Genomic DNA, 115,343 nt, shown 5'->3' on the forward strand with positions numbered 1-115,343 from the left:
AGCAATGAAAATTGATGCAAACGTCATATACATCATACTTCCGTCCAGATTGAAAGAATATCCCAATGGTAAAATAAATGATACCACTCTGTTATTACAGCCAAATCTTTCCAGTTCTTCCACCAATTTCGGGAAAACCGCTTCTGAACTCGTCGTGGAGAAAGCAATCAGCAATGGTTCTTTTATTCTTTTTAACAATTCGAAAAGGCGGTTGCCTAAAATTAAATATCCTACCAGTAAAAGCACGAGCCAAAGAACGCCTAAAGCGAAGAAAAAATCTCTTAAATAAATGGCATAGACTTTAAAAATCTCAAAACCATTGGTAGCGACTACCGCAGCAATAGCGCCTAATACTCCAAGCGGTGCAAACCACATGATGTATCCTACCATTTTCAGGATTCCGTGTGCTATAATATCGAATAGTTTGATTACAGGCTGAGAATATTCTTCGCCTAAATTGGCAAGAGCAATTCCGAACATGATGGAAAATACCACGATCTGCAATACCTCATTGGTTGCAAACGCTTCAAAAATACTTTTAGGAATAATATGTTTTACAAAGTCTTCCATGGAAAATCCTTTGCTTGTTTTCAATAATTCTTCTGCGGAAGCTGCATCCTGAATCGGAAGCTTGGTAACGTGTCCCGGTTCAAGCCAATTTACCAGCATTAGTCCAATGAATAATGAAATTAATGACGCAGAAATAAACCACAACATGGCTTTCGTTCCTACTCTTCCGATCATTTTAATATCGCTCATTTTGGCAATTCCCACCACCAGAGTTGTGAAAACCAACGGAGCAATGATCATCTGAACAAGACGGATGAAAACTGTTCCCAGCAGTTTTATATTTTTAGAAAAAGATTCTGCACTTTCCGGAGCCTGTGTATGCACAACTCCGCCGATTCCCACACCAATAACCAGTGCGATAATAATTGCTATAAAAAGTTTATTCTGTCCTTTCATATATATGTTTCAAGATTCGCAAATATAATATTTTTACAATTGGCGGAAAGATTTCATTTTCCCCAGAGATAATATTATGTTAAATTAAACGTGATTTAAAATTAATTATCTGATTAATAAAATATTGTAGAAAAATTTACAAAAATTTATTTGAATTTTATCCTTTTGGTACAAATTTTATTATTACATTTACTTGTATTAACAACATAAAAAAATATACAACTATGAAAAAAACGATCGCAATGGCTGCATTAGCTATAGCTGTATCTTTCGGAGCTGTTTCTTGTAAAAAGAAAGTTTCTGATGCCGATCTTCAAACGCAGGCTACTACGGTAGTAACGGCAAATCCTAGTGCTTCTGTAGAAGTGAAGGACGGAGTTGCACACCTGAGCGGGACTTTCGAAACTCAGGAGGCAAAAGATGCAATGATTAAGCAACTGAAAGCCATTACCGGTGTTAAAGAAGTAATGGATATGGCGACTGTAGCTCCTGCTGCACCTGCTGTAGCTCCTGTGGAGACTAAAAGCGCGGTAGATCCGATGGTACAGCAAAAAGTACAGGATGCCGTAAAAGATATTCCGGGGGTAAAAGTTGAAGTAGTAAACGGAGAACTTACTCTTACAGGAAGCGTATCTTCTGCTGATGCAAGAAAAGTAAAAGAATCTGTTGATGCTTTGAAAGTGGGTAAAGTAAATTATAAGTATACTGTAAAATAATCCGGAGATGAGCACATTACAAGATAAATATTCAAGTGTAGTTTCTGCAGCTCAGTCTGCAGGGATTTCTAATCTTCAGGTTCAGGAACAGGACGGAATTCTTTACGTTTCAGGAAGTGCTTCCAACACAGCAGCGAAAGATGCGGTCTGGAATGCTTTAGGAGCAATTGATTCTACGTATTCTGCTTCAGACATCAATATTGATGTACAGGTTTCAGGCTTGGCAGCAGGTGCAGCTCTTACAGTTGCAACGGACGAATCTAATCTGAACATCAGACAGGAACCTTCCACGGATGCCGCAGTTGTAGGTAAAGCAGCAAAAGGTTCTTCTGTGACTTTGGTTGAGCAGACATCAGATGACTGGTGGAAAGTAAAAACTGAAGACGGACAGGAAGGTTATGCGTACTCAAGATATTTGAGAGCTTAATTTTAAAGATTTAACATTATTTAAAATAAGAACATCCCTTTTCGGGGATGTTTTTTTTTATTTTAGCGCGTTTAAAAACATTCAATGAAGAAAATCTTATGGTTGCTGTTCTTTTTGTTGAGCTTTCTTATGCTGAACGGACAAAAGTACGTCATTAAAGGAAAAATTACAGATTTTGGGCAAAGACCTGTGGAGAATGCAACCATTTATCTTTTAAAACAGAAAGACTCTTCATTAGTCGATTATACAGCTTCTAACAGGGAAGGTCTGTTTGCAATAAAAACCAAAGAACTTAATGAACCTACAATTCTACAGATTGATGCTGAAAAGTTAATTTCTTACTCCACAAAATTCGATACCATCGACAAATCTATTGATCTGGGAGACATCCAGTTGGATAAAAACCAGATTTCGGATATTGAAGAGGTAAAAATTACCGTTTCGCCGATTAAAATTAAAAAAGATACGGTTGAATACAACGCGAAAGCTATCAAAGTTCGTCCCGACAGTAATATTGAAGAACTACTCAAAAATATTAATGGCGTAGAGATCGACAACGATGGAAAAATTACCGTCAACGGAAAAGAAGCTGACCAGATCATGGTGAACGGAAAGCCTTTTTTCGATAAAGACGGAAAAATTGCGTTAAAAAATCTTCCCGCCGATATTATTAAAAACATTCAGATTACCACCACCAAAACCAAAGAAGAGGAACTTACGGGAAAAACGCCGAAATCACAGAACAAAACCATTAATTTCAATATTGATGAGAAGAAAAACAAAGGCTGGGTTTCGAGAATTTCTGCAGGTTACGGTTCGGATAAACGGTATGACGAAAAAGGGCTGATTAATTATTTCAAGGATAAAACCAAGATCAGTTTGCTGGGTTATACCAATAATATCAATTCACAGGGTGTTTCTATGGATGATGACAATGGTAAAAATTCAAAGCTGGGAATTCAGAAATCTTCGATGATCGGGGTGAATTACAGTGATAAACTGGGCAAGGAAGTCGAAATTGAGGAACTGGGAATCAAACGCAATACGACCAATCTTGAAACGGCATCAAAAGTTTCTAAAACCACTTTTCTTCCCGATTCCAACTTAAAAACAGACTCTGAAAACCGCGCAGAAAACGAAAGAGAGCAATACACGCTGAATTCTACTCTGAGAATAAAGCCGGACACAATCAGTACGATTTCTTTTTCGCCGTCGTTTTCTTTTACAAAATCAAATAATTTCAGAACGGGAAATTCAGCGACTTTTAAGAATGATGAACTTTTAAATAAAAGCCAGTCTTCTACCGTAACGGACTCTGAAAACAACAGTTTCTCGCCTAATCTTCATTACGCAAGAAAATTCAGAAAGAAAAACCGAAGCTTTTATGCCGATTTAATTACTTCGATTCAGCAGAATAAAAACAATAACCTCAGCAATTCCGGTACTTTATTTTTTGAAAACGGAGTGGAAAATGTTGCCAAAAGAGATGTAAGAAATCAGCTCAGTCAGAGTAAAAATCAGAATAACAATTATTCATTTAATGCAAAATATACGGAGCCTGTTTCGGACTCTGCAAGTGTGACGATCAGTATGGAGTATAATTCGAGAAATTCGATGAATGAAAGAATTGTTAATGATTTTGATGCCACAACAAAAAAATATACGGTGTATAATCTTGCTTTATCCAACAGCTCGGATGAAAAAAACAATCAGCTTTCGCCTGAAATCAGTTTTAATTTAGATAAAAAAATGCTGAAAATGTGGACTTCTTTAGGTTTAAATCTTACGGATCTGAACTATCATTCCACTTTCAACGGACAAAATTATGAGCTTCAGAGAAATTTTGCGCTTCCGAAATACAATTTCGGACTGATTTACAACTTCAGCCAGACTTCCAATGTAAGTATTACCAATGTATCCTATTTCACCCTCCCATCTTCCGCAAACCTGATTCCTTATGTAGATGAATCCAATCCTCTGGTAACGTATAAAGGAAATCCTGATTTGAAAAACTCATGGATGAATTCTACGAATGTTTATTTCAACAATTATAATATTCAGAAAAATTTAAACTATTATTTCAATTTCAGTTTTGTGTACAATAACAACAACACAACCAATTATTCATATTACGATGATTCCGGAAAGCAGTTTGTGACTTACGCGAACATCAGCGGAAATAAAAGCGTCTATTTCCTTGCAGGTCTAGGAAAAACGTATAAATGGAACGACCATAAACTGAATGTAAGACCAAGATCAGGATTTAGTTACAGTTTTAACAGAGGTTTTATTAACGGACAGCAATTCACAGGTAATTCTTACAATTTCAGTCCGGGAATCAATGTTACGTACGAAAAAAAGGATAAAATTACCATTAAACCATCTTACAGCATCAATTATAATTTTTCAGAATATAAAAATTACAGCATTGAAAGCATCAAAAATACGTCACAGAATTTCAGTCTGGAACTCACCAATTATTTCTTTCAGACTAATCTTGTTTTCGAAAATGATTTTGAATATAATACGAGTTCGAATATCGCACCGGGTTTCAAGAGGGATTTTTACTTTTTAAATTCTAGTGTAAGTTATACTTTTTTCAAAAAACAGCTTACTGCGCGTGTAAAAGTGTATGATGTTCTCAACCAAAACCAAAGTGTCACCAGAACAATTTCCGCTTCCGGCGTGGAAGACAGAGAAGATTTGATATTGAAAAGGTATGTGATGTTTTCTCTGGTGATGAAACTGAATAAATTTGGAGGGAAGAAGAAATAGTTTTATTTGAATTTCTTTTGTTAAAATCTTTGATTTTTTTAACTTATGTGATCTTTTTTCCATTTAAGTATTAAACTTAAAAAACCAAAGTAGTTAAATCTTTTGTGGTAAAAAGTTTAAAATAAAAGATCCATAAAATAATATTTAATTTAGATTCTTCCTTCGTCAGAATGACAACCTGTTGTTAAAACTTTGTGCTAAAAACCATTTTATGATTAAATTAGCTGCAAATTTTAAACAATGAAGATTCACTTTTCAATTTTGTTTGTTTTTCTGTTTGTTTTTGGAAATTCTCAGACTAAACAGCAACCCGATACTTTTGTAAAGGATAATTTTATTAAAAAAGAAATGTATATTCCGATGCGCGACGGAGTAAAACTGTTTACTTCGGTGTACATTCCAAAGGATATTTCCAACAAAAACAAATATCCGTTTCTGATGCAGAGAACCTGCTACAGCGTTGCTCCTTATGGTGAAAACGAGTACAGAACCAAACTGGGACCGAACCAATATCTGATGAAAGACAAATATATCTTTGTGTTTCAGGATGTTCGGGGAAGATACATGAGTGAAGGTACGTTCACCAATATGACGCCGCAGGTGGATCATAAAACGAAAAAAGACGTTGATGAAAGTACCGATACCTACGACACCATCGATTGGTTATTGAAAAACATCAAAGACAACAACGGAAAAGTAGGACAATACGGAACTTCTTATCCTGGATTTTATACTGCAGTAGGAATTCTGGCACAACATCCTGCTTTAGTGGCTTCTTCTCCACAGGCGCCGATTTCAGATTTCTGGAATGACGATTTTCTTCACAACGGAAGATTTATGATGGGCTATTTCAGAACCTTCCCTGTTTTCGGCGTTCAGAAAACGAAGCCTGAAAATAAAGCGTGGTATTCTGATTCTATGATTAAAGCGACTTCTGAAGACGGTCTGAAATTTTACAGAGACATGGGAACCTTAAAAGACGGTTATGAAAAGTACTACAAGGATAATTTCTTCATGACGGAAATAATGAACCACACGAATTATGATGAATTCTGGCAGAAAAGAAGTCTTCTGCCTCATCTGAAAAACGTAAATCATGCGGTAATGACTGTGGGAGGATGGTTTGATGCGGAAGATCTTTCTGGGCCTTTAAATATTTATAAAACCATTGAAAAAACAAGTCCGAAAGCGAAAAACACAATTGTAATGGGACCTTTCTCTCACGGAGCCTGGGCGTATGAACAGGGAAAACATTTCCACAACCAGATTTATTTCGGAGACAGTATTGCAACGTATTACCAGAAGAATGTGGAAACAAAATTCTTTAATCATTACCTGAAAGGAAATACAAAACAGGATGCAGGTTTACCGGAAGCATTAATGTACGACACCGGTGCAAAACAATGGAGAGAGTTTGCAACCTATCCGCCAAAAGAAGCGCAGAAAGTGAATTTCTATTTATCGAAAGGAACTTTGAAAAACACAGCAGGACAAGGTTCTTCAGAATATTACAGCGATCCTAATAATCCGGTTTTAAGCTCTGATAATTTAAGAGATTTCAACGGCTTCACCCCGAAAAATTATATGTCGGAAGACCAGAGATTTGCAGAAGGGAGACCTGATGTTTTAACGTTTACAACGGATGTTTTAACGGATGATATTACGTTTGCAGGAGAAATTTTGGCTAAATTAAACATTGCTTCCACTTCTACGGATGCAGATTTTGCGGTAAAATTAATTGATGTTTATCCTGACGATTTTAAACCTGCTGAGAAAAAAGACGGGGTGATTTATGGAAATTATCATCAGATGGTAAGAAGTGAAATTATGCCTGCAAGATTCAGAAATTCGAGAGAAAAAGCGGAAGCATTGGCTCCGAACCAGAAAACAGCAGTGAATTTCAGATTGCAGGATGTGGTGCATACTTTTAAAAAAGGACATAAAATCCAGATTCAGATTTCTTCGACGTGGTTCCCGCTTTTTGCGATCAACCCGCAGAAATTTATGGAAAACCCGAATTTTGCAACGAAGGAGGATTACACGAAAGCGTTTATCAAAGTTTTTGATGACAGTGCGATTGAAGTTGAGGTTTTAAAATAATTTAAAAGCTGTTCGGTTGGAACAGCTTTTTTTTATGTTTTTAGTTTCTCAAAGATTGTTAATTTTTTTCAGCTTAATTATCTTCTCAATCTGCGGGAGATAATTAACCACCCAATTTGTCATTTTGAAAGGATCTCAACGATACATTGAAAACTTTGTTTAGATGCTTTCAGCATGACAAACGTACTGTAAATCAACATTCAATTGTTCTGAAAGTTATTTTATTTTCTCGCGGATTTAGCAGATTGTGCAGATTTTTTTTAACTTAATCATCTGCTAAATTTGATTAATCTGCGGGAGATGATAATCATGCAACTTATCATCATAAAAAGATCTCAACGATACATTGAAAACTTTGTTTAGTTAATTTCAGCATGACAAATATACCTTAGATTAATGTAAATAAATCACTCTGCAATGGTACGGAACGTAAGATTCACTCGCGGTGTTTTTACTTTTGTGGTTGGAGGAAGCCGGTGCAGCCAATTGTCCTGCGTGGTTCCTTTCATCACCAACAGACTTCCGTTTTCCAGAAATATTTCGGCTTTATCTTTTGTTGTTTTATGTTTAAATAAGAACTTTCTTTCCGCTCCGAAAGTCAGGGAAGCAATGGCTCCGTGTTTTTTTAAATCTTTTTCGGCATCACTGTGATACGCCATTCCTTCGCTTCCGTCGTGGTATAAATTCAGAAGGCAGGAATTATAGGTTTCGCCAGTAATTTCTTCACATTTTTTCTTTAATTCCAATAATTCGGGCGTCCAGAATTTTGCATATTTCGTCCGTTTGGAATAGGTGTATTCAAATGGTTTTTCACCGAACCAGGCTACTTTTCTTTTGGTCAAAATTAATTTTCCGAAAATAACGGCTTCATCATTTTCCCACGGAATTTCATTAAACAGATAATCGAAATAAAAATCAGCTTTTTCTTTGGAGAACACTTTTCCGTAATAATGAACTGTTCCGTCTTTGGGAAGGATATTTAAAGGATAATCTGATACGCCTTCGAATAAACTCATCATAAAGTTTAATGTTTTGTGATTAATGTTTCAAGTTCTTTGTCATTCCGTAGGAATCTAAGCTAAGTATTTTTAAATTTTAACCTCTAATAAATGATCCCAGATTCACACAAAATGACAATATTTCGTTGATTTTTTTATTAAAATAAGTTTTAGGCTAAAGCCAATTTGGTCAATTGATTATTTTAAACGGGCTAAAGCCCGTTTCTATTGATGGAATAGTTTTATTTTTAAAATTTCAATCAAAATTATTAACTATTCGTAAAAAATTAGTGCAATTTGTGTTTGAAATCAAGAGTACATTTTTGAACTTTCCCAGCCGATAATTAGCTGTTTTCTCTCGCTTCCCCACATATAACCGCCGATTTTTCCGGTTGACTGAATTACTCTGTGACACGGAATTAAAAACGCAACAGGATTGCTGCCAATAGCGGTTCCGACAGCTCTTGAAGCATTTGGATTTCCAATTTTATCCGCCAGATTTCCATAGGTTGATAATTTCCCCATCGGAATGGTGAGAAGACTTTCCCAGACTTTTAACTGAAAATCTGTTCCTTTCAGATGGAGTTTTATGGTGTTCAGTTCCGACCAGTCTTTACTGAAAATAGATAGGGCGTTGTTCTGGAAATCATCTTTCTTTTCAAAAAAAGAAGCATTGGGAAATTTAGCCTGTAAATCTCCCAATGCTTTATGTTGATCGGTTTCAAAAGCCATATAGCAGATTCCTTTTTCTGTGGAAGCTGCAATTACTTTTCCAAAAGGACTTTCGGAAAAACTGTAATTGATGTTGAGGCTTTTTCCTCCGTTTTTATATTCTGCCGGAGACATTCCTTCGATTTTCACAAACAGATCGTGCAGTCTGCTTGTACTCGATAATCCTGTCTCGTAAGCCGTATCAAATAAACTCGCTTTTTCTTCTTTCAGCAAACTTTTGGCATGTTCAAGGCTGATGAACTGCAAAAATTTCTTCGGACTTGTTCCCGCCCAGTCAGAAAACATCTTCTGAAAATGAGCCGGGCTCAAATGAATTTTCTCCGCCACTTCATCCAGACTTGGCTGAAGCTTAAAATTGCTCCGGATATAGTCTATCGCTTTGGCAATTCTTTCGTAATCTATCTGATTCTGTGTAGACATAACATTGAATTTACCTCACAAATTTCCAAAGAATCTACGGCAGAAAAAATCCGTTTCCTGCGGAATTTAGTTGTTGTTATAGATATGATAGTAAGCAAGCATTTTGTAATATAACTTCGCCGCTAAGAATGCGCTTGGTTTTGCCATCGGAGAATCCATTAATTCTACAATATCAAAAGCGACAACGTTACATTTTTCGAATACTTTTCTTAATAATTCCAAAGTCGGATACCACTGTAAACCTCCCGGTTCCGGAGTTCCTGTTGACGGACAAAGCGATGGATCGAAAGCATCAAGATCAATCGTGATGTACACATTTCCTGAAACTTTTTCCAAAACGTCGTTTACCCAGTTTTCGTTGTTGGCAATTTCGTGAGCGAAAAATACTCTTCCTTCAGGTAAATACTCAACCTCTTCCACATCCATAGAACGGATTCCCACCTGTACCAGATTATGTTTCTGATTGGCTTCAAAAACCGCACAGGCGTGGTTGGAAGTAGAGCCGTGGAATTCCGGACGAAGATCTGTATGAGCGTCTAGCTGAAGAACAGTTAAATTCTCAAACTTCTCTCCTACCGCACGAATCGAACCGATAGAAACAGAGTGTTCTCCCCCGAAAAGGGTGAATAGTTTTCCGTCGTTATTCAAAAGCTCTTTTGTTTTCTGGTAAACGGCTTCTGTCATGGCTTCCGGTGAAGAGTTTTCAGAAACTTCTCCTGCTAAATATACTCCTTCCAGATACGGTTCTGTCTGGGTTTCGATGTCATACAGTTCCATGTTTTCGGAAGCATCAAGGAATAATTCAGGGCCTTTATCGGCTCCTTTTCCCCACGTTGACGTTCCGTCGTAAGGAACAGTAACCAACATTACTTTCGAGTTTTCTAACGATGCATTTTCCTCAGGAATTCCTGCGTATGTTTTCATGTTTTATGTAAAAATTAAATGATTTCGGCAAAGATACAAAGAAGTTTGGAGAAGTTGGCGGGTGATGAAAGGAACAACTTCATGAAGTAATCTGATAAATTTTAAAGTATGATAAATATAATTCGCAGATTATAATGTAGACACGAGTAATTCCCGAATATCCACTTTCAAAAACTTCGAGATTTCGTAAAGTGTTTCAACAGAAGGCTGAACTTCATTCGTACACCAGCGAGAAACTGTTGACTCGGTTTTTCCCAAATGACGGGCTAACTCTTTACTGGTTTTGTTTTTTTCAACCAGAACAGATTTTATTCTATTTAAGTTCACTTTCGACACGATGATAATTTATTGACTTCTCCTGCAAATATCGTTAAAATTTAAACACTTGAAAATCAATGTAAAAAAGCAATAAATTATATTTTTACGATAATTTATTTTTACTAAAATATAATTTATTATACTTTTGCAACAATAAACAACCATCATGAAGGAAGAAAAAAAATTTCAAAAATCAGGAATAAGACAATTAAAAGTGCATCAGAAGTACATTTTAAGACCGTATCATCGGTATGTCGTATTTCCTGAAATTCGACTTTGCGGAAAATGGCTTCAGGAAACGGGTTTCAATTGTGGACAATCTGTGCTTGTTTGCCACAAGAAAAATAAAATTATCATCACTCTGAATAAGAAAATGAATTCTGATCGGTAAAAAGGTTTAGCACGGCTTTGAGAAAGTAAGAATGATAAAAAAATTACAAAATTATCTTCCAAATTTTATGAAATAACAAATTCCAATTTACGGAAAACCGTAATTATTAACAGGTTAGTTTTTTTATATTTGATATCATAATTTGTATTGGCGTAATGTGTTTATACTTGAGTTTACCACATCCAAAATTCGCTAAAACAAAGACACAGAAAAAAATATGGAATTAAAAGAAATCCGTGAAATTGTTAAGGAAATCATTTTTGACATTGAGAAAAATAAACTCAATCTGACTTATAGAAATTATGAAACTTTTTTAGAAAGGATTGGAATGGGCAAAAAGCGGAATTTCAAAATTCTAACCAAATTTGACTATCAATTCAAAAAACAAAATATTACACTTTGGTGCAGAAAAGAAGAAGTCAAAAAAATATCTTGGTTTAAAAAGGGTGAAACGGTAACTTTTAGAATGGCGGAAATTTCAGGAGCAACAAGTACAATGGAGAAAAAAGAGAAAAGTGTAAAATATGATTTTGCAGGAAAAATAAACATTGCAGATGCCGAAAGTGGAATTGTTCCTTACGATCACCAAGAAAAAGCATTTTATAATCTGAATCAAAAAATAATTAAGACCAATAAAAATCCTTTTGCAGGTTTATTAGTTTTGCCAACCGGTGGCGGAAAAACGTTGACCACTGCACATTGGATTGCAAAAAATTATTTAGATAAAGGTAAAAAAGTGCTTTGGTTGGCTCACAGACATGAACTTTTGGAACAAGCAAAAAGTACATTTGCCGACAAATTGGCTTTTAACGATATTTTTGAGAACAAAACATCTTTCAATTATCGTATCATTTCAGGCATTCACGATAAACCTATAAACATTAGAACTTCGGATGATTTAATTATTTCGAGCAAAGACAGTCTGAATGCAGGCTTCAACCATTTATATAAAAATTGGATTAAAGGAAATACTGAAGAAATATTTTTGGTTATTGACGAAGCACATCATTCAACTGCAAAAACCTATAGAAAATTAATTCAAAATATTCAAGAAAGTGTTTCGCATTTTCAAATGCTTGGATTAACTGCAACTCCTTTCAGAACGTCGGAAAGCGAACAAGGTTTATTGAAAAAAGTTTTTCCAGACGACATCGTTTATAAAATAGATTTACGGACTTTAATTCGTTTAGGTATTTTATCGGAACCACATTTTGAAGAAGTTGCTACCGGACTTAATTTCATCAAAGATTTATCCGAAGAACAAATTGAACAACTGAATTATTTTGACATTGACAGTATCGGAACAGGTATTGCCAAAACAATTGCAGAAAATGACGAGAGAAATTTAACGATTGTCAACAAATATTTACTCAACAAAGAAAAGTACAAGCAGACCATTGTTTTTGCATTAAACGTAGATAACGCAATTGCTTTAAATGCATTATTCAAAGATGCAGGTGTGAAATCTGACTATGTAATTTCCACTGTAAAAGACCAAGCAACCGGCGTAATCATTTCGAGCAAAGACAACAAAAATAAAATAGCCAAATTTAGAAACGAAGAAATTCAAGTTTTAATCAACGTAAATATTTTGACTGAAGGAACTGACGTTCCTAACGTTCAATCTATATTTTTAGCAAGACCTACAATTTCGTCCATTTTGATGACACAAATGATTGGACGTGGTTTGCGTGGTTTGAAAGCTGGTGGAACAAAGGAAGCTTATATCGTAAGTTTCATAGACGATTGGCAAAACCGAGTTTCTTGGGTTAATCCTGAAAAATTATTTATTGAAGATAATATTGACTTCAAGGATGTTGACAGAGAAACAAAAAAACAAATTTTGCGATTGGTTGCTATTAATAAAGTTGAAGAATTTGCAATTTTAACCAACAAAATTATTGACCCAGAAAAACGTGAAGAACTCGAAAAACTAAACTTTATCGAGCGTTTTCCAATGGGAATTTATCAGTTTAGATTTTTAGAACAATACAATGACGAAGAACCGATAGAAAGAAATTGTGAGGTTTTGGTTTATGATAATATCTTACAATCGTACACGGATTTCATAAACGCTTTACCAAGTTTCTTCGAGCACAATAATTTAACTGAAAGAGATGTTTTGGACGAAGACGAATTGGAAGAATTTGCAGAACAAATTGAAGAAGAATTTTTCAACGGAACCTTAAAATATCCTGCTTATCATTTGCAGGACATCAAAGATATTTTGCAGTATTACACTATTCAAGACGAAGTTCCTGTTTTCATTGAACTCAAAGACAGAGAAAAATATGATATTGACAAAATTGCTTCGGAAATTATTGACAAAGACCTTGGTGAAAAATCGCAAACAGAACTTATCAACACAATTTGGGACAGCAACGAATTGGAATGGCAAACGTTTTTCAACTTCGACAAACGAGGATTTTTAAGAGAAATTAATTTAGCAAAATCGAGAATAAATCATCCTGACCTTTTTCAACGAAAAGGTATTAAACCTACCGAAGAAAAAGAATTGAGAAGTTACGAAAAACTGAAACTTCACGAATTGAGAGAGCAAGACCCGATTTATGAAAAATGGTTGCGTGACGAAGTTTTTAAGAAATTTACAGATAAAGACGGCTTTTATTTTAGCGCAGAAAGTGGTTACAAAAGCAAAAGCAAACTGGATTTTCAAGTTGACCATATCAAATCTATGCACAATGGTGGGCTGACAATTTTAGAAAATTTACAATTATTAACAAGAAGCGAAAACGCTAAAAAAGGAAATAAAGATTAAACCCAATCAATGAAACAAAAATTTCAGAACGGAGGAAATTCCCGGATTGAATCATTTGTTTCAGGAAGCTACAACCGGAGCATTTTCAGAATATTCGGAAATTGAACAGACGATTTCCCCGAAAGTGCTGGCTGAAATGGCAGACTGGATAGCTAGATTTAAAAAGTAATCGAAAAATATTTGCTTCAATTCTGAAACGTTTATTATTTTAGTAAAAAAATTCAGATATGCCTTTAAAAGCTGTGCTGTTCGATATGGATGGCGTGATTGTGGATACGGAACCTCTGCACAGAAAAGCCTATTTTAAAACTTTTAATGATCTTGGAATCGACGTTTCGGAAGAGTTATACGCTTCCTTTACAGGCGCTTCTACCAAAAGAGTCTGTGATACTTTAATTCAGGAATTTAATCTAAAACAGACGTACGAAGACATTGCAAAAACCAAAAGAGATTATTTTAAGGAATACTTTTATAATGATGAAGAATTTGATCTGATTTCAGGCGTAAGAGAACTGATACAGCATTATTACGACAACGGGATCAAATTGATTCTCGCTTCTTCCGCAACGATGGCAACCATCAATATGGTTTTTGAAAAATTTGAGCTTGAACAATATTTTGGAGGAAAGATAAGCGGAGCCGATCTGAAGGAATCCAAACCTCATCCTGAAGTTTTTCTTCTTGCCGCAGAAATGGCCAATGAACCTGTAGAAAACTGTATGGTAATTGAAGATTCCACGAACGGGATTTTAGCATCGCATCGGGCAAATATTTTCTGTGCCGCATACAGAAGTCCGCATTCTAAAAATCAGGATTATACCTTGGCAAATATTGTGGTTTCGGATTATGCGGAACTGGAACTGGATAAGATTTCAAAATATTTTTAAACAGAAAAAGCTCTCAGATATTGAGAGCTTTTGTTTATTATTAAACACCAATTGCACGAATAGTTTTCACAAATTTCACAATTATTACTTGTGTTTTTAGTGCAAAAATTTGTGTTGTCTGTGTTTAAATATTTATTTGTAACCCAAAAGTTTCAGCACGTCTTCCGGTTCCTGCTTCTCACGGAAAATTTCATACTGCAATTCACCGTTTTCGTCTTTCTGAATCAAAATATGTCTCGGCTGCGGCATTAAGCAGTGATGAACTCCGCCGTATCCTCCGATGGTTTCCTGATATGCTCCTGTGTGAAAAAATCCGATGTACAAAGGTTTCGTATCGCTGAAAACAGGCAGGTAAATCGCATTGGTATGCTGTTCAGAATTATAATAATCATCCGAATCACAAGTTAATCCACCCAAGAAAACTCTTTCATACGTATCTTCCCATCTGTTCAGCGGAAGCATGATAAAGTGTCTGGAAATTGCCCATGTATCGGGAAGCGTTGTCATGAAAGAAGAATCGATCATATTCCATTTTTCTCTGTCGTTCTGACGTTTCTGGGAAATGATTTTATAAATATTGGCTCCGCTTTCACCAACGGTAAAACTTCCGAATTCTGTATAAATATTCGGTTCTTCCACTCCTTCCTCTTCACAGAATTTTTTGATCTGAGAAACGATCTCTTCCACCATGTACTGATAATCGTAGTCGAACTGCAACGATGTTTTGATCGGGAAACCTCCTCCGATATTCAGAGAGTTGACTTCCGGAGCAATTTTCTTCAAACGTGCGTATACACGAAGACATTTATACAGTTCGTTCCAGTAATATGCCGTGTCTTTGATTCCGGTATTGATGAAGAAATGAAGCATTTTCAGTCTTGCATTCGGATGCTCGGCAATTTTCTGGCTGTAGTAAGGAATGATGTCTTTGTATCCGATTCCTAATCTTGAGGTATAAAACTCGAACTTCGGTTCTTCCTCAGAAGCAATTCTGATCCCGATATCGAAAGTGGTATCAATGCTTTCTGTAAGTTTATCCAGCTCACGGTAATTATCCAGAATCGGGGTAATATTTTCAAAACCGCTGTTAATCATCTCTGAAATTTTCGCCAGATAATCATCTGTTTTGAAACCGTTGCAGATTACTTCTATATCTTTCGTGACTTTTCCTTCTTTGTAAAGAGATTTTACGATATCCATGTCATAGGCTGAAGAAGTTTCTATGGAAATGTCGTTTCTTAAAGCCTCTTCCAATACAAATTTAAAATGACTGGATTTTGTACAATAGCAATATCTATAATTCTTTTTATAATCGGTTTTCTCAAAGGCTTCCCTGAACCAGCTTTTTGCCTTCTGGATATTTTGAGAAATTCTCGGCAGGTAGCTAATTTTTAGCGGAGTGCCAAATTTTTCAACAACATCCATTAAAGGAATGTCGTGAAACAACAAATTGTTCTCAGAAACATTGAATTCCTCGGTAGGGAAATACAACGTCTGATCAATAAGTTCCGAGTACTTTATTTTCATTTCTAAACAAGTGAATTAAGAATGCAAAATTGCTAAAAAAGTTTGGTTTTTTAGCGTTAAAATTATTATAAATTTTAATGGATTTTATTGAAGAAAATAAAGCTAAATTATCAATATGTAAACTTAAGAATATATTCCTGTCTTTTATTTTCAGAAATTCCCAAAGCCTCTTGAATATATCGATCCATAGAACCGTATTTGTTGTTAATTTCATTAAAAGCAGCATCCAGATAACCGGTTTCTATCCAGCTTAATTTCTCGAGAACTATAATGTCCATTTTCGGGTAGATAAAATGCAGGTTATCGGCTAAATGAAGTCTTTTATCGATTAATTTTTTTCTGTAATTATTGGATAAAAGATAATTGTTGTAAATGGTTTCTTTATCGAATTTTAAAATCGTAAGAATGAGAGCGGTTGTGATTCCGGTTCTGTCTTTCCCTGCGGTGCAGTGGTATAAAACCGGCTGATCTGATTCTAAAATTTCTGTGATAATTTTTCTTATGATTTCTGGGTTTTCTGTGACGTAATCTTTATAAAAGTCATGCATTCTTTTGTCTGCATCTGCACCGCTGACTTTTCCTTTTAAAACCAATTTCTTTGCCTGATCCAACTGATCGCCTTTATCTTCAAACGCTGAATAATTTTTGTAAACAATTCCTTCCGGAAGATGGTCGGGCTTTTTTGCAATTTCCTTTGAATTCCGAAGATCGATAATTTTTCTGATGCCTAAATTTTCAAGTTGTTTAAAAGAAGAATTTTTCAGTTTATATAAATTTCCGCTTCTGTATAGTTTTCCTTCTTTCAGTGTTCTTCCATCGATATTTTTTATACTTCCAACCGTTCTGAAATTGTTGACTTTTTTAATCTGAATATCTTTTCCAGCTTCTCTTTTTCCAAATTCGGGTGTGGAAAATTGCTGTGTCTTGCAGGAGAAAACACAGAGTAATGTGATGGTTAGTAATGATATTTTGATGAGGTTTTTCATTTTTATTTTCTCACATATTTCACGAATCTACACCGATGTTCGTGTTTGATTTTTTATGTTTTGGCTAAAGCCGGTTGATGTTTTTTAATTTTAAAAGCGGATAACTTTATTATTTTTTTATAAAATCAAGCTCGTGCAATTTGTGAAAACATTGTCAATTAAAAATGGACTAAAATCGTTCCTGTTGATCCGTTGTTCTACATATCTTACAATATAAAATTGTTTGTCCGTTTATCAACCTAAAGCTTCGACAGGCTCAGCTTGACATCGCTAAAAATCAAGCGTTTAGTATTAGAGGTGTCACACTGAGCTTGTCGAAGTGCCTGTTATAAATAATTGATTTTCATATCAGTGCATAGTAATAGGTTGTTTAACGGATATTCAAATATAAAATCAAATTTGTGCAATTTGTGAAAACATTCGTGCAATTAGTGTTTACACTACAAATAGTTTTTCCCAACAAAAATCAGCAAATCTCCTGTTTCATATTGAATAGAAACTTCATCTTCCACAGCAAAATTTCGTGTTCCGATTCTGGAAGTAATATCTAATTTTCCGTTTATCAAAGCCCAGTTTAATCCTTTGGTCGTAATATTTTCAACTGACGGAAACGGATACAAAGAAATCATTTTGTCTTTCACTCCTGTTACAGCAAATTCTTTCGGGATAAAATAATATTCTGAAACTTCATCATAGAATTTGATATCGAATTGATCTTTAAAACCAAAAGCCACGGTAAGATTTCCCAGAAAATGATCCTGCTCTCCCCCACTTCCACCGAAAACATCTACTTTTTTAAAATCTTTTTCTGCAATAATTTCCAAAGCTTTCTGAAAATCCGTTTTATCCTGATCGGGCGTATAAATGAATTTGTCTTCATATATATTTTCATCCGAGCCGGAATGCGAGTCGAAATCTCCGGAAATAAAATCCAGCTTATCTAAAGGAAAATCCAGGTTTTTTAGATAATGAAAAGCACCGTCTGTACAGGCAATGAGACTGTATTCTTCAATGTTGGGAAAAGATTTGGGAGGATCTCCGTTGATGAAAAGCAGTACTTTATCTTTCATTCGGGTTCCAGTATTCTTCCGGTTCGTTGTTGATTTTTGAAATGTATCTTGCCAAAACAAAAAGATAATCGGAAAGTCTGTTGAGATATTTAATGAGTTCCGGACGCACTTCTTCCGATTCGTTTAAGAATACCAAAGAACGTTCTGCTCTTCTGCAGATTGTACGTGCTGCATGTAAAAATGTTGCTGCTTTTCCGCCTCCGGGAAGGATAAAATACTGAAGCGGTTCGCATTTTTCGTCAAAAGCATCCATCCAGTTTTCAAGTTCTTCGATTTCGGCATCTGAAATGATTAAAGAAAGCCGCGATTTTCCGTTTGCCAACATGAGTTTATCCACCGGAGTTGCCGCTTCGGAACCTACGGTAAATAAATCGAACTGGATTTTTTTTAGCTGTCTTAACACTTCTTCATCTTCAATATGGCTTTTGGCGATTCCGATGAAGGAATTCAGCTCGTCTATATTTCCGTAACTGTCGACTCTCGCACTTGCTTTTGAAACTCTTGTTCCGCCGTACAAAGCGGTCTGACCTTTATCTCCTGTTTTTGTATAAATTTTCATAGGACTAAATTAGTTTTTTAAAATTAGGTTTACAAATTTTGAGTTTAAGGAACTTTACATTTGTGATTCCGGCTGCGACCTAACCCAGATTGCAGCATTTGTCTGAGCTCATTTATCTTTTCGGCGGCAGCTTCGCTGCCGCCGAAAAGATAAATAGCGAGTGCGGAAAGCTGGAAACAGCTTCTTAAAAATAAAGATCCTTCGACTGCTTCGCGCTCAGGATGACATCGCTAATACTAACTGTTCTAATAATCTAGTTTTTTTTGTTTTTTTTTAAAAAAGATTAGTAAAAAGCAAAAATAAGCAAAACGGTTAAAACCTTTGCTATACAAGGCTTTATAAAAAGAGTAGTCTTAGTTCGGAAGTCGGTGTCTGATAGGTTTGGGGCTTAAATTGACAAGGTTAGGTTACTAATTCGTTACCGATTGACAAAGGTAATGATATGGCTTAACTGATTATATTTCAGTCTTTTGCGCCCTTTTCTACATTCCCTTGTAACTCAATGTAATTTAATTTTAAACATTAAACATTTGAGTTATGGAGCAGACAAAAAAATCGACGTTCAAACTGCTTTTCTATTTGAAAAAGAACGAACTGAAAAAGAACGGTAATGCCCCGATTATGGCACGTATTACCATTGACGGAACCCCTAAGACTTTCGGAACAAAGTTAGAAATTGACCCCAATAATTGGGATTTGAAACACGGAAGAGTTCAGGGAAAAAGTGCGCAGGCACTAAGCATTAATAAAAAACTGGATAACATACGTGGGCGTATCGACAAGATTTATGAAGATATGCTGAAGCACGAGGGCTTTGCGACCGCCCAAAAAGTAAAGCTATCTTTTTTAGGTGTTGGTGTAATGGATGATGCAATACTTAAAGTCTTCAACGACCAAAATGAGGATTTTAAAAAACTGGTCGAAAAGGAAGAACGCTCACAAAGCACCTACAACAAGTATATCACAGTTTACAATCATCTTACCACGTTTATCAAAGAACGCTATCATCGTGATGATATGGCTTTCCGGGAATTGACTGCCGATTTTATCCGGGAGTTTGATTTTTACCTCCGGTACGATTTACAGTCTTCGCATAATACGGTTTGGGTGTACACGATGCCTTTATTAGCCGTTGTGGAACTGGCTATTAAAAAGGGCTTGATACGTGATAATCCGTTTCAGGATTATGAAATCAATATGGAAGAAACTGACCGGGGTTATATCCTTAAAGAAGATGTAGAAAAGCTGATGATGTGCGTACCACCGCACCCACGGTATGAACTGGTAAAAGACCTGTTTATTTTTAGTTGTTTTACCGGACTTGCTTATGCGGATATTAAAAAACTGACAAGGAACAATATTCAATCATTCTTTGACGGTCATCAATGGATTATCAGCAGGAGAAAGAAATCAGATATTGCTTCAAATGTTCGGTTAATGGAAATCCCTAAGCGTATCATTGAGAAGTATCAGGGTACGACAAGGAATGAATTTATCTTTCCGGTTCCGACTAATGCAACCTGCAATACGCACATAGGTAAACTGGTTGAAAAAGCAGAGATTATTACAGAACAAAAAGTAACCTTTCACACGGCAAGGCATACTTTCGGAACAATGTTTTTGACCGAGGGCGTACCGCTTGAAAGCCTTAGCAAAATGATGGGGCATAAAAACATTTCCACCACACAGATTTATGCTAAAATTACAAGCCAAAAAATCAGTAAGGATATGGATTTAGTTACCCCTAAATTCAAAGCAATGGAAGAAGCGTTTATGATGGCAATATAATCGGCTTTTATCTAATCACAATGAGCAGAACTTAACGGTTCTGCTTTTTTATGCCTATGCTTTTTGTGTAGGTAAAGCACATTTACTTTCCTCTATGCAATCCAACGCTGTAAAAGAGCTTATTACCTACTTCAGAAATAGAAAATTGAAAAACGAAACCTTTATCTAACGCTCCCTGCTATTCCATTTTTCAAATTTCTATTGCAGGCTATCATAGCCTGGTCATTAATGCCATAAAAATTTAGAACAGAAAATTTCCACAATCAACCGGTAAAAAGGCAGCTAAGTTATAGCGGGCAGCCACCGCACACACACACCAATAAAAAAAACGAATGAACGGTTTCCCCCTAAAGGAACCCCCATTAAATCATTTTTTTTCTTGGTCATCGCTGTTGCCCGCTTGGATTATCTGCTTTCTTTTTTCCGGTTTTTCTTTTGGAAAAATTTATGCGAAGCGGAGCAGAGCAAACCACAACGGGAAGCGGGAAACGAGAAAAGCGAGTGAGTAAATAACATTTTTTCAAACATCAAAATTTTAGCATTATGGCACACAACATCAATTTCAACGAGCAAACAGGACGTCATTCATTCTTCAGCGTTCAACAAAAAGCGTGGCACGGTTTGGGGCAAATCGTAGAGCAGTACCCAACAAGCGAGGAAGCAATAGTACACGCAGGTTTAGATTACGAGGTTATCAAATCCCCACTGTTTACACAGGGCAGAACAATGAACATAGGCGACAGCGGAGAACTAATTGAATCTAATGACATTTTAGTACCTAACAGTTTCGCAACACTCCGCACAGACACTAATAGACCGTTAGGCGTAGTAGGTAAAGACTACCATATCGTACAAAACCGTGAGGCGTTCAATTTCTTTGATGCTATTGTAGGCGGAGGCGATGGGATATTGTACGAAACCGCAGGAGCATTGGGCAACGGGGAACGCATTTTTATTACTGCCAAGCTGCCCGACTATATCCGAGTAGGCAAAGGCGACGATGTTACAGAAAAGTACATCTTCTTAACCACAAGCCACGACGGTAGCGGAAGTATTACCGCAGCATTTACCCCTATCCGTATCGTATGCCAAAACACCCTTAACGCATCATTGCGGAGTATGACCAATGTAGTGCGTATCAAACATACGTCAGGAGCAAAACAACGTATCGAGAACGCCCATAAGATTATGGGACTTGCCAATACTTTGAGCAACCAATTAGAGGGCATTTTTAACCAGTGGACAAAAGTACGAGTAACAGACCGTGAAGTAAGAAAGTTAATCCAGTTGGCACTATGCCCGAACAAAGAAACGCTTGACCTGCTGAAAAAAGGTGCGGAAGATGAGGTTTCCACCGTGTTCAGAAACACCGTAGATGATGCCTTTCAGTACGCTATGATAAGCGACACTCAACAAATGGAAACTACCAAAGGCACATTGTTCGGGGCTTATAATGCCGTTACAGGCTACTTTCAGAATGTACGCAATTATAGGGATAGCGAAGCCAAACTACAATCTATTGTAATGTGTGGTACAGCACAGCTAAAGACCCAAAAAGCCTTTGAACTGTGTACAGACTTTGCCTATTCAGGAGCAGAGATTTTAAACTTCAATTAATCATCTAAGGCGACTGCCTGCAAAGGTGGTCGCCTACTAAAAACAAAAGATATGAAAGCATTAGATAAAATGGATAGCCTCGATAAAGTGGGCTTATTATGCAAACTGTTTCCCGCAGAACTGGAGAACCTGCAAAACGCTATAAAAACGCAATGCGACTACTTTTTGCAAAATGAAACCGCCTTTCGTGAGGGTTGGTATCAAAAGGGATTTTTCACGGCTGAATTTTGGTACAGGCTTGTGCAGAATGCACAAAAAGGAACAGCCCAAAATGAACCTCTTTGGAAACGCCCGAACTGGTTTACAGACCATTTTTTTGACGGACACAATTCAATTTTCGCTATTCACTGCCTGATTGAATATACAGAGGATGCACAATGCAACCTTCAATTAAAACAGACGATACACCTGCTTTTCGGGACTGACAAATTTTTACAGATAACCTTAAACGATAAATAATTATGGCTAATTGGTGCAACAATACGGTTGTTTTTGAGGGAACATCCGAAGCAATCGAACAGATAACACAGCTATTCAAATCAATGGCTGAACAGGAACAGAAAGACGACTGCGGGCAATTACCCGATTTCGTACAGGACACTCACGGAGATTATTTCTACAATATCAGTCAGGACAATGAAAGTGCGGGCGTATTCCAGTATGAAACAAAATGGTCGCCAAATACGGAAGCCGTGAAGCAGATAGCCGAACATTTAAAAGTGGACTTTACACACGAGTATGAGGAATTAGGATGCTTAGTATATGGTCAGGCAATATTTGAAGACGGCATACTAACAAACACCTGCTTAGATAGTCAGGACTTTTGCAGCTATGATTTAGACGAGGACACAGACACGTACCATTTTGAGGGCAAGGAGTACGACAGCGAATGGGAAATACTCGACACCCTATTAGAACGTAAAATCGAAAATCAGTTAAACACCACTAAAATTTAGAACGATGAAACTATCAGATAAAGCGACAGCACATATTTTGGTTAAAGCCAATACTAACAGCGAATGGGATAATTGCGGGTTTGCAATTATCCACCTATCCGAAGAATGGAAAAAAGAACAGGAAAAACGGCTTGCACTGGTTAAGCCGTTAGAGGGCAATTCTTATTTCTGCTCAATGAACTACTATGATACGGCAGTAGATTTTTACAGTACAGGCGAAGACGATAACCCGAACATTGAAGAAATGCTAAACGGTAAGGAATGGGTATTCGTGGAGCTTGACGAGCAAGAGCAGGAAACGTTTACCGTTCCTGAAAACCGACTGGATTGTTTCAGGCTTGTATTGCGGGCAAACGGTACAGGCTACTATACAGCATACGGAAAGCATACGAGCGAAGAATTTTGGACGGAAGAGTTTTCATTAATCAAGTTAATTGCTTAATCAGAAAAATTCAGCACAATGAAAATCAGAGATAAAAACGGAAATTGGATTGAAGTTACTGACCTCAAAAAAGGTATTTGGCAAACTGGGTGGTACAAAGAATATCAGCATAACCCACCCGTTGAAAGCGATAAGGAAAGACAGGCATATTGGGCAGATATACACGAGAAATTATTAGCTTTAAAAGTAGGGTTAAATAACCCGAAAAATTAACAAACCGCCTGACCCGAAAAGTCGGGCGGCAAAAAGACAGATCCTTCCGATGGTCGGAACAGTCTTTTTGCATTGAATAGGTGTAACCCCTTTGTCAAAATGCAACCGCTCTGCACTTTCCCCATTTTACATTTTATCAAAATAGGTTACGATATTATTGTGTGGGATATTCAGTATCCCATTATTTGTTTTGTAATGACTTCTTTTCTTTCCACACAGCGACCAAAGAAAAGAAGCAAAAGAACGTCGCTTGGTTAATTTTGTCTTTTGTTTTTTTTGTAAGCTATCAAACAATTTCTAATTGATTAAATTTGAAATTTGTCAACAATTACAAATCGCTAAATCAAAGTAATGATAGAAACTGAAATTTCAATAACAGTAAACAGAAAGCCTGATATTAATTTAATAGAACAAAAAATTATCGAAAACAAATTTCAATTTCCAATTTACATACGAGAATATGAATTTAGTTATCAAATAAATTTCACGAGCGATTATGAAGAATGGGAATTGGATACAGCAATTCTCAATAGTTTCCCAGGATATGAATTTACTAAAAACCTTGAAAAAGGGCGAAAAGAAATAAGAATTCAAATAATGAGATACCAGTCTGAATTATCGACTGATGGTTGGGGAAGACAGATTGAAAATCCATTAAATGAAACGAAATATCTTGTAAAAACCTCAGCAAGCAAACCTGAAAAATTCAGCCCTAAAATCAAAGTTTTATTTGAAGACAAAGAGGAATATTACTTTATTAATATTGTGGATGGCATTAACAAAACCACCGATGAAAAAGGTTTTTTGTTGTTAGATGACTTCAAAACAAAAAATGAGGATGGCAATGCTGAAATTTTAAAAGATAAACTTTACAAATCTCCTCAAGAGGCTTTCCAATGGGGATTTTACAAAATATCTGATGTTGTAGAAAACGATTTTAACATATATCTTGAAAACAAAAAGAAAGAAATCAGAGAAATTCAAAAGCTACCTCGAAAAATCATCCGTGATTTTATAAATGCTTGTAATAGCTCCGATGAAAGTAATATTCTGAAACATCTTGACGAACAAATAATTTTTGAGAAACGTAAGAATTGGAAAACCATTTTTGAAGTCGAAGGAATTTCAAAATTCAAAGAATACCTTAGTTCTTCCGAACAAGAATTATGCGGCAAGGATTTTAAAATTAGGTCATCTTGGAATTTTAATTTGCCCAATGTCACTATTGGTGTAAAATATTTTCCTTCTTCAGTTGACAAAGGAAGTAAGTTCAATCTTAAATATGAACAAATGACAATTACATTAGATAATAATAAGATTGTCGGTATTATATATGAAATTTAATAAAATTTATCATTGAAATTCGGATACGAAAATGATTGCTAATAGTTACTTGGTCGCTACTTCAATGGCTTTTCTAAAATCATCTGCATCGCTGCCAATAAGCAGATAACCTGCAAAACCAATCTCTAAAATAGATTTTACTGTTTTTTCTGTATCAATATCGCTATGGGCAATCAGCTTAATGGTTGGATATTGCGTTCTTAATTTTTGAAGCTGCTCAAGCACATTCTTGTTGTAAAAATCAAGGTCTATAATACAAACTTTGGGAAGCTCTTTTAATGCTGATAATTGAGATAATCCGTCTTCAATGTTTTCCGAACGAAATAATACTTCAAGCCCTGAAGCAACGAGGTTATCACAGGTCAAATCCAAAATCGGACTGTTATCATTGATAAAGGCAAGAGTAATTCTTTGTTGTGCTGTACCAGTTTCCATATCATACCTTTTTTGTGTTGATGTAGCTCCGCACAAAAAAGAAGGCGCAGGCAAACTACACTTACCGACATTGAGGCACTGGTATACCCGACAACGAATAAGCGAGCGCCCACGCCTATGACGTGAGCGTTCCTACTTATCTGTCCCGTTGTCTTAAAAATTACCAGTTTTCAATGTGGGACTTAAAGCAAAAACACTTTAAGTATTTTCTATATTTTCGATAACAAAGATACTGAACTCTTTCCTTTTTGATAGCATATAATACAAAAAGGTTACGGTAAAACTGCTTTATGTGAAATATAATTCTGTTCCAGTATTGTCAGAATATCGCTTTCCTTGTAAATAATCTTACCGCCTATTTGTATATACGGCAGGATATTATCATCACGATATTGCTGTAAAGTCCGTTTGCTGATATGGAGCAACTTACACACATCTTCGCCCGAAAGGTATATTTCGCCGTTCATTACAGGGCGGTAGTTTTTCAATATGCTTTCGATACGGTTTCTTAGTTGCGTTATCATTTCCTGATGGACAATGATTTCTTCATTGTCATTCGTGAATAAATCCATTTTCGGTAGTATTGTACGGCTGTCCGGCTTCGAGCAAAGCCTGCACGTCCGAGCGTTTATAATAATTCTTACGGTTTAGTCGGGAATAGGGCAATAAGCCTTTGTCCTTGTAGGTCTGCAAAGTCCGTTTGGTTATGTTCATCATCAAACATACTTCTTGGTTATCGAGCCACTTCTCTTCTTTGAAAATAGGCGTGTATTTTCTCGTGGCATTTTCGGTCAGTTCCAAAAGTTCCCGTAGCCCATTATTCATTCCGTCCAATGCGGACTTTTGTATTGCGATAACTTCCATAATCTGCTCATTTTTTCTGTGGAAGTCGAATTTATAAAGGCTTGTAGTAGTGATAGGGAATGTTGCAGGGTTTGGCTTTGAGAGGTAGTGTTTGGCGGTTTACTTTTGCCATAAACAAAAAATCGGATAACCTTTTGGGTTATCCGATTTTACTACTATTTGGAAATACTTATTTAATTGTATGTCGCTTGGAATGTCCGTAATTTAGTTTTAAAGCCATTTTTCCAATTAGAATAATCTGTAACATCCTGGTCAATTTCTGTTTTAGTTGGTAATAGCGGAATTGTTGAAGTCCCTCCATCGTGTTCCGTCACGGAATATTTTCCGAATAAATTTAAAAGAAAGTCAACGTCTGTTTGCTCTGTGACGATATAGCTTGATAAATTACCCTTTTTTAAATGAATGTTTTTAGAAAACCGCTCGTAAGTTTTATTGGATAAAACTTCCTCAACAGAGCGTTCCAACAACATCCTAAATCTTTTTCTTGCAGAATCAAGTTTGGTTTCTCGTCCGTGTGCATCAGTTAATGCAAGAGCATCGTGCTCGGATAATATTCTTCGGATAGAATCAACTCTTTCTTGTACATTTTTAGCTAAATATGGAATTTCATCTGTAACAATACCACTTACCCCATTGTATTTGTCAATTCCTATTATCGCGCAATCCACTGACGTGATTGCTTTATGTGTATCTATAAGCAGGCGTAAAAATGATAAATCGTGAGTAAATACAACTATCTGTCGGTTTTGGGAAAGTTGAACAATTTTATCTGAAATTTTATCTCTATAATCCATATCTAATGACGTAACAGGGTCATCAAATATGATTGTGTTCAGACGATTTTCTATCGTGCATTCAGCTAAAAAATTAGACAAGGCAATAAGTTTTTGCTCACCTTCACTTAGAATTGAATTGATTGAATCATTGATACCGTTCAAACCGCATTTTTGAAATGTATTTCCTTGACTGGTTCTCGTTTTTGAAATCAAAACTTTACTTGCCAAATCACGATTAAAGAAATTAAGATGTGAAATAAACTCTTGGTGTTGCAAACTCACAGCTTGATTTTCCATTAACTCGCCAATTTTTCGTGAGATTGCAGTAGTCGTAAGTTGCGATTGACAATGACTTATCCAAGATTTGTATTTGTATTCATCGAAATATCGAAGAATTGTCGTCTTGTTGTTAAACAAAAATTCTTTAGCAGTTAGCTCACTAAGTTCAGCAACTAAAGCATTTCTATTTTGTACAAGTTGAGTGTTTTGTGCAATTTGAGAATCAATGTTCGGAATTATATTTGTTATCTCTGGGGTCAGAGATTGTAAATTGATGTTCAATTCACCACCATTTTGTAAAAATGAGATGATTGAATTTCTGAATGTGGAAACAGAATCAGAAAATTGAGTATAGTTCGTTCTGAAATCTGGTATAAACTGTTCTAATTCTGTCAGGTTTTCAATAGGCGGGATAACTAATGAATTGTATAAGTTATGTTTTTGTTGGATTGTAAGGTTAATTGCGTTTAATTGCGTTGAAACGTCATTCAAAACGAATTGATTGAATGTCGTCAATCTTTGTTGCGCTGCTTCATCAAGTTCCTGTTGGCACAACACGCATTTTTCCAATGAAATTAAAGAGGGAAAAGTTTGACCGTCTGACAGATTTGAACTATGAGCATAATTTTTTGCTGCTTCCCACAATGTTCGCCAAGGATTTGTACCAAACCCTTCCAACGAGTTTATATTTTGTAGTTCTGTAGTAGCAATTTGATACGCTTCGTTTACGCTTTCAAAAGTGGTTCTGTTTGCCCTTACTTCGTTTATTTTTTGTTCGTTGAATAACGATTCTATTTGTTGTAATTGTTGAATATAGTTACTGATTCGACCTTTTTGACTGTTTAAATTCGTAATATTTTGCTGGGGGTTTTGTGCTGTTATTAAGTTTGTAAGTTCTTGCTTTCTATCAATGTTTGTTTGAGTAAATTGGATATATGAATCAACGTTAGCTCGCTGTAAATTTTCTATCGTTCCATACCATTGTCCTGTGGAGGATTGAAGTAAATTTTGTGGCAACTCTGGTTTTTGTGTAATGTATGAGGCAACAGACAAACTAAATGCTTGCGAAATACTTCCAAAAGTTGAAACCAGCTTTTCTAAAACATCAATTCCAACAGGTTTATATTCTGTAGGATTTTCATTATTGATGTAAATATCTCCACAATCATTGTCAAAAAGAAAAATTGAATTAAGGATAGGGTTACTCGGACTATTTTCTGTCCAAGAAAAACTAATGTTTGAACCATTGTTTTCTACAACAAAATCAACTTGTTGTTGATTAGAGGATGGATTGAAAACATTCTTTTTTAGTGTAACGCTTGGATTTCGGCTCCAACAAAGCTTTCTCAAAATACGTGAGTAGCTTGATTTCCCCGAACCATTTCCGCCATAAACTACTGTCAAACCCGTATTGGAAAATTGTAAACCTCCTTGATTGTGTAAGGCACAAATATTAATCGGGTTGTTTAGGCTAATTAGTTTGGGATAACTTCCAATTGTCGCAGTTGTTGTTGGAATGTGAGTGCTGTCAAGCGGAATAGGGTTTAAAGCTATTGTATTGTCGCCGCATTCTTTTTTCACTAATTGAACAAGTTCATCAATATCGTTTTGTGTAAGTGTTGTTGATGTAACAAGTCTTCGTAAAGCATCTTGGACAAACGCTTGTCTGCCACCTTGTGACCAGTTTAAAATATCCTGATATATAGACATTATTTATATATTTAATTTATGTTGCGTCCCATATTACAGATAGTACATTTATTAACCTGCAAAAATAGTTAAATCACAAATTTAATTATGCTTTGTTATTGGGCTTGGCTGTTCATTTTTTACTTCCTCTTGTTGTTGTTTTTCCTTTTTCTCACGGGAATAAACCCAAAGCGACAATAACCCGAATATCATTAGTGCATAAGATATCCATTTACCAATCTTTTCAATCAATTTGATAAAAACCGAACTCTCATAAGATGAGAAACCCTCTGCTCCCATAGGGTTGCGTCTGTAAAACTTTCTCCGGTTAATCCAGTAACGAAGTCCCAAGCCTGCAACCAAAAATATTATTCCGCTAACCAATGATGCAACCATAACAAAAACACTTTATTTCTACTGTTTGAATTTACAAAAATATTTGTTTCAATCTGTAACGATGTGTATTAAATACGAAAACGGCTTACCTGTCAGATAAGCCGTTTTTTTTTATGAAATGACCTGTAATTTTTAATCACTACTATTAAACTGGAAAGTTATCTGTTTTTCATTTCCAAAACCATCCGAAATCCAAACATCAAAAGATTGTGATACGGTAGATGTTGAAGTGTAATACAACCGGAACTGCTCCGTTGGCAATTGATATAGGTCATTGGGCTGATACGGCGGTTCATTGTAGTATTGCAACGTTCCCTGCCCATCAAACTGGAAATAGCGAAGGAAATACTGCGTATTGCTGTAATTGCCTGTACGCTGTATGGTAATGCGTATTTCTACGGTCTGCCCGTTGGCAACATCTTTAGGCACTGGCATTACATTGACCTCAAAAGGAAAATTGTTCTGTATTTCGAGTTCATCATCTTTGTTGCAAGATACCAACGTAACCGAAGCTGTTAGGATTGTCAGGAATACATACAACGGCAGTAGCCCTGTTCTGAATTTATTGAATATTGCTATCATTGTTTTACGTTTTAAAAGTTAAACTTTAATCCCACACCTGCGGATGGACGGAACTGTTCCAGATCCGTCCCCCACAAAACTTTTGTACGCCCTTGTAGGACTAATACAAAACGGTCGGACAGGTAGGTTTCAAAAATGAGGCGACCGCCTGCTCCGTAGATAAAATTATCTTCGCTCAATATTTTCGCACCGTCGTACAGCATCGCTTCGCCCCGGTTGATGGCTTCGTAACCGACCACGCCCGTTACGGCGAAATTCAGCGTAATGTTCTTACGGGCATCTCCCAACAAAAAGAAGCTGTAACCGCCCTCTGTGGAATAGGTTTCCTGCGGTATGCGCAGGTCTTTGTAATCGTGGTACTGGTGGGTATATTCCAACGCCCAAAGCTGATAGTTACCATTCTTACCGTTTACCGTCATTGCTGCGCTGATGTAGTAATCATTGCCAATCTTATCATCGGACAATACACCTGCACTTATTTCCAATCCTTTCTGCTTCGGCAACATTCTTTGCGCCTGTGCAGCCGTGATGCCTATCAGGACAAACAGCACGGTATAGATATACTTTTTCATATTCTTGCTTTAAAGGGTTATTAAAATTTCAGGTGCATATCGTCAATCAAACGGGCTTTGATTAAATCGGAATTTTCGACGTGCAATGTTTGATGCCTGCCACCGTTTTTCTCGAAAATCTCAATCAGCAGTACCTTATCATCGGCAATGGTAAACTGGTCTAACAGGAACACATTTTGTTCGGTCGATTTTCCGGAAATACCGTCCAATGGCTTGTAAGTTCTCAAAGGAGTTAAAGGGCGTTCCTGGACTACGGTGCGTTTAGCTACCTTTTTATCCACTACTTTGAAATTGATGAAATCAATCTCGAAAGGAACATTGGCACGGTTTCTCAATTCAGTATGGAAATAGTATTTGCCGTTATGTATGTAAATCCCTTTTAGTATAAACTGAATGCCGAAACTCTTAGCACCGATATGCTTTACAATGCGTTTGTCTTTCTTGTAAATGGTTTCCAAAAGCAAGCCTGCCAGTGACGGCGAATTGTTGCCCAGTTCTTCAAAAAGCACATCGTTACCTTTGGCTTTATCCACCGCTTTTTGCATCGTGAGCAGGTCATAGCTCATTGCCTCCGGGTAGGAACTGTAATACACGTTGAAACTATAAAAACGTCCGTCATTCGTAATAACGGAAAAATTCGTTTCCGGCTCAAAGTCCCTTACAGATGCTTTTACACGCAACACGTTTTCCGCATCTTCGGCTTTCCCTGCAATAAGGTATTCGCTGCCCAAATCCACGTAACGAATGGCAGTCGGGAAAATCAGGTGCGAGGTTTTATCGTAGGTAACTTCCATACGGTACGGCTCTATCTTGCCCAATGCAAGTGGTGTTCTGATGCTGTCCTGTGCATTAGATTGTGCAGCAAAGCCGAGTATAAGGGCAATAGCCCAAAAGGTTTTTAAATGATTTTTCATTGTTTTATTTATTTGAGTTCAACATTATTTTTTAGATACAAGAAAGACCTGATAGCCTGCTTTGAGTGCAACCTTTGGCGTTCTTACTTTCTTAGCGAAATAGCCCGAAATACCTTGCACTGCACTTTTACTTAGGTCAGAAGTAATTTGCTGTCCAGGAGTAGAACTCATACTGAAGCTCGAACCTGTGGCATTGCCCATATTGGCTACAATGTCCGTAACCGCATTTCTTTCAGGCGAATACGGAACATATAAACCTTGCTGTCCGTCCAAATCATAAATAGTAATATCTACCGGGATGATATTGCCCTCCAGTTCTACCGAAGTAACTTTTAATTGTAACCTGCCATTCTGAAATTTGGCATTAGCCGTTACAATTGTTCCTTTGGGGATGGTACGTTGCGGGGTTTTGGCAGGCTCTAACAGGCGTAAACGCACACCCGTTTCGCCAACTACCGTTTGGGCTTCGTGTACACAGGCTTTGATACTGTTTTTAGGCTGTACCGCCTGTTCAATTGAACCTGCGGTATAAAACCCACGGTTTTTTGTTTGGCTCCAATCGGCTGCAAAGGCACTGTCCGACGGTTCACGGTACAAGGCTGATACAATGTTCTTTCTTGTTGGTGTGAACGATACAAATTGCTCTTTTTGGTTAGCACCCGCTCCAGTAGTTGCATCATTGGCAGGAGCAGCGTTTCCGGTATTGGAATTTTGCGGAAGATACTTTGCAGCCATTTCATAGGATTTCTCCATTAGTTTGAGTTGGTCGTCAACCGTGGCCACAGGTGGCACATCTTTTTCCGACAACTTTGCTTTAAGTTCGTCCACTTGCTTACGCAGTTCCATTGTTTCAGAATTGTTGTCCTGATAGAATGAACCCAGTGTGCTTTGCATATTGCGGTAGCTGTTCAATGCAGGATTGCTGTTTCGTCCCGAATTTCTGCCACCACCGCCAAAGCCGTCGCTTTCCTCATCTTCAGGAAGCTGTTCATTGGTCGGCACGTCCTTGTCTTCTGTATTCCAGTAGTCGGAAAGTGTTGTAAGTGCATTGCGTTTTTCCTGCTCCTTGCGTTCGAGCATTTCCTGCTCATACGCCTTACTTTTATCATCGGGCATTCCTGCCCCGGTAGCCTGCGGCACGGCATCGTTCAGTCCGATATTTTCAACTGCCTTTTTATCTTTCGACGGTTTGAATATGAGGTACATACAGCCGAGAAATACCACGCCCATCAAAAGGAATATGAGTGGCTTTTTGAGCTTTTCCTTATTACCCTTTTTATTATCGGGCAGATTTGATGCTGCGTTATGGTCTTCTCCCTCAACGAGAAAGCTGACCCTTTTTTCATTTTCTTTCATAAATCTGATTTTTTAAAATTGTTGATACACTATCCTGCAACCTTGCAGGATTTTTACTTTTAAGGACAGGGTTTTCGATATGCTCTATGACCATACCGTTACCGGACTTTGAGGTATCGTACATCACTTTGCCAATGACCGCTACGGTAAGCAGCAGATAACCCACAAAGAAGTACAGCGTATATTTATGCTGTTTGAGCAAGGGCAACGCCCGCCAACGGTCGTCCAACTTGTCAAAGTACCTGTCCATATTTGCTCTTAATTTTTTCATAGCCTTACTATTTCTGTGTTATAGCTTGAAACGCTTAGGACTTTTACCCGCCTGTTGCTTCGGTGCATCGTTGACCAGTGCGACCGCTTCCGTTAATTTGGGTGCGGACATTACGGACAGGTTTGCCAGTTCCGATTTTTTGAGCAGTTGCCCAAAGCCGTCTTTCTTGGCTACTTCCATACGGCTCAATGAGAATTTGCCATTCAGGTACTTTACCCACATACTGCATTCTACACGCGGCTTGTCATCGCCCGACCATTGCAGGTAGCCTGTCAACAGTAAGTCCTGCTTAGGCAAACTGTCTGTACCTTTTTGGCAGCTTTCAAGGTATTCGCTGATGCTGTCTTTCAGCTTTCCGGCATACACCCCCTGCGTATGGAAATACCCGTTATATCCTTTGTCGGTAAGGATTTTTGCGAACGTGCTTAAATCTGATAATGCTTCCATAAGATTGTTTTTTTAGCGTTCGATAACCTCTATATCCTTATTTTCCACGACTGCAAATTTTTCAATATTGAAGCCCTGCGGATTATTGTCGGAGCGAACGGAGTTGACGAGATAGCAGGTAGTAATCAGGTTTCGCCTGGTTACGTTGCTTGACCGGATAATAAACTGCTTGGCATAGGTGCGAACTGCATACGGGTAGGTGTCGAAGTTGCACACGACACTATCCACCTCAATGCGTTGCTGCACGTTACCCGAAATGATACGGCTGTAATAGCCCTTTTCCGATAAGTCTTTATAATAGTCGAAAGCACTTTTGTCGGCAAGGTTAAACGCCCTGTTCATATTGCTTTCAATAGCATTCTTATCAGGTGCAAGCGTAAAAAAAAGCTCGTGAAAACGTCTGACGTGTTCCCTTGCTTCTACGGGACGGTTAATACTCGCATCCTGCGACAAGGCAAGCATCAGGGATTTGCCATTATCCAGTACATAGATTTTTTGGCGTTGTTCTTCTGCAAAGCGGTAGGAACGCCATACGGCGTATCCTACCACGCTGATGCAGAGAACCGCAAACACAATGGCATATAGTCTTATCTGCCTAAAGCTGTTTTCGATATTTCTTAGCGTTTTAAATTCCATTTTTTAGAATGTTAATGTTTATTTATTCATCAGTTTACCACCGATGTTTCCAACTGTTGAACCTGCGCCTGCTCCGGCGATGTTTCCGGCTTTCATTGCTGTGGAGTTTACATTGCGGGTAAAGTTTCCTGCGCCTCCGGCTTGGATTACCCAACCTGTTACTGTCGGGATAGTGAAGTACCCGATGATGCCGATTATCATAAAAATGATGTACACGGTATTGCTCGTATCAGGTATATAGGTGGGGTCGGCAAGCATTGCAATATCCCTTTCCAAAATGAGGGATTGTATTCTTGCCAACATTGAGCTGAACAAATCCGAAACGGGAAGCCACAGGTAAACGCTGACGTACCTCGTGAGCCATTGCGTGAGCGTGGACTGAAAGCCATCCCATACGGAAATAGCAAAGGCTATTGGTCCGAGTATGGAGAGGACTATCAGGAAAAACGTTCGTATGGTATCAATGACCAAAGCTGCCGCCTGAAAGAGTATTTCCAGTAGATTGCGAAACCAGTCCTTTATGGCTTTCTCTATCTTGTAGGCTTGCCTGTCCATATACATACCTGCCATTGTTCCAATGTCGGAGGGCGACCATCCCAGTTCGTCCAGTTTTTTATCAAACTCTTCGTCTGATACCATATAGGCGGTTTCGGGGTTCCTTACCATCGCCTCGTATTCCAACTGGTCTTTCTGCTGTTGCAGCTTGTTAAGGTCAAGTACCTGGTCTTCGAGTATTTGGTGGGTTCCAGTTACGACCGGGCTAAGTACAGCATTAATGGTTCCCAATACGATGGTCGGGAAGAACATAATACAAAGCCCTAAAGCGAACGGGCGGAGTAAAGGGAACATATCAATAGGTTCGGCACGGCTTAAAGCCTGCCAAACCTTTAATGCCACATAGAACAATGCTCCCAATCCCGCCAAACCCTTAGCGACTGCCGCCATATCGCCTGCAAGCGGCATCATATCATCATAAAGCGACCGCAGGAGTTCGTGAAGATTATCCCATTCCATTTTTACCAGTATTTTTGGTTAGCAGTTCCGTAGAGTTCAAGCACTCTTTGGGCATCGTTTTTCTTTTTCGCTCTTAGGTAGCTTACAGAAATGTTTTTGTTGGTGTAGTAGCGTACAAGGCTGTGGTAATCCTTTACTTCTTTGTACACACGGTCAATCACATCCATACGCTCTTTGTCATTGAGCGAAAGGCTTGAAGAGGTTATGATCTGCTTCAGTTCTTTCAGCAGTTCGGTACTTTCATTGAGTAGTGCGGAATAACCATTACCAATGGCGACCAATTCCTGTGGTGTGAAATTTGGGTCGTTCATCATCTTTCCGAAATTCTGAACGTACATTTCGGAAACATCGCCTACCAACAATACCGTTTGCTGCACCTTACGGGCATCTTTCACCAAGTTGTTGATAGCTTTTAGCTTATCGTAATACTCCTTGCCCTGCTCATACACTTTCTTCACTTCGTTAAAGTTTTTAACCACGTTGCTCACTGTGGAAGAAGTCTGTATGATTTCATTCGCAGAGTTGATAATGCCCGAAGCCAAATTAGCGGGGTCGGTTACAACCCATTGGGCTTTTGCTGACGGTGCTACGGCGAGCATCAGTGCCGTACACACCAGATACAATACTTTTTTCATTGTTTCTGAATTTTTAAATTGTTAATGACTATTGATTTGAATTGTCCCGCCTTTGCATTGCGATATGCTTAATGGCGAGTTCCACATTGCCGTCCAGTTCGGAAGCAAGCTGCATTACTTCCATTTTTTCGGTTTCTTCTGTCGTGTAGGCGAGGTATTCCTCCAAACTAACTTCGGTGGCATAGACTGCCGAGTGCGTACCACCTAAGCCAATCCAAACCTCTTTGTAAAGTCGGCTTGCATCGTTGTTCATATTGATGGAAAGTACCTGCCCTTTCTCTTTGTCTGTAAGCCCCAACATCGCCTGTATGTCATCAAACTTGTTCATATACTTGCGTTGGTCAAGCAGGATTTTGCAGTCGGAGTTGTTGATGATACTTTCCTTGACAATGGGCGACTGGATAATATCATCGACCTCTTGCGTTACGACAATCGCTTCTCCGAAAAATTTGCGGACGGTCTTAAACAAATACTTGATGTATTCCGCCATTCCCTCTTTGGCAATCGCTTTCCAAGCCTCCTCAATTAAGATGAGCTTGCGAATACCTTTCAATCGGCGCATCTTGTTGATGAACACCTCCATAATGATGATGGTCACAATGGGAAAGAGGATTTTGTGGTCTTTAATCGCATCAATTTCAAACACGATAAAGCGTTTGGAAAGCAGGTCTAACTGCTTGTTGGAGTTCAGCAGGTAATCATATTCGCCGCCCTTGTAATAGGGTTCGAGTACGTTCAGGAAATTGGCAATGTCAAAGTCCTTTTCCCTGACCTGCTTTTCTTCCAGTACCTTGCGGTAGTCGCCTTTTACATACTCATAGAAACCGTTAAATGACGGGTACACATCTTCCGTCTTGATACGCTCGATATAACCGCTTACCGCATTGGAAAGGGCAACTTCTTCAGAACGGGTTGGCGGCTCATCATCACGTTTCCATAAGGTCAGTATCAAAGTCTTGATACTTTCCCTTTTCTCAATGTCGAACACGCCATCATCGGTATAGAAAGGGTTAAAGGCAATCGGGTTATCTTCGGTATAAGTGAAGTAAACACCGTCTTCGCCTTTGGTCTTTCCTTTGATGAGTTCGCATAAGCCCTGATAAGAGTTACCCGTATCTACGAGCAGTACGTGTGCGCCCTGCTCGAAATACTGCCGTACCATATGGTTTGTGAAGAACGATTTACCCGAACCCGATGGACCAAGTATGAACTTGTTTCGGTTCGTGATGATGCCCCGCTTCATAGGCAGGTCGGAAATATCCAAATGGATAGGTTTTCCTGTAAGCCTGTCAGCCATCTTGATACCGAACGGCGAGGGTGAATTGTGGTAGTTGGTTTCTTCCGTGAAGAAGCACAGCGCAGGCTCAATGAACGTGTAAAAACTTTCTTCACTCGGAAAGTCGCCCCCATTGCCCGGCATACCAGCCCAATACAAGGTAGCCACGTCCGTTGTGTTGTGGCGTGGCTTACACTCCATCAGTGCCAATGCACTACCGCAATCATTCTTTAACTGTTTCAGTTCCGCAGGGTCTTCCGACCACGCCATAATATTGAAGTGCGCACGGATGGAAGACAGACCGAAGCTGTGGGCTTCGTTCAGGTACTTTTCTATCCACTCTTTGTTGATTTGGTTGGCACGGCTGTACCTTGCCAGTGAGTGCATATTCCGTGCGGACTTCTCAAACTTTTGCAGGTTGTCTTCGCTGTTGTCGATAAACAAATACTGATTGTAGATGTGGTTGCAGCTAAGTAACAATCCCACAGGTGCGGCGAATGACAGACGGCAGTCGCTCCGGTCGGTAGATAGTTTTTCAAAACGGGTATCTGCCGATACCGTTCCGGGCAGGTCGTCCGTATCTGAAAGGGTATGCAGGCTTAACCTTTTGTTGCCTATGCGTACCTCTTCGGTTCCGAGTGCGATATCCTGCATTGATGTTCCTGTTCCCCTCGATAACGTGAGGTACTGTTCCAGTAATCCCTGTGTATCTTCTGTGCCGATGATTTCATCTTCGGTCAGACGTTTTAGGGTTACGAAACCACTATCGTTCACGATACGCTCAAACTGGGCGACCGCTTCCATAAAGCGGTGTATCGTTTCCTTGTTTCTGATTTCCTTTGGTATTAGTGTGCCTTTGCAAAGCGAACTGAAGTTGCTTTGCATCCGCATTCTTTCCTTAGTGGTCTTTGTTAAGAACAGGTAACAATAATGGTTGAGGAACGGTCGCTCGTTGAAATGACGTTGATAGGATTTTGCCAAAAAACTTTGGTTGTCTTCTGTCAAATCGGGTGCATAGCTTTCTTTGATGTACCAATCCTGTTTGTGAATGACCGTAAAATCAGGCAAGGTTTTGATAGCCTTGTGCCAGGCGGAGTGAATGGCTTCGTATTCCGCAGAAGCTACCGTGAACAGTTCCGGCAAACGCACTTCAAAGCAGGCGGTAATGTCCGCATCTTTGGATAAGATGCAGTTGTTCTCTACTGCCAACAAAGGAAATTTATTTTCCAGTGTGGTGGTCTTTGCTACATTTCTCATACGGCATTCTGTTTAGGTGTGAATTTTAAATAGCGGTGTACAGGCTTGCGGCAGATGATGTAGCGGGGATGCCTTTTATTGGCTGCAATTTTCATCAGCCCGTGTTCGCCGTACTTTCTGTTCAGCGAAAAGGTCTGCCATATAATGAGCGAAGCACCGCCTGCTCCGAGGAACAGGCAGATGTAAGAGTTTACGCCTGCCATATACAGTATCATCACGAGGATAAGCGTACCGAGCAGCCCACCTGCGAAAATGAACAGGTATTGTGCTTTCAGCCCTTTAAATTCCACCGTCCTGCCAATGCCTTTGTTGATATTGTAATTCATAAGGCAAAGGATTAAAGGAAGAATGAACGCAGGATAGTAGCGGCAACAATCAAGAAGATACACGCACCAAACCACGAAGCTGCGGTCTTACTTGTGTCAGGGTCGCCGGAACTGAATTTATTGTACACCTTAACGCCACCGATTAGCCCAACGACCGCACCGATAGCGTAGATTAATTGGGTTGCGGGGTCGAAATAAGAAGTTACCATTTGGGTAGCCTCGTTGATACCGGCCGAGCCGTTTCCCTGTGCGAACGCACCAATTCCTGACAGCATAGCCACGGCTGCCAGCAAAACTTTTTTTCTCTGTTTTTCCATAATTGAAACACATTAATTTGTTACTGTTATCCCGCACTTTGCAGGCTTTCGGGACAAAGGTGTTATGGAAAGTGAGGCGGTCTAACAAAGTGGCAGTCAGAGGAAGTGTTTGGCTGTGAGTGGCTTTGTAATAAGCATTTGGACATAAAAAAACGCCAAACTTTTTACGGTCTGACGTTCGGTTATCGGTGCGCCGATTTACATTTTTCTACCTCTTAATTTATTTTTCTTCGGTTCGGCTGACTGTTGTTTTTCGGTAGCTTTTTGCAGGTTCTTTTCTTCTTTCAGGTTGCTTTTTATCAATCCAACAAGAAAGGTTTTTTCCCACGGTATTTGCTTCGCTTCAAACTGTAATTTCAAGCCCTGCTTGTCCAATCCGTGTGTCAGTTCAAACCCGTAATGCCTGTTCCATCCAATCCTGTCAAGCAGTCTTTCAGAGGGAAACTGCACAGCAATTAAATCTTGGGGAAGTTCTTTGATAGTTCGGTAATCCGGTTCCTGAAATTCGTGTGTCTTAGGATTGTAGGGAATGGTATAAGTTCTTTTATCTTCATCATAGTAGTTTGATATATCCGAGAACACAATACCTTTTGAAAGGAAATCATCTTTGGGTCGCAGCATATCCATGCGAATATCCACATAGAATGTATGCCCTGCAATAGCTATCGTTGGCAGCATTCCTTTATTAACACGCAAATCGTAGGCTTCTTGTTCAACAATATTATTTGTCGGCTTTACATCTGCCTTTTTCTGCTGAATATCCACTACCCAGTCAATGTAGCCTTTTGCATCATCTATGTTGTGCGGTATGGACTTTCTGCCCCCTGACAGCTTGCTATCATCCAGTCCAATAATAAACCCGTGATTAGGGAACTCATCTGAACGGTAAACAATGATGAGATTATTAATGTCTTTGCCAACAACATTGTTCTTGTGGCTTGCTATGGTATGTCCTTTATATTCCTCGAATATATAATCGGGGTCATCTTTCTTAATCATATCTATACTGTTTTTATCAGGCTGCTACGTCTTTAAAAGACAAAGGGGAGCAGTCTTTTCAGACAAACTCCCCAATGTCAAAATTCCCCAAATCATTTTTCCGCAAAGTGGAAGAATTGTCGTCCGTTTCAGTGGAGAGTGTGCTATCCAAAAGCTCGGCAATTTTTCGGGAAGCACCCTCAATGGAATTTTCCAGTAGGCTGAATAATTCGGTTCCCTGTAATTTCTGAACTATGGCTACCGCTGTTTCCTTTTGAGCCTGTTCCAAATTTTCTTTTTGGAGCAATGCCCCTACGGAGCTTAGTTCGTCGTAGGTAACCCCTTGGGCAAAACCGTTATCGCCACCGGATATTCCGTACCTGTTCCATTCTTCTTCCTCTTCTTCCAAATCAGGCATATTGCTGAAAACTTCGTCCAGTTCTTCCTGCGGAATTTGAATGCTGACGTTTTCGTTTTCGTCGTATTCAATGTCTAAATTATCAGGGTTTATCTCCGGTGCCGTTATTTGGCTTTCATTGGCAGTGTTTGGCAGGGAAAGGCTTCTTACTGGCTTGGGCTGCCCCATAATATCGGGCAGGTTCGGGTTAACTTTTTCCTGTGCGGGCTTTTGCTCCGACCTTTTATGAATGACAATCTTATCCTGCAAAAGCAGTACAATGACTATCAGCAGGCAAATCACAATTATTATTTCCATAATCAGGTACTTTAAAAAATGGGTTTAAACTTTTCGTTGAAATCATCGGTAATGGCTTTTTCAAACATTTCAAAATGATGTTCCAATATGTTATCGAGATAGGCGTACAGGGGTATGGCATCTTTCCCGATTACCTGTACAATACGGGATAGCCGTTCGTGGTATTCCTGCCGGATATAAATGCTTTTATCGCCCCGCTTTGTCATCGAATGGGTTTTCAAAAAGTGTTCGCCGTAGCTTCCGTCAAGGATTTTTTTGGTGCGGTTCCTTTCCCGTTGTGCGGGTTTGCTTTGTGATAATTCTTCCTGCTGCACCTCGTCTTTTACCGCTTCCTTTACCTGCTCTTCGGCAGGTTCAGGCGGTAACTGCAAACCATCCTTTTTTACACCGTCCACCATCAGGTTCATCATCATTTCCTCGTTAATGTCCGGCGTGACTTTTTTCTTATTGTCTTTTTCCATAGCACTACAATTGAATGATGTTTAAAAATTCGCTGATGAACAGGTCTAACTGGCAGGCTTTCATCAAACGCTCATCGGGAGGCATTACCGTAGAACGGAAAACCGTTTTGCTGTCCGCTTCGCTTTCCTTGCGAAAACGGGTGCTGTTCTTAATTTGGCTTTGCATCAGGCTTAACCCCAGTTGTTCAATAAGCTGATTGTACACCTCATATAAGGGTGTGCTTTCCCTGCCATCCACCTGGTTCCAAAACAGGTTAATGCTTTGTATGGAAGTTTCGCCCTTTTTCATAATCACGTCCTGTAAAAGCTGCGTGAAGATGAGCGTACTTTCCATTACCACACGGTCTGCCGTGATGGGCGTAAATATGTGGTGCATTCCCGCCAATGCTTTCAGTATGCCGGGCGTGTTCACGGTTCCGGGCAGGTCGAAGAACAGCACATCAGGCGGAACGGGAGAAGTGTTTACAAATTCGTGAGCCGCATCGAGTACGCTATCTGCTTTGTGCTGCATAATGGGATAGGCTTTTTTGTTGATGGTGGTAAACTGCTTATACGCCAGTTTTTTCAAAGCCTCATTTTCCATTACCATTGCCAAATCACGGGCTTTCATTTTCATTAAACTATGCTGCGGAAAATCCGCATCAAATACGGCTACGTTGTAGCCTAACCGATAGTGCATTGTACTTGCCACAAGCGTGGTAAATGTGCTTTTGCCAACACCGCCTTTTTGTGAAGAAAAAGCGACAAACAGAGGTTTCTTTTTTGTGTCCATATTTTTAAAATTTAAAGTTTTCAAATTCCCATTTTCAGGCTTGTGGGCGTTCCGGCAAGCCGTTCTGATTTCCTGCTTTCTTTCAGGATAGTTATCAGGGTTGCCTGCGGGAATTGCTGATTGCCTGCTTTCCTGCCGTACAGCAGCAATGCTTTCATTCAGGCATCTTATCAGGCGGGATTGCGTTCTTGCATTCGTTCCGTCCGTCAATCCATTCGTCAGGCAGACGGGATATACTGATAGCAGACTGTAACGCTTTCCATCATTCCTGCGTTCTTGCATTCCTGCATTCCTGCATTCCTGCAATCTTGCAGGCAGGATAACCTGCCGTCTTGAATGTGTGCCGTCTGCTCGTCCTGAAGCACGGGCTGTCTGCCTGCCTGCCAACATTCAGGGCAAAGAACTCATCAAATTCATTCGGTTGTATAGCGGTGGCAGTGTTTGGCGTTCAGAGGCAGCATTTGGCACTGTGCCACAGTGCAACGCTATCATAAACAGGGCTTTACTTTGTATTGTGATTTTTATTAACGGATTTATGCAAAAGTCTTTTGACAAATCGAGGGGTAACACGGGCGGCATCGAGCCGTTTTTCCCTGTTACATTCAATCCGTCCCGCAGGGCGGATTTTTGTGTTCACCAGAACACGGCAAGTTGTGTTTTGAGCATCTCGGAATGATTTCCGATGCTCAAAACAACTTGCCCTTTGCAGGGGGCAGAAAACACCTTCCGAAGTCAGGGTTTTGTATGGATTTTAAAATGGATTAGTGATGAACGATAACAACAAAAAGCAATTGAAAAAGACCGGACGCCGCCCCAAAGAAGACCCGGCGACCATCCGCTATACGATTTCCTTTAACGAGCAGGAACACGCCCGTTTTCTTGCCCTGTTTGATAAATCAGGTATGCAGGTAAAGGCGCACTTTATAACGTCTTGCATCTTTGACAAGACCATAAAGACCATTCAGATTGACAAGGGAACGGTTGATTTTTATATGCGGCTGACCTCTTTTCACAGCCAGTTCCGTTCCATAGGTGTGAACTATAACCAAATTGTAAAGCTGCTGTACAAGAATTTTTCCGAGAAAAAAGCCGCGGCATTCTTGTATAAACTGGAGAAACAGACGGCTGAAATGGCAATGCTGTGTCAGAAAATCATTCAGCTTACCGAAAAATTTGAAGCCAAATACCTGAAAAAATAACGGTAGAAATGATAGCAAAAATTGGAAGAAGCGCAAATATATACGGGGCATTGGCGTACAATCAGCTTAAAGTAGAGAATGAAAACGGGCAGATTTTGTTTGCCAATAAGATGATTGAAACGGCAAGCGGTCATTATTCCGTGGCACAATTAGCCCAATCTTTTGCGCCTTACCTGATAGCCAACCGAAATACCGAGAAACATACGCTGCATATTTCGCTCAATCCCGACCCGAATGATAAGGTAAGTGATGACAAGTTTAGGGAAATGGCAGAACAGTATATGCGGGAAATGGGCTACGGCGAACAGCCTTTTGTGGTGTTCAAACATACCGATATTGACCGCAGCCATATACACATTGTATCGGTTTGCGTGGACGAGCAGGGCAAAAAGATTTCGGATAAATTCGAGAAAATGCGGTCTATGAATGTATGCCGTGAATTGGAAAGACAACACGGGTTGATACCCGCAACGGATAAGGAGCGCAACCAAACGGATAAGATTTTCCGTCCGATAGGTTATCGGGCTGGCGATGTAAAAAGCCAAATTGCTTCCGTCGTTCGCCACTTGCCGAACTATTACCAATACCAAACTTTAGGCGAATACAATGCTTTGCTTTCCCTGTTCAATATTACCACCGAAAAGGTAGAGGGCGAATTGCAGGGAAAAATGCAGCAAGGCTTATTGTATATTCCGCTAAATGAAAAAGGCGAAAGAGCCGGGCATCCGTTCAAGGCTTCGCTGTTCGGAAAAAGCGCAGGGCTTCCGGCTTTGGAATTGCATTTTGCGAAATGCAAAACGGCTTTGAAAGACAGCCCAACCAAACAGACCCTAAAATCTGCCGTTACTATTGCCCTGAAAACCACGAGCGCTGAACAGGCTTTTAAGAAGCAATTAGCGGAACAGGGCATTAACGTTGTGGTTCGTAGAAATGACACAGGGCGTATTTACGGAATAACTTTTATTGACCACAATTCTAAAACGGTTTGGAATGGTTCAAGATTGGAAAAAGAACTTTCTGCCAATACCTTTAATGATTATTGGAACAATAACATCAAACCAGATATTAAAGAACCTGCCGTTTTAGAACCCAAACTGTCCACATCAAATGATGCGGATCTTCCTGCGGAAGAACCACACCATTTGTTTGACTTCTTAGCTATTGACAAACACGAAGACGGCTTGATTGAAGCATTGGGCGGCTTACTGTCCGAAACCCAGGGCGACGATTACGAAGAACAGGACTTTGCCAATAAGATGAAGAAGAAACGCAAACGTCAAAGAGGGCAGAAATAATATTTAGCCAAATACTGCCACACAACGCCACAGACTGCCACATTCTTATAGCCACTCCATAGAGCCTTTAAATTCACGCCCGAACATTAAACTTAAAATAATGCAGGGAGAAGACGATTTAAGAGGACTTGCCAAGATAATGGCTTTTATGCGGGCTGTCAGTATTCTTTTGGTGCTGATGCACCTTTATTGGTTCTGCTACGGTTTCTTTTTAGAACGTGGTTGGACGTTGGAAGTAATCAACAAGATATTAGTCAATTTCGACCGGACGGCGGGTTTGTTTTCACATACCCTTTACACCAAAGCATTCGCTTTGGTTTTACTGGCTTTAAGTTGCTTAGGAACAAAGGGCGTAAAAAATGAGAAAATAACCTGGTCTAAAATTTACGTGGCGTTGGGCGTTGGCTTTGTGCTGTTCTTTCTAAACACACCGTTGCTAAAGTTATTTCCGGCAACAGGCACATTCCTATATATCCTTACTATCTCATTAGGCTATATCGCTTTGCTGATGGCAGGTGTATGGATGAGCCGCTTGCTCCGCACTAATCTGATGGACGATGTTTTCAATAACGAGAACGAGAGCTTTCAACAGGAAACCAAGCTGATGGAAAACGAGTATTCCGTCAACCTGCCCACCAAATTTTACTACAAAGGCAAATGGAACAACGGTTGGATAAACATTGTAAATCCTTTCAGGGCATCAATCGTGTTGGGTACTCCGGGTTCAGGTAAATCTTATGCAATCGTAAATAACTACATCAAGCAGCAGATAGAGAAAGGCTTTAGTATGTACATTTACGATTTCAAGTTTGATGACCTTTCAACCATTGCCTACAATCATCTACTGAAGCACAGGGACAAGTACAAAGTTCAGCCGAAATTTTACGTGATAAATTTCGACGACCCACGCAAGAGCCACCGTTGCAATCCACTCAATCCCGATTTTATGACGGACATTTCTGATGCCTACGAAGCGGCTTACACCATAATGCTGAACCTCAACAGGTCGTGGATACAGAAGCAAGGGGATTTTTTCGTGGAAAGCCCAATCATTCTTTTAGCTGCCATTATTTGGTATCTGAAAATCTACGAAGATGGTAAGTATTGTACGTTCCCACACGCCATTGAATTACTGAACAAAAAGTATTCGGACGTATTCACGATTTTAACCTCGTACCCTGATTTGGAAAATTATTTATCGCCCTTTATGGATGCTTGGCAAGGTGGAGCGCAAGACCAATTACAGGGACAGATTGCATCGGCAAAAATTCCTTTGTCAAGAATGATTAGTCCACAGTTATATTGGGTAATGACTGGCGATGATTTTTCATTGGACATCAACAATCCTAAAGAACCAAAAATTTTGTGCGTGGGTAATAATCCCGACCGTCAAAATATCTACTCCGCAGCTTTGGGCTTGTACAATTCAAGGATTGTAAAGCTGATTAATAAAAAGGGACAGCTTAAAAGTTCCGTTATCATAGATGAGTTGCCTACGATTTATTTCAGGGGGCTGGATAATCTTATAGCAACGGCGAGAAGTAATAAGGTGGCGGTATGCCTAGGATTTCAGGATTTTTCGCAATTAACAAGGGATTACGGCGACAAAGAGAGTAAGGTAATACAAAATACAGTCGGTAATATATTCAGTGGTCAAGTGGTTGGCGAAACAGCAAAGAGCCTATCGGAACGCTTCGGTAAGGTATTGCAGAAACGCCAAAGTATGACGATTAACCGCAATGATAAATCAACTTCTATTTCCACACAGTTAGACAGCCTTATTCCAGCTTCCAAAATTTCAACGCTTACACAGGGTATGTTCGTGGGTTCTGTATCGGATAACTTTGATGAACGTATCGAGCAAAAGATATTTCACGCCGAAATTGTGGTGGATAATGAAAAGGTAGCAGCAGAAAGCAAAGCCTATCAGCAAATACCGCAAATCTTATCTTTTGTGAATGAGCAGAGCGAGGATAAGATGAAGCAGGAAATTGAAAGTAATTATAAACAAATAAAAGCAGACATCCTGAATATTGTTTCAAGTGAAATGGAGCGCATCAAGAATGACCCGAACTTACAGCATTTGGTACAGAAAGAATGATTATACTAAATATTTTTGTGATGTCTCTGTTAATATATTGTTAGAAGAATTGAAAGAAACGGCACCATTACATCAACATATAAAATACCAAATTTTAATACTTATATTTTAGCATTTGCTTAAATAAGAAAATTAGCTATATTTGCATTATGGATAATACTTCTTGCATAAGACAACAGGCTGACATTAAACAAATCAATCGCTGTAAAGAACGAGTTTCAGAACTCCACGGCTCGTTTGACTATTTGTCGAACGGACTTGAGTTGACGGGAAACAATGTAAGACTGAAAATTCTGTTTCTTCTTTTTGAAGAAAAACGACTTTGTGTTTGTGATTTAAGCGATATTCTTGGTATGACAATTTCAGCAATTTCTCAGCACTTGAGAAAACTCAAAGACCGAAAGCTTATTGAAACCGAAAGAGAAGCGCAAACCATTTTTTACTCGTTGACGAAAGAGTATGAAAAAATGTTGGAACCATTTTTTAAAATACTTGACGACAACAAAATTTTAGAAACAATATGAAAACGGACAACAAACTAATCGGGACTGGACTTTTGACAGCAATTGTAGCTTCATTGTGTTGCATTACACCTATTTTAGCTCTCATAGCAGGGACGAGCGGACTTGCTTCAAACTTTTCCTGGCTCGAACCTTTCCGACCATATTTTATCGGTTTAACAATTTTAGTAATTGGTTTTGCTTGGTATCAAAAGTTGAAACCGCAAAAGAAAATTGACTGTAAATGTGAAACAACTGAAAAAATAAATTTTATGCAAACAAAATCATTTTTAGGAATTATTACCCTTGTGGTGGCTTTACTTTTATCATTTCCAATTTACGCTCACATCTTTTTTCCAAAGCCCGAAAACAAAACAATTATTACCCAAAGTTCCAAAATTCAGAAAGTTGAGTTTACAATTAAAGGAATGACTTGTTCAGGTTGTGAACATCATATTAAAACAGAGGTTAGCAAACTAAAAGGAATTATCGAAGTTGTCGTTTCCTATGAGAAAGGCAACGCTATTGTCAAGTTTGATAATAAGCAAACCCGTATTGCTGAAATCGAAAAAGCTATCAATTCGACAGGTTATAAATCACTAGAAAGTAAAGTTATATCATAATGGAAATTAAATTACAATCAATAATAACTTGCCCAAAATGTGGGCACAAAAAAGAGGAAACAATGCCAGTTGATGCTTGTCAGTATTTTTATGAATGTGAAAATTGCAAAACAAGGTTAAAACCACTACAAGGCGACTGCTGTGTGTATTGTAGCTATGCCAGTGTTCCTTGTCCACCAATACAACAGGATAAAAAATGTTGCTAAATAGAACGCATTTTATAGAAATCACATAAAAAATCGGTAGGTTTTACTAATTATTTGTAAACACTTATAAAAATAACTTATGCTATCAACAGAAAAAACATTATCAGAGGTAATTGAAATATTAAGACTAAGAGGTTATACCGAAGATTTTAACCTATTGGAAGAAAATATCTCATACAAAATAGGAGGCGAAAAGGTCAATTTAAGTGACATAGTTATTGATAAAATTTATCGTTTTACAGGACTGAATGACTTGGAAGATGAAGCTATCTTGTATGCGATGAGAAACCAAAAAGACGGAGCAAAAGGGATTTTCGTAAATGGCTATGGCACGTACTCCGACAGTGTATCGAACAGCATCATAGAGCAAATAGCAGTTAACGAAGATGACAAGGATGATTGGACAATAGAAATTTGAATTAGAATGACTGAATTAGAAAATGTTTTACAACAAAGAAATATAAAACCTACCGCAATGCGCTTGTTGGTGGCAGAAAAATTGATGCAGCAACAATACGCCATCAGTCATAAAGAATTGGCAGAACAGTTCGAAAATGCAGATAATGTCACTTTGTTTAGAACTTTAAAAACATTTTTAGAGCACAAACTTATCCATACAATCGATGATGGAACGGGTGTTGTAAAATATGCACTTTGCCAATCCGGCTGCAGTTGTAATCCTTCGGAGCAGCACACGCATTTCCATTGCTCACAATGCAAACGAACTTTTTGCCTTACAGATGCAGAAATTCCCAACATCAATATTCCTCTAAACTTCAAATTAGAAGGTATCAATTTGGTGCTTAAAGGAAGGTGTGACAGATGCAATTAAAATAATCTGAAACTTTGCAATCCGATTGCACAAATTATTTTTCTATATTTGTACCCTAATGAAATGGTTTCTCACAATATGGACTTTTTACCTGATGGTACTCGCAGCGTTGCCTTGCAGCGATGCAAGCAATCAGTGTGAAGATACCGTTCCTAAATTTGAAACCGCCCAATCTCACGACCATAACCAGGATAGCGACGACAATTGTAGTCCTTTTTGCTATTGCAGTTGTTGCAGTGTAAGCATCGGGTCTTTTAATTTCAAGCCTTTTGAAATCAAGCAACCTAAACTTGCTTTCGTTACTAAAAAAATCACAATCCGTGATTACACCTTAATTTCCCGCTACCAAGGAAATATCTGGAACCCACCCAAGTTTAATGTTTAATTTTTACAGATTTTCCAAATGCTGTTGATGGCTGATGTTTAGCCTTAACTGATGATGCTCCTGTCATTCATTTTATAATGATATGTGCAATCCATTTAAGTTTTCCTGTTTGTTTCAGATAAATCCATAAAGCTTTTGCTTTTGTGATAATAGGCAAATAGTACGTTTTCCATTCCATAGACATTCATAAATCTGTTGGCTGCTTACCACAAGTGGCAAGTATATTTTTTGTAAAATATTAAACAGAAATACGTGTTAGATAACATTATAAAATTCAGTATCAAGAACAAGCTTGTCGTTGGTATAATGACCTTGTTGCTCATTATTTGGGGAGTGTGGAGCGCCACAAAATTACCCATTGATGCCGTACCCGATATTACTAATAATCAGGTACAAATAATTACGGTTTGTCCCACATTGGCGGGGCAAGAAGTAGAACAATTAGTAACTTTTCCTATTGAACAAAGTATTGCCAATATTCCAGATTTAGAAGAAACACGGAGCATTTCGAGGTTTGGTTTGTCGGTAATTACGGTTGTATTTAAAGACAATGTAGATATTTATTTTGCCCGGCAATTAATCAATGAAAAATTAAAAGAAGCCGAAGAGAAAATCCCGAAAGGAATTGGTACGCCGGAACTGGCTCCCGTAAGTACAGGTTTGGGCGAAGTGTATCAATACATCATCCATCCCAAAAAAGGAAGCGAGAAAAAATACGATGCCAAAGAATTGCGCACAATGCAGGATTGGATTGTAGCCCGACAATTTTACGGAACACCAGGAATTGCCGAAGTCAATAGCTTCGGTGGCGAGCTGAAACAATATGAAGTAGCCGTGAACCCGAACCGCCTTAGAGCAATGGGTGTAAGTGTTACTGATATTTTTACGGCATTAGAAAAAAACAATCAAAATACAGGCGGTGCCTACATTGATAAAAAACCAAATGCTTATTTCATTCGTGGAATTGGCTTGGTTACTTCTTTAGATGATGTAAAAAATATCAGTGTAAAAAATGACGGTGGCAGTATTCCTATTTTTATTAAAGATGTAGCCGATGTAAGATTTGGAAGTGCGGTAAGATATGGCGCAATGACTTATAACGGCGAAGTAGATGCAGTGGGCGGTGTGGTAATGATGCTGAAAGGCGAAAACAGTAACGAGGTTGTCAATCGTATCAAAGAAAAACTACCCGTTATTCAAAAATCTTTACCCGATGATATTATCATTGAACCTTATTTAGACCGCACCGATTTAGTAGGCAGAGCAATGAGTACCGTAGAAAAAAACCTGATAGAGGGTGCATTGATTGTCATCTTTGTATTGGTTATTTTCTTGGGAAATTTCAGAGCGGGATTGATTGTCGCTTCCGCTATTCCTTTAGCGATGCTATTTGCTTTAGCCTTGATGAATGTCTTTGGCGTGAGTGCCAATTTAATGAGTTTGGGTGCGATAGATTTTGGTTTAATTGTAGATGGTGCGGTAATTATTGTAGAAGCCACTTTGCATCATTTGGGTTTAAGAAAATCTAAGCAAAAACTTACACAATTGGAAATGGATAACGAAGTTTTTACATCCGCTTCTAAAATCCGTAGCAGTGCAGCTTTTGGCGAAATCATTATCTTAATCGTTTACATTCCTATCTTGACGTTGGTAGGTGTTGAAGGAAAAATGTTCCGTCCTATGGCGCAAACAGTAGGTTTTGCAATATTTGGCGCATTGATTTTATCCCTTACTTATATTCCGATGATGTGTGCTTTGTTTTTATCTAAAAAGCCGATGCACAAAGAAACCATTTCAGATAAAATGATGAATTGGTTGCAAAAAATGTATCAGCCTTTATTAGAAAAAGCCATCAAAATAAAATATTGGTTAGTGGGCATAACCGTTGCTGTATTTGCTTTTACACTATTTCTATTTGGCAGAATGGGTGGCGAATTTATACCACAATTGCAGGAAGGCGATTTTGCCTTTCACTGCATTTTACCACAAGGAAGTTCATTAAGCCAAAGTATCGAAACATCAATGCAAGCTTCAAGAATTATTAAAGAATTTGATGAAGTAAAAATGGTGGTCGGTAAAACAGGAGCAGCAGAAGTACCCACCGACCCAATGCCACCCGAGGCAACCGATATGATGATTTTGCTGAAACCTCAAAGCGAATGGAAAAGTGGCAGAACTTACGATGAATTAGCAGATGCCATTAATGAAAAATTAGAAGCAATACCTGGAGTATTTTTTGAAAAAAACCAACCGATACAAATGCGTTTCAATGAATTGATGACAGGCATTCGACAAGATGTGGCAGTAAAAATATTCGGAGAAAATTTAGATACATTGGCGTTGAATGCCGATAAAGTAAGCAAAGTTATTCAAACCGTAGAAGGTGCTACAGCTCCACAAGTAGAACGTGTAAGCGGATTACCACAAATTAATGTAGAATATGACCGAACTCGTTTAGCCAATTACGGCATTAATGTAGAAGACGTAAACAACGTTGTAAGTACCGCCTTTGCAGGGAAAAGTGCAGGTGTGGTTTTCGAAAATGAAAGAAGATTTGATTTGGTGGTTCGGTTAGATAGTATTCACAGAAGCAGTATTGAAGATGTAAATAATTTAATGATACCAACTTCCACAGGCAATCAAATTCCGTTATCACAAGTTGCTACGATTGATTATAAATTAGGTCCGGCGCAAATAAGTCGTGAAGCAGGAAAAAGAAGAATTGTAATCGGGTTCAACGTTGCAGGCAGAGATGTGCAAAGTGTGGTTGAAGAAATTCAACAAAAATTAAATGCACAGGTAAAATTACCACCAGGTTATTATTTCACTTACGGCGGTCAGTTTGAAAATCTGAAAGAAGCCAGCAATAGATTAATGATAGCCGTTCCTATTTCCTTGTTATTAATTTTTGTGTTGCTCTATTTCACGTTCCGTTCCTTTAAGCAAGCAGGTTTAATATTTACCGCAATTCCGATGAGCGCCATTGGTGGCGTATTGGCTTTAATGCTTCGTGGAATGCCTTTCAGCATCAGTGCAGGAATTGGTTTTATCGCCTTGTTTGGTGTAGCCGTTCTTAACGGAATTGTATTGATAGGCACTTTCAACCAATTGGAAAAAGAAGGAATAAAAGATGTTTTCAAACGAGTAATCGAAGGAACAAAAATAAGACTTCGACCTGTATTGTTGACGGCAACCGTTGCGAGCTTAGGATTTTTACCGATGGCACTAAGTAGCAGTGCAGGTGCAGAAGTTCAAAAACCTTTAGCAACCGTAGTAATCGGTGGTTTGGTTACGGCAACTTTCCTTACGCTGTTCGTTCTGCCTTTACTCTACATCATTTTCAATTCAAAAATTAATTTAAAAAGAAAACCCAAAGTGAAACCTATTGCAACTATCATTGTATTGCTTCTGTCATTAACAGGCTTTACAGCAAATGCACAAACACAGCATTTATCAAGTGTTGATGATGCGATAAATATTGCGCTTCAAAATAATCAAGCCATTAAAGCTTCAGATTTAGAAATTGATGCCAGCAAAGCGTTGAAAAAAACAGCCGGAGAATTACCTAAGTTGGATATTAATGCACAGTTGGGACAGTACAACAGCACCAAATTCGACCAGTCTTTTCAGGTGTCACAAACCATTCCTTTTCCGTCATTATTCGGAGCAAAAAAGGAGTTGATTAATGCTGAAATTAAAGGTAAAGAATTGCAGAAGAACTTGAGTGTTTTAGAATTAAAAAACCAAGTACGTACTTATTATTATCAAATTTTGTACTTGCAACACAATCAAAAACAACTACAGGAATTAGACAGTTTGTACAACAATTTCATAGGCATTGCAAAGCTTCGTTACAAAACGGGCGATACCAAAAAAGTGGACATCAGTACGGCAGAAGCCAAGAAAGGCGAAATCAATTTGTTATTAAAACAAAATGAAGTTTTCTTAAATAATGCCGTTGCCAATCTGAAAACATTGATGAATACGAAAGAAGATTTTACCATATCAGGAAATGGAAATTTTCAGCCTTTACAAATTTCAAATTTGTTGGATAATGATGCAGTAGCCAATCATCCTGCTATTCAATCTTTGTATCAGGAAGCAGTTATTGCGGAAAAAACCAAAAAAGTAGAACGGGCACAAGGTTTACCCGATTTTACGATTGGGTATGTCAATCAGTCTTTAATTGGTTTTCAAAATGTGAATGGAGCTGAGAAGTTTTTCAATGGCGGAAACCGGTTTAATTCTGTAAACATCGGCATTGCAATTCCCATTACTTACGGTGCTACCAAAGCCAGAATAAAATCTTTGGATTATAGAAAGCAAGCAGCCGAAGCCAATGCACAACAGCAACAGAGAACGTTGGCAACGCAAATGCAAAATGCTTTGTTGCAATACCAGCAGGATATGAAGCAGTTCAATTATTTTCAGCAAGAAGCTTTGCCTAATGCTAAAGAAATTGTTTCAGCAGCACAATTAGGTTACAAAACAGGCGACATCGGTTATGTAGAATATCTTTTTGCCTTGCAAACCGCAACCGATATTCAGTTGAATTACCTCAAAAGTATTCAGCAGGTCAACCAATCTGTAATCAATATTTATTCATTCATCAATCAATAAGTACAAATGAAATTCAATATAAAAAAAATCACGTTGATGACAGCCATAGCTGTTTTACTATTTGCTTTTTCTGCCTGTAAAAATGATAAGAAAGCAGAAGATAAATCTGCCGAAACCAAAACTGCAGGAAAAGAAGAAGCACCACACGAGGAAGAAACGCCAACCATTGCCACACTTACCGAAGAACAAATAAAAACGGTAGGCATACAATTAGGCACCATTGAACACAAGGAATTAACAGCAACCATCAAAGCAAACGGAAATCTGAAAGTTCCCAATAACAATAAAGCCAACGCCACTTCTTTGTATGGCGGTGTGATAAGAACACTGAAAGTTCAAATTGGAGATTATGTAAGAAAAGGTCAGGTTATTGCAACCATTGCCAATCCGCAGTTCATCCAATTGCAGGAAGAATATTTGAGTACAGCAAGCAGAATTACGTTTGCAGAACAGGAATTAGCAAGGCAAAAAGAACTGAATGAAGGCAATGCAGGTGCAAAGAAAAATCTGCAAAGTGCTACTGCCGAATTAAGCAGTTTAAGAACCCGCAGAGCTTCCTTGCAACAGCAGATACAATTAATGGGCATCAATCCAGGTTCGGTATCAAACGGAAATTTAAAATCCGCATTGGTCGTAACCAGTCCGCTGAATGGTACGGTTAGCAACGTTTTTGCCAAAATTGGAAGTTATGTAGATGTTTCTTCGCCGGTTATCGAAATTGTAGATAACAGTTCATTGCATTTAGATTTACAGGTGTTTGAAAAAGATTTACCACAGGTAAAAGTTGGACAAACTATTCATTTTACTTTAACCAATAATCCTACTGCTGAGTATGATGCTACAGTTTTCAGCATTGGTTCATCCTTTGAAAACGAGAGCAAAACCATCGCCGTTCATTGTCGTGTAAATGGTAATAAAAGTGGTTTAATTGATGGAATGAATATCACAGGAATTGTAAGCCTTAATAATGTAACAACGCCTGCTGTACCAACTGATGCGATTGTAAATGCCGATGGCAAATACTACATTTTTGTACAAACCAATAAAGAAGCAGAAGCCCATCACGAAGAAGGCGAAAAAGAAGGCGACCACAAAGAGGGCGAAGAAAAAGACCATAAAGAAGATAAAACTGCTAAGAATTTTGAAAAGGTAGAAGTGCTGAAAGGCGTATCTGATATGGGTTATACACAAATTACTGCATTAAAGGAAATTCCACAGGGTGCAAAAATCGTAACTAAGAATGCTTTTTTCGTTATGGCTAAAATCGTTAATGCAGGAGAAGGAGAACACGGACACTAAAAATTGTATAAATTATGAATGATTTTCTAAGATATTACCTGCCCATTTTCTATGCTCTTGTATTGCTTTTTGCATTTGTAATACCCTCATACCGTACATACAAAAGCACGGGTATTAACCCAATTACTTTTGGAAAAGAACCCAATGCACATAACTATATTAGCAATGTGATGAAAGTATTGTTAGCCGCATTGTTTGTTGTAATACTAATGTACAGCTTTGGGAATATTTATCAATTTACTATCCCTATACCTTATTTACAAAATCTAAATATTCATTTTGTCGGACTAATTCTAATCCACATTTCTTTAATATGGATAATCATTGCGCAAGTGCAAATGAGCAATAGTTGGCGCATTGGTATTGATGAGCAAAACAAAACGGATTTAGTAACCAAAGGGCTGTTTTCTATTAGCAGAAATCCTATTTTTTTGGGAATGATTATTTGTGTGGCAGGATTATTTCTTGTCATTCCCAATGCCGTTTCCTTTTGCATTTTGCTTACTACCTATATTGTTATACACATACAAATAAGGTTAGAAGAAGAATTTCTGAAAAAGCAACACGGTGAGCAATACAAATCCTATCAATCTAAAACAAGAAGATTATTATGAGTACAGAACATAAACATATCTACGATGCCCACGGCAAGCAAATTTGCTGTTCGCCGCAGGAAGCAAAAATAAATGAAAAAGCCGATGAAAAATTGGTGCAGCAGGAAGGTGCCAAAGCCTTACCCGTTATTGAAGAAAAAACAAGAGAGCGCCACTTCAAAGGCGATGGTCATTTTCACGGTACAAGGTTCAAAGAAGAATTAGACCACGACCACAGCAACGAACATTCAGACGATGATGGACACGACCATAGCCACGATGAAAATAAGTCCACCCTTCAAATGTTCTTGCCTGCAATCATTTCATTCGTGCTATTGATGATTGCTATTGCTTTTGATAATTGGCTACCGCAATCCTGGTTTACAGGTTGGGTAAGAATTATTTGGTATGCAATAGCCTATTTACCTGTTGGATTTCCTGTAATTAAAGAAGCATTTGAGAGCATCCGCAAAAGCGATGTATTTTCAGAGTTTTTATTGATGAGCATTGCCACTATCGGAGCTTTCGCCATTGGCGAATATCCCGAAGGTGTTGCCGTTATGCTGTTTTACGCCGTTGGCGAAGTGTTCCAAACATTAGCCGTAACAAGAGCCAAAGCCAACATTAAAACCCTGCTCGACCAAAGACCCGATGAAGTAACGATTTTAGAAAATAACCAACCTAAAACTGTAAAAGCAGCAACTGTAAGCATCGGCAATATCATTCAATTAAAACCCGGAGAGAAATTAGGATTAGATGGCGAATTATTATCCGAAACGGCAGCATTCAACACCGCAGCATTAACTGGCGAAAGCAAACCCGACACCAAAACCAAAGGCGAAACTGTTTTAGCAGGAATGATAAATTTAAACACAGTTGCACAGGTAAAAGTAACCACGGCATATACCGATAGCAAGCTTTCAAAGATTTTGGAATTGGTTCAGAATGCTACTGCACAAAAAGCACCAACAGAGTTATTCATCAGAAAATTCGCAAAAATCTATACACCAATTGTTGTGTTATTAGCAGTGCTTATTACTGTTGTTCCTTACTTTTTTGTTGATAATTATTTGTTCAGTCAATGGTTATACAGAGCATTAGTGTTTTTGGTTATTTCTTGTCCGTGTGCTTTGGTTATCAGTATTCCTTTAGGGTATTTTGGTGGAATTGGTGCCGCTTCAAAAAATGGGATTTTATTCAAAGGAAGTAACTTTTTAGATGTGATTGCAGGTATTCAGAATGTTGTGATGGATAAAACCGGAACAATGACCGAAGGCGTTTTCAAAGTACAGGAAGTTAATTTGAAACCTGAATTAAATAAAGACGAAATTCTGAAATTGGTAAATGCCTTAGAAAGTCAAAGTACACATCCTGTTGCCACAGCCATTCATCAATATGTAGGAGAAATTGACAATTCCCTAAAATTAGAAAACACAGAAGAAATAGCAGGTCACGGTTTAAAAGCCAACGTAAACGGAAAAGAATTATTGGTAGGTAATTTCAAATTGATGGACAAGTTCAATATCAGTTATGATTTAGACCCAAGTACGATTGTTTACACTTTAATCGCCATTGCTTACGATGGAAAATTTGCAGGCTACATTACCATTGCCGACAGTATTAAAGAAGATGCACAGATTACAATTGACAAACTAAAAGCATTAGGCGTAAAAACTACAATGTTGAGCGGAGATAAAAGCACCGTGGTAAAATTTGTTGCCGATAAATTAGGAATTAATAATGCCTTTGGCGATTTATTGCCGGAAGACAAAGTAAATAAAGTAAAAGAAATCAAAGCCAAAAACGAAACCGTAGCATTTGTTGGCGATGGCGTGAATGATGCGCCTGTAGTAGCTTTGAGCGATGTAGGAATTGCAATGGGTGGTTTAGGAAGCGATGCCACTATTGAAACTGCAGATGTTGTAATTCAGGATGATAAACCAAGTAAAATCCCAATGGCAATCAATATCGGAAAGCAAACCAAGAAAATAGTTTGGCAGAATATCATTTTAGCATTTGGTGTAAAAGCTGTCGTTCTCGTTTTAGGAGCAGGTGGTTTAGCCACAATGTGGGAAGCTGTTTTTGCAGATGTAGGTGTAGCATTATTGGCAATTTTGAATGCTGTAAGAATACAGAGGATGAAATTTTAGAATTAAGCTTATTCTAATAATGAATAAAACTAACAATGCATAGGAAAGGCAAAAGTTATCAAAAAGTACCTCCGTACAAAAGATACAAAGCTTCTAAACCCTCAAATGGTAATTTGTTGAAGTCGAAAAAACCTTCGCTCTTTATGATACTTTTTGGGATATTTTTAGCTGTGTGCCTTATTGCTTTGATATACATAAAAATTAGACACTATTATATCTATCACTATCACTAAAAGTGGAATTATAAGTTATCAAGCAAAAACCAAAGTTTCAAAAGAGAAGCCTGAAAATGTAAATTCTTTTCAAATATTACAGTATTTAGGCTTCTCAATTATTTTTTTAATAGATTTAAGATAAGGAATGGACAAATTCTACAAAGAAACACTCTCTAAACTGGAATTAGAAATTAGCGAATTGGAGGTTGAAGTCGATTGCTCCTTACAACGTATTGAAGCTGCCATACACCTTATTCTCGAATGCCTTTCGGAATTAAAGGAATACGTTTTGAAAAAAGGATTTAAGAATACTAATGAAGAAATCCGCTTTTTCAAATATCAGAAACCTGTTATTGTTTCAAAGCTCATCTACTACAACGCCATTTATAAAATAGAAACGAGAAGACCGTATGGGAATAAGCGCATCAGGAAATATTTTATCAAAGAACTGAAAAAGCTAAAAAGGTTCTTTGATAACAACCTTGATTTTTATAAGTATTACCGAAGCAATAATTCTTTTGTGGATGAAAAAATATTTGTACGGGGAAAACACGATATAAGGCTATGGTTAGATACCTTTTATTTTGAGGCAGACCATACTTTTTCTACTTCGCACGATTATAAGGTTGCCAAGATAATTGCCAATGATCTGATACAGGTTTATTTGGAAGACAAGTTGAATAACCTTAATCTAAAAAAGACTTCAGAAAATTCGTTGAAATGGACGGCAAGCAAAACAGCACTGACGGAACTTATTTATGCACTATATTCCCAAAGTGTATTTAACAATGGGAATACAGACATAAAATTGATTGCTAAAGCATTTGAAGATGCCTTTAATATTGAATTAGGTGATTTCTATCACACGTTTATGGAACTGAAAGCCCGCAAAATAAACCGAACGAAATTCCTTGACAATCTATGTGAAGCACTGATTAAAAAAATGGACGAACAAGACGAAAAACAGTAAACATATATGTACAACGCCTTTATTCCTCGTGACAAGAAGTCAAAGTAATTAAACTTAAATCGTAAATTTGTTTATTGCTTTTATATTAAATACAAAATGTGGGCAGAGAATAAATATGAATACACTCTTTATAAAAAATATGGTCTGTAACCGCTGCATTATAGTGGTGCAAAATGAATTGGAAAAACTCGGTTTAGGCATTAAGAATATAAAATTGGGCGAAGTAACCTTAGCACAAGAGATAACCCCTACAAAAAAAGATGCTTTGGTAAAAACTTTAGAGCCATTGGGATTTGAGATAATTGACGATAAAAAAAGTAGGATAATAGAGAAGATAAAGAACACTATCATTGACTTGGTACACCATCAAGATAATGATGTAAAAATCAATCTTTCAGATGTATTGAGCGATAAATTGCATCACGATTATAATTACCTGTCCAATCTGTTTTCAGAGGTAGAGGGTACTACTATTGAAAAATACTTTATTGCCCAAAAGGTTGAAAAAGTAAAAGAATTGCTGGTGTACGATGAGTTGTCTTTGAGTGAAATTGCTTTTCGTCTGAACTATTCGAGTGTATCCTACCTAAGCAATCAATTCAAAAAAGTAACAGGACTGACACCGAGCTATTTCAAACAGATAAAAGAAGATAAAAGAAAGCCATTGGATAAAGTGTAAATAAATTTTACAAATCAATTCCAAAATTTCACAATAGCACCCGTTGATATAATAGCCAATTTTGCATTGTTAATTAAAGCAAGCAGAATATGGCAACTAATAATAAAGAAACAATATACATTCCATTGGAGGATGTGGAAAGCGAACATTGTGCATTAATCGTTGAAAAAGGGTTGACACAAGTAAAAGGCATAGAAACCCACAAAGTAGAGCTAAATAACCGCAGGGCAGCTATTACAGTAGATAGCAATGAAACAGTAGGCGAAGCTGTTAAGGCAATTAAAGATTTAGGTTACGGAGTTCCTACGGTTAAAAGTGCTTTTCCGGTATTGGGCATGACCTGCGCATCCTGTGCGGGCAGTGCCGAAAGCATTGTTAAATACCAATCGGGAGTAGTTGATGCTTCCGTGAATTTTGCAACGGGTAATCTTACGGTAGAATATCTACCAAACATGACCAATGCTTCAACGCTGCAAAAAGCAGTACAAGGAGTTGGTTATGACTTATTGATTGAAGACGAAACCACACAGCAGGAAACGTTAGAAGCTATTCACACCGAGAAATTCAGGAAACTCAAAAACAAAACCATTTGGGCAATCATCCTCTCTTTGCCTGTGGTGGTAATCGGTATGTTCTTTATGGATATGCCTTATGCAAACCTGATAATGTGGCTTTTCTCAACTCCGGTACTTGTCTGGTTAGGAAAAGACTTTTTTATCAATGCGTGGAAGCAGGCAAAACATCGTTCTGCCAATATGGATACACTGGTTGCATTAAGTACTGGTATTGCTTACCTGTTCAGTGTATTCAATATGTTATTTGCAGACTTTTGGCATCAAAGAGGGCTACACTCTCACGTTTATTTTGAAGCCGCTGCCGTAATTATCGCATTTATCCTCTTGGGGAAACTGTTAGAGGAAAGAGCCAAAGGTAATACATCTTCAGCCATTAAAAAGCTAATGGGCTTACAGCCTAAAACGGTTATTGTGATAGAAGCTGATGGCACAGAAAGACAGAAGGCTATTGAAGATGTAAGTGCAGGTGATATTATACTCGTAAAGCCCGGCGAAAAAATTGCGGTGGATGGTATGGTAACATCAGGTAATTCCTATGTGGACGAAAGTATGCTAAGCGGTGAGCCTGTGCCTGTGTTGAAAAAGGAAAATGAAAAGGTATTTGCCGGAACGATTAACCAAAAAGGCAGCTTTCAATTCAAAGCGGTGAAAGTTGGCAAAGAAACCATGCTTGCACACATCATCAAAATGGTACAGGATGCACAGGGAAGCAAAGCTCCAGTACAGAAGCTGGTAGATAAGATTGCAGGCATCTTTGTTCCGGTAGTAATGGGTATTGCTATCCTTACATTTATCTTATGGTTGGTGTTAGGGGGCGAAAACGGAGTTGTGCAAGGCTTGCTGGCAGCCGTTACGGTATTGGTTATTGCCTGCCCTTGTGCTTTAGGCTTAGCGACCCCGACCGCCATTATGGTAGGCGTTGGCAAAGGTGCTGAAAACGGTATTTTGATTAAGGATGCGGAAAGCCTTGAACTGGCTAAAAAGATAAACGCAATTGTATTGGATAAAACCGGAACCATTACCGAGGGAAGACCACAAGTAACAGATATTGCCTGGCTGAACAATGACGATATGACCAAAAATATTTTATTAAGCATCGAAAAGCAATCGGAACATCCATTAGCGGAAGCAGTAGTAAAACATTTGAACGGAGCAGGAAACGCAACTTTATCATTGTTCGACAGCATTACAGGTAAAGGCGCAAAAGCAGACCATAACAACGAAACCTATTATGTAGGAAATAAAAAGCTATTGGCAGAAAACAACATCGCTATTGCTGACGAATTACAAAACAAAGCCGAAGAATGGGGCAAACAATCCCAAACCGTTATTTGGTTTGCAAACGGCAAACAGGCTCTGTCTGTAATTGCCATTTCCGATAAGATTAAAGAAACATCGGTGCAAGCTATCCGGGAAATGCAGGATATGGGTATAGACCTGTATATGCTGACCGGAGATAATGAAGCAACCGCCAAAGCCATTGCTGCGCATACTGGCATTAAACATTACAGAGCCGAGGTATTACCACAGCATAAAGCCGATTTTGTGAAAGAGCTACAAAGCAAAGGTAAAATAGTGGCAATGGTAGGTGATGGTATCAACGATAGCACCGCATTGGCAACAGCCGATGTAAGTATCGCAATGGGCAAAGGTTCGGACATCGCAATGGAGGTAGCCAAAATGACCATCATTTCATCAGACCTTACCAAGATACCACAGGCAATACGATTGTCAAAACAGACCGTAGCCACCATTAAGCAAAACCTGTTTTGGGCGTTTATTTACAACCTAATCGGTATTCCGGTGGCAGCGGGCATCCTTTACCCAATTAACGGCTTCTTGCTAAACCCGATGATAGCGGGCGCAGCAATGGCGTTGAGCAGCGTGAGCGTGGTAAGTAACAGCCTGCGGTTGAAGTGGAAGAAGTAAAACAGTAAAAATCACAAATCAAATAAGAAATTACACAACAATTCTGAACCAAATAGCACTGAAATTTGCATTATCAATAACTCTTAAATTTATTAGCAATGGAAAATAAACAATTTCAATTCAAGACAAACATTAATTGCGGCGGTTGTATCGCATCTGTAAAACCACACTTGGACAAGGCAGAGGGCATCTGCCATTGGGACGTGGACACCAACAATAAGGACAAGGTGCTTACCGTGAAGTCCGAGGGAATTACCGAGCAAGAAGTAATATCCACTGTGCAAAAGGCAGGCTTCAAAATAGAGCCTTTGAACGTCTAATCCAAAGTCTTTTAAAATGCCCTTTTCTGACCGAACTTTTACAAGGGTAGGCTTTCAGGAAAGGGTATTTTATCAATTCTGAAAAAAGACTGAAAGGCTATTGCGGATGTAGTATTTTTTGTTTATATAGCAAAAAAAAGGCAAAACGATAAAAAAACCAATCTTATTTGTAACTTTGTAGCGTTGAAAAATTTGAGAATACATATAAGCATTTTAACACTTTTCTTTTTGGGTTTCTTCCTGATGCCCAATCAGAGTTATGCTTGTTCCAAAAAATCAACACAAACCGAGCAGTCTTCCTGCTCAAAAGAAAAATCCAAAAAATCAGAACATAAAAAAGGTTGCAAGGGCAAATCCTGTAAAAAATGCAAAAGTGACAATTGCGGGGGCGGTTGTTCACACAGCTCTTGCAGGTGCGGTGCTTCAATCACTTCTTTAAGTTTACCAGTTATAATCGAATTAAAAGCAAAAAATCAATTTGCAGCAAGTAAAAAGCAAAAATTCGGTTTCAAAGAAGCCTATTATTCTTCGGGCTTTTTCTCCATTTGGCTACCGCCTAAAATAAGCTAAAACTATGGCCTGATAGCCATAGGTGTGTCCTGTCAGAAGCTGTTCCGGCTTTTGCAAATCCCCTATTTGTATCATTTACTTAAAATTTAAAACAGAAACGGGTTTATCAATCCCCCGTTTCTCAAAATGTAATTATTATGAAATCATTATCAAAAATAGTGATGGTAATCGCCGTGTTACTATCATCAATAAACGGCTTCGCACAAATCAAGAATGCGAAAACAGAAACCGTAAAGATTTACGGCAATTGTGGTATGTGCAAAACCACCATCGAAAAAGCAGGTAACGTAAAAAAGGTAGCCAGCGTGGACTGGAACAAAGATACCAAGATGGCTACGCTCACCTATGACGGCGACAAAACAAATCAGGATGAAATCCTGAAACGTATTGCTTTGGCTGGTTATGACAGTGAGAAGTTCCGTGCGCCGGATGACGTATATGCTAAACTGGCTGGTTGCTGCCAGTATGATAGACCCGTGAAGACGGTTGCCAAAAACAAAGAGGCTGGCATGGACATGAATGCCGGACATGGCAATCACGACCATAGCCAAATGGCAGCTAATAAAGATGCAGCTCAAAACCAATCACAGCTAAAAGCTGTATTTGACAACTACTTTTCAGTGAAAGACGCTTTGATAAAAACCGATGCGGCGACCGCATCTGCCAAAGCCGCTGAATTGGCTGCATCCCTTAAAGCAGTCGATATGAACAAGCTATCGGCAGAGGAACATACGGCTTGGATGAAAGTGATGCAGGATTTGACGGCCAATGCGGAAAGCATTTCAAAATCAAAAGATGTTGCAAAACAAAGAAGTTCTTTTGCGGCACTTTCGGAAAGCATCTACACACTTGCCAAAGTTTCTAAACAGGACACCCCCATTTATTACCAGCACTGCCCTATGTACAACGGAGGTAAGGGAGCCAATTGGCTAAGTAAAGAGAATGCGGTTAAAAATCCATATTACGGCTCACAGATGCTCACCTGCGGAAGTACGGTCGAAACCATTAAATAACAGGTCTGAAAGCTATGGTACAGTACAATGACATGGTGCAGGCGCTTAAAGACCTAAGACAACGTGGGTACAGTATGGACTTTAGTCTGTTGCCGGACTGTCTGTACTGTACGTCAAGGAGCCTGAAACTAAAACCGGAGGATTTTACGGTTACGGAAACTCATAGGTTTGAAAGCCTCGACAGCAGTCCTGATAACAATGCCGTAATTTATGCCATATCGTCTAATGATAGTAAGAATAAAGGCGTACTTGTTGATGCCTATGGTACTTATGCCGAAGAAATGACCCATGAGATGGCAAAAAAATTAAGTGCAACATAACTTTTAAAACCCCTTGTTATGAAAAAATATACTTGTCCTATGCACCCACAGGTGCTAAAAGACGAACCGGGCAAATGCCCGCTCTGTGGCATGGCATTGGTTCCCGTTGGCGGTGCGTCAGTTTCTCATGAACACACATCAGAACATGGGCATTCCGGGCATTCTCAACATGGCCATGCTGACGAAAACTTTAATAAACATGAGGGACATCATACAGGTGATTTCCTCACTCGTTTTTGGATAAGCCTTGTCATTACAATCCCTATACTGCTCCTGTCGCACATGATACAGCAATGGTTAGGTTTCTCGCTTGCTTTCAATGGCGATAAATATGTGTTGCTGGCATTGGGTACGGTGATTTATTGCTATGGAGGCTTACCATTCCTAAAGGGAATGATTGGCGAGGTGAAAGCCAAAGCCATAGGGATGATGACACTTGTTGCTATCGCCATATCCGTAGCCTATGTCTATTCCGTAGCCGTTGTATTTGGCTTGCAGGGTATGGATTTCTTTTGGGAACTGGCAACCCTAATTGACATCATGCTGTTAGGGCATTGGCTGGAAATGCGTTCCCAAATGGCTGCTTCACGGGCATTACAGTCATTGGTAGCGTTACTGCCCAACGATGTTACCGTGGAACGAGGCGGAGAAGCTGTAAAGATAAAGCTCGAAGACCTGCAAAGCGGTGAAACGGCTATCATAAAACCGGGTGAAAAAATTCCAGCCGACGGATTGGTTCTGGATGGGCTTTCATATATCAACGAGAGTATGCTTACCGGAGAAAGTGTTCCCGTAAAAAAGGAAAAGGACGGAAAGGTCATCGCAGGCTCTATCAATGGCGATGGTGCGCTGAAAGTTAAGGTAACAGCCGTTGGAAAAGACAGCTACCTGAACAGGGTTATCAATCTTGTGCAGGAGGCACAAGCTACTAAGTCCAATACGCAAAACCTTGCGGACAAAGTTGCCAAATGGCTCACCTTTATTGCCATTGCCGTGGGCATAGGCACATTTGCCTATTGGTATGCAAGCAGTGGAGATATTGCCTTTGCGCTTGAAAGAATGGTGACGGTAATGGTAACGGCCTGCCCGCACGCATTGGGCGTGGCTATCCCGTTGGTGGTCGCCATTTCCACAACGCTATCGGCGACCAATGGTCTGCTCATCCGCAACCGCACAGCATTTGAAACCACCCGTAAGCTATCTACCATCATTTTTGACAAAACCGGAACGCTCACCAAAGGTTCCCATGCCGTGGAAAAGGTTATTCCCTTTACGGACGAATACAATGCCGATGCAGTTATCCAGTATGCTGCCGCAGTACAGCAAAATTCGGAACACCATATCGCAAAAGGCATTATGGCTACATTGAAAGAAAAGAGGCTTGCGTTATGGAAGTCTGAAAACTTTAGCTATATGCAGGGTATAGGTGTAAAAGGTGTTGTAAACGGAAAGAGTGTTGTAGCTGGTGGCCCGAATTACTTCACCGAAAACCACCTTTCTTTGCCGGAAATTCCAACCGAAATTAATCAGGAAGCCGAAACAGTAAACTTTGTTCTCATTGATGACCGGGTAATCGGCCTCATTACTTTGGCAGACAGCATCCGTGAGGGGTCGGCACAGGCGATTGAGGAACTCAAAAAAATGGGCATCAAGTCCTTTCTGCTCACGGGGGATAACGACAGGATTGCTGCTGCCGTAGCCGGAAAATTGGGTATGGACGGGTATTTGGCCAATGTGCTTCCGCATAACAAGCAGGAGAAAGTAAAGGAGTTTCAGGCAAAAGGCGAAATCGTAGCAATGACTGGTGATGGTGTAAATGATGCACCTGCACTGGCACAGGCAGATGTTGGAATTGCCGTGGGTTCCGGTACGGACGTGGCTGCCGAAACAGCGGATATCATATTGGTAGACAGTGACCCGAGGGATGTGGTCAAACTGATTGACTTCGGCAAACTTACCTACAAAAAGATGGTACAGAACCTGATATGGGCGGTTGGCTACAACGTGGTGGCAATACCGCTTGCGGCAGGCGTACTCTATCCGAATTTTGTTTTAAGTCCCGCTATGGGTGCTGTGCTGATGAGTGTAAGCACCATTGTAGTGGCTATTAACGCAAGTTTTTTAAAAATCAAAAAATAAATAAAAATGAAAAATCTAACATTATCAATCATTGCTGTTATCATGGCATTTGTAACAGTATCATGCAATCAGGCATCCAACAAAAACGAGCAGTCTTCAAGTGATACTGCTGTGGTATCACAAGAACAGCCAGCTTCCCAACCAAAAGAGGATGATACGGTAGCTGCGCCCGCTGTGAGCGAAACACCGAGCGGTCAGGAAGCAATAGCAACAGGAAAAGAAGAAACAAAAAACTTTTCTATTGCGCCCATAGTTACCGATTATCTGTCCTTAAAGAACGCCCTTGTTTCGGACGATGACAAAGCTGCCGCCAGTTCAGGGAAAAAGCTGTTAGCTACCCTGAATAAAGTGGACATGAAAGCCGTTCCTGCTGATAAGCACAAAAAGTACATGGACATAGCGGACGATGCTAAAGAACACGCAGAACATATCGGGGAAAATGTCGGCAACATCCACCACCAGCGGGAACATTTGGCCTCGCTTGGCGAAGATTTGAAAGACCTGATTGATTTGTTCGGTACATCGCAAACATTGTATCAGGACCATTGCCCGATGTTCAATGACGGTAAGGGTGCTGTTTGGTTCAGCGAAAACAAGGAAATCAAAAACCCTTACTACGGTTCTAAAATGCTGACCTGCGGTAAGGTGGAAAAAACAATTAACAGCAAATAAATTTCGGGTTATGGAAAATATGCAAAACAATCACAATGCGGGTCATGCCTCGGAGCATGGCACGCACAATCCAAAACATGCTTCGGGCATGTACAAACGCTTTGCGGTGATGGCTGTCGCCATGTTCGCAGTGATGTATTTTATCATGTACGCCATGATTGACGAGTGGCAGAACCTGATACCCAATATCAATAACCTGTACATGACCCTGCTGATGACCTCGGCAATGCTGCTTATCGAATTAGCGATAATGAAAGTGATGTACCCCAACAGGAAGATGAATTGGGCGATAGCCATCATCTCGGTTGCCGTTGGCATCTTTTCATGGTTTGGTATCAGGGAACAAATCAATGTCGGGGACAAGCAGTTTGCAAAGGGTATGATACCCCATCACGCAGCAGCCATATTGATGTCCGAAAAGGCACACCTGACCGACCCGGAACTGATAGAGCTGCAAAAAAACATACTTAAAACCCAAGCGGAAGAAATTGAACTGATGAAGCGCAAGCTAAAAGAGTTTGAAGAAAGTAAATAATAAAATTTAAAAAACAGTTTCGACATGAGCAAAATAATAATCGGCTTTATTTCCTTATCAGCCCTGCTATTCACCGCTTGCGGACAGGTAGGGTCAAATAAGGATGAAGCGACACAGCATTCGCAGGCAACTCCGGAAAGCCACGGGCATAGTAACCAAATAGGTGAATTGGTTCCATCGGATGAAGTCTGCATGGTCAACGATGCCTATATGGGCAAAAGGCAGTTTGACGTAAAATTTGATGGTAAAACCTATTACGGATGTTGCGAAATGTGTAAGGAACGTATTCCAAAAGATGCGACCGTGCGGATGGCGATAGACCCCTATTCCCATAAGCAGGTAGACAAAGCTAATGCGGTGATTGCTGTGACAGGAAATAACGGTGAAGTTTCTTATTTTGAAAACAAGGAGAATTATGCCAAGTATGTGAAAAAACAGTAGACACAAAAAGATGAAGCCACAATAAAATAATTATGACCATAAAGAAGAAAATCATATTGGGGCTGGCTGTCGTCCTGATTGCCATACAGTTCTTTCAGCCCTTACGGAACCAGGCGGTTGAAGTGCCAGCCACCCATATCGAAAGGGTGTACACCGTACCCCAAAATGTAAAGGCTATCCTTGTTCAGTCCTGTTATGACTGCCATAGCAACAATACCCATTATCCGTGGTACAGCCGTATCCAGCCCGGCGCATGGTACATGGCAGAGCATATAAAAAAGGGGAAAGAGGAACTCAACTTTAGCGAATTTGGCGACTATTCTGTCCGCAGGCAGCGAAACAAGTTCAGGGCTATGGCCGGGCAGGTTAAGGACGGGGAAATGCCGTTGTCATCATACACACTAATTCATCGCAATGCAGTATTGTCACCGGAGGATAAGCAGGTTTTGATAGCGTGGTTTAGCACAATGGAAGACAGCATTAAATAAAATTTTTCAAATCATGAACAGATATAATAAAATACCTATAAGAATTTTGCAAACAGTGCTGATACTGCTTTGCACGCAAACGCTGTTTGCACAGAGAGTGGTGCATTACGAGCTGTATGTAAAAGATACGCTTGTCAACTATGCAGGTAAGCAAAAAAGGGCAATTGCCGTAAACGGGCAAATCCCCATGCCCACCCTTACCTTTACCGAGGGCGACACTGCCGAAATAGTGGTGCACAACCAATTGAAAGAAAGCACATCACTTCACTGGCATGGTGTGTTCCTGCCCAATAAAGAAGACGGTGTGCCCTGGCTTACACAAAAACCCATCGCACCGGGCACAACCTACACCTACCGTTTTCCGATTATCCAGCATGGTACGCACTGGTACCATTCCCACTCAGGATTGCAGGAGCAGATTGGCATGTACGGAAGTTTTATCATGAAGAAAAGAAGCGATGATAAGACATTCAGAAAAGGAATTGACGATTTGCCGACCGTTCCAATTATATTAAGTGAGTGGACAAATCTTAACCCCGATAATATCAACCGTATGCTACACAATGCAAATGATTGGGCGGCCATTAAGAAAGGCGCAACACAATCATATGTTGAAGCTATTAAGGAGGGAAAATTAGGGGTAAAGGTAAAAAACGAGTGGAAGCGGATGCTGGCGATGGATGTCAGTGACGTTTACTATGATAAAATCCTAATAAATGGTAGCCATAGCACCGATTTGAAAACAATTGATGGTAAAAAGCTAAAAGCAGGCGACAAAGTCAGATTGCGTGTTTCCAATGGAGGGGCGTCTTCATATTTCTGGCTACGGTATGCTGGAGGAAAAATTACAGTAGTAGCGAATGATGGGAATGATGTTGAGCCTGTAGAGGTGGACAGGTTAATCATTGCCGTTTCTGAAACTTACGATATTGTAGTGACTATCCCTCAAGATGGTTTGGCTTACGAGTTCTTAGCAACAACCGAAGACAGGACACAATCTGCGAGTTACTTTATAGGTGATGGGGTCAAACAGCTTATTTCTCCACTCCCACGATTGAAGTATTTCGAGGGGATGAAGATGATGAACGATATGATGAAAATGAATGGCGATTTGGACGATATGGGCATGAAGATGAGCCTTAACCAAATGGACATGAATGTAGTGATGTATCCCGAAATTACCGGAGATGCAACAAAAAAAGCAGACCACAGTAAGCATGAGGGTATGGATATGGATAACGACGCTAACCGTTACAACGCTAATGCCTTGGGAGACATCAAAACATTAAATTATGCTATGTTGCAATCACCTTATAACACCTCTCTTCCAAATGATGCGCCTGTAAAAGAGTTGAAATTCACACTTACTGGCAACATGAACCGCTATGTATGGAGCATGGATAATAAAATACTTTCGGAAACTGACAAAATACCTGTAAAAAAAGGAGAAATTCTACGGATTACCATTTATAATAATTCAATGATGCGGCATCCAATGCATCTTCACGGATTTGATTTCAGGGTGATAAACGGAAAAGGCGAAAAATCGCCGCTTAAAAATGTGTTGGATATCATGCCTATGGAAACAGATACCATTGAGTTTTTAGCAAATGAGGAAGGTGATTGGTTCTTTCATTGCCATATATTATATCACATGATGGCGGGAATGAACAGGGTCTTTGAAGTTGGAGACTACAATAACCCCTATCTACCCGACAAGGTAAAAGCCTATAAAGAATTGCAAAGAGAAAGTAATATGCCTCATTTTATGGCACAAAACGATTTTGCAACCAATGGTAATGATGGAGAAGCTATGCTAATGAATGCACGCTACCAATTAGGAACAGAATGGCGTTTAGGCTATAATAGTATGCACGGTTATGAAGTAGAAACCCATTTAGGTAGATACATTGGAAAGATGCAATGGTTCATGCCCTTTGTAGGTTTTGATTACCGCTACCGTAAAATGGGAGAAGATGAACACGAAAAGAACATATTTGGACAAACCAACAAGAAAGACACCCGCAGGGCGTTCAGTTTAGGGTTTATGTATACGTTACCTATGCTGGTCAATTTTCAGGCAGAAGTATATCATGATGGAATTGTGAGATTGCAGTTAATGCGTGAAGATATACCAATTTCAAAAAGACTAAGAGGTGGTTTTATGGTGAATACCGACTTAGAGTATATGGGAGAACTTAGGTATATCATTAATAAGAATATAGGTATACGTACCCACTATGATAGCGATATGGGCTTTGGTGTGGGGCTGGCATTGACTTATTAAAATTAAATAACTAAGGGTTGTAAACTGCATAACCGTAAAAAAATATCGGTAAAAAAAAGGAGGTGATGCAGGTGTAATTCGCAAAGACTAACCTGCATCATACTACAACCCTTTAAAGTATGCAACAAAAATCTATCTATCGTTCCATCATCAATACGGTAGAGGTTGAATTTTTTTAAGCAGTAATTGCATCATAAGCTAATACGAACAGTGTTAGCTTTTCTGTATTAACCAATAATATATTACATCAAAATGAAGCGAATGGATAAATTTTACAATGAAACATATCTTAAATTGGAAACTGCAATCCAGGAACTGGAGATTGAAACCGACTGCCCCATAAAAAGAATTGAAGCCGTTATACACCATATCATACAAAGCCTTGCCGACTTAAAGGACTTTGTACTGAAAAATGACTTTAAGAATATGGAAGAAGAAATCCATTTTTTCAAGTATCAGAAACCTGTTATTGTTTCAAAGCTCATCTACTACAATGCCATCTATAAAATCGAAACAAGAAGACCCTACGGGAACAAGCGTACCAAGAAATATTTTACCAAAGAACTGAAAAAGCTAAAAAGGTTCTTTGAAAACAACCTTGATTTTTACAAGTATTACCGCAGCAATAATTCTTTCGTTGACGAAAAATTCTTTGTGCGTGGCAAGCACGATATAAGGCTGTGGTTAGACACATTTTATTTTGAAGCAGACCATCGTTTTTCTACTTCACACGATTATAAGGTTGCCAAGATTATTGCCAATGACCTGATACAAGTTTATTTGGAAGACAGGCTCAATAACATCAATGTGAAAAGGGGTTCGGACAATTCATTGAAATGGACGGCAAGTAAAACGGCACTGACGGAACTCATATATGCACTGTACTCCCACGGTGTATTTAACAATGGGAATACAGACATAAAATTGATAGCTAAAACTTTTGAAGAAGCCTTTAATATTGAGTTAGGCGATTTTTACCACACGTTTATGGAACTGAAAGCCCGTAAGATAAACCGAACCAAATTCCTTGACAGCCTGTGTGAAGCCCTAATAAAAAAAATGGACGAAAAGTAACGACTATTATAATACGCCACGAGGTGAATGAACGCCTTTTGTCCGTATAATGCTTTCCTGCACCTTTGGGGCTTCATTCTGCTTTTCTGCCTGCTCCGAAGCATCTTGTTTGGTTTCCGGCGTAATAGATAGCTGTATCTTTCTTTCTACGGCAGCCAGTTCCGTTTTAAGCTCACTCAATCGACTTTCCTTAGCCCAAGTACCGTTAACCACTTCCTGAAGTATCGGCAGGTCTTTTTGTATTTCAGCGATTTTCTCCTGCTCCTGCTTCACAAAGCCCGGCAGTTTTTCCAAAGCCCTTAAAAAATTCATTGCGGCGGTTTCGGGGTCTTTTGCCATCAGACCGTTATTGTAGGTGTACTTGATATTGCCCTCGCCAGTTATAAAAAATCTATTGACCCTTTCGAGTGTTGAATTATCCTTTGGAAGTTCTGTTTTAACCAATAATTGAAACCCGTAGAGGTTGCCTATTTCACGATAGTCGCCTGCCGTGCGGGCTTTGTTCGCAATCTCGTTCAGTTTTGCGCCTATTTGTTTCGGATTTGCATTGGGCGGCAAGCCATCTAACAGCACAGGGTTTTCGATTGTACCGTCCGAACGCTTTTGCAGGCGTTGCTGTAAGTTTTCCCAGTCGGTACTCATCCGGCTCAAACGGGATTGAGTGCTTTGCAACATTTCCATATAATCCTGTACCTTAAATTTGGCACTGGATTTAGAGCGGTTGAACGCCTGCTTTTCGCTTTCCAGTCCGGCAATCTGTTTTTCCAGTTTGGCTTTATCCAACAGGTCTGTATTTCCTGACAGGATTGCCACATATTCCGAAAAGTTCATTCCCGATTTTTCGTCCATACTTCCCTCGTCAATCGTTCTTTTGGTCAGGTTGTTAGTCTTTAACTGGTCGATGAAAAGCTGCTTATTATACAGCAGGTTGAATTTGTAACTGTCCAACGATTTTTCAACTGCATAGATAATCACAGCAACTTTATTATCGGCAAAGAATTTGGCAATCTCGTTGCCTTTACGGATTGCCCGCCCGTCCCTTTGGGCGAGGTCAGACGGTCGCCACGGCGTATCTAAATGATGAACAGCAACGGCTCTTTTCTGTGCGTTTACGCCAGTTCCGAGCATACTTGTAGAACCAAACAACACACGGATTTTGCCCTCGTTCATTCCGTTGATAAGTTCTCTGCGTTGCTTATCATTTTTCGCTTCTTGAATAAACCTTACTTCGTGTGCAGGGATGCCGTGGTCTTCCACGAGCTTGCGTTTGATTTCAGAATACACGTTCCATTCGCCCGGCTTATAGGTTCCCAAATCAGAGAAAACGAACTGCGTTCCTTTCTGTGCGTTGAAATGGTTGTAATACTTGGCGATATTTGCCGCACAATGCGAAGCCTTATTATCAGGGTGGTCGTCGTAGATATCGCTTACCATACGCATATCGAGCGACATCTTACGGGCGTAGTCCGTAGCAATGAGCATCTTTGCTTTTTCTTCCCTTTGCGATAATGGTTCCCTTCCGAGCAAAGTAGCATCGCCCGTTTTGGCAAACTGCATCAGGCTTTGGATAAAGGCTTCTTGGTCGGGCGTTGGCGGTATGTTGTACAATACCTCGTTCTTGTTGGGACGGTCTATACCAATATTCTTTGCCGTTCTGTAATCCGTGATTTCAGAATAGAACTGCGCCAGTTCCGGCACTTTGATAAAGTAGCGGAAACGCTCTTTTGCTACAATATTGTTAGCTACCGAAAATTCATAATCGGTCGTTTTCCGTGCATAGATAGCTGCCCACGCATCAAAGGAATGAATACCCTGTTTTTCCAATGCACGGGGGCGCAGGTATTTAAACAGCAGGTACAATTCCGTTAATGAATTGCTGATGGTTGTACCCGAAAGAAAGGTTGCACCCATATCCGCATTGGTACGCTCCTGAATGGTGCGGATTGCAAACAGCAGGTTCAGTGCCTTTTGGCTGCCGTCCACGTTCCCCAGTCCGGCAACCCGTGTATGACGGGTGTTGAACATCAGGTTTTTGAACTGGTGGCTTTCGTCCACAAACAAATGGTCTATGCCCATCATCTTAAAGTCCACAATATCATCCTTACGGTTTTCAATATCGTGTTGCAGCGTTTTCAGCTTTACTTCAAGATTTTCTTTCCGCTTGATTACCCCGGCGAGCATTCCCCTTGTCACTTCCTTGCCCTGCGATTTCAGGGCATCGAGATTGCGCTCTACGCTGTCCAGTTCTATTTCGAGGATTTCCTTTTGTATTTCGGGCGATTGCGGTATCATTCCGAACTGGTCGTGCGTAAGTATCACGCAATCCCAATCATTATTTTTAATATCCCCGAAAATCCGCAGGCGTTTTTTCGGCGTAAAATCATCAATACCCGGATAAAGGATTTTGGCGTGTGGATAGGCTTTACGGTAGTCTTCGGCAATGGCAGGTATATTTGCTTTCAGCCCGATAATCATCGGCTTATGGGCTAATCCCAAACGCTTCATTTCCTGCGCTGCGGTACACATTATCAGCGTTTTTCCTGCGCCTACTTCGTGGTCGCAGATAGCACCGTTGTTCAGCTTTATCATCCAAACGGTGTCCTTTTGACTTGAATACAGGTCTTCAATGCCTGCTCCCTTGCGGTCTAATCCCGGAAATTCCTGATGGCTTCCGTCATAGTTTGGGCGAACGAAACAATTAAAGGTATCGTTGTACTGGTCGGTCAGCCTGTTTTTAAACTCATCGTTCTGTGCGTGTAGCCAGTCGGTAAAGGCGGTACGGATTTCGTCAATCTTGGTGTTCGCCATTTGTATGGCTTCCATATCCCGTACTTTAACCTCTTGGTCGCCAACCATTACTTTTTTGGTAATATCAGGCGTGGTATTGACAAGGGCGTGTTTAAGCAGGGCAATACCGTCAAACGTGCGGCTTTCCGCTTTGACCGCATATTTTTCCCAAATGTGCATATTGCCCTGATGACACTTTACGGAAAAGTCGTCGGAGCTTTCGGAGTAATGAACCAGTACATCCGCATCGAACAAATGCGAAGCGAAACGGGCATAAATTCCGGTAGGTATCCACCGTTCGCCGAGGTTAAAATCCAGTTCCTCAAATTCGATACGTTTTGGTCGGGCTTCCTCTAAAGCGGTAAGGCTTTCTTTGGCTTCGGTATCATCGGGATAGTTTTCGAGATAGGCTCTTACTTCATCTGCTTTCTCCACCACGTTGCCTGCAATCCAACGTTCGGCTATTTCATATTCCTGTTGTAGCGGATTGTAGAACAACCGCCCGTGCAGGGCTTCTTTCAGGGTATCGGCAGGCAGGCTGCTGATTTCGGACATAAAGTCCAAATCCACATTTCCGTATTTGTTCAGGGAGGCAGCTAAAGCCTCTTCGGGATTGTCGGTTGCTAACGTGGTAGTAGAGAAACTGACCGGACGGCTGAAAATATCCGCTTTATGGATTATGCCGCCAATGACACGCTCCAGATAGGGGATTTCTTTACCTGCACTGTCTGTTTTTATCAGCTTGGCATTGTCGGCAGTATTGAGATTGCCGTATTTTTTGGTAAAGGCATCGTACAGCAGGTTCAGGGTTTCCCGTTCTTCCCTGTGTTCGGTCTGTTTTTCAGCTTCTTTTTGGTACAGGTTGATATAACTGTCCCTTACGGCTATGTAGGCTTCGGCTCTTGCTTTCTGTGCCGACGGCAATTGCAATGGATGAAAGATAGCTTTTTTGTCTTCCTTATCCACCTCTTGCAAATAGCCGACCCAACCGTTATCCACCACAAGGCAATCATTCCGGTGGAATAATTGCAGTTCGCCGCTATACGGAGCAGGTTCAGGAACGGTGTTAATATCGGTAACGGGAATGGCAGTCTTATCAGACTGGCCATTGCCGTTTATTTGTGAAAACAGGTCGCCGATGGCTTCCTGTTTTTTGCTGTTTACTTGGCTTTTTCCATTGGTAGCACCATTGGATTTTAGCGGTGTATAAGGTTGCTGCCTGGCACTGCTGAACAGGTCGGGTTGACGACCTATTGTGCCTCTTCTTTTATTACTACTTTGCCTTTTGTTTTGGGTAGTTCTTTTAGGTGGAGCAAGCACCATTACAGGCTCACCCGCACTTTCAAACAGGTCAAAAATGCTTAGTTGTTTTAGTTCCTGTGGGCTTTCCTGATGGACTACCGGAGTGGTTATAAGCTGCGGTTTTTGCTGAACGATTGCAGGGTCTATGACCGGAGGTGTAACCTTTGGTTCAATCGGAATTTGTATCATAGGCTCATCATTGCGTTCGCCTTTGTATAAATTCAAATTCAGATGGTTCCCAAAATCTTCGGAAAGCATTTGTTTCAAATCTTTGGCAATACCCTCAACACCGTCTTTATGCGTATAGATTAAGGCAGGTTGACCGTATGGGTCGGTATCTAATTTTTGGTCGGTATGGATAATTCTTGTACCGTCCTGAAAGAGCGCATTGCCCGGCGTATTGTATTCGGTTGGCTTGCTTTGGCAAAACAGATCTTCCCTGTCGGTCAGATTTTGTTTTGCCGTATTTTTTTGCAGGATAATCAGGTCGCTGCCCACTTCCGTACCTGCATATTCGGTAAACAGATTGTTGGGCAGTCTTACAACCGAAACCAAATTATTATCCTGCATCAACGCCCTGCGTATGGGTTCGTTCTTAGGGCTATTCAGAATGCCCTGCGAAGTGATGTAAGCCAACAAACCACCCTCACGGAGCATATCAGCACCTTTCAGAAAAAAGTAATTGTGTATGCTTCGGGCAGCCTGTTCCTTTGCGCTGTTTCTGCTGCGTGAATAAGAAAGGTCAAATACAGAAGTATCGCCGAACGGTATATTACTGGCGATTATATCATAGTTGTTTTGTTCCCTTTCGGGAATTTCCTCAAAACCGTTGATACGGATATTGCTTTCAGGATAAAGCTGCTTTAAAATCTTACCTGTGAGCAAGTCTTTTTCATAGGCGGTAACACTGGCTTTCTGATTTTCCGAAAAGGATTGGATGAATGAGCCGATACCTGCGGAGGGTTCGAGGAATTTATCAATATGCAGACCCTTATCCCGCAAGGCGGATGAAATGGCATCTATAACCTTTGGCGGGGTATAAAAAGCCGTCAGTACGGAACTTTTCATACTGTCCACATACCTGCGGTACTGCTTATCGTCTTCGGAATTTTCTTTGAGTAATTGGTGGAGTTCCTGCGTTAATGGAAAAAGGTCGTGTTCTGTTTTTCTCCAATGATTGATGTCTATTTCGTTTTCTACGGGGTTCAGAACGAATTTAAGACCGCCAAATCCGCTGTATCGCATCATTAGCAGTCTTTCGCCTACGGTGGCTTGGCGTTTCTCCTTTTCCAGTTTAAAAGCAATTCGCAGGGCATCAATATTCAGTTGGAGATGTTGCTTTTTACTGAAGCCCATTTTCCTCAATCCATATTGAGATGGTTCCGGTCAGTTCGGTGTAGAGTACATCAAACTCATTTCCGTTGGCGAAATCATCGGTTAATTCATATCCTGCGAAAACAGGCTCACAAACGGGGAACATTTTCAGGGCGAACGGTCGCAGTTCCTCGTCTGCCATTATGGTATCAAATTCATTGCATACCACTTTGAAAACCGTGTCGAACTTGGAGAAGTGCAAGCCCTCAAAAAGTATGTAGTTGGCTATTTCGTCGCATTGCTCAACGGCGTTTCCCGAACGGAAAGCACCCTCATAAGCATTGGCAGCCCACGAAGACCGTTGGTCAATAAATTTTTGGTCGTGTGCCTTTTCGGGAAAGCTGCTGTTTAATAATTCTTGCAGTCGTAATCTGAAATACGACAGGTCTTTTTGCTGTACATCCATACTTATTTTGATTAGAATTTTACTTAAATCCTAAAATTATAAGCAGGAGCAATTGCCTTTGATAATGTTGCAGCGTTTGGCTTTGAAAGGCAGGATTTGGCGATTTACAATAGAAAATTGAACTGATTATTTATACAGAATTGGTGCTTGGCTATATGTTTTTTCACAAACTACTTTTGTGGTTTAAATATTTATCGTAATATTGCGATATATTATTACAAATAAGATGGGCGTAACAAAAACAGAAATATTTACAGAACAGCAAAACAGCTTGGCAACCACTTTAAAGGCACTGGCTCATCCTGCCCGTATAGCTATCCTGCAATACATCATCAAGCAGAATGCTTGCATTTGTAATGACTTAGTGGAAGAATTAGGATTGGCGCAGGCTACGATTTCACAACATTTAAAAGAGCTTAAAAACATTGGTATCATCAAAGGCAATATAGAAGGGACAAGTGTGTGCTACTGTATTGATGAAAATGTTTGGCAGCAGATTAAAAAGGAACTCAATGCTTTCTTTATAGATAATGTAGAGGTTGATAAATGCTGTTAAGCATTTTTTTTAAGCACATTAATCGCAATAAAGCAATATAACAATTAAATAAAAAAATAATGAAACTATCAAACATCAAAGAAATCTTACCAGCATTGGATAATGTTGAATTTCAATTAGAGAACGGAACATTTGTACCCGAACACTTTCACGTTACCGAGATAGGTGTTATTACAAAACATTTTATTGATTGTGGCGGAACAATTAGAAACGAAAAAGTTGTCAATTTCCAATTATGGAATGCCAACGATTTTGAACACCGATTAAAGCCAACAAAGCTATTAAACATCATTAAGCTATCCGAAGAAAAGTTGGGTATTGAAGATGCCGAAATAGAAGTAGAATACCAAAGTGAAACGATTGGTAAATTTGATTTGGATTTTAACGGAAATCATTTTATACTGAAGAATAAACAAACCGCCTGTTTAGCTCAAGATGCTTGCGGTATTCCTGCCGAAAAACAGAAAGTAAAATTATCAGACCTGAATAATGCTTGCTGTACACCTAATTCGGGATGTTGCTAAAATTAATGAAACATTAAAAATATAATTCTTAAAATCAATAAAAATGAAAATTGCATTATTCAGCGACATTCACGCCAATCTACCTGCATTAGAAGCATTCTTTGATGATGTAGAAAAAAGAAATCCCGATAGTATTTATTGCTTAGGCGATTTGGTCGGTTATAATATTTGGGCAAATGAAGTAGTGAACGAAATCCGTAAACGCAAAATACCAACCATTGCAGGGAATTATGATTTTGGTATTGGACGTATGAGCAACGATTGCGGATGTGCGTATAAAACTGAACCCGAAAAAGACAACGGCAGTATATCTATTTCTTTTACCAACTCTATTATGAAAGATGAAGAAAGAGCCTATTTGCGTACACTTCCGGCACATATCAAAGTAGAATTTCAGTTGAACGAGGATAAGCTCAATTTGCTATTGGTACACGGTAGCCCAAGAAAAATAAACGAATACTTATTTGAGGACAGGGAAGAAAAAAGTATGCTTAGAATTATGGAACAGGCGGACGCAGACATTATGTGTTTCGGACATACACACAAGCCATACCACCGCATTTTAAATTCGGGCATTGACGGACAAGACCATTTCAGACACGCCATCAATATAGGTTCGGTAGGAAAGCCGAAAGACAGCGATGTAAGAGGCGGTTATGTAATGCTTACTATCAATGAGCAAAGTTCTGTATTGGACAAAGACAGTATCAGTGTGGAATTTATACGATTTGATTATGATATTGAAAGAGCCGCAAAAGCAGTAGAGGAAAGCATTTTACCAAACGAATACGCAGAGAATTTAAGGAGAGGTTACTAATCAAAGAATTTATAAAGATGGAATTTCCAACCGATAGAAAGTATTCAAAAGAACATACGTGGATAAGCGTACAGGACAACACAGGTACAATAGGCATTACCGAATTTGCACAAAGCGAATTAGGCGAAATCGTATATGCAGATTTACCCAATGTTGGATATAGTTTTCGGCAGGACGAAGTATTCGGCTCTGTTGAAGCGGTTAAAACGGTCAGTGATTTATTTATGCCTGTATCGGGTAAAATCGTTGAAACGAACGAACTGCTATTGAAAGTGCCCACACTCATAAATGACAATCCTTATAAAGACGGTTGGCTTATTAAAATAGAAATACAGGACATCGCAGAATTAGAAAACCTGCTTACCTCAAATCAATATAAAGAACTCACAAATTAACCACGCAATGCAATCAAAACTAAAATTCCTTGACCGTTACCTAACCTTATGGATATTCCTTGCAATGGCATTAGGCATAGGATTGGGATATTTCTTTCCGGATATATCAAAAATTACAAATGCTCTATCCGTAGGCACTACAAATGTTCCGTTGGCAATAGGTTTAATATTGATGATGTACCCACCATTGGCAAAGGTTGATTATTCATTATTACCTATGGCATTTAAGGACAAAAAAGTAATCGGTATATCCTTATTGCTGAACTGGGTTATCGGCACAGTACTGATGTTCGGTTTAGCAGTTTTGTTTTTACGGAACGAACCCGATTATATGACAGGCCTGATATTGATAGGTTTGGCAAGGTGCATCGCAATGGTAATCGTTTGGAGTGACTTAGCTAAAGCAAACAGAGAATATACAGCTATGTTAGTTGCATTAAATAGTATCTTCCAGATACTTTCTTATAGCTTCTTAGTTTGGTTATTCATCAATGTATTACCTGAAAAATTAGGAATAGCTAACTTCAATGTAAGCGTATCAATGAAAGACGTAACCGAAAGCGTATTGATATACTTAGGCATTCCATTCTTAGCAGGTTTTATAAGCCGTTACGCATTGGTGAAATCAAAAGGTATAGAATGGTATAACAGGAAATTTGTATCCCGAATATCGCCCATTACATTGTATGCTTTACTGTTTACGATAGTATTAATGTTCAGTCTGAAAGGAGATAAAATATTAGAACTGCCAATGGATGTAGTAAAAGTTGCCATACCGTTAGTAATCTATTTTGTACTGATGTTTTTCGTCAGCTTCTTTATCAATAAATCCTTAAATGTTCCTTACGACAAAAACGCCTCAATCGCATTTACAGCCACAGGAAACAATTTTGAATTGGCAATAGCCGTAGCAATAGCGGTTTTCGGTATTCATTCTCCACAGGCGTTTGTAGGCGTTATAGGACCGTTAGTAGAAGTTCCGGTACTGATATTATTAGTAAGAGCAAGTTTATGGCTAAAGAAGAAATACTACTAAAGCTATTTAAGAACGATAAGGGTATTTTAGGTGTCAAATAGCAAAGAAGCTCTCCGAAAATTCGGAGGGCTTCTTTTATGGCTTATTTAGGATTTGAAGCATCCTGCCGACTTCAATATCCATTCTTGAAAAAGCAAACCATTTTTTGCCCAGGTCTTTGAGTGATGCCCCGATATGGTAGAGTTCTGTATGGTCAATAATCAAAAAACGGTCATGGGCATCGGAAAACACTTCAATTTCTATCGGAGGATATTGACTATTATAGCGTTGTAAGTCTAACCGTAACTGATTGCTGAAACTTTTGGTAAGAATTGTAGCAGTTACATTAGTCTTACGCTTACCCAACAAAGTAAGCACCGTATCATCCACATAATTATCAAGCAGGATAATAGAACTTTTGGCACTTCGGATAATATCGGAAACAAAGGCGTAGGCATCAAATACCTGTCCGTCGTAGAAAATGCCTTTTTCACTGTGGAGCTTGTCGCTTTCCAAAGCCTTAAAAATCTCTTCAAATTTTTGGTCGGCTTCCAGTTGCTTTAACTCGATATTATCCAAACGATGAAACAAAGAAGCGTTGCTAATGAGCATACGCCGCATTTCTACAAAGGCTTCCATTATTTCCACACTCATTTTAACGGCTATATCTGAACGGAGTATGGCAGATGCCATTGCAACGCCTTGTTCGGTAAAAACATAGGGCAAATAACGTCTGCCGCCGTAATTTAAACTTGAGGTTCCAATTTGGAACCTCAAGTTTTCAACTTCCTCTTCGGTCAGTTGAAAGCAGAATGATACAGGAAAACGCTCAATATTTCTTTTTACGGCTTTGTTCAGGTTCTTTGTTTCCACCTGATATAAGGCGGTGAGGTCGCTATCCAACATTACCTGTTTGCCCCGAATGGTATAAATCAGGTTCCTGATTTTTTTGGGTACGATTGACGGTTTATTTTCCATTGCGTTTACTGCTTTTGTTTTTCTCAAACTCAAAGGAACTTTCAGTGTTTTCTTTCAGAATGATGTAAGCATCGAATTTCTTTCCGGCTTTGCTTGTCATTCCTTTGATAAGAGAGGTTTTGCCTTTATTGACAAGGTTTGTTACATTTTCGATACTGATTTGTACACCGCAGACGGTGCGGAACTGTACCCAGTTACAAGCCTCATCAGGGCATTTCACAATCTTGTCACGGATAATAAGCTGCTGACTTTTGCATTTCGGGCAGGTTAGTTTGGGTTGGTTGGTGCTTGCAATAGAGGTTTGTAGCAATTCATCGGTAATAGATTTGGCATAGGTTTCCATTTCCTTTTGGAATGTTCCGGCATCCGCTTCGTTATTTTCTATTTTCTGTAACGCCAATTCCCATTCGGCAGTCATTGCCACGTCTGCAATTTTCCGGTCTTTTACAAGCCCGTACACCTGCAATCCTTTTTCCGTAGGGATTAAAGAACGTTTATCCCGTTGGATATAATTACGGGTAAACAGGGTTTCGATAATGGCGGCTCTTGTTGCAGGAGTACCGATGCCGATATTTTTGAGGGCTTTGCGTTCTTCTTCGTTCTCAATTTCTTTCCCTGCGGTTTCCATAGCCGACAAAAGCCCGGCTTCGGTGTAAAGCACTGGTGGTTTGGTCTGCTTTTCCAAAACTGCGGCTTCCTTTATGGCAAGTTCGTCGCCTTTATGCAGTTCAGGTAATTCCTGCACTGGCTCTTCGCCGTCATCGGTAAAACTTCCTTTTATGGAACGCCAACCCGCTTCCTGAATTTTACAGCCTTTTGCCGTAAAGTCGTAATGCAATACCTGTAATGATACATCGGTTATTTCTTTGACACAGGCTTGCGATATGGCTTCAAGCAAGCGAAGCGCAATCATATTGTAAATCTTGTTTTCGTCTGCATTAAGTACGGACGGCACTTTGTCCGTAATCAACAAACCGTGATGGTCCGTTACACGGAGGTCATTCACGATACGTTTGTTGAACCGTCCCCATTTGATTTTGGTAAGGGCTTGCTTGCAATCCTCACGATTTTGCAATGCCCGCACGAGGTTTGGAATTTCTGCCCACATATCTTCAGGGATGTATTTGCTCCCGGTACGTGGGTACGTGATAAACTTCTTTTCGTACAGGCTTTGCGCAATATTGAGCGTTGCTTCAGCAGATAATTTCAGCCTTTTGTTGGCTTCCTTTTGTAAGCCTGTCAGGTCGAAAAGCAAGGGCGGTTGTTCTGTAACGCTTTTGGTTTCTACTGATGTAAAGGTTGCCGTTGCGCCACGCTGAATAGCTTTAAGGGTATCATCAGCAAGTTGCTTTTCGTCCCATTTGGTTGCGGAAATACTTTTGAAATCAACCTGGGCTTTGTTGTGCGTTAATTGTATCTGCCAGTATTTCTTTACCGTGAAATTCTTATTGTCGAGGTAACGTTTGCATATCAAAGCCAGTGTGGGCGTTTGCACTCTTCCAAGCGAATAGATACCATTGCCTGCGGCAATGCTCAATGCCTGTGTAGCATTGATGCCTACAAGCCAGTCGGCACGGCTTCTGCCTTGCGCTGCCTGATACAGTCCGTCAAATGCTGCCCCGTCTTTTAGGTTGTTGAAGCCTTGCTTTATTGCCTTTTCGGTAAGCGAACTTATCCAAAGGCGTTCAAAAGGTTTGTTGCATTTCAGGTATTCATAAATGTACCTGAAAATGAGTTCGCCCTCACGACCTGCATCGGTAGCAACGATGATGCTGTTGCTTTGCTTAAAAAGCTGCTCAATGACTTTCAGTTGCTTTAATGCGCCAGTATCGGCGGTGTACCCTTTGTCTTTTTTGACCTTGCGGACGGTCAATAAAAACGGGTTGGGCAATATCGGCAGGGATGCTTTATCAAATCCCGAAATGCCGTAATCTTCGGGCATTCCCAGTCCTATTAAATGACCGAATGCCCACGTAACAAAATAGCCGTTACCTGTCAGGTAGCCATCCTTTTTATCGGATGCTCCCACAAGTCCGGCTATTTCCCTTGCTACGCTTGGTTTTTCTGCAATGATTGTTTTCATACTGTATTACATTTTTCTGCCTTTGGATTTTTCAGGCTTGTTATCCTGTTGCTCCTGCTGCTTCTCGTTTTTCGGTCTTTGCTGCCCGGACTTCAAAGGCTCTTGGACGTTCTTGGTCGCTTCGTTGGTTTTACCCTCCGAATTGACGGCAGTTTGTGTTTTATGAGTTTCGGCAGGTTCTACCCGTGCTTTGTACTGACCGGGAAACTCAAAATTGGTCTTTCCGCTATCTTTGTCGAACGTGATATAACCCTTATACGGTTGGTCTTTTTTGTCTTTCAGTTCAACGTATATGGTTTGTCCAGCTTTGAACTTGTTGTACTGCTCATCATCCAGTTCTTTGCCCCTGAAAGTTCTTGGAGCTTCTTGCGGTTGGCTTTGCTGATTGCTTTGTTGGGTATTCTGTTGGTTCGTTTGCGCCTGCTGATTGTTGTTGCTTCTGTCAAACAGGAACTCAACATACCGTTTGTCCGCATTGAATTGTACAGTTGCCGAAAACTCCGTTCCTTTCGAGGAAATCATACCCTCTAAATAGAGCGGTTTGCCCTCCATCAGCGTTTGCTTTTGTTCGTCATTCAGCTTTACGCCCTTAATTTCATCGGGAATTTTTATAAACTCCGTGCGCAGTGCAATCACATCATTGGTCAGCCTGTCAATGCTGATAATGGACGGCATCAGTTCGCCTGTTTTAGAATTTACCAAATTGACGACACGCCCCATATTACCCGTTTCGAGCAGGTTTTTCTTGTCTTCGTCCGTAAACTTGTGACCGAAAAACTCAAAGTGGAGGTTAGGTTCTCTTTTGATACCGTGTATTGCCACGATAACATTGCCGTCTTCCGCTTGCTGCAAAGACAAGCGGGCATCTGTGCGGAGGATGGAACTACCGAGGTTAATACCTATCGGTAAAAGTTCATTGGTTTTATAACCTCGTAACAAAGGGTCGAGCAGGTTTCTTTTTTCAAGATACTCTTTGCTTAATCCGAGGTTTTTCATTGTGTCCCAATCAATCTGCTCCGGCTTGTAGCGGTATTCGCTTGTTTCTGTTGTTGTTTGTGCTGTTGCCATATTATTTTGATTTTCTTGTTTTTTATCCGGTTGGAGTTCTGCTTTCACTTCGTGTTCTTTCAGCACTTTCTCGCCCTGTGGAGTGGGCTTATCTACGTGCTTTTGCAGTTCCTCCGCTTTTTCAGCAGCAACAGGGGCAGGCACTTTGAAGAAAGTAAAGTTTGTAGGGTTCTTTAACTGGCTGAAAAAATTGGAAAAGAAGTTGGAAAAGAAATCGCCGCTTTTGTCCACACGCATAAACTGGTTTTGGTTCTTCTTGGTGGGTTCTACGGTTTCCATTTTCCCGTTTTCGTCGATACTCTTTACCGCCTGGATTTTCATTTTCTCTTTATCCAGTACGAGTAATATGTCCGAAAGCTGTTCCGGCATTTCTTGTTTATTCGTTGTTTCTTCGCTCATAATCTGAAATTTTAAAATTCACGGTCGAATGTAAAGGAAGCCTTCACTGATTTGCGTTATGTGGCACTCAAAGGCAGTGTTTGTCACTTCTTGGCATCCAGTTTAGGCAGGGGCGGGTTAAAACTTTCCCTGATGAATTGATGCACATCGGACAGTTTGTAATACAGTTTTCCGCTAATGGTATAATAAGGGAGCTTACCTATGGAGCGATACCGTTGCAGGGAACGGTTACTGATTTTCAGCATTTGCAATAAATCCTGATTATCCAGTAACTCTTCGCCGTCTATGCTGTTGCGCTTCTTTTGTAAATCGTCTATGTGGTTGCCAAGAATGTCCAGCCTGTCCATTATGCGTTCCATCCACGCCACAAATTCCATTTTGTCGATATTCATACGGGTACGCTTTTAATGATTACCTGATTTCAGCTTTCTGCCTTTCTCGATATAGCTTTTGCCTTTCGCCATAAGCTGCTCCACATATTCATCGGTCGTCTGCACGGCGTTAGCGTTGAGCATTTCCTTGATAGCACCAATCGTATAGTAATACTGCCCGTACATTTTTGAAAAAGCTATCTGCCCGTTGGTGCGCATACGCCACAACGTTTTTTCGCTGATGTGGAGATACTGGCAGACTTCGTGGTTGTTGAGCCATAAGCTATCGTAGCTTGTATCTTCCAGTTTGAGGATATATTCGCTAATGGCTTTCAACCGTTCGTTGAGGTGCTTCCACACTTCTTCGTCAACTGTTATAATGTTCATTGCACTATTGTTTAATATTCACAGTACAAAATTCAGAAGTGTGGCAGTGTTTGTCTGCCAATGCGTACCCATTGGTTTGGCACTTTTTTTCAAATTTTTTGCAATGAGAAAAACCCTTGTTTAATAAGGGTTTTAGCGTGTTTCGGTTATTTTGTAGTAGCCTTTTGCCCATATATGCCAATTGGCATATATGGGCAAAGAAAAAGCAGTACATTTTGTGTACTGCTTTCAAACACCCGTGCTGATGTTGCTAAAGGTCTTTATCCATATACTCTTCGAGGGAAATTTTGAGCTGGTCTAAAAACACCGTTCGGGAGCCTGCCCTTGTTTTCATTCGGTGGAAAGAATGATGTATATCGTTCAAGGGCGTTCGGAAGAGGATTTGGAAAATCAATGCTAATTTCCTGATGCCTATTTTCCCGTATGCAATAGATTTGGAAACATACAGGGCGTAAATCAATTCTATCAGTGCATTTTGCGAGTTCGTCCACGAAATGTCTTTGTTTCCATCACCGTTTATTGAAATGGTATCGGGATTTTTTTCAGGGTTTATTTTGGTAAGCAAGAAAGTATAAAGTAATTCATTGGCTATAATATGGGCAACTTTGTTATCGTAATAAGTAGAAAAGCTAAGGTCAATTTCAAATACACTACTTTTTAGACCATCGTGGTAATTGATTTTTCCGAGCCTGAAATAACTGTGGTCACGGTCAGTTCTGCCTGCACGATAGTACCTGTAAAAATCCTCATTGGATATGCTTTCCTTGTATTCGGATTTGAGGATTTTAAGTTGGTTTTCAAAATAACTTTGGTGTATTCTCCCTGCACTTACGGGGCAGGTAGTTTCAATGCGGAATACCTTATTGTAATAAATAAGTTTTCCTAAAATCTGCGGTTTGATATTCTTGAAAAAATTGATTTCCTGCCGTTCGTCCTTAAATCCGGTTTGTAAGACTTTCATCTTTATGGTAAATAGCATTTCCTTCAGGAATAAGGTCATTTGGTAAGCCTCATCAGCAGTTTGCATAATTTGAGAAGAAAGATTATCTTCCTGATGCTGAATTTGCGATAATATTTTACTCAACACGATTTCCATAGCTTAGTCTGTTAAAAGTTATCACTACTTGTTTCGGAACCACATTTTAATTGATATACCAAAACTTGGAAATAATATGTAAACCATTATCACATTGTGTCCCCATATTGGGAAAGATTTATTTCCAATTACGCTTTTTGATGTATATTGGAAAAGCAGAAAAAGGGTTAAGTACACTACGACTTAACCCTTTTTTTATTAAATTTGCAATAATGATTTACAAGGTAATCAGATGAAAGCGAGTGCAGTAAGCACCATTACTAAATCGTTACCGATAGCACTTTCGGTTCTTGTAAACTACTCTTTATTAGCCACTTTGGGCTATATTAATCTTTTTTAATAAAAAATGACCGATTAAAAACCGGTCACCCTCAAATTATTTATCTACCTAACATTGCTTTAAGTATGATTATCTAACGGAGAAATATTAAAAATTATTTTAAAAAGAAAAAAATTTTTATCCTGAAAATCCTACTGACAAACTGTTGTCATCACCCCGGTTTATCTTTGTATCAACAATAACAAACAACATTAAAACTATGACAACTACAGCAACCATCACAAAACAGTTTATGACTTCGGAACAATTATTAGAACATTGGCAAGGTCACAGAAATTTAACGAGAAGAGTGATCGAAGCGTTTCCTGAAAAGGATTTATTTGAATTTTCGATTGCGGGAATGAGACCGTTCGCAAAGTTAGCGGTTGAGTTAATCAGCATTGGCGGACCTGCTTTGAAGGGGATTGTCGACAAGAATATGGAAGCTTACAATGAAGAAGGTTTTGTGCCGAAAACGAAGGAGGAGCTTCTGAAAAAGTGGGACGAAGAAACGGAAACGATCAATCATTATTTTGCGCAGATTTCGGAGGAGCGTTTTCAGGAGACTTTTAATTTATTCGGACAGTATGAATTCCCTGTGTATCAGAATATTCTGTATTTCGTTGATAATGAAATTCATCACCGTGGACAAGGGTATGTTTATTTAAGAGCTTTGGGAATTGAACCGCCTTTTTTTTGGGAGAGATTTTCGGTTCGTTAATGCCTTTGTTCAAGTTGAAATCATTGATTCTCTCACGAAACCGCAGTAAGGAAAAAGAGCGGAGATGCGTCTCATAGGTTAAATTTTAACGAAGTTTTATGATCTGCGGATCCGTTCTTCTTTAAACATGAAGTTTGTTTAAGCTAATTTTAAATTTAACCGCAAAAGAAGCAAAAGACTTTATAGAATTTATTAAGGTATTTCTAAAGGTTTGCAAAAGGAACCTTTGATTTTTGTTAACTTATGTGTTCTTTTTCTATTAATCATTAAACTTAAAATAACTAAAGTGTTAATCTTTTGCTTCTTTTGCGGTAAAAAATAAAAGTTTAAACATTATCATTTTATTTTAAATTATTGCCAGAAACCTCAACAGCAATTGTTGGGGTTTTTATTGATGTTTGTCTGCAATCTTTGACAACAAATCATTGAGTTGTACTTTGAGGGTTTCGGGTTCTAAAATCGTTGCATAATCTGCAAAAGTAATCAGCCAGCGCGGAAATCCGTCTTTAATGGATTCTGTTTCGAAAGTGAGTTCTACCATTCCGTTTTCGGCATCAATTTCTTGGGTTAGACCGTAATATTTTTTGGAATTGACCAGAAAAGTCATGATTTTTTTCTCTACCAAAAGTCTCACGAGTGTTTTATTGCCATTGTTGCTTTGCCTGTAATCATTAATCTGCCCGTATTCTCCTAAAAACGGATTCTGGGTTTTCGAAATCTTTAAAATCCGGTCAATACGAAATTGTCGGAAGTCGTTTCTCAAGGTACAGTAAGCCATGATGTACCAATAATTGAATTCAAAGAAAACGCCGACTGCTTCAATGGTTCTTGTCGAAATTTCCTCATCAACGGTTTTATATTCCATGATTAACTGCCGTTTTTCGGCTATGCTTTCCAGAATCGTGGGAAGAACGTCTTTAATGGTATCTTCGGTTTCGGCATGATACTGAAAAATATCAATCTGATTTTCAATATTCTGGATAAGATTTCTGTCGGAAAATTTTAAAACGGAACGCACTTTTTCCATCGCGGTCTGATAATGGTTTCCCAAACTCTGATGCGAAAATTTCTGCATCAGTTTCTCGGCGGTGATGAAACTCAGAACTTCTTCTTTGGTAAACATGACGGGTGGCAGTTTGTAGCCATCCATCAAAGAGTAACCGCTTCCTGCTTCACCAATGATCGGAATTCCTGCATTTTCCAGTGTTTTTACGTCGCGGTAAATGGTTCTTACACTCACATCAAATTTGGCAGCCAGATCCTGCGCTCTTACAAGCGGTTTCGACTGTAATTGGGTGAGAATTGCCGTGACGCGGTCGAGTTTTTTGAGGTAATGGTCGTTCATTGGGTGTGAAGGTAGGAGTGTTTTAGGGTTTTAGAGTTTTAGTGTTTTAGTGTTTTAGTGTTTTAGTGTTTTAGTGTTTTAGTGTTTTAGCAAAGTTATCTTTTATCTTTTATCTTTTATCTTTTATCTTTTATCATTATAAGTATTAACCAATTTATCCAGATTTAAACTTCTTGCAGAGGCATCAAAAATTTCTCTGTAGGTTCCGTTGGTCTGTACCAGTTCATCGTGCGTTCCGCTTTCCACTACTCTGCCTTTTTTCATGACGTAAATTTTATCTGAATCTAAAATCTGCGATAAAGAATGGGAAATGATAATCACGGTTCTGCCTTCTTTTATCGCATCCAGAGAATTTTTGATCTGTTCTGTGGCGATGACATCGAGGCTCGCCGTTGGTTCATCAAGGAAAATAATCGGAGGATTTTTTAAGAATAATCTGGCGATGGCAATTCTCTGCTGTTGTCCTCCCGAAAGTTGCGTAGCATCATGATTATATTTTTCCGGTAAATCTAAAATCTGTTCATGCAGATAGGCTTTTTTAGCCGCTTCCTCAATTTCTTCGAAAGTAGCATTCATATTTCCGTATCGGATGTTGTCTTCGATACTTCCCTGAAAGATATGGTTCTTCTGAAGTACCAATCCCAGATCGTTTCTTAGAAAAGTATTGTCAAAATGATTCAGATCTACCCCATCCAAAAATATTTCTCCTGAATCGGGAGGGTAAAATTTACACAGAAGATTGATAATCGTTGATTTTCCCGCTCCGCTTAATCCGACCAAAGCGGTGGTTTTTCCGTTTTCAAATTTCATGGAAACATCGTGAAGGGCTTTAGTTCCGTTCGGATACGTAAAATTGATGATTTTCAGTTCAAAATTTCCTTTGATTTCTTTTTCTACAAAATTTCCGTTCGGTTCTTTTTCGTCGTCTGCATTTAAAATATCAAAATACCCTTCTGCATAGATCATCGCGTCATTCATGTCATCATAAATTCTGTGCAGTTGTCTAATCGGAGCCGAAACATTATTGAAAAGCATGATGTGAAGCATAATCGCTCCGATGGTCATCTGCTGATCCAGAACGAGGTAAACCGTAAGAAGGATTATCAAAACCACTCCGAACTGTTCAATGAACGTTTTTAAACCATCATAAATAAAATTTGTTTTTCTTGTAAACATCTGACTCTCCATCAACTGCATCTGTAAGTCGTACTGTTTTTTTCCTTCAAATTTTTCTCGGACAAAACTCTTAATTACCATGATGGAGTTGATTAGATTTAAAAGTCCTGAAGTTTTCTGTTCGCGCTGGTTACGCAGAGTTCTTCGTACTCCGCTTAATTTCTTCGCCTGTAATGAGCTTACATAAAAATAGATGGGAACAATGATGGTGGAAACAATTCCGACGTACACATTTTGCAGATACATGATAACCAATGCAATAATTGAATTTGAAAACAGTGGAAGCATATCTATAAAAAAGTTCTGCACCAGTCGTGTTAAACTTTCAATTCCTCTGTCTATTCTGATCTGCAATTTTCCGGATTCGTGGTTTTCATCATTAAAATAAGCAACTCTGTAGGTTAAAATTTTATCGATGGCAGATTGTGCGAGAATAGAACTTACATTAATCCTGATCTTTTCGCCATAGAATTTCTGTCCGAAATTGATAAAAATATTCAGCAGTTCTTTTCCCAATAATATAACGGAGATGATAACGAGAATATGAATTCCTTCCGACATCGGATGCGGAAGATGCGTAAGTTTGGTTACTTCATCCACTGTGTATTTTAAAACCAAAGGATTGACCTGCGCCGCCAAAGCTCCCAAAAAGGTTAGAAAGAGCGTTCCGTAGATCATCAAACGATACGGTCTGATAAAAGGAGCAAGCTGTTTATAGATTCCGAATAAGGTGACAGTTCTGTTGAATGGTTTTGCCATACGATGATTTTAAATAAAAAACGTACCGTTTTACAGAGAAAAAGGTACGTTTTATTCTATTTTTCAGCAAATATTTGCCTTAATTTAATTTTCAAATACGTAAGTCGTGAGATAATGCAGTTCAGGCTTTCCCGCTGCTTTTGAGTCTGATTCTGCCTGCTCTAAAGAATACATTGAATTAATCTCTTTCTTCTGAAACACAAAAGAATTATTGGCATTTTTATCGACCACATCATTAAAAATATGCTGAATTTCGGAATTCCCCAATGAGGCAAAACTGATGTCTTCAAAGCCATACAGCAATCTGAGATCATCAAACTGAGCAAAATTTTCGTCCACAAAATTCTGAAACTGGGTTTTAGAATCGAAATTTCCAGCCCAGATATTATACCCGTAACTTTTCTTTTGCGGTTTGTCGAAAATGCTTTGGTAAACGAAGTTTTCTCCTAAATAAGCTTCTCTTACCTGCGGATCGTTTGCCAGTTCTTCCGGAAGTCCTTCTTTCAGAATTCTTCCTTCAAACATAATGTATGTTTTGTTGGTAATAGCCAAAGTCTGCTGAACGTTGTGGTCGGTAATCAGGATTCCGATATTTTTATCCGTAAGACTTCTTACGATTTTCTGGATATCTTCTACCGCAATCGGGTCTACTCCGGCGAAAGGTTCATCCAGAAGAATAAAACTCGGATCCGTTGCAAGACATCTTGCGATCTCTGTTCTACGTCTTTCCCCTCCTGACAAAAGGTCTCCACGGTTTTTACGGACGTGCTGTAAGGAAAATTCTTCAATCAGCTCATCGCATTTCATCTGCTGTTCGCGTTTTGAAAGCTTGGTCAACTGTAAAACGCCCATGATATTGTCTTCTACCGAAAGTTTACGGAAAACAGATGCTTCCTGAGCCAAATAACCTATACCTTTCTGAGCTCTGCGATACATGGCATCGGTCGTGATTTCCTGTTTGTCGAGGAAAATTTTTCCGGAAGTAGGCTTAACCAAACCGACAATCATATAAAACGAGGTGGTTTTTCCTGCTCCGTTCGGACCAAGCAAACCCACAATTTCTCCCTGCTGAACCTGTACAGAAACGCCTTTTACTACTTTTTTAGGACCGTATTCTTTGATTAAGTTTTCTCCGCGTAAAATCATAAGGGCAAAGATAAAGTTTTTTTGAATTCAAATTTTAGATTAAAAAATGGACTTGGAAGTTTTGTGAAATTTTAATACTTAGATTAAAGATTCTTCGAATAATATTTAACTCAAAATTTTTAAAAACTTTATTTTATTTCCATAATTTTAGACTTTCATCAACACTTATTATTACTATGGAAAATAATCAACAGCTTACCGAGCTTTTAGCTTTAGATCTTGGTGTAAACATCATCAACCGAAGACCTTATGCGAAAGAAGTTTTCAAATGGCAGGATATGGATCTGCTTCCGCATTCTTCCACGGATACTTTGCTTTGCGAAATCTACGAATGGAACGGAAGAAACTGGAGAACCACGAATAATAATCTTATAGGCTATTTATTTGGCAGCGACCAGTTAAGTACTGTTAAAAATCAATTGATGAATGTTCAGAAATTTCCGGCTCTGATTCCTGATTTTGAATTTACGAAAGACAGCATGATTGAATTCGGGCTTGCTCTCCCCTCTCTTTTCAATATCGGAATTAAAGGCGACATTAAAAGCGCCAAAGATTTTTCTGTAAAAGTAAACGGCGTTACAAAATCCAGAATCACCAACATAGATTCTCCCGGAATAGAAATCCTTCGAAAATATTCTGAATTTACGCAAAACGAATCCAGATCATACAGAAAGAACATCAAATTTAATTATCTGAGTACTTCTTTATTTTATGCAGAAAGTGTGGAAATTAATCTTGAAAAAGACGCAGGCGTGAATCTTGATGTGAGTTTCCAGACACAGGATGTGGAAGTAAAAGCCAATGTTGATACAGATACAAAAAAGAATTTCGTTCTGAAATATACGGGAAACCAAGCTCCATTTGCTGCAAAATTTACGAAAGGAAAAGATTTTAATATTTCCTGATATTTTTATAATCGGGTTTTAGCCAAAGCTTACAATCATTAATTATTTTCTTTGGTTTCAAAATAAGTTTTGGCTAAAGCTGAATTTAGAGTTCATCAATAAAAAACGGGCTTTAGCCCGTTTCTATTGATAAAAACATTTCGATCCGAAATGTTTTTCATTTAAAATATAATGTGAAAAAATTATCTGTTCAAAATCATTGCAGCTTCTTTCGCGAAATACGTGAAAATCATATCAGCACCGGCTCTTTTAAAGCAGGTTAAGCTTTCGATAATGGTTTTGTCATTATCCAGCCATCCGTTTTGTGCAGCCGCTTTTACCATTGCATATTCTCCGCTCACATTGTAAACCGCAATCGGAAGATCAATCGCTTCACGAACTTTAGAAACAATATCCAGATACGGAAGTCCCGGTTTAATCATGATAATGTCGGCTCCTTCTTCAATATCCTTAAAAACTTCGTTCAACGCTTCTCTGGAATTATGAAAATCCATCTGATATGTTTTTTTATCCTTCGGAATTTCCATATTATCTTTCGGTGCACTGTCTAATGCGCTTCTGAAAGGTCCGTAAAAAGAACTTGCATATTTTGCAGCATAGCTTAAAATACCCACATCGGTAAATCCGCTATCTTCCAATGCTTCACGAATGACCTGAACTCTGCCATCCATCATATCACTTGGTGCCACAATGTCTGCTCCGGCTTCTGCGTGTGACACCGACATTCTTGCCAAAGCATCGTTTGTAGCATCATTTACAATTTTCCCGTTTTCGATAATTCCGTCGTGACCGTAAATAGAATACGGATCTAAAGCAACATCGGGCATTACCACCATTTCGGGAAGCGCATCTTTGATCGCCCTGATCGTGTTCTGCATCAGTCCGTTTTTATTCCATGCTTCTTTTCCGGTATTGTCTTTCAGGTCTTCTGAAACCTTCATGTAAAGATTAACAGCCTTTACACCTAAAGAAAATAACTCCTTACATTCTTTCACCGTCAGATCAATGCTTCTTCTGAAAATTCCCGGCATCGACGGGATCGGTTCTTCTTTATTTTCGCCCTCCATTACGAAGATCGGCATTACAAAATCGTTGGTTGTAAGAGAGCATTCTCTTACCAGACTTCTTACAGATTCGTTTACTCTCAGCCTTCTATTTCTTGAATGTATCATTTTGGAATACTTTTTGAATGAAATTTAATGCAAATTTACTACAACTTATATAAAAAACTATTGCGTAGAATTGCAGAATTAATTATTTTTGTTAAAATATCCCTTAGAAATTATAATTTGATGAGAAAACTTTTACTTTTGTTTATCTTTTTAGGCGCATTTGTTGGATTTTCCAACAATATGAAAGCGCAGATTAAAGAGCCGGCTTCCTTCTCTCAGAAGTCTGATGACGGAGTGCTTGTTGCTTATCCTAATCCGGCAAAGGATTTCCTTATCGTAAAGGCTAAAGATCCTAACCTGAAAATCCGAAGTGTGATTTTCTATTCGATTTTAGGTACACAGGTTGCAAGTTATTCAGTCAACATGAATTCCGGAGAGATTAATATTGAAAAATTAAAGCCTGGTAAATATTTAATTCGATATATTCTGAGTGACAACACAATGAAAGTCACGCAGATTATGAAACAATAATTTAAATCCTGATAATCATCAGGATTTTTTCTTTTAGCTTAATTATTCCGTAACTTTCGGAACATTTTTATCCTAATTATAAAAACAAATTAATGCTAAAAGCTGAACATATTAGAAAGACCTATAACGCAGGTAAAAAGGTAGCTTTGGATGATTTCAGCATCCATGTTCCGAAAGGAAGTGTTTATGGTCTTTTAGGTCCTAACGGAGCCGGAAAAACTTCTTTTATCCGGATCATCAATCAGATTACACAGGCAGATTCTGGAGAAATACAGATCAACGGACAAAAGCTCAATCCGGATCATATTAAAGATATCGGATATATGCCTGAAGAACGCGGGCTGTATAAAAACATGACCGTAGGAGATCAGCTTCTCTACTTCGGAGAGCTGAAAGGCATGAAAAAGAATGATGCTTTAACTGAGGCAAAAAAATGGTTTGATAAACTTCACATTGACCATTGGTGGAAGAAAAAGCTGTCTGAGCTGTCAAAAGGAATGGCGCAGAAAATCCAGTTTGTGGTTACTGTTCTTCACAGACCGCATTTATTGATTCTGGATGAACCTTTTTCTGGTTTTGATCCTGTAAATGCCAATTTAATTAAAGACCAGATCATTGATCTTAAGAATAACGGAACTACCATCATCCTTTCTACTCACCGAATGGAAAGTGTTGAGGAAATGTGCGATTATGTGGCTCTGATTAATAACTCAAAAAAAATTATCGACGGAAGAGTTTTCGATGTACGCGAGAAATTCAAGAAAAATATTTTTGGAATCACGCTTTCTGATGTAAAAAACGATCAACTGGAAAGTTTTCAAAATAAATATGAAATTTTCAATATCAATCATGAAAATAACCTGGTTTCTTTTGATCTGAAAAATGAGACTGACCAAAATCATATTCTTCTGGATCTGGTGAATGTAGGAAAAGTAAGGTCATTCGACGAAAAAATTCCGAGTATGAACGAGGTGTTTATTAATGCGGTAAGCAATAATTCTTAATTATGAATAACATTTTTTTAATTACAAAAAGAGAATTTCTTACGCAGGTTAAGAAAAAATCTTTCATCATATTAACGCTTTTAGCTCCGATTCTTTTACTGGGTTTTGGTGCTGTTATCGGTTTGATGTTTAAGGCAAATGAATCTCACAGCATTATTGAAGTAGTTGACAAAAACGGTTTGTTTAAAAATCAACTGAAATCGAATGATAAACTGAACTATGTTTTTGTTTCTGCGGCAGATGAAAAGTCAAAAATCAACAATCTGAAGAATAATGAATCTTTAGACGGGATTTTGGTTCTGCCTGAACTGAAAGATCAGAATTTTGACGAATTAGAAAAGAATACAAGACTTGTTATCAACAATAAAATCGGGTTCGATACGAAGCAGAAAATTGTTTCGGACATTAACGAAGTCATCAAAAAAGAAAAAATAAAGAAACTGGGCATTGCTGAGCTACAGCTTGATAATCTGGATAAAAGTTTCAATTTAAAAACAATTAACGTCTCGGAAAATAACAAAGAAGATTCCGATCTTGCTTTCGGCGTGAAAAGTGTTCTGAGTATGCTTTTAATGTACGTTACTTTTATGTTTATCATTATTTACGGAGTTAGGGTAATGAGAAGCGTACTGGAAGAGAAAAACAACCGTGTTGTGGAAATTATTATTTCTTCGGTAAAACCTTTTGAACTGATGATGGGTAAAATTCTGGGGGTAACAATGGTTGCACTTACTCAATTTATCGTTTGGATCACCATGTCGGTTATCGGAGCTTTGGTTCTGAATACAGGATTTTCTGCTATTCCTAAAAATATTCCCGGAAATGAAGGTGTTGCTGAAAAATTTGATATTTTACAGATGGGAACCCAGATTTCACACAGTTTACTGGAACTGAATTTCCCATTAATTATTTTCGTTTTTATAACATTTTTCCTTTTGGGATATATCTTTTACAGTTCCATTTATGCCGCAATCGGTTCCGCTGTAGACAACGAAACAGAGACACAGCAGTTCACATTATTTGCAGTTCTGCCTTTAATGCTTGGAATGTACGGAAGTTTTACGCTAATGAATAATCCGGATGGTCCTTTAGGATTCTGGCTTTCTATTATTCCGTTTACGTCTCCTGTGGCAATGATCGCGAGAATTCCTTACGGAGTTCCGGCGTGGCAGATTGCGCTGTCTATTGGCTTGCTTTTAGGAACGACTCTTTTTATGATATTTCTGGCAGGTAAAATTTACCGTGTAGGAATTTTAATGTACGGAAATAAAGCGACTCTGAAGGAAATCTGGAAATGGATTAAAGGATAAGTTTTAAACAGAATTTTTAAATAAAAAAACTCCCGAAACATTAAGTTTCGGGAGTTTTTATGTTTTGATTAGAATCAATTTTTATTTGAAGATGTAGCTTAAGCTTAAACTAAGAACCTGCTCAGACTTTCCTTTATTGGTTCCTTTCGGCTCCTGATCAAGGCCGGGATATGTATTCGTAACTCCGAAATCATATTTTGCCGTAAGTTCAAGCTGTCTTTTATAACTATATCCTACTCCTAGTCCTATTCCAAAGTTAAATGAACTCGCTTTACCGTTTACATTAGGATAATTCGGATCAATCTGATCTTTTGTGTAGTAGATCTTAGGTGCGTTTTTAACGTTCTGACTTAATAAAAAATTAAATCTGGGACCTATTAACCCAAAAAATTCAGATTCAGATTCAGAAAAATACCCTTTAAAAGAGATCGGTACACTCAGATAGTTATTTGCGTATACCGCATCATAACCGGGATAGTTTTTAGCATCTTTATCCTTTCCTGTTTCTCCTGCTCCAAAGTAAACTACTTCAGGCTGTATGAAAAACTGGTTGGCTGAACCTATCGGTATTAAAGCCAATACTCCTGCCTGAACGGTATATCTCGGTCCGGAAGGGTTATGAGCATTCTTCACTCGGGAATAGTTTCCTCCTACAGTAACACCGAATCTTGTGCTGCCAAAATCGATCTGTGCGAAAGACATGGTAGAAAGTGCCAATGCAGAGGCTAATAAAAATTTTTTCATATCGTTATGTTTTATGTTATCCTAGAATTTTTGCAACAGTAGCACCGATGTCTGCAGGAGAGTCTACCACGTTAATTCCGTTTTCTCTCATGATTTCCATCTTAGCCTGAGCTGTATCTTCTGCTCCGCCTACGATTGCACCTGCGTGACCCATTGTTCTACCTTTTGGAGCAGTCTGTCCTGCGATGAAACCTACAACCGGCTTTGTAGAACCACTTGCTTTGTACCATCTTGCTGCTTCCGCTTCAAGACCTCCACCGATTTCTCCGATCATTACAACCGCTTCAGTTTCAGGATCGTTGATGAATAATTCCAAAGCTTCTCTTGTAGTTGTTCCGATGATCGGGTCTCCACCGATACCGATTGCTGTAGAGATACCGTAACCCGCTCTTACTACCTGATCTGCAGCTTCGTAAGTAAGAGTTCCTGATTTAGAAACGATACCTACTTTACCTTTTTTGAAAACGAAACCTGGCATAATTCCAATTTTAGCTTCTTCAGAAGTAATGATTCCCGGGCAGTTCGGACCGATTAATCTGCAGTCTCTGTCAGCAATGTAAGATTTTACTTTCACCATATCTGCTACAGGAATACCTTCAGTAATACATACAATTACTTTGATTCCTGCTTCAGCAGCTTCCATAATAGCGTCAGCAGCAAATGCAGGCGGTACGAAAATGATACTTACGTTAGCTCCGGCTTTTTCTACAGCATCTGCTACCGTATTGAATACAGGCTTCCCTAAGTGCTCGCTTCCTCCTTTTCCCGGAGTAACACCACCTACTACGTTGGTTCCGTATTCGATCATCTGGCTTGCGTGGAAAGTACCTTCGTTCCCTGTAAATCCTTGTACAATTACTTTAGAATCTTTGTTTACTAAAATTGACATTTTATTATTTATTTAATTTATTTATTACTTTTTAAATGCACACAAATTTAATTAAATTTCTTTGATTAAAGATAAATCTAACTAATTTGTTTATTTGAGATTTCTCAGTTTGACTTCTTTTTTAAGATACGTTTTAAAATCTTCTGCAAACATCCCGATGTAAGTTCCTTTTTCGAGGTCTCTGTTTACTCCGGTTTTCCCTAATAATACAGCTCCGCTCTCGATCTTATTTCCTGAAGCAATGCCGACCTGTCCCCATAAGGTAACCTCATCACCGATAACACAGCATCCTGCAATGCCGACCTGAGAGGCGATAAGACATTTTTTTCCGATCACAGTATCGTGCCCGATCTGAATCTGGTTATCCAGAACGGAACCCTCACCAATAATGGTAGAATCTGTAACTCCTCTGTCGATGGTACAACCGTTTCCGATCTCTACATTGTTTTCGATGACTACGTTTCCTACCGAAATGAGACGGTCGAAATTGCCGTTCAGTTTTCTGTAGTAAAAAGCGTCGCCGCCTAAAACAGTGTTGGAGTGTATCACTACATTGTCGCCAATTACGGTTCTGTCGCCAATAACAACATTAGGAAAAATCAGGGTATTTTTTCCTATTTTCACATTATTTCCGATAACCGCAGAAGCATGAATTTTTGTTCCCTCTCCTATTTCGACATCATGAAGTTCTTCGGTGAAGTTATAAATTCTTGTAAAGTGGGTATTGATTTTATTGAAATCTCTGAAAGGGTCTTCGGAAACCAACAGTGCTTTTCCCTCTGGACATTCCACTTCTTTATCAATTAAAATAATCGTCGCAGCAGAATTTAATGCTTTATCGTAATATTTCGGATGGTTAACGAAAACGATTTCACCGGCTTTTACCATGTGAATCTCGTTCGTTCCCAACACTTCAAAGTCTTCTGAACCTACAAATTTTGCCCCGATAAGTTCGGCAATGGTTTTCAGTTTTTGTGGCTGATGAAACGTCATATTTTTTTAAATGATGTTTTAAATTTTCAACGGTGTCTTAAAATCCAGACACGGCTTTGTTTTTCCAACTTTAATCGCAGCCCGACTGCCCCTTCGACAAGCTCAGGGTAAACTACAAGGCTGCCATAAAAAATGAAAGCTGAAAGTTGTGATACTTCCAGCCTCATATTATTTGTGAATAATTATTCTTTTACTCTTTCTAAGTAAGAACCGTCTTCTGTGCTTACTTTGATTTTGTCTCCCGGCTCAATAAACAGAGGAACCATTACTCTTGCTCCTGTTTCTACGATTGCATTTTTAAGAGCGTTGGTTGCTGTGTTTCCTTTTACTCCCGGATCTGCTTCTATTACATCTAGATAAACAGATTGTGGAAGTTCTGCAGAAAGCGGAGTTTCGTCCACTTCTTTCAAAATGATGGTTACTTCTTCACCTGCTTTCATAAGGTTTGAGTTTTCAATCATTTCTTTATTTAAATATAATTGAGAGAAGTCATCATTATTCATGAAGTGAAATCCGTTCTCGTCATCATAAAGATACTGGAATTTTCTGGTAATTACCTTTACTTCTTCAATTTTGTGACCTGCAGAGAAAGTATTGTCGATTACTTTACCGTTGGTTACAGATTTTAATTTTGTTCTAACGAAAGCAGGACCTTTTCCCGGTTTTACGTGAAGGAATTCGATAACTTTGTAAATATCGTTGCTATATTCGATGCAAAGTCCTTTTCTGATATCGTTACTTGTTGCCATTAATTTATTATATATTTTTTATTTTCTTTTGTTAAATTGTATTCCTTCTCCCTGAGTTGGCAGTCTGTTGAAAACATTATTATTGAATGAATTCACATTATTATTCAGCCTGTTCACATTCGTCTGGATCTCGGAATGATAGGGATTTGCGGTTCCAAGAATTGAATTTCCGCCGGAATTATTCTGTTTAAGAAGATCATTAAGATTATGTTTAGCAATGCTGTCATTAGATTTTGAAGGAAGTCTCCTTTCCAGAATAGAAGTCTTGGCTGTTTTCTCCGTTTTCAATCCTTCTGTCTGTTGTCCGGACAAAAAAGATGCTGTAAAACACATTAAAACAAAAATCAGACTTTTCATTGATAACTGAGCTAAACTTTTCTTTATTATTCTCTTTCCTTCCCTGTTCCGTACCCTTTTACGATTCCTCGAGGAGAATTCTGGATAAACTGAAGGATTTCATCTCTTTCAGCCGTCGGAAGCATTTCTTTTTCGATGTAAAGCAACGCTTGGGAAACATTCATCTTCATCTGGAAGATCGCTCTGTAAATTTTCTGAATTTCAAAGATTTTCTCATTGGTAAATCCTCTTCTTCTTAAACCTACGGAATTAATTCCTGCATAAGACATTGGTTCTCTTGCCACTTTTACATAAGGCGGAATGTCTTTTCTTACCAGAGTACCTCCCGAAATCATCACGTGTTTTCCGATCTTACCGAACTGATGAACAGCCGACAGACCGCCCATCACGGTATAATCCCCAATTTCCACATGACCTGCAATACCACAACCGTTTACGATGATCACATGATCTCCGATTACGCAATCATGAGCAATGTGGGAAGTTGCCATAATAAGGCAGTTTTTCCCTATTTTGGTAAATCCGAGGGCTTTTGTTCCTCTGTTTACCGTTACACATTCTCTGATCGTTGTTTCATCGCCGATAATGACCTGCGTATCTTCACCATCAAATTTCAAATCCTGAGGAATCGCAGAAATTACCGTTCCCGGAAAAATTCTGCAATTTTTACCGATTCTTGCACCATCCATGATGGTAACATTGGGACCAATCCATGTTCCTTCGCCAATTTCCACGTCCCCTGCAATTGTAGTAAAAGGTTCTACGATTACATTTTTGCTGATTTTCGCACGTTTATCTACGGCTGCTAATTGATGAATCATTTAATCAACTTTATTTTTTGCAACTTGGGCCATAAGTTCTGCTTCTACCGCTACTGTATCTCCTACGTAACCATAACCCTGCATATGAACAATTCCTCTTCTGATAGGCTCTATCAATTCAATCTTGAAAATAAGCGTATCTCCCGGAATTACTTTTCTCTTGAATTTTACTTTATCTATTTTAATAAAATACGTAGAGTAATTTTCCGGATCCGGAACGCTTGCCAAAACAAGAATTCCTCCGGTCTGTGCCAAAGCTTCCACCTGTAAAACTCCCGGCATTACGGGTTCTTTTGGGAAATGTCCAACGAAGAAAGGCTCGTTCATTGTAACATTCTTAAGACCTACAACGTGAGAATCTGAAAGTTCAAGAATTTTATCAATCAATAAGAACGGCGGTCTGTGAGGCATCAGTCTCATGATTCCGTTGATATCGAAAACCGGTTCTTTTGTTAAATCAAAATCTGGAACATTTTTCTTTTTCTGCAATTTCCACTGACGGTTCAGTTTTTTTGCAAACTGTGTGTTTACATAATGTCCCGGTTTGTTGGCAATTACTTTCCCTTTTATTTTCACTCCTGCCAAAGCCAGGTCACCGATCACATCCAGTAATTTGTGTCTTGCAGCTTCGTTGGGATAGTTTAAGTTCAAATTATCAAGAATTCCGTTTGGTCTTATCGATACGTTATCTTTACCAAAGGCTTTCTTTAATTTTTCTGTAGTTTCCGGTGTAAGATCTTTATCTACATAAACAATCGCGTTGGAAATATCTCCGCCTTTGATCAAACCGTGATCCAAAAGCATTTCCAGCTCGTGTAAGAAGCTGAATGTTCTTGCGGATGAAATTTCTTCTTTAAACTCGGAAATATTTTTAAGCGTAGCATTTTGAGTTCCCAAAACTTTGGTTCCGAAATCTACCATTGTTGTTACTTCATAGGTATCTGAAGGAATAATAGTGATCTCAGATCCTGTAGCGGGATCGCTGTAGGTAAGAACTTCTTTTACCACAAGATATTCTCTTGCTATATTTTGCTCCACTACTCCTACGCTTTCGATTGCTTCTACAAAGAATTTTGAAGAACCGTCTAAGATCGGCGGTTCGGAGGCATCCATTTCAAGAATGGCATTATCAATATCACATCCTACCAAAGCCGCTAAAAGGTGCTCGCAAGTTGTGATCTTTACTCCCAGTTTTTCTAATGTTGTTCCTCTTTCTGTAGCTACAACGTAGTTAACGTCTGCTTCGACTTGAGGATGCCCTTCCAAATCTGTTCTTACGAATACGAAACCTGTATTTTCTTTTGCAGGTTTCATGGTTAATTTTACTTCTTTACCAGTATGAAGTCCGATTCCGGAAAGTGTCACTTCCTGCTGAAGTGTTTTTTGCATATCACTCATTAGTTTAATCTTTTGAGTTATTCTCGAGATTATTTATTCTTTTTACCACTTCAGGTAAGTTTCTGAAATGTACATAACTTCTAAGGTAGTCGTTGTAGCTGATCGCCGGAGAACCGTAGATGGTTTCTCTGTCGTTTACGCTGGAATTTACGCCACTCTGAGCCTGTATTTTTACCTGATTTCCTATTTTGATGTGTCCTACAACGCCCACCTGACCTCCAATCTGGTTCCAGTCTCCGATGGTTGTAGATCCTGCAATTCCGGCTTGTGCGGCAATTACATTGTTTTTTCCGATTTTTACGTTGTGTGCGATCTGGATCAGATTATCAATTTTAGTTCCTTTGCCAATAACGGTAGAACCAATGGTTGCTCTGTCTATACTGCAGTTGGAACCAATTTCCACATCATCTTCAATGATCACATTTCCTAACTGCGGAATTTTTTTGAATCCATCCGGAGTCGGCTGAAATCCGAAACCGTCTCCTCCGATCACTGTGTTGGAATGAATAACACAATTGTCTCCGATGATGCAGTAATCATAAATTCTCGCACCACTGTCGATTTTGCAGTTTTTCCCGATTTTCACACCTTTTCCGATGTAAACCTGGGGATAGATCTGGCTTCCTTCTCCTACTTTTGCTTTTTCTGAAACGTAGGTAAAAGCTCCGATATACACATTCTCTCCGATTACAGCGGTTTCATGGATGGAAGAACCATTTTCGATTCCTGTTCTTCTGCCCTGCATTTCCTGATAAAGATTCATGAGAATCTGGAATGAGAGATAGGCATCCTTTACTGTAATAACGGTAGGATTATAAGAATCTTTTGAGATCAGCTTTTCCGAAACAATGATAACGGAACATTTTGAAGTCTCTAAATAATGCGAAAATCTATCCTGCGCGATGAAAGAAAGATGTCCTGTTTCCCCGCTTTCTATGGGCGAAACTCCAGTAATAAGTGCGTTCTCGTCACCTATTATTTTTCCGTCGATAAAACTTGCAATTTGCGAAGCTGTAAATTCCATATTCTGCAAAGATAAGAAATTCTGTAATTCGCAAACATTTTTTAGTTTTCGGAACGTAAATTTTAATATTCTTTAAGAAATAAGGTGTGAAATATTCCTTGGAAACGTAAGAATATACCTTGTGGTTTTGTTTCTCATGAGACCTGATAAAAGCTGGTCTTCCGATTCATCAAGACGTATTTTTTTTCCGTTTTTCTGCAACAGATAAATGGGTTGTTTTTCTGTGTCATAAGGAAGAAGTTTTCTTTTAATTTCATGTACAAGTTCTTTCCCATTATCAATTCCGAAAAATTCATTCACATTCTTTATTTTTTCTTCAATAAAACTTTGCTCAAAAGGATGTGAAGAAATTATGGTTTTCGGAAGGTTTCTCTGGATCACACATTTACACCAGTAAGACAAGATCATGTCATCTGTATTCTGCCAGTTTTTCATTGCCTGAATAATATCATTGTCATCAAGCTGTGTAAAACGCTCCACATCTTCATCTGTTGCTGTACTTTTTCCGCGATGCAGAAAATATTTCAGATTTTCGGTTGCCGGTAAATCGATTCCCTGCGAAACCAGAAGTTTGGCTCTTTCTAAAATTTTAACGAGAAGAAATTCTGCCAAAGCGGATGTTTTATGGTAATATACCTGCCAATACATAAACATTCTTGCCGTGAGGAAATTCTCAATAGAATAAACGCCTTTTGCATCAATCACCAATTCGCCCTCATCACAGACGTTCATCATGGAAATGATTCTTTGCGTATTGATGCTTCCTTCGGAAACTCCCGTAAAAAAGCTGTCCCGTTTCAGATAATCCAACCGATCAACATCGAGCTGTGAAGAAATAAGCTGGTTGAAAAACTTTCGGTGGTATTTTCCCTGAAACATTTCGATAGCGCAGGACAATTCTCCGTTAAATTCATCATTCAGGCGATTCATGAGTAATAAAGATAATTTTTCGTGATGCCAATCGTCCATCAACATACTTTCCAGAGCGTGGGAAAAAGGACCATGACCAATATCATGCATTAAAATTGCCAACATTGCCCCTTTTTCTTCCTCTTCTGAAATTTTCACGCCTTTCTGCTTCAATGTTTCCAAAGCGGTAAACATGAGATGCATGGCTCCTAAAGCGTGGTGAAATCTTGTATGTGTCGCGCCCGGAAAAATAAGATTCAAAAGTCCGGTCTGCCCGATTCTTCTTAATCTCTGGAAATAAGGATGCTCGATGATGTCGAATAAAATTTCATGGGGAATTTTGATGAATCCGTGAACGGGATCGTTGATGATTTTTAGCTTGTTCTGCATTGGAAAACGTCAGTATTTGTAACAAATTTAGGAATTTTATATTTTAGAGGTAATTAATTTTCATTAAACTGTTTGTTGTTTTAAAAGTAACTTTCTTTGTTGAATTTGTTTTTAACACAAAGTCCGCAAAGATTTTGTTTACAGTTGTGCGGCATATTTTCGTTCGCAAAGGCGTTTCACTCAGCAAAGGCTGGATAAAATCTTCTTTGAATAAATAGTTGTGCTGTTTGTGTTTAAAAACTATCTTTGACTGAATAACCTTTTCATGAGAAAATTCTCCCTTTTCATTATCTTATTTTTAAACTTACATTTTTCGGCGCAGACTTTATCGGAAAACCAAAAGCTTGAATCGTTATGCAAAGTCTGGGGATTTTTAAAGTATTATCATCCGAATGTGGCGAAAGGACAGTTTAACTGGGATCAGCAGTTATTTCAGAAAATTGATGAACTTGAAAATATTAACAATAAAGATCAATTGAATGAATTTTATGCTAACTGGATTGAAAGTCTCGGAAAAGTAGAAGATTGTAAAAATTGTGTAAATGATAACGATAAAGTTTATTTCTTAAAAAATTTTGATCCCGGATGGATGGATGATCGGCAATTTTTTTCTGAAAATGTAAGCCAAAAGTTGAAATTTATTGAGAATAACAGGAATATCGGTGAAAATTATTATTTCGGGTTAAACGGAAGAAAGGTTTATTTCAGGAATGAAAATTCTTACGGCTCGAAATTTACTTCAAAACAAATTGCTCTTTTGGAATTGTTCAGATACTGGAATTATGTGGAATATTTTTTTGCGTACAAATACAAAACCGATCAAAACTGGAATGATGTTTTACGGGAAATGATTCCAAAATTTCTTGCAGTTGACAATGATGAAAACTATCATTTAAGTTTAGCGGAACTTGTGACCAAAACGGATGATTCGCACGCTTTTTTATTTTCAAAGCTGAATAGTATAAACCAATATGGAAGAAAAAATGTTCCGGTACAGTATTCTTATGCGGAAGGAAAGCTAGTTGTAACAAAAATATATCCGACTATTTTTAATGAAGAAAATCCGCTCAAAATTGGTGATGTGATCTACGATGTTGAAGGATTAACGATTCCGCAGAAAATTAATTTATTTGGGAAATATCTTCCGGCTTCTAATTCATGGGGAAAAATCAACAAATCGAAATATCTTTTTCTGTATACTAATAAGGATTCTTTGGAGCTTAAAATTGAAAGGGACGGAATTAATTTAGTTTTAAAAGTAAAAACGTATTTTCAGAAAGAAATCATTCGCGAAAATCCTCCTGTTCCTGAAAAATGGAAGTTTCTCGATGATGAAAAAAAGATGGGTTATGTGAACATGGGATTAATCAAAAGATCTGATCTGAATGATATGTTCGAAAATATGAAAAATACAGAATCAATCATTTTCGACTCCCGAAATTATCCGAATATGACGATTTTGCCTTTAAGCAGGTTGCTTCTTCCTGAAAATAAAATTTATTATGAATTTATTTTTCCAGAAACCAATTATTTAAGCAAATTTTACCGCCGCAAAAACAACATCGGAAGAAATAATCCGGATTATTATAAAGGAAATGTGGTCGTTTTGGTGAATGAGGTGACACAAAGTCAGGCTGAAACTACTGTGATGATGTTTAAGCAGCATCCGAAAGCAAAAGTAATCGGTGGGTACACTTCGGGAGCAAACGGTGATGTCATTTCCTTTAATATTGCCGGTCTTAAAACTTGTTTTACGGGTTTGGGAGCGTATTATCCGAACGGAAAAGAAACGCAGAGAATCGGCATTATTCCGGACATTATCGTACGACCTACAGTTAAAGGAATACAGCAGGGAAAAGACGAAATCATGGAAAGAGCTCTGGAATATTTAAAAAGTGGAAATTAAATAAAAGAAAAACGTAATTATTGCGTTATTTCATTTAACTTATATTTAACTTTACCTCTGCGGATTTTGGCAGATTTTAGAAATAATTGGTCAGCAATTTGATACAATAACCATGTAAAAAAATAATTATGTCGGAAAAGATATTATGGATAGATGATGAAATAGATCTACTTAAACCACACATCGTTTTTCTTGAAAAAAAGGGATATCATGTAACTCCTGTTAACAACGTTAATGAAGCGCTTGAGCTTATGGATTCTGAGAAGTTTGCATTAACGCTGATTGATGAAAATATGCCCGGAATTTCGGGACTGGAAGCCATTCCGATGATTAAGGACAAAGACAACTCACTGAAAATTGTTATGGTAACAAAAAGTGAGGAAGAGCATATTATGGAAGAAGCAATCGGATCACAGATTGCAGATTACATCCTGAAACCGGTGAATCCGAACCAAATTTTACTTTCGCTGAAGAAAAATCTTCAGGAGGATAATCTTGTGGAGCAAAAGACGATTTTGCAGTATCAACAGGAATTCAGAAATCTTTCCATGGAGCTTTCTTATTTGAGAACGTATCAGGATTGGGCGGAATATTATAAGAAAATCCTGAACTGGGAAATTAAATTTGATAAAGTAACGGATAATGAGTTTGCAGATCTTCTTCAGTCACAGAAAGAGGAAGCCAATATCCAGTTTGCCAAATTTATTGAAAAGAATTACGAAGACTGGCTGCACGATTCGGATAAGCCGATTATGAGCCACACGCTTTTCAAGGATAAAGTGAAACCTGAAATTGAAAAGGATAAAGTTTTGCTTCTGATGGTCGATAATCTTCGTTATGACCAATGGAAGATGATTGAGCCTTTGTTTACAAAATATTACAACAAGGTTTCTGAGGATTATTATTACAGTATTCTTCCGACTGCAACTCAGTATGCGAGAAATTCTTTTTTTGCGGGTTTAATGCCTTCTGAGATTGAAAAACGTTTTCCTGATAAATGGTTCAACGATAATGAAGAAGGAAATAAAAACGAATTTGAGCGCGATTTTCTGGAAGATCAGATGAAAAGAATTGGTCTAAGCTCAAAATCCATGAAGTATCTGAAAGTTCTGAATGCTGATTTTGAAAGAAAGATTTATGACGATTTTAATCAGCACAAAAACAATGACCTGTTGGTAATTGTTTATAATTTTATTGATATTCTTTCTCATGCAAAGACAGATAATCATATTGTCGATCAGTTGATTCGTGATGATAAGACGTTCAGATCTTTAACATTAAACTGGTTTGAGAATTCTTCCTTATTGAAAATTATTAAAGTAGCTGCTGAAAGTGGTTTCAAACTGGTGATTACTACGGATCACGGAACGGTTTACGTTAAAAAACCGAGCAAAGTTGTGGGAGACAGAGAAACTTCCACGAATATCCGTTATAAGACCGGAAAAAGCTTAACGTATGATGACAGCGATGTTTGGGCAATTACGAATCCTGAAAAGCTGTTTTTACCGAAAGGAAATTTAAGCTCTAAATATATTTTCGCAAAGAATAATATTTTCCTTGCTTATCCAAAGAACTATAATCATTTTGTGAATTATTATAAAGAAACGTATCAACATGGAGGGATTTCTCTGGAAGAATGTATCATTCCATTCAGTATTTTAGAACCCAAGTAGTTTTCATAGTTTGACTTGGGGTTGTGAGAAGCGGAAAAAATCTTTGATTTTTTCCGCTTCTTTTTTATTAATACTTTTGAATTATGAAATTAATCACTTATAACGTTAACGGAATCCGTGCTGCTTTTACGAAAGATTTTTTAGGCTGGCTAAAAACGGCGGATCCGGATATTATCTGCATTCAGGAAAGTAAGGCAGGAAACGACCAAATCGACATCGAAAGTCTTGAAAAACTGGGATATCACAGTTATTGGCATTCAGCAGTGAGAAAAGGCTACAGCGGCGTCGGAATTGCGTCTAAAATAAAGCCCAATCATGTAGAATATGGTTGCGGTATTGAAAGCTATGATAACGAGGGAAGAATCGTCCGTGCAGATTTTGACGGATTTTCTGCCATTTCAGTGTATGTTCCTTCTGCTTCAAATATTGAACGACTGGATTTTAAAATGCAGTTCTGCCATGATTTTTTAGAGTACATTAAAAATTTAAAGAAGGAAATTCCGAATCTGATCATTTCAGGAGATTTTAATATCTGTCATGAAGCAATAGATATTCATAATCCGAAAGGTTTACAAAATGTTTCCGGTTTTTTACCGATGGAAAGAGAATGGATGACGAATTTTATCAACGAATGCGAACTGATCGACAGTTTCAGGTTTTTTAATAATGAACCCGACCATTATACATGGTGGAGTTACAGACAGAATTCAAGGGAAAGAAATAAGGGATGGAGACTGGATTATAATTTCACTTCCTACAGTTTGAAAGATAAGCTCACAAGAGCTGTTATTTTGAAAGAAGCCGTGCATTCTGATCATTGTCCTGCCTTAGTAGAATTAAGCCTTTAAAAGAAAGCAAAAAGCCAACTGAATCAGTTGGCTTTTTAAAATTTAAAATCATAAATTTTAGTCGACAATTTCATATTCCACCGGAATTGTACCTCTGTCGGTATCTCCGATTTCATCGAACGCTGCTTTAGACATATCTAAAGCTCTTGATGAATGGTAAGGTCCTCTATCATTTACTTTCACTATTACCTCTTTACCATTGTTAAGGTTCGTTACCTTAATGTTTGTTCCAAATGGAAGCGTTCTGTTGGCTGCGGTGAACTTTGCATTATCAAAGATTTCTCCGCTTGCAGTTTTTCTACCGTTAAACTTATCGTGGTAGTACGATGCATAACTTGTTTTTTTCGCATCTATGGCATTCATTTTGAAAGAATAAATACCAAGGGTTGAAATCATCATTATGATTACGAGAATGAATCTTTTCATCATTTTGAAATTTTATTGGTTTTGACTGGGGCAAATCTATAAGGAATCTTTTAATACACCTATTTTATTTGTTAACAAGTGTTAATGAAAATAAAATTTTATGTTAATATTTTTCTTAACTCCCTATGAACAGGCGATTTAGATGCTATTGTTAAAAAGTGTTAAAAAATAATGTTAAAAGTTAACAATTTTAACTAAATTATTCAGATTAAGACATTTTTAACACAAACATTTCTCTATTAATCAATAAGTTAATGAATTTTATGATTTTATTTTTTACGAAAAAATTTATTGCAGATTTTAGTCTACGAACCATTTTATTAAAATTGCTGTATAAAGCTAAACGGAAATTTATAGCATTAAAATAGGATACATAAGGAGATCAAATAAGATAAAATTATCCTTGCTAAATAACCTATATACGCACTTTATATAAACTAAAAAACCAATGAGGAATCTCATTGGTTTTTAAATATTGTCTATTTGTTATTATTCAAATATTATTTGAAATATTCTAATACATAGTCGTAAGTATCTTGCGGATATACTACAGACATACTTTGAGAACCGGTAATTGCAGCACCTGTAGTAACGTCATAAGAATATAATTCTTTAGAATAAACTACTTTATTTCCAGTTCCTGATTTCTTATAGATTGTAATTCCATATAAAGAAGTCATTCCGGAAGGAGCAGGAATTGTAACTGAAGTAGAAGTACCTGTAGTCGTAAACTGACCTTTAATACCGTAAACCTGAGCTCCATCTACTTGCGTATTGGTAACAGTTTCAGTTGTTGCAAAATTTACTCTTGGATTTTGACCTAATGGTAACCACTGCCCTGTAGATGTTGCGTAAGCATTTCCTGATCCACCTGTGGGATTAGAAAAATAGTAGTATCCAGGCGTGACAGATTGATTTCCAATCCCGGATCCAGTTGCTGGAGTGGTACCAGTTGCGGAGTTATAAACAATCATACCGTCATAAGCAGTAGGAAAGTTTAAAGCTCCAGTTGTCTGTGTGACAAAGGTAAATGTTGTAAGATTAGTTCTAGGAAAAGTAAGACCTTTTCCAATATTTGTAGTTGTTGTAAATCCGTTAGCAGATGCATCTAAGAAAACAGATTGCGTACCAATTGTTGAACTGATTGGGTTATTGGAACGAATTTGGGCAAATGCAGTATTCGTTAAAGCAGCGAATGCCAATATAATTGTTGTAAATTTTAGTTTCATTATGATATGTCTTTAAATTATTTTTAAATACTATTTTTAGAATCCACTATAGCTATACCAGTTAGTACCGTCACAAATATACACTAATGACCCTCCAGACTGAATAGGAGATACAGTAGCAGTGGAATGCGCACCGCTTATACCAAAACCTGCACCATTAGTAGCATCGATAAAAGTAATCATTTTACCATTAGTTTTAGTTAGAGTGGCTAAATTAAAATTAGTATTAGAAGTTACTAGAATTGCATTACCTAAGTCTGCATCAGAAATTGTAGAACCTGTTTGAGCTCTTACAGTCATTGCAGCAGAAGCAGCACTTACAAAAGGTTTCCATTCAGGAACACTGTTATCAAAATAATAGAAACCTGCTCCGGTAACTTTGGTTGTTCTAGTTGTTGAACCTGTACCAGAGGTAACATACACAATTGCACCATCCTGAGGTGCTGCATAATTGTTAACAGTGTTGTCTTTAGCTACCAATTGTGAAGCTGTCATACGAGGAACTAATAAAGCATCTGCTTTAGTTGGGTCAGCAGGAGCACCTACAACATCCAAAGTCGCAGCGGGAGTAGTTGTATTAATCCCCACTCTTCCTTGCTGAGCCTGAGCGATCGCTACAAATCCGACTAACATAGTCGCTGTTAATAAAAATTTTTTCATAAGTTTTTAAAGATTTTAAATTACATTTTAACCAATGAATGCATTGTTAAATCAGGATACCATACCCAATTTGTGCATTCATTAATATAAATAAATATTTTTAATTATATAATTTCAAAAAATTATTTTCACATTTCACAAGAGTCTAATTTTTAGCTCAATAGTTATGTAAAATCTCTTTATTTCGCAAAGTTAATATTTTTAAAATTAATTTTCATAACAATACATAAAAAAGTTTTAACATTTTAATTTTCAAAAATAAAATAATATTGAAAATCAAACAATTAAATTCTATGCAAGCAATGTTTTATTAATGTTAATTTTTATTAATCATTGAATAACATTGTATTAATGAAAACAATATACTATTTTTTTTACTAAAAAATCAAACAATTGGGAATAATTTTAAATTAATTCGCCATACAGATCAAATTCCTCAGCAGAGGTAATTTTTACTTCTGCAAAATCACCGATGGAAATGTATGTATTTTCAGCAGAAACCAATACTGTATTGTCTACATCGGGAGAATCATATTCGGTTCTTCCGATGAAATAATTTCCTTCTTTTCTGTCGAATATACATTTATATATATTGCCAATTTTCTCCTGATTTTTCTCCCATGAAATCTGAGACTGGATTTCCATGATTTCTTCCACTCTGGCTTCTTTCACTTCCTGCGGAACATCATCTTCCAGAACATATGCTCCAGTATTTTCTTCGTGAGAATAAGTAAAACAACCCAGTCTGTCAAATCTCTGTTCTCTTACCCAGTCTTTCAGCTCATTGAAAATTTCCTGAGTTTCTCCGGGATAACCAACGATAAGCGTTGTTCTGATTGCCATATCCGGAACTTTTTCTCTGAATTTTCCAAGAAGGGCATCCGTTTTTTCGTGAGTAGTCCCTCTTTTCATTGATTTTAATAAATCTGAATTGATGTGCTGAAGAGGAATATCTATATAGTTGCAAACTTTCGGTTCTTCTCTGATGATATCCAGAACATCTTCAGGAAATCCGCTCGGAAAGGCATAATGAAGACGAATCCATTCAATTCCTTCTACTTTCACCAATTCTTTTAAAAGATCTCCAAGAGCACGTTTTTTATAAATATCCAGACCATAATAGGTAAGATCCTGAGCAATCAAAATCAGTTCCTTTGTTCCTTTTTTTGCTAATTTCTGGGCTTCCGTAACCAATTTTTCGATAGGTGTAGAAACGTGACCTCCTCTCATGATAGGAATTGCACAGAATGAACAAGGTCTGTCGCAGCCTTCGGAAATTTTTAAGTATGCGTAATGCTTTGGAGTGGTCGTAAGTCTTTCCCCAACCAATTCGTGTTTATAATCTGCCCCTAAATGCTTCAATAAAACAGGAAGATCTCTCGTCCCGAAATATTGGTCTACATCTGGAATTTCTCTTACCAGATCCGGCTTATATCTTTCCGAAAGACATCCTGTTACAAAAACTTTCTCAACCTCTCCCCTGTTTTTTGCCTCAACATAGTCGAGAATCGTGTTGATTGATTCTTCTTTTGCATTGTCTATAAATCCGCAGGTATTAATTACAACGATGTCTCCTTTGTCTTCATGTACCACTTCTTTGCCATTGGCTTTAAGCTGGCTCATTAAAACTTCAGAATCATATACATTTTTGGAACAACCCAACGTTACTACATTTATTTTTTTCTTCCCTACAGATTTTGTACGCATCTTTTTGATTTTGAGTTTGCAAAGATACAAAATATTGAAGAGTCTGTATTAAAAAATAAAAACCACTTCAATAAGTGGCTTTCATAATATTTAAAAATTCTTTTCTTTAAAGCTTGCTGCATTTTCATCTTTTTCAGAAAGTACAGCTTCACTGTCGGAAATTTTCCAGTCGATATTCAGATCCGGATCGTTGTATTTTACGCATCCTTCTGATTCTTTATTATAAAAATTATCGCATTTATATGAGAAAACGGCAGTTTCGCTTAAAACAGAAAATCCATGTCCAAAACCTCTTGGAATATAAAGTTGTGTTTTATTTTCCGCTGTAAGCTCAATCCCAAACCATTTTCCAAATGTAGGTGAATCTTCTCTAAGATCTACGGCTACATCCCAAACTTTTCCCTCAAGACAGGATACCAGTTTTGCCTGTGCGTGTTCTCCTTTCTGTAAATGAAGACCTCTCAAAACGCCGTAAGAAGATTTAGAAATGTTATCCTGAACAAAATGACCGTTCATTCCGGTAAGTTCCTCGAATTTCTTTTCATTGAATTTTTCGAAAAAATATCCTCTGTCGTCTTCGAAAATTGTAGGCTCTATAATATAACAGTCCTTTAAAGGGGTTTCTTTTATTTTCATAACTTATATTTCTTGAATCAGTTATTATTATAATTTATATTGTTTTTTAAGGCTCCATTTTAATGCAAGATAAATGCTGCCTATCGGAATGAAAATCACAGGAATAATAATCCAGATTGCCCAGTGTGAATATATTAAAAATAAATTTATAATTGCCTGCACCAA

At 38.6% G+C, this 115,343-nt stretch carries 111 protein-coding genes and 1 pseudogene (2 of these 112 cut by a window edge); 55 read left to right on the forward strand and 57 right to left on the reverse strand.

Features of this window, described 5'->3' with window-relative positions; all coding sequences use genetic code 11:
• Positions 1-966 carry the 5' portion of a dicarboxylate/amino acid:cation symporter gene (locus B0E34_RS10140; protein WP_087709181.1) on the reverse strand. The gene continues 285 nt to the left of window position 1, outside the view, so 966 of the gene's 1,251 nt are visible here — the first part of the coding sequence; the start codon lies at positions 964-966; the stop codon falls past the left edge of the window.
• Between the two features lie 224 nt (positions 967-1,190).
• Here B0E34_RS10140 and B0E34_RS10145 point away from each other — a divergent pair, with 224 nt between their 5' ends.
• The 4 genes from B0E34_RS10145 (at position 1,191) to B0E34_RS10160 (ending at position 6,984) form a co-directional block, all read left to right on the forward strand.
• Positions 1,191-1,682, forward strand: coding sequence for a BON domain-containing protein (locus B0E34_RS10145; RefSeq protein ID WP_087709183.1), 492 nt, complete (start codon positions 1,191-1,193; stop codon positions 1,680-1,682).
• A 7-nt stretch (positions 1,683-1,689) separates the two neighbouring features.
• Positions 1,690-2,109 (forward strand): SH3 domain-containing protein, encoded by a 420-nt coding sequence (locus tag B0E34_RS10150; RefSeq protein ID WP_076395538.1) that lies wholly within the window; start codon positions 1,690-1,692, stop codon positions 2,107-2,109.
• Positions 2,110-2,193: 84 nt separating this feature from the next.
• Positions 2,194-4,884: an outer membrane beta-barrel protein gene (locus B0E34_RS10155; RefSeq protein ID WP_087709185.1), complete on the forward strand. Its 2,691-nt coding sequence runs from the start codon at positions 2,194-2,196 to the stop codon at positions 4,882-4,884.
• Between the two features lie 240 nt (positions 4,885-5,124).
• Positions 5,125-6,984, forward strand: coding sequence for a CocE/NonD family hydrolase (locus B0E34_RS10160; RefSeq protein WP_087709187.1), 1,860 nt, complete (start codon positions 5,125-5,127; stop codon positions 6,982-6,984).
• Positions 6,985-7,391: 407 nt separating this feature from the next.
• Here B0E34_RS10160 and B0E34_RS10165 read toward each other — a convergent pair whose 3' ends face one another.
• The 4 genes from B0E34_RS10165 to B0E34_RS10180 form a co-directional block, all read right to left on the reverse strand.
• Positions 7,392-8,000: an alpha-ketoglutarate-dependent dioxygenase AlkB family protein gene (locus tag B0E34_RS10165; RefSeq protein WP_087709189.1), complete on the reverse strand. Its 609-nt coding sequence runs from the start codon at positions 7,998-8,000 to the stop codon at positions 7,392-7,394.
• A gap of 291 nt (positions 8,001-8,291) precedes the next feature.
• A complete protein-coding gene (locus B0E34_RS10170; RefSeq protein WP_087709191.1) occupies positions 8,292-9,134 on the reverse strand; it encodes a bifunctional helix-turn-helix domain-containing protein/methylated-DNA--[protein]-cysteine S-methyltransferase in 843 nt (280 codons plus the stop codon).
• Positions 9,135-9,200: 66 nt separating this feature from the next.
• Positions 9,201-10,058, reverse strand: coding sequence for an agmatinase (speB, locus tag B0E34_RS10175; protein WP_087709204.1), 858 nt, complete (start codon positions 10,056-10,058; stop codon positions 9,201-9,203).
• A gap of 129 nt (positions 10,059-10,187) precedes the next feature.
• Entirely contained in the window at positions 10,188-10,394 is a 207-nt protein-coding gene (locus B0E34_RS10180; RefSeq protein WP_214590598.1) for a helix-turn-helix transcriptional regulator, read from the reverse strand.
• Between the two features lie 148 nt (positions 10,395-10,542).
• Between B0E34_RS10180 and B0E34_RS10185 the strand changes: the two genes are divergently transcribed.
• The 4 genes from B0E34_RS10185 to B0E34_RS10195 all read left to right on the forward strand — a co-directional run bounded on the left by B0E34_RS10185 (position 10,543) and on the right by B0E34_RS10195 (position 14,433).
• The gene (locus B0E34_RS10185) at positions 10,543-10,767 is read left to right on the forward strand and encodes a SymE family type I addiction module toxin (RefSeq protein WP_087709208.1); all 225 of its coding nucleotides are present in this window, start codon (positions 10,543-10,545) and stop codon (positions 10,765-10,767) included.
• A gap of 217 nt (positions 10,768-10,984) precedes the next feature.
• The gene (locus B0E34_RS10190) at positions 10,985-13,546 is read left to right on the forward strand and encodes a DEAD/DEAH box helicase family protein (protein ID WP_087709210.1); all 2,562 of its coding nucleotides are present in this window, start codon (positions 10,985-10,987) and stop codon (positions 13,544-13,546) included.
• Positions 13,547-13,592: 46 nt separating this feature from the next.
• Positions 13,593-13,715 carry a hypothetical protein gene (locus B0E34_RS21725; RefSeq protein WP_262484740.1) on the forward strand — a complete coding sequence of 41 codons (123 nt, stop codon included), beginning with the start codon at positions 13,593-13,595 and terminating at the stop codon, positions 13,713-13,715.
• Positions 13,716-13,773: 58 nt separating this feature from the next.
• Positions 13,774-14,433 carry an HAD family hydrolase gene (locus tag B0E34_RS10195; RefSeq protein WP_087709212.1) on the forward strand — a complete coding sequence of 220 codons (660 nt, stop codon included), beginning with the start codon at positions 13,774-13,776 and terminating at the stop codon, positions 14,431-14,433.
• Positions 14,434-14,565: 132 nt separating this feature from the next.
• On the opposite strand, the gene B0E34_RS10200 is transcribed toward B0E34_RS10195, so the two are convergent.
• The 4 genes from B0E34_RS10200 to B0E34_RS10215 form a co-directional block, all read right to left on the reverse strand.
• Positions 14,566-15,960, reverse strand: coding sequence for a type III PLP-dependent enzyme domain-containing protein (locus tag B0E34_RS10200; protein WP_087709214.1), 1,395 nt, complete (start codon positions 15,958-15,960; stop codon positions 14,566-14,568).
• Positions 15,961-16,070: 110 nt separating this feature from the next.
• Positions 16,071-16,946, reverse strand: coding sequence for a tyrosine-protein phosphatase (locus B0E34_RS10205; RefSeq protein WP_087709216.1), 876 nt, complete (start codon positions 16,944-16,946; stop codon positions 16,071-16,073).
• A gap of 440 nt (positions 16,947-17,386) precedes the next feature.
• Positions 17,387-18,016: a thiamine diphosphokinase gene (locus tag B0E34_RS10210; protein ID WP_087709218.1), complete on the reverse strand. Its 630-nt coding sequence runs from the start codon at positions 18,014-18,016 to the stop codon at positions 17,387-17,389.
• Entirely contained in the window at positions 18,006-18,575 is a 570-nt protein-coding gene (locus tag B0E34_RS10215) for a cob(I)yrinic acid a,c-diamide adenosyltransferase (RefSeq protein WP_087709220.1), read from the reverse strand. Before B0E34_RS10215 ends, B0E34_RS10210 begins: the two co-directional genes overlap by 11 nt.
• Before the next feature lie 537 nt (positions 18,576-19,112).
• Here B0E34_RS10215 and B0E34_RS10220 point away from each other — a divergent pair.
• The 7 genes from B0E34_RS10220 to B0E34_RS10250 all read left to right on the forward strand — a co-directional run bounded on the left by B0E34_RS10220 (position 19,113) and on the right by B0E34_RS10250 (position 24,935).
• On the forward strand, positions 19,113-20,363 hold the full coding sequence (locus B0E34_RS10220) for a site-specific integrase (RefSeq protein ID WP_084019022.1): 1,251 nt from the start codon (positions 19,113-19,115) through the stop codon (positions 20,361-20,363).
• Between the two features lie 543 nt (positions 20,364-20,906).
• A complete protein-coding gene (locus B0E34_RS10225; RefSeq protein ID WP_087709222.1) occupies positions 20,907-21,980 on the forward strand; it encodes a DUF932 domain-containing protein in 1,074 nt (357 codons plus the stop codon).
• A gap of 51 nt (positions 21,981-22,031) precedes the next feature.
• Positions 22,032-22,439 carry a hypothetical protein gene (locus B0E34_RS10230; protein WP_024566579.1) on the forward strand — a complete coding sequence of 136 codons (408 nt, stop codon included), beginning with the start codon at positions 22,032-22,034 and terminating at the stop codon, positions 22,437-22,439.
• 2 nt (positions 22,440-22,441) lie between these two features.
• Positions 22,442-22,936, forward strand: a complete 495-nt coding sequence (locus B0E34_RS10235; protein ID WP_087709224.1) for a DUF1281 family ferredoxin-like fold protein — start codon at positions 22,442-22,444, stop codon at positions 22,934-22,936.
• Positions 22,937-22,940: 4 nt separating this feature from the next.
• Complete coding sequence (locus tag B0E34_RS10240) at positions 22,941-23,378, forward strand: hypothetical protein (protein ID WP_024566580.1); 438 nt, start codon at positions 22,941-22,943, stop codon at positions 23,376-23,378.
• Between the two features lie 18 nt (positions 23,379-23,396).
• Positions 23,397-23,591 carry a hypothetical protein gene (locus B0E34_RS10245; RefSeq protein WP_024566581.1) on the forward strand — a complete coding sequence of 65 codons (195 nt, stop codon included), beginning with the start codon at positions 23,397-23,399 and terminating at the stop codon, positions 23,589-23,591.
• 351 nt (positions 23,592-23,942) lie between these two features.
• On the forward strand, positions 23,943-24,935 hold the full coding sequence (locus B0E34_RS10250; protein WP_024566582.1) for a hypothetical protein: 993 nt from the start codon (positions 23,943-23,945) through the stop codon (positions 24,933-24,935).
• A gap of 45 nt (positions 24,936-24,980) precedes the next feature.
• Here B0E34_RS10250 and B0E34_RS10255 read toward each other — a convergent pair whose 3' ends face one another.
• The 21 genes from B0E34_RS10255 to B0E34_RS10355 form a co-directional block, all read right to left on the reverse strand.
• Positions 24,981-25,370 (reverse strand): response regulator, encoded by a 390-nt coding sequence (locus B0E34_RS10255; protein WP_087709226.1) that lies wholly within the window; start codon positions 25,368-25,370, stop codon positions 24,981-24,983.
• A 272-nt stretch (positions 25,371-25,642) separates the two neighbouring features.
• Positions 25,643-25,894 carry a helix-turn-helix domain-containing protein gene (locus B0E34_RS10260; protein WP_436835750.1) on the reverse strand — a complete coding sequence of 84 codons (252 nt, stop codon included), beginning with the start codon at positions 25,892-25,894 and terminating at the stop codon, positions 25,643-25,645.
• A gap of 28 nt (positions 25,895-25,922) precedes the next feature.
• Positions 25,923-26,234: a helix-turn-helix domain-containing protein gene (locus B0E34_RS10265; protein WP_024566585.1), complete on the reverse strand. Its 312-nt coding sequence runs from the start codon at positions 26,232-26,234 to the stop codon at positions 25,923-25,925.
• Positions 26,235-26,407: 173 nt separating this feature from the next.
• A complete protein-coding gene (locus tag B0E34_RS10270; RefSeq protein ID WP_087709228.1) occupies positions 26,408-28,999 on the reverse strand; it encodes an AAA family ATPase in 2,592 nt (863 codons plus the stop codon).
• 81 nt (positions 29,000-29,080) lie between these two features.
• Entirely contained in the window at positions 29,081-29,374 is a 294-nt protein-coding gene (locus B0E34_RS10275) for a molybdenum ABC transporter permease (RefSeq protein WP_087709231.1), read from the reverse strand.
• Positions 29,375-29,506: 132 nt separating this feature from the next.
• Positions 29,507-29,956, reverse strand: coding sequence for a DUF3872 domain-containing protein (locus B0E34_RS10280; protein WP_047095549.1), 450 nt, complete (start codon positions 29,954-29,956; stop codon positions 29,507-29,509).
• A gap of 11 nt (positions 29,957-29,967) precedes the next feature.
• A complete protein-coding gene (locus B0E34_RS10285) occupies positions 29,968-30,528 on the reverse strand; it encodes a conjugal transfer protein TraO (protein WP_087709233.1) in 561 nt (186 codons plus the stop codon).
• Between the two features lie 20 nt (positions 30,529-30,548).
• Positions 30,549-31,442: a conjugative transposon protein TraN gene (gene traN / locus B0E34_RS10290; RefSeq protein WP_066436433.1), complete on the reverse strand. Its 894-nt coding sequence runs from the start codon at positions 31,440-31,442 to the stop codon at positions 30,549-30,551.
• 24 nt (positions 31,443-31,466) lie between these two features.
• Complete coding sequence (gene traM / locus B0E34_RS10295) at positions 31,467-32,798, reverse strand: conjugative transposon protein TraM (RefSeq protein WP_087709235.1); 1,332 nt, start codon at positions 32,796-32,798, stop codon at positions 31,467-31,469.
• Positions 32,785-33,069 carry a nitrogen regulatory IIA protein gene (locus B0E34_RS10300; RefSeq protein ID WP_087709237.1) on the reverse strand — a complete coding sequence of 95 codons (285 nt, stop codon included), beginning with the start codon at positions 33,067-33,069 and terminating at the stop codon, positions 32,785-32,787. The genes traM and B0E34_RS10300 overlap by 14 nt, the downstream gene beginning before the upstream one ends.
• 18 nt (positions 33,070-33,087) lie before the next feature.
• Entirely contained in the window at positions 33,088-33,516 is a 429-nt protein-coding gene (locus tag B0E34_RS10305; RefSeq protein ID WP_087709239.1) for a hypothetical protein, read from the reverse strand.
• Positions 33,517-33,528: 12 nt separating this feature from the next.
• Positions 33,529-34,152 (reverse strand): conjugative transposon protein TraK, encoded by a 624-nt coding sequence (traK, locus tag B0E34_RS10310; protein WP_087709250.1) that lies wholly within the window; start codon positions 34,150-34,152, stop codon positions 33,529-33,531.
• An 18-nt stretch (positions 34,153-34,170) separates the two neighbouring features.
• A complete protein-coding gene (gene traJ / locus B0E34_RS10315; RefSeq protein WP_087709252.1) occupies positions 34,171-35,166 on the reverse strand; it encodes a conjugative transposon protein TraJ in 996 nt (331 codons plus the stop codon).
• Between the two features lie 2 nt (positions 35,167-35,168).
• Entirely contained in the window at positions 35,169-35,801 is a 633-nt protein-coding gene (locus tag B0E34_RS10320) for a DUF4141 domain-containing protein (RefSeq protein ID WP_087709254.1), read from the reverse strand.
• Between the two features lie 28 nt (positions 35,802-35,829).
• Positions 35,830-38,334 carry a TraG family conjugative transposon ATPase gene (locus tag B0E34_RS10325; RefSeq protein WP_087709256.1) on the reverse strand — a complete coding sequence of 835 codons (2,505 nt, stop codon included), beginning with the start codon at positions 38,332-38,334 and terminating at the stop codon, positions 35,830-35,832.
• A complete protein-coding gene (locus tag B0E34_RS10330) occupies positions 38,331-38,660 on the reverse strand; it encodes a DUF4133 domain-containing protein (protein WP_084019010.1) in 330 nt (109 codons plus the stop codon). Before B0E34_RS10330 ends, B0E34_RS10325 begins: the two co-directional genes overlap by 4 nt.
• Before the next feature lie 11 nt (positions 38,661-38,671).
• The gene (locus B0E34_RS10335) at positions 38,672-38,977 is read right to left on the reverse strand and encodes a DUF4134 domain-containing protein (RefSeq protein ID WP_002979435.1); all 306 of its coding nucleotides are present in this window, start codon (positions 38,975-38,977) and stop codon (positions 38,672-38,674) included.
• A gap of 198 nt (positions 38,978-39,175) precedes the next feature.
• Positions 39,176-39,976: a hypothetical protein gene (locus tag B0E34_RS10340; RefSeq protein WP_087709258.1), complete on the reverse strand. Its 801-nt coding sequence runs from the start codon at positions 39,974-39,976 to the stop codon at positions 39,176-39,178.
• Positions 39,977-40,034: 58 nt separating this feature from the next.
• On the reverse strand, positions 40,035-40,670 hold the full coding sequence (locus B0E34_RS10345) for a conjugal transfer protein TraD (RefSeq protein ID WP_087709260.1): 636 nt from the start codon (positions 40,668-40,670) through the stop codon (positions 40,035-40,037).
• An 11-nt stretch (positions 40,671-40,681) separates the two neighbouring features.
• Positions 40,682-41,131, reverse strand: a complete 450-nt coding sequence (locus B0E34_RS10350) for a DUF3408 domain-containing protein (protein ID WP_087709261.1) — start codon at positions 41,129-41,131, stop codon at positions 40,682-40,684.
• A gap of 4 nt (positions 41,132-41,135) precedes the next feature.
• Positions 41,136-41,903 (reverse strand): ParA family protein, encoded by a 768-nt coding sequence (locus tag B0E34_RS10355; RefSeq protein ID WP_087709378.1) that lies wholly within the window; start codon positions 41,901-41,903, stop codon positions 41,136-41,138.
• A gap of 767 nt (positions 41,904-42,670) precedes the next feature.
• Between B0E34_RS10355 and mobA the strand changes: the two genes are divergently transcribed.
• The 27 genes from mobA to B0E34_RS10490 all read left to right on the forward strand — a co-directional run bounded on the left by mobA (position 42,671) and on the right by B0E34_RS10490 (position 71,933).
• Positions 42,671-43,102: a conjugal transfer protein MobA gene (mobA, locus tag B0E34_RS10360; protein ID WP_087709263.1), complete on the forward strand. Its 432-nt coding sequence runs from the start codon at positions 42,671-42,673 to the stop codon at positions 43,100-43,102.
• Between the two features lie 8 nt (positions 43,103-43,110).
• On the forward strand, positions 43,111-44,397 hold the full coding sequence (mobB, locus tag B0E34_RS10365; RefSeq protein ID WP_087709265.1) for a conjugal transfer protein MobB: 1,287 nt from the start codon (positions 43,111-43,113) through the stop codon (positions 44,395-44,397).
• 100 nt (positions 44,398-44,497) lie between these two features.
• Entirely contained in the window at positions 44,498-46,498 is a 2,001-nt protein-coding gene (gene mobC / locus B0E34_RS10370) for a conjugal transfer protein MobC (RefSeq protein ID WP_084019004.1), read from the forward strand.
• Between the two features lie 149 nt (positions 46,499-46,647).
• Entirely contained in the window at positions 46,648-47,022 is a 375-nt protein-coding gene (locus B0E34_RS10375; RefSeq protein WP_084019003.1) for an ArsR/SmtB family transcription factor, read from the forward strand.
• Positions 47,019-47,621, forward strand: a complete 603-nt coding sequence (gene merTP, locus B0E34_RS10380) for a mercuric transport protein MerTP (RefSeq protein WP_084019002.1) — start codon at positions 47,019-47,021, stop codon at positions 47,619-47,621. Before B0E34_RS10375 ends, merTP begins: the two co-directional genes overlap by 4 nt.
• Positions 47,621-47,827, forward strand: coding sequence for a GDCCVxC domain-containing (seleno)protein (locus B0E34_RS21585; protein ID WP_084019001.1), 207 nt, complete (start codon positions 47,621-47,623; stop codon positions 47,825-47,827). Before merTP ends, B0E34_RS21585 begins: the two co-directional genes overlap by 1 nt.
• A 79-nt stretch (positions 47,828-47,906) precedes the next feature.
• On the forward strand, positions 47,907-48,245 hold the full coding sequence (locus B0E34_RS10390) for a hypothetical protein (RefSeq protein ID WP_072885930.1): 339 nt from the start codon (positions 47,907-47,909) through the stop codon (positions 48,243-48,245).
• 6 nt (positions 48,246-48,251) lie between these two features.
• On the forward strand, positions 48,252-48,659 hold the full coding sequence (locus B0E34_RS10395) for a Fur family transcriptional regulator (RefSeq protein WP_084019000.1): 408 nt from the start codon (positions 48,252-48,254) through the stop codon (positions 48,657-48,659).
• A gap of 58 nt (positions 48,660-48,717) precedes the next feature.
• Complete coding sequence (locus B0E34_RS21990; protein ID WP_084018999.1) at positions 48,718-49,044, forward strand: DUF6660 family protein; 327 nt, start codon at positions 48,718-48,720, stop codon at positions 49,042-49,044.
• A gap of 252 nt (positions 49,045-49,296) precedes the next feature.
• Positions 49,297-53,664 carry a CusA/CzcA family heavy metal efflux RND transporter gene (locus tag B0E34_RS10405; RefSeq protein ID WP_087709267.1) on the forward strand — a complete coding sequence of 1,456 codons (4,368 nt, stop codon included), beginning with the start codon at positions 49,297-49,299 and terminating at the stop codon, positions 53,662-53,664.
• A gap of 6 nt (positions 53,665-53,670) precedes the next feature.
• Positions 53,671-54,963: an efflux RND transporter periplasmic adaptor subunit gene (locus B0E34_RS10410; RefSeq protein ID WP_072885934.1), complete on the forward strand. Its 1,293-nt coding sequence runs from the start codon at positions 53,671-53,673 to the stop codon at positions 54,961-54,963.
• Between the two features lie 14 nt (positions 54,964-54,977).
• Complete coding sequence (locus B0E34_RS10415; RefSeq protein ID WP_072885935.1) at positions 54,978-55,577, forward strand: methyltransferase family protein; 600 nt, start codon at positions 54,978-54,980, stop codon at positions 55,575-55,577.
• Positions 55,574-57,706, forward strand: a complete 2,133-nt coding sequence (locus B0E34_RS10420; protein ID WP_087709269.1) for a heavy metal translocating P-type ATPase — start codon at positions 55,574-55,576, stop codon at positions 57,704-57,706. Before B0E34_RS10415 ends, B0E34_RS10420 begins: the two co-directional genes overlap by 4 nt.
• Before the next feature lie 360 nt (positions 57,707-58,066).
• Positions 58,067-58,891, forward strand: coding sequence for an RteC domain-containing protein (locus tag B0E34_RS10425; protein ID WP_084018995.1), 825 nt, complete (start codon positions 58,067-58,069; stop codon positions 58,889-58,891).
• A 115-nt stretch (positions 58,892-59,006) separates the two neighbouring features.
• Complete coding sequence (locus B0E34_RS10430) at positions 59,007-59,570, forward strand: helix-turn-helix domain-containing protein (protein ID WP_070566701.1); 564 nt, start codon at positions 59,007-59,009, stop codon at positions 59,568-59,570.
• Positions 59,571-59,659: 89 nt separating this feature from the next.
• Entirely contained in the window at positions 59,660-62,074 is a 2,415-nt protein-coding gene (locus B0E34_RS10435) for a heavy metal translocating P-type ATPase (protein WP_084018994.1), read from the forward strand.
• A gap of 98 nt (positions 62,075-62,172) precedes the next feature.
• On the forward strand, positions 62,173-62,394 hold the full coding sequence (locus B0E34_RS10440; RefSeq protein WP_084018993.1) for a heavy-metal-associated domain-containing protein: 222 nt from the start codon (positions 62,173-62,175) through the stop codon (positions 62,392-62,394).
• A 259-nt stretch (positions 62,395-62,653) separates the two neighbouring features.
• Positions 62,654-62,833: a hypothetical protein gene (locus B0E34_RS10445; protein ID WP_084018992.1), complete on the forward strand. Its 180-nt coding sequence runs from the start codon at positions 62,654-62,656 to the stop codon at positions 62,831-62,833.
• Positions 62,834-63,101: 268 nt separating this feature from the next.
• On the forward strand, positions 63,102-63,977 hold the full coding sequence (locus B0E34_RS10450; RefSeq protein WP_084018991.1) for a DUF3347 domain-containing protein: 876 nt from the start codon (positions 63,102-63,104) through the stop codon (positions 63,975-63,977).
• 74 nt (positions 63,978-64,051) lie between these two features.
• Positions 64,052-64,297 (forward strand): phosphoribosylpyrophosphate synthetase, encoded by a 246-nt coding sequence (locus B0E34_RS10455; RefSeq protein WP_228423053.1) that lies wholly within the window; start codon positions 64,052-64,054, stop codon positions 64,295-64,297.
• An 18-nt stretch (positions 64,298-64,315) separates the two neighbouring features.
• Positions 64,316-66,436, forward strand: a complete 2,121-nt coding sequence (locus B0E34_RS10460; protein ID WP_084018990.1) for a heavy metal translocating P-type ATPase — start codon at positions 64,316-64,318, stop codon at positions 66,434-66,436.
• 6 nt (positions 66,437-66,442) lie between these two features.
• Positions 66,443-67,108, forward strand: a complete 666-nt coding sequence (locus B0E34_RS10465; RefSeq protein ID WP_084018988.1) for a DUF3347 domain-containing protein — start codon at positions 66,443-66,445, stop codon at positions 67,106-67,108.
• 10 nt (positions 67,109-67,118) lie between these two features.
• On the forward strand, positions 67,119-67,643 hold the full coding sequence (locus tag B0E34_RS10470) for a DUF305 domain-containing protein (RefSeq protein WP_084018986.1): 525 nt from the start codon (positions 67,119-67,121) through the stop codon (positions 67,641-67,643).
• Between the two features lie 24 nt (positions 67,644-67,667).
• Positions 67,668-68,084, forward strand: a complete 417-nt coding sequence (locus B0E34_RS10475; protein ID WP_078797523.1) for a hypothetical protein — start codon at positions 67,668-67,670, stop codon at positions 68,082-68,084.
• A gap of 32 nt (positions 68,085-68,116) precedes the next feature.
• The gene (locus B0E34_RS10480) at positions 68,117-68,572 is read left to right on the forward strand and encodes a heme-binding domain-containing protein (protein WP_072885944.1); all 456 of its coding nucleotides are present in this window, start codon (positions 68,117-68,119) and stop codon (positions 68,570-68,572) included.
• Between the two features lie 13 nt (positions 68,573-68,585).
• Positions 68,586-70,859 carry a multicopper oxidase family protein gene (locus B0E34_RS10485; protein WP_084018984.1) on the forward strand — a complete coding sequence of 758 codons (2,274 nt, stop codon included), beginning with the start codon at positions 68,586-68,588 and terminating at the stop codon, positions 70,857-70,859.
• Between the two features lie 261 nt (positions 70,860-71,120).
• Complete coding sequence (locus tag B0E34_RS10490; protein WP_084019043.1) at positions 71,121-71,933, forward strand: RteC domain-containing protein; 813 nt, start codon at positions 71,121-71,123, stop codon at positions 71,931-71,933.
• A gap of 6 nt (positions 71,934-71,939) precedes the next feature.
• Here the strand turns inward: B0E34_RS10490 and B0E34_RS10495 are convergent, their stop codons facing one another.
• Both B0E34_RS10495 and B0E34_RS10500 read right to left on the reverse strand, forming a co-directional pair.
• Entirely contained in the window at positions 71,940-77,378 is a 5,439-nt protein-coding gene (locus B0E34_RS10495; protein WP_087709271.1) for a helicase-like domain-containing protein, read from the reverse strand.
• Positions 77,365-77,802: a DUF1896 domain-containing protein gene (locus B0E34_RS10500; protein WP_048499054.1), complete on the reverse strand. Its 438-nt coding sequence runs from the start codon at positions 77,800-77,802 to the stop codon at positions 77,365-77,367. Before B0E34_RS10500 ends, B0E34_RS10495 begins: the two co-directional genes overlap by 14 nt.
• 226 nt (positions 77,803-78,028) lie before the next feature.
• On the opposite strand from B0E34_RS10500, the gene B0E34_RS10505 reads away from it, so the two are divergent.
• The 5 genes from B0E34_RS10505 to arsB are packed head-to-tail and all read left to right on the forward strand — an operon-like array spanning position 78,029 to position 81,130.
• Positions 78,029-78,358: an ArsR/SmtB family transcription factor gene (locus B0E34_RS10505; RefSeq protein WP_047094742.1), complete on the forward strand. Its 330-nt coding sequence runs from the start codon at positions 78,029-78,031 to the stop codon at positions 78,356-78,358.
• 59 nt (positions 78,359-78,417) lie between these two features.
• Complete coding sequence (locus tag B0E34_RS10510) at positions 78,418-78,882, forward strand: DUF6428 family protein (protein ID WP_084018980.1); 465 nt, start codon at positions 78,418-78,420, stop codon at positions 78,880-78,882.
• Positions 78,883-78,925: 43 nt separating this feature from the next.
• Positions 78,926-79,699 carry a metallophosphoesterase family protein gene (locus B0E34_RS10515; protein WP_084018978.1) on the forward strand — a complete coding sequence of 258 codons (774 nt, stop codon included), beginning with the start codon at positions 78,926-78,928 and terminating at the stop codon, positions 79,697-79,699.
• 17 nt (positions 79,700-79,716) lie between these two features.
• Positions 79,717-80,094, forward strand: coding sequence for a glycine cleavage system protein GcvH (gene gcvH / locus B0E34_RS10520; RefSeq protein ID WP_084018976.1), 378 nt, complete (start codon positions 79,717-79,719; stop codon positions 80,092-80,094).
• Positions 80,095-80,101: 7 nt separating this feature from the next.
• Complete coding sequence (gene arsB, locus B0E34_RS10525) at positions 80,102-81,130, forward strand: ACR3 family arsenite efflux transporter (protein ID WP_084018974.1); 1,029 nt, start codon at positions 80,102-80,104, stop codon at positions 81,128-81,130.
• Positions 81,131-81,205: 75 nt separating this feature from the next.
• Here the strand turns inward: arsB and B0E34_RS10530 are convergent, their stop codons facing one another.
• The 6 genes from B0E34_RS10530 to B0E34_RS10555 all read right to left on the reverse strand — a co-directional run bounded on the left by B0E34_RS10530 (position 81,206) and on the right by B0E34_RS10555 (position 87,491).
• Complete coding sequence (locus tag B0E34_RS10530) at positions 81,206-82,087, reverse strand: ORF6N domain-containing protein (protein ID WP_087709273.1); 882 nt, start codon at positions 82,085-82,087, stop codon at positions 81,206-81,208.
• Positions 82,077-84,170, reverse strand: coding sequence for a type IA DNA topoisomerase (locus B0E34_RS10535; RefSeq protein ID WP_087709275.1), 2,094 nt, complete (start codon positions 84,168-84,170; stop codon positions 82,077-82,079). The genes B0E34_RS10530 and B0E34_RS10535 overlap by 11 nt, the downstream gene beginning before the upstream one ends.
• Positions 84,171-84,176: 6 nt before the next feature.
• A complete protein-coding gene (locus B0E34_RS10540; protein ID WP_087709277.1) occupies positions 84,177-85,637 on the reverse strand; it encodes a DUF3945 domain-containing protein in 1,461 nt (486 codons plus the stop codon).
• 83 nt (positions 85,638-85,720) lie between these two features.
• Complete coding sequence (locus tag B0E34_RS10545; RefSeq protein ID WP_084018968.1) at positions 85,721-86,029, reverse strand: helix-turn-helix domain-containing protein; 309 nt, start codon at positions 86,027-86,029, stop codon at positions 85,721-85,723.
• 12 nt (positions 86,030-86,041) lie between these two features.
• Positions 86,042-86,395, reverse strand: coding sequence for a helix-turn-helix domain-containing protein (locus B0E34_RS10550; RefSeq protein WP_013632656.1), 354 nt, complete (start codon positions 86,393-86,395; stop codon positions 86,042-86,044).
• Between the two features lie 250 nt (positions 86,396-86,645).
• Positions 86,646-87,491: an RteC domain-containing protein gene (locus B0E34_RS10555; RefSeq protein WP_084018966.1), complete on the reverse strand. Its 846-nt coding sequence runs from the start codon at positions 87,489-87,491 to the stop codon at positions 86,646-86,648.
• A gap of 539 nt (positions 87,492-88,030) precedes the next feature.
• On the opposite strand from B0E34_RS10555, the gene B0E34_RS10560 reads away from it, so the two are divergent.
• Positions 88,031-88,531 (forward strand): DinB family protein, encoded by a 501-nt coding sequence (locus B0E34_RS10560; protein ID WP_087709278.1) that lies wholly within the window; start codon positions 88,031-88,033, stop codon positions 88,529-88,531.
• A gap of 388 nt (positions 88,532-88,919) precedes the next feature.
• Here the strand turns inward: B0E34_RS10560 and B0E34_RS10565 are convergent, their stop codons facing one another.
• The 3 genes and pseudogenes from B0E34_RS10565 to lptB all read right to left on the reverse strand — a co-directional run.
• Positions 88,920-89,876, reverse strand: coding sequence for a helix-turn-helix transcriptional regulator (locus B0E34_RS10565; protein WP_087709280.1), 957 nt, complete (start codon positions 89,874-89,876; stop codon positions 88,920-88,922).
• A 123-nt stretch (positions 89,877-89,999) separates the two neighbouring features.
• Positions 90,000-91,730: an ABC transporter ATP-binding protein gene (locus B0E34_RS10570; RefSeq protein WP_087709380.1), complete on the reverse strand. Its 1,731-nt coding sequence runs from the start codon at positions 91,728-91,730 to the stop codon at positions 90,000-90,002.
• 501 nt (positions 91,731-92,231) lie between these two features.
• Positions 92,232-92,957, reverse strand: a pseudogene (gene lptB, locus B0E34_RS10575) (LPS export ABC transporter ATP-binding protein); the annotation flags it as partial.
• A gap of 176 nt (positions 92,958-93,133) precedes the next feature.
• Here lptB and B0E34_RS10580 point away from each other — a divergent pair.
• Positions 93,134-93,862 (forward strand): hypothetical protein, encoded by a 729-nt coding sequence (locus B0E34_RS10580; protein WP_087709283.1) that lies wholly within the window; start codon positions 93,134-93,136, stop codon positions 93,860-93,862.
• A 182-nt stretch (positions 93,863-94,044) separates the two neighbouring features.
• On the opposite strand, the gene hemB is transcribed toward B0E34_RS10580, so the two are convergent.
• A complete protein-coding gene (gene hemB / locus B0E34_RS10585) occupies positions 94,045-95,034 on the reverse strand; it encodes a porphobilinogen synthase (RefSeq protein WP_076395578.1) in 990 nt (329 codons plus the stop codon).
• Between the two features lie 120 nt (positions 95,035-95,154).
• On the opposite strand from hemB, the gene B0E34_RS10590 reads away from it, so the two are divergent.
• The 3 genes from B0E34_RS10590 to B0E34_RS10600 all read left to right on the forward strand — a co-directional run bounded on the left by B0E34_RS10590 (position 95,155) and on the right by B0E34_RS10600 (position 97,819).
• Entirely contained in the window at positions 95,155-95,505 is a 351-nt protein-coding gene (locus tag B0E34_RS10590; RefSeq protein ID WP_076395580.1) for a T9SS type A sorting domain-containing protein, read from the forward strand.
• Between the two features lie 92 nt (positions 95,506-95,597).
• The gene (locus B0E34_RS10595) at positions 95,598-96,509 is read left to right on the forward strand and encodes an ABC transporter ATP-binding protein (RefSeq protein WP_087709285.1); all 912 of its coding nucleotides are present in this window, start codon (positions 95,598-95,600) and stop codon (positions 96,507-96,509) included.
• Positions 96,510-96,511: 2 nt separating this feature from the next.
• Entirely contained in the window at positions 96,512-97,819 is a 1,308-nt protein-coding gene (locus tag B0E34_RS10600) for an ABC transporter permease (protein ID WP_076395584.1), read from the forward strand.
• Positions 97,820-97,900: 81 nt separating this feature from the next.
• Here the strand turns inward: B0E34_RS10600 and B0E34_RS10605 are convergent, their stop codons facing one another.
• The 9 genes from B0E34_RS10605 to B0E34_RS10645 all read right to left on the reverse strand — a co-directional run bounded on the left by B0E34_RS10605 (position 97,901) and on the right by B0E34_RS10645 (position 106,093).
• Entirely contained in the window at positions 97,901-98,563 is a 663-nt protein-coding gene (locus B0E34_RS10605; RefSeq protein ID WP_076395586.1) for a porin family protein, read from the reverse strand.
• A gap of 16 nt (positions 98,564-98,579) precedes the next feature.
• Positions 98,580-99,452 carry a succinate--CoA ligase subunit alpha gene (gene sucD, locus B0E34_RS10610; RefSeq protein ID WP_047488432.1) on the reverse strand — a complete coding sequence of 291 codons (873 nt, stop codon included), beginning with the start codon at positions 99,450-99,452 and terminating at the stop codon, positions 98,580-98,582.
• Positions 99,453-99,542: 90 nt separating this feature from the next.
• Positions 99,543-100,445: a UDP-3-O-(3-hydroxymyristoyl)glucosamine N-acyltransferase gene (locus B0E34_RS10615; protein ID WP_087709287.1), complete on the reverse strand. Its 903-nt coding sequence runs from the start codon at positions 100,443-100,445 to the stop codon at positions 99,543-99,545.
• A gap of 182 nt (positions 100,446-100,627) precedes the next feature.
• A complete protein-coding gene (gene efp / locus B0E34_RS10620; RefSeq protein ID WP_087709289.1) occupies positions 100,628-101,194 on the reverse strand; it encodes an elongation factor P in 567 nt (188 codons plus the stop codon).
• A gap of 18 nt (positions 101,195-101,212) precedes the next feature.
• On the reverse strand, positions 101,213-101,551 hold the full coding sequence (locus B0E34_RS10625) for a hypothetical protein (RefSeq protein WP_228423054.1): 339 nt from the start codon (positions 101,549-101,551) through the stop codon (positions 101,213-101,215).
• Between the two features lie 26 nt (positions 101,552-101,577).
• Entirely contained in the window at positions 101,578-102,372 is a 795-nt protein-coding gene (gene lpxA, locus B0E34_RS10630) for an acyl-ACP--UDP-N-acetylglucosamine O-acyltransferase (protein WP_076395592.1), read from the reverse strand.
• Positions 102,373-103,770 carry a bifunctional UDP-3-O-[3-hydroxymyristoyl] N-acetylglucosamine deacetylase/3-hydroxyacyl-ACP dehydratase gene (locus tag B0E34_RS10635; protein ID WP_087709291.1) on the reverse strand — a complete coding sequence of 466 codons (1,398 nt, stop codon included), beginning with the start codon at positions 103,768-103,770 and terminating at the stop codon, positions 102,373-102,375.
• A gap of 4 nt (positions 103,771-103,774) precedes the next feature.
• Positions 103,775-104,794, reverse strand: a complete 1,020-nt coding sequence (gene lpxD, locus B0E34_RS10640; protein ID WP_076395596.1) for a UDP-3-O-(3-hydroxymyristoyl)glucosamine N-acyltransferase — start codon at positions 104,792-104,794, stop codon at positions 103,775-103,777.
• Between the two features lie 72 nt (positions 104,795-104,866).
• A complete protein-coding gene (locus tag B0E34_RS10645) occupies positions 104,867-106,093 on the reverse strand; it encodes an HD domain-containing protein (RefSeq protein WP_087709292.1) in 1,227 nt (408 codons plus the stop codon).
• A gap of 265 nt (positions 106,094-106,358) precedes the next feature.
• On the opposite strand from B0E34_RS10645, the gene B0E34_RS10650 reads away from it, so the two are divergent.
• The 3 genes from B0E34_RS10650 to B0E34_RS10660 all read left to right on the forward strand — a co-directional run bounded on the left by B0E34_RS10650 (position 106,359) and on the right by B0E34_RS10660 (position 110,520).
• Entirely contained in the window at positions 106,359-107,999 is a 1,641-nt protein-coding gene (locus tag B0E34_RS10650; protein ID WP_087709294.1) for a S41 family peptidase, read from the forward strand.
• Between the two features lie 128 nt (positions 108,000-108,127).
• On the forward strand, positions 108,128-109,672 hold the full coding sequence (porX, locus tag B0E34_RS10655; RefSeq protein WP_087709296.1) for a T9SS response regulator signal transducer PorX: 1,545 nt from the start codon (positions 108,128-108,130) through the stop codon (positions 109,670-109,672).
• An 83-nt stretch (positions 109,673-109,755) separates the two neighbouring features.
• A complete protein-coding gene (locus B0E34_RS10660; protein WP_087709298.1) occupies positions 109,756-110,520 on the forward strand; it encodes an exodeoxyribonuclease III in 765 nt (254 codons plus the stop codon).
• A 57-nt stretch (positions 110,521-110,577) separates the two neighbouring features.
• On the opposite strand, the gene B0E34_RS10665 is transcribed toward B0E34_RS10660, so the two are convergent.
• The 6 genes from B0E34_RS10665 to B0E34_RS10690 form a co-directional block, all read right to left on the reverse strand.
• On the reverse strand, positions 110,578-110,949 hold the full coding sequence (locus B0E34_RS10665; RefSeq protein ID WP_087709300.1) for a septal ring lytic transglycosylase RlpA family protein: 372 nt from the start codon (positions 110,947-110,949) through the stop codon (positions 110,578-110,580).
• Between the two features lie 497 nt (positions 110,950-111,446).
• Entirely contained in the window at positions 111,447-112,175 is a 729-nt protein-coding gene (locus tag B0E34_RS10670; RefSeq protein WP_087709302.1) for a hypothetical protein, read from the reverse strand.
• Positions 112,176-112,211: 36 nt separating this feature from the next.
• The gene (locus B0E34_RS10675; RefSeq protein WP_087709304.1) at positions 112,212-112,835 is read right to left on the reverse strand and encodes a phage tail-like protein; all 624 of its coding nucleotides are present in this window, start codon (positions 112,833-112,835) and stop codon (positions 112,212-112,214) included.
• 405 nt (positions 112,836-113,240) lie between these two features.
• A complete protein-coding gene (gene rimO, locus B0E34_RS10680) occupies positions 113,241-114,542 on the reverse strand; it encodes a 30S ribosomal protein S12 methylthiotransferase RimO (protein ID WP_087709306.1) in 1,302 nt (433 codons plus the stop codon).
• Positions 114,543-114,632: 90 nt separating this feature from the next.
• On the reverse strand, positions 114,633-115,178 hold the full coding sequence (gene rfbC / locus B0E34_RS10685) for a dTDP-4-dehydrorhamnose 3,5-epimerase (protein WP_087709307.1): 546 nt from the start codon (positions 115,176-115,178) through the stop codon (positions 114,633-114,635).
• A 27-nt stretch (positions 115,179-115,205) separates the two neighbouring features.
• Positions 115,206-115,343 carry the final stretch of an MraY family glycosyltransferase gene (locus B0E34_RS10690; protein WP_087709309.1) on the reverse strand. 825 nt of this gene lie beyond the right edge of the window, so 138 of the gene's 963 nt are visible here — the last part of the coding sequence; its start codon lies beyond the right edge, outside the window — the gene reads right to left on this strand; it ends in the stop codon at positions 115,206-115,208.

This window comes from Chryseobacterium mucoviscidosis (assembly GCF_002177115.1).
In the GTDB taxonomy this organism is placed as follows: Bacteria; Bacteroidota; Bacteroidia; order Flavobacteriales; family Weeksellaceae; genus Chryseobacterium; species Chryseobacterium mucoviscidosis.

What these genes read in the sequence shown, in the direction of transcription:
- B0E34_RS10660 (WP_087709298.1), top strand. Translation starts at nt 109,756, where the DNA reads ATGAAATTAATCACTTATAACGTTAACGGAATCCGTGCTGCTTTTACG.
- B0E34_RS10485 (WP_084018984.1), top strand. Translation starts at nt 68,586, where the DNA reads ATGAACAGATATAATAAAATACCTATAAGAATTTTGCAAACAGTGCTG.
- merTP (WP_084019002.1), top strand. Translation starts at nt 47,019, where the DNA reads ATGAAAACGGACAACAAACTAATCGGGACTGGACTTTTGACAGCAATT.
- mobC (WP_084019004.1), top strand. Translation starts at nt 44,498, where the DNA reads ATGCAGGGAGAAGACGATTTAAGAGGACTTGCCAAGATAATGGCTTTT.
- B0E34_RS10345 (WP_087709260.1), bottom strand. Translation starts at nt 40,670, where the DNA reads ATGGAAATAATAATTGTGATTTGCCTGCTGATAGTCATTGTACTGCTT.
- B0E34_RS10285 (WP_087709233.1), bottom strand. Translation starts at nt 30,528, where the DNA reads ATGAAAAAGTATATCTATACCGTGCTGTTTGTCCTGATAGGCATCACG.
- B0E34_RS10255 (WP_087709226.1), bottom strand. Translation starts at nt 25,370, where the DNA reads ATGGAAACTGGTACAGCACAACAAAGAATTACTCTTGCCTTTATCAAT.
- B0E34_RS10340 (WP_087709258.1), bottom strand. Translation starts at nt 39,976, where the DNA reads ATGATTAAGAAAGATGACCCCGATTATATATTCGAGGAATATAAAGGA.
- B0E34_RS10220 (WP_084019022.1), top strand. Translation starts at nt 19,113, where the DNA reads ATGGAGCAGACAAAAAAATCGACGTTCAAACTGCTTTTCTATTTGAAA.
- B0E34_RS10215 (WP_087709220.1), bottom strand. Translation starts at nt 18,575, where the DNA reads ATGAAAATTTATACAAAAACAGGAGATAAAGGTCAGACCGCTTTGTAC.
- B0E34_RS10335 (WP_002979435.1), bottom strand. Translation starts at nt 38,977, where the DNA reads ATGGAAAAACAGAGAAAAAAAGTTTTGCTGGCAGCCGTGGCTATGCTG.
- B0E34_RS10350 (WP_087709261.1), bottom strand. Translation starts at nt 41,131, where the DNA reads ATGGAAAAAGACAATAAGAAAAAAGTCACGCCGGACATTAACGAGGAA.
- B0E34_RS10260 (WP_436835750.1), bottom strand. Translation starts at nt 25,894, where the DNA reads ATGATAACGCAACTAAGAAACCGTATCGAAAGCATATTGAAAAACTAC.
- B0E34_RS10475 (WP_078797523.1), top strand. Translation starts at nt 67,668, where the DNA reads ATGAGCAAAATAATAATCGGCTTTATTTCCTTATCAGCCCTGCTATTC.
- B0E34_RS10570 (WP_087709380.1), bottom strand. Translation starts at nt 91,730, where the DNA reads ATGATCTACGGAACGCTCTTTCTAACCTTTTTGGGAGCTTTGGCGGCG.
- mobA (WP_087709263.1), top strand. Translation starts at nt 42,671, where the DNA reads ATGAACGATAACAACAAAAAGCAATTGAAAAAGACCGGACGCCGCCCC.
- B0E34_RS10280 (WP_047095549.1), bottom strand. Translation starts at nt 29,956, where the DNA reads ATGATAGCAATATTCAATAAATTCAGAACAGGGCTACTGCCGTTGTAT.
- B0E34_RS10300 (WP_087709237.1), bottom strand. Translation starts at nt 33,069, where the DNA reads ATGAAAAAATTAAGAGCAAATATGGACAGGTACTTTGACAAGTTGGAC.
- B0E34_RS10185 (WP_087709208.1), top strand. Translation starts at nt 10,543, where the DNA reads ATGAAGGAAGAAAAAAAATTTCAAAAATCAGGAATAAGACAATTAAAA.
- B0E34_RS10665 (WP_087709300.1), bottom strand. Translation starts at nt 110,949, where the DNA reads ATGATGAAAAGATTCATTCTCGTAATCATAATGATGATTTCAACCCTT.
- traK (WP_087709250.1), bottom strand. Translation starts at nt 34,152, where the DNA reads ATGGAATTTAAAACGCTAAGAAATATCGAAAACAGCTTTAGGCAGATA.
- B0E34_RS10330 (WP_084019010.1), bottom strand. Translation starts at nt 38,660, where the DNA reads ATGAATTACAATATCAACAAAGGCATTGGCAGGACGGTGGAATTTAAA.
- B0E34_RS10580 (WP_087709283.1), top strand. Translation starts at nt 93,134, where the DNA reads ATGGAAAATAATCAACAGCTTACCGAGCTTTTAGCTTTAGATCTTGGT.
- B0E34_RS10430 (WP_070566701.1), top strand. Translation starts at nt 59,007, where the DNA reads ATGAATACACTCTTTATAAAAAATATGGTCTGTAACCGCTGCATTATA.
- B0E34_RS10490 (WP_084019043.1), top strand. Translation starts at nt 71,121, where the DNA reads ATGGATAAATTTTACAATGAAACATATCTTAAATTGGAAACTGCAATC.
- B0E34_RS10155 (WP_087709185.1), top strand. Translation starts at nt 2,194, where the DNA reads ATGAAGAAAATCTTATGGTTGCTGTTCTTTTTGTTGAGCTTTCTTATG.
- B0E34_RS10530 (WP_087709273.1), bottom strand. Translation starts at nt 82,087, where the DNA reads ATGGAAAATAAACCGTCAATCGTACCCAAAAAAATCAGGAACCTGATT.
- B0E34_RS10275 (WP_087709231.1), bottom strand. Translation starts at nt 29,374, where the DNA reads ATGGTTGCATCATTGGTTAGCGGAATAATATTTTTGGTTGCAGGCTTG.
- traN (WP_066436433.1), bottom strand. Translation starts at nt 31,442, where the DNA reads ATGAAAAATCATTTAAAAACCTTTTGGGCTATTGCCCTTATACTCGGC.
- arsB (WP_084018974.1), top strand. Translation starts at nt 80,102, where the DNA reads ATGCAATCAAAACTAAAATTCCTTGACCGTTACCTAACCTTATGGATA.
- mobB (WP_087709265.1), top strand. Translation starts at nt 43,111, where the DNA reads ATGATAGCAAAAATTGGAAGAAGCGCAAATATATACGGGGCATTGGCG.
- B0E34_RS10435 (WP_084018994.1), top strand. Translation starts at nt 59,660, where the DNA reads ATGGCAACTAATAATAAAGAAACAATATACATTCCATTGGAGGATGTG.
- B0E34_RS10325 (WP_087709256.1), bottom strand. Translation starts at nt 38,334, where the DNA reads ATGAGAAATGTAGCAAAGACCACCACACTGGAAAATAAATTTCCTTTG.
- B0E34_RS10450 (WP_084018991.1), top strand. Translation starts at nt 63,102, where the DNA reads ATGAAATCATTATCAAAAATAGTGATGGTAATCGCCGTGTTACTATCA.
- B0E34_RS10245 (WP_024566581.1), top strand. Translation starts at nt 23,397, where the DNA reads ATGAAAATCAGAGATAAAAACGGAAATTGGATTGAAGTTACTGACCTC.
- B0E34_RS10495 (WP_087709271.1), bottom strand. Translation starts at nt 77,378, where the DNA reads ATGGGCTTCAGTAAAAAGCAACATCTCCAACTGAATATTGATGCCCTG.
- B0E34_RS10190 (WP_087709210.1), top strand. Translation starts at nt 10,985, where the DNA reads ATGGAATTAAAAGAAATCCGTGAAATTGTTAAGGAAATCATTTTTGAC.
- gcvH (WP_084018976.1), top strand. Translation starts at nt 79,717, where the DNA reads ATGGAATTTCCAACCGATAGAAAGTATTCAAAAGAACATACGTGGATA.
- rfbC (WP_087709307.1), bottom strand. Translation starts at nt 115,178, where the DNA reads ATGAAAATAAAAGAAACCCCTTTAAAGGACTGTTATATTATAGAGCCT.
- B0E34_RS10675 (WP_087709304.1), bottom strand. Translation starts at nt 112,835, where the DNA reads ATGAAAAAATTTTTATTAACAGCGACTATGTTAGTCGGATTTGTAGCG.
- B0E34_RS10390 (WP_072885930.1), top strand. Translation starts at nt 47,907, where the DNA reads ATGCTATCAACAGAAAAAACATTATCAGAGGTAATTGAAATATTAAGA.
- rimO (WP_087709306.1), bottom strand. Translation starts at nt 114,542, where the DNA reads ATGCGTACAAAATCTGTAGGGAAGAAAAAAATAAATGTAGTAACGTTG.
- hemB (WP_076395578.1), bottom strand. Translation starts at nt 95,034, where the DNA reads ATGATACATTCAAGAAATAGAAGGCTGAGAGTAAACGAATCTGTAAGA.
- traM (WP_087709235.1), bottom strand. Translation starts at nt 32,798, where the DNA reads ATGAAAGAAAATGAAAAAAGGGTCAGCTTTCTCGTTGAGGGAGAAGAC.
- B0E34_RS10605 (WP_076395586.1), bottom strand. Translation starts at nt 98,563, where the DNA reads ATGAAAAAATTTTTATTAGCCTCTGCATTGGCACTTTCTACCATGTCT.
- B0E34_RS10595 (WP_087709285.1), top strand. Translation starts at nt 95,598, where the DNA reads ATGCTAAAAGCTGAACATATTAGAAAGACCTATAACGCAGGTAAAAAG.
- B0E34_RS10145 (WP_087709183.1), top strand. Translation starts at nt 1,191, where the DNA reads ATGAAAAAAACGATCGCAATGGCTGCATTAGCTATAGCTGTATCTTTC.
- B0E34_RS10425 (WP_084018995.1), top strand. Translation starts at nt 58,067, where the DNA reads ATGGACAAATTCTACAAAGAAACACTCTCTAAACTGGAATTAGAAATT.
- B0E34_RS10600 (WP_076395584.1), top strand. Translation starts at nt 96,512, where the DNA reads ATGAATAACATTTTTTTAATTACAAAAAGAGAATTTCTTACGCAGGTT.
- B0E34_RS10355 (WP_087709378.1), bottom strand. Translation starts at nt 41,903, where the DNA reads ATGGACACAAAAAAGAAACCTCTGTTTGTCGCTTTTTCTTCACAAAAA.
- B0E34_RS10445 (WP_084018992.1), top strand. Translation starts at nt 62,654, where the DNA reads ATGCTTGTTCCAAAAAATCAACACAAACCGAGCAGTCTTCCTGCTCAA.
- B0E34_RS10500 (WP_048499054.1), bottom strand. Translation starts at nt 77,802, where the DNA reads ATGGATGTACAGCAAAAAGACCTGTCGTATTTCAGATTACGACTGCAA.
- B0E34_RS10555 (WP_084018966.1), bottom strand. Translation starts at nt 87,491, where the DNA reads ATGGAAATCGTGTTGAGTAAAATATTATCGCAAATTCAGCATCAGGAA.
- B0E34_RS10635 (WP_087709291.1), bottom strand. Translation starts at nt 103,770, where the DNA reads ATGAGTGATATGCAAAAAACACTTCAGCAGGAAGTGACACTTTCCGGA.
- B0E34_RS10440 (WP_084018993.1), top strand. Translation starts at nt 62,173, where the DNA reads ATGGAAAATAAACAATTTCAATTCAAGACAAACATTAATTGCGGCGGT.
- traJ (WP_087709252.1), bottom strand. Translation starts at nt 35,166, where the DNA reads ATGGAATGGGATAATCTTCACGAACTCCTGCGGTCGCTTTATGATGAT.
- B0E34_RS10195 (WP_087709212.1), top strand. Translation starts at nt 13,774, where the DNA reads ATGCCTTTAAAAGCTGTGCTGTTCGATATGGATGGCGTGATTGTGGAT.
- B0E34_RS10240 (WP_024566580.1), top strand. Translation starts at nt 22,941, where the DNA reads ATGAAACTATCAGATAAAGCGACAGCACATATTTTGGTTAAAGCCAAT.
- B0E34_RS10540 (WP_087709277.1), bottom strand. Translation starts at nt 85,637, where the DNA reads ATGAGCGAAGAAACAACGAATAAACAAGAAATGCCGGAACAGCTTTCG.
- B0E34_RS10265 (WP_024566585.1), bottom strand. Translation starts at nt 26,234, where the DNA reads ATGGAAGTTATCGCAATACAAAAGTCCGCATTGGACGGAATGAATAAT.
- B0E34_RS10480 (WP_072885944.1), top strand. Translation starts at nt 68,117, where the DNA reads ATGACCATAAAGAAGAAAATCATATTGGGGCTGGCTGTCGTCCTGATT.
- B0E34_RS10545 (WP_084018968.1), bottom strand. Translation starts at nt 86,029, where the DNA reads ATGAATATCGACAAAATGGAATTTGTGGCGTGGATGGAACGCATAATG.
- B0E34_RS10270 (WP_087709228.1), bottom strand. Translation starts at nt 28,999, where the DNA reads ATGTCTATATATCAGGATATTTTAAACTGGTCACAAGGTGGCAGACAA.
- B0E34_RS10160 (WP_087709187.1), top strand. Translation starts at nt 5,125, where the DNA reads ATGAAGATTCACTTTTCAATTTTGTTTGTTTTTCTGTTTGTTTTTGGA.
- B0E34_RS10200 (WP_087709214.1), bottom strand. Translation starts at nt 15,960, where the DNA reads ATGAAAATAAAGTACTCGGAACTTATTGATCAGACGTTGTATTTCCCT.
- speB (WP_087709204.1), bottom strand. Translation starts at nt 10,058, where the DNA reads ATGAAAACATACGCAGGAATTCCTGAGGAAAATGCATCGTTAGAAAAC.
- B0E34_RS10460 (WP_084018990.1), top strand. Translation starts at nt 64,316, where the DNA reads ATGAAAAAATATACTTGTCCTATGCACCCACAGGTGCTAAAAGACGAA.
- B0E34_RS10470 (WP_084018986.1), top strand. Translation starts at nt 67,119, where the DNA reads ATGGAAAATATGCAAAACAATCACAATGCGGGTCATGCCTCGGAGCAT.
- B0E34_RS21990 (WP_084018999.1), top strand. Translation starts at nt 48,718, where the DNA reads ATGAAATGGTTTCTCACAATATGGACTTTTTACCTGATGGTACTCGCA.
- B0E34_RS10590 (WP_076395580.1), top strand. Translation starts at nt 95,155, where the DNA reads ATGAGAAAACTTTTACTTTTGTTTATCTTTTTAGGCGCATTTGTTGGA.
- B0E34_RS10395 (WP_084019000.1), top strand. Translation starts at nt 48,252, where the DNA reads ATGACTGAATTAGAAAATGTTTTACAACAAAGAAATATAAAACCTACC.
- B0E34_RS10455 (WP_228423053.1), top strand. Translation starts at nt 64,052, where the DNA reads ATGGACTTTAGTCTGTTGCCGGACTGTCTGTACTGTACGTCAAGGAGC.
- B0E34_RS10650 (WP_087709294.1), top strand. Translation starts at nt 106,359, where the DNA reads ATGAGAAAATTCTCCCTTTTCATTATCTTATTTTTAAACTTACATTTT.
- B0E34_RS10205 (WP_087709216.1), bottom strand. Translation starts at nt 16,946, where the DNA reads ATGAAAAACCTCATCAAAATATCATTACTAACCATCACATTACTCTGT.
- B0E34_RS10505 (WP_047094742.1), top strand. Translation starts at nt 78,029, where the DNA reads ATGGGCGTAACAAAAACAGAAATATTTACAGAACAGCAAAACAGCTTG.
- B0E34_RS10550 (WP_013632656.1), bottom strand. Translation starts at nt 86,395, where the DNA reads ATGAACATTATAACAGTTGACGAAGAAGTGTGGAAGCACCTCAACGAA.
- B0E34_RS10320 (WP_087709254.1), bottom strand. Translation starts at nt 35,801, where the DNA reads ATGAAAAAAGTATTGTATCTGGTGTGTACGGCACTGATGCTCGCCGTA.
- lpxD (WP_076395596.1), bottom strand. Translation starts at nt 104,794, where the DNA reads ATGGAATTTACAGCTTCGCAAATTGCAAGTTTTATCGACGGAAAAATA.
- sucD (WP_047488432.1), bottom strand. Translation starts at nt 99,452, where the DNA reads ATGTCAATTTTAGTAAACAAAGATTCTAAAGTAATTGTACAAGGATTT.
- B0E34_RS10235 (WP_087709224.1), top strand. Translation starts at nt 22,442, where the DNA reads ATGGCTAATTGGTGCAACAATACGGTTGTTTTTGAGGGAACATCCGAA.
- B0E34_RS10375 (WP_084019003.1), top strand. Translation starts at nt 46,648, where the DNA reads ATGGATAATACTTCTTGCATAAGACAACAGGCTGACATTAAACAAATC.
- B0E34_RS10410 (WP_072885934.1), top strand. Translation starts at nt 53,671, where the DNA reads ATGAAATTCAATATAAAAAAAATCACGTTGATGACAGCCATAGCTGTT.
- B0E34_RS10170 (WP_087709191.1), bottom strand. Translation starts at nt 9,134, where the DNA reads ATGTCTACACAGAATCAGATAGATTACGAAAGAATTGCCAAAGCGATA.
- B0E34_RS10230 (WP_024566579.1), top strand. Translation starts at nt 22,032, where the DNA reads ATGAAAGCATTAGATAAAATGGATAGCCTCGATAAAGTGGGCTTATTA.
- B0E34_RS21585 (WP_084019001.1), top strand. Translation starts at nt 47,621, where the DNA reads ATGGAAATTAAATTACAATCAATAATAACTTGCCCAAAATGTGGGCAC.
- B0E34_RS10625 (WP_228423054.1), bottom strand. Translation starts at nt 101,551, where the DNA reads ATGAAAAGTCTGATTTTTGTTTTAATGTGTTTTACAGCATCTTTTTTG.
- B0E34_RS10510 (WP_084018980.1), top strand. Translation starts at nt 78,418, where the DNA reads ATGAAACTATCAAACATCAAAGAAATCTTACCAGCATTGGATAATGTT.
- B0E34_RS10415 (WP_072885935.1), top strand. Translation starts at nt 54,978, where the DNA reads ATGAATGATTTTCTAAGATATTACCTGCCCATTTTCTATGCTCTTGTA.
- B0E34_RS10150 (WP_076395538.1), top strand. Translation starts at nt 1,690, where the DNA reads ATGAGCACATTACAAGATAAATATTCAAGTGTAGTTTCTGCAGCTCAG.
- B0E34_RS10225 (WP_087709222.1), top strand. Translation starts at nt 20,907, where the DNA reads ATGGCACACAACATCAATTTCAACGAGCAAACAGGACGTCATTCATTC.
- B0E34_RS10305 (WP_087709239.1), bottom strand. Translation starts at nt 33,516, where the DNA reads ATGGAAGCATTATCAGATTTAAGCACGTTCGCAAAAATCCTTACCGAC.
- B0E34_RS10645 (WP_087709292.1), bottom strand. Translation starts at nt 106,093, where the DNA reads ATGCAGAACAAGCTAAAAATCATCAACGATCCCGTTCACGGATTCATC.
- B0E34_RS10420 (WP_087709269.1), top strand. Translation starts at nt 55,574, where the DNA reads ATGAGTACAGAACATAAACATATCTACGATGCCCACGGCAAGCAAATT.
- lpxA (WP_076395592.1), bottom strand. Translation starts at nt 102,372, where the DNA reads ATGATTCATCAATTAGCAGCCGTAGATAAACGTGCGAAAATCAGCAAA.
- B0E34_RS10465 (WP_084018988.1), top strand. Translation starts at nt 66,443, where the DNA reads ATGAAAAATCTAACATTATCAATCATTGCTGTTATCATGGCATTTGTA.
- B0E34_RS10515 (WP_084018978.1), top strand. Translation starts at nt 78,926, where the DNA reads ATGAAAATTGCATTATTCAGCGACATTCACGCCAATCTACCTGCATTA.
- B0E34_RS10165 (WP_087709189.1), bottom strand. Translation starts at nt 8,000, where the DNA reads ATGAGTTTATTCGAAGGCGTATCAGATTATCCTTTAAATATCCTTCCC.
- efp (WP_087709289.1), bottom strand. Translation starts at nt 101,194, where the DNA reads ATGGCAACAAGTAACGATATCAGAAAAGGACTTTGCATCGAATATAGC.
- B0E34_RS10615 (WP_087709287.1), bottom strand. Translation starts at nt 100,445, where the DNA reads ATGACGTTTCATCAGCCACAAAAACTGAAAACCATTGCCGAACTTATC.
- B0E34_RS10250 (WP_024566582.1), top strand. Translation starts at nt 23,943, where the DNA reads ATGATAGAAACTGAAATTTCAATAACAGTAAACAGAAAGCCTGATATT.
- B0E34_RS10535 (WP_087709275.1), bottom strand. Translation starts at nt 84,170, where the DNA reads ATGAAAACAATCATTGCAGAAAAACCAAGCGTAGCAAGGGAAATAGCC.
- B0E34_RS10560 (WP_087709278.1), top strand. Translation starts at nt 88,031, where the DNA reads ATGACAACTACAGCAACCATCACAAAACAGTTTATGACTTCGGAACAA.
- B0E34_RS10670 (WP_087709302.1), bottom strand. Translation starts at nt 112,175, where the DNA reads ATGAAACTAAAATTTACAACAATTATATTGGCATTCGCTGCTTTAACG.
- B0E34_RS10565 (WP_087709280.1), bottom strand. Translation starts at nt 89,876, where the DNA reads ATGAACGACCATTACCTCAAAAAACTCGACCGCGTCACGGCAATTCTC.
- porX (WP_087709296.1), top strand. Translation starts at nt 108,128, where the DNA reads ATGTCGGAAAAGATATTATGGATAGATGATGAAATAGATCTACTTAAA.
- B0E34_RS10210 (WP_087709218.1), bottom strand. Translation starts at nt 18,016, where the DNA reads ATGAAAGATAAAGTACTGCTTTTCATCAACGGAGATCCTCCCAAATCT.